General features: G+C 63.6%; 94 protein-coding genes and 7 pseudogenes (2 of these 101 only partly in view). 48 read left to right on the forward strand and 53 right to left on the reverse strand.

What is annotated here, in order from left to right:
- Together ACPPVR_RS35010 and ACPPVR_RS35015 are read left to right on the forward strand one after the other, a co-directional pair.
- A protein-coding gene (locus ACPPVR_RS35010; protein WP_426611074.1) for a L,D-transpeptidase crosses the window boundary here: on the forward strand, positions 1-433 show its 3' portion. The gene continues 149 nt to the left of window position 1, outside the view; the window shows 433 of its 582 coding nt (coding positions 150-582); its start codon lies beyond the left edge, outside the window; it ends in the stop codon at positions 431-433.
- Positions 434-517: 84 nt separating this feature from the next.
- Positions 518-1,333, forward strand: a complete 816-nt coding sequence (locus ACPPVR_RS35015) for a DUF2927 domain-containing protein (protein WP_426611075.1) — start codon at positions 518-520, stop codon at positions 1,331-1,333.
- Positions 1,334-1,352: 19 nt separating this feature from the next.
- Here the strand turns inward: ACPPVR_RS35015 and ACPPVR_RS35020 are convergent, their stop codons facing one another.
- Both ACPPVR_RS35020 and ACPPVR_RS35025 read right to left on the reverse strand, forming a co-directional pair.
- A complete protein-coding gene (locus ACPPVR_RS35020; RefSeq protein WP_426611076.1) occupies positions 1,353-2,480 on the reverse strand; it encodes a threonine synthase in 1,128 nt (375 codons plus the stop codon).
- Between the two features lie 56 nt (positions 2,481-2,536).
- Positions 2,537-4,459, reverse strand: a complete 1,923-nt coding sequence (locus ACPPVR_RS35025) for a tetratricopeptide repeat protein (protein WP_426611077.1) — start codon at positions 4,457-4,459, stop codon at positions 2,537-2,539.
- A gap of 168 nt (positions 4,460-4,627) precedes the next feature.
- Here ACPPVR_RS35025 and ACPPVR_RS35030 point away from each other — a divergent pair, with 168 nt between their 5' ends.
- From ACPPVR_RS35030 to ACPPVR_RS35060, 7 genes are all read left to right on the forward strand, one after another.
- The gene (locus tag ACPPVR_RS35030; RefSeq protein ID WP_426611078.1) at positions 4,628-5,140 is read left to right on the forward strand and encodes a sigma-70 family RNA polymerase sigma factor; all 513 of its coding nucleotides are present in this window, start codon (positions 4,628-4,630) and stop codon (positions 5,138-5,140) included.
- Between the two features lie 263 nt (positions 5,141-5,403).
- The gene (locus ACPPVR_RS35035; protein ID WP_426611079.1) at positions 5,404-6,660 is read left to right on the forward strand and encodes a GTP cyclohydrolase II; all 1,257 of its coding nucleotides are present in this window, start codon (positions 5,404-5,406) and stop codon (positions 6,658-6,660) included.
- A 7-nt stretch (positions 6,661-6,667) separates the two neighbouring features.
- The gene (locus ACPPVR_RS35040) at positions 6,668-7,906 is read left to right on the forward strand and encodes a URC4/urg3 family protein (RefSeq protein ID WP_426611080.1); all 1,239 of its coding nucleotides are present in this window, start codon (positions 6,668-6,670) and stop codon (positions 7,904-7,906) included.
- Between the two features lie 164 nt (positions 7,907-8,070).
- A complete protein-coding gene (gene upp, locus ACPPVR_RS35045; protein WP_426611081.1) occupies positions 8,071-8,700 on the forward strand; it encodes a uracil phosphoribosyltransferase in 630 nt (209 codons plus the stop codon).
- A gap of 263 nt (positions 8,701-8,963) precedes the next feature.
- The gene (locus tag ACPPVR_RS35050; protein WP_426611082.1) at positions 8,964-10,733 is read left to right on the forward strand and encodes an adenylate/guanylate cyclase domain-containing protein; all 1,770 of its coding nucleotides are present in this window, start codon (positions 8,964-8,966) and stop codon (positions 10,731-10,733) included.
- 40 nt (positions 10,734-10,773) lie between these two features.
- Positions 10,774-11,673: a hypothetical protein gene (locus ACPPVR_RS35055; RefSeq protein WP_426611083.1), complete on the forward strand. Its 900-nt coding sequence runs from the start codon at positions 10,774-10,776 to the stop codon at positions 11,671-11,673.
- A complete protein-coding gene (locus ACPPVR_RS35060; protein ID WP_426611084.1) occupies positions 11,670-12,704 on the forward strand; it encodes a G1 family glutamic endopeptidase in 1,035 nt (344 codons plus the stop codon). Before ACPPVR_RS35055 ends, ACPPVR_RS35060 begins: the two co-directional genes overlap by 4 nt.
- Before the next feature lie 38 nt (positions 12,705-12,742).
- On the opposite strand, the gene ACPPVR_RS35065 is transcribed toward ACPPVR_RS35060, so the two are convergent.
- Both ACPPVR_RS35065 and ACPPVR_RS35070 read right to left on the reverse strand, forming a co-directional pair.
- Positions 12,743-13,855, reverse strand: a complete 1,113-nt coding sequence (locus ACPPVR_RS35065) for a M48 family metallopeptidase (protein ID WP_426611085.1) — start codon at positions 13,853-13,855, stop codon at positions 12,743-12,745.
- A 3-nt stretch (positions 13,856-13,858) separates the two neighbouring features.
- On the reverse strand, positions 13,859-15,016 hold the full coding sequence (locus ACPPVR_RS35070; protein ID WP_426611086.1) for a YjgN family protein: 1,158 nt from the start codon (positions 15,014-15,016) through the stop codon (positions 13,859-13,861).
- A 293-nt stretch (positions 15,017-15,309) separates the two neighbouring features.
- On the opposite strand from ACPPVR_RS35070, the gene ACPPVR_RS35075 reads away from it, so the two are divergent.
- Positions 15,310-16,575: a cytochrome P450 gene (locus ACPPVR_RS35075; protein ID WP_426611087.1), complete on the forward strand. Its 1,266-nt coding sequence runs from the start codon at positions 15,310-15,312 to the stop codon at positions 16,573-16,575.
- 67 nt (positions 16,576-16,642) lie between these two features.
- Positions 16,643-17,917, forward strand: a complete 1,275-nt coding sequence (locus ACPPVR_RS35080) for a cytochrome P450 (RefSeq protein ID WP_426611088.1) — start codon at positions 16,643-16,645, stop codon at positions 17,915-17,917.
- 225 nt (positions 17,918-18,142) lie between these two features.
- On the opposite strand, the gene ACPPVR_RS35085 is transcribed toward ACPPVR_RS35080, so the two are convergent.
- On the reverse strand, positions 18,143-19,063 hold the full coding sequence (locus ACPPVR_RS35085; RefSeq protein WP_426611089.1) for a LysR family transcriptional regulator: 921 nt from the start codon (positions 19,061-19,063) through the stop codon (positions 18,143-18,145).
- Between the two features lie 125 nt (positions 19,064-19,188).
- On the opposite strand from ACPPVR_RS35085, the gene ACPPVR_RS35090 reads away from it, so the two are divergent.
- The 4 genes from ACPPVR_RS35090 to mdlC all read left to right on the forward strand — a co-directional run bounded on the left by ACPPVR_RS35090 (position 19,189) and on the right by mdlC (position 24,107).
- Positions 19,189-20,358: an acyl-CoA dehydrogenase family protein gene (locus tag ACPPVR_RS35090; RefSeq protein WP_426611090.1), complete on the forward strand. Its 1,170-nt coding sequence runs from the start codon at positions 19,189-19,191 to the stop codon at positions 20,356-20,358.
- A gap of 10 nt (positions 20,359-20,368) precedes the next feature.
- Positions 20,369-21,472, forward strand: coding sequence for a CaiB/BaiF CoA transferase family protein (locus tag ACPPVR_RS35095; RefSeq protein ID WP_426611091.1), 1,104 nt, complete (start codon positions 20,369-20,371; stop codon positions 21,470-21,472).
- Positions 21,473-21,486: 14 nt separating this feature from the next.
- Positions 21,487-22,338: an FAS1-like dehydratase domain-containing protein gene (locus tag ACPPVR_RS35100; protein ID WP_426611092.1), complete on the forward strand. Its 852-nt coding sequence runs from the start codon at positions 21,487-21,489 to the stop codon at positions 22,336-22,338.
- 146 nt (positions 22,339-22,484) lie between these two features.
- Positions 22,485-24,107: a benzoylformate decarboxylase gene (gene mdlC / locus ACPPVR_RS35105; protein WP_426611093.1), complete on the forward strand. Its 1,623-nt coding sequence runs from the start codon at positions 22,485-22,487 to the stop codon at positions 24,105-24,107.
- An 11-nt stretch (positions 24,108-24,118) separates the two neighbouring features.
- On the opposite strand, the pseudogene ACPPVR_RS35110 reads toward mdlC, so the two are convergent.
- Together ACPPVR_RS35110 and ACPPVR_RS35115 are read right to left on the reverse strand one after the other, a co-directional pair.
- Positions 24,119-25,136, reverse strand: a pseudogene (locus ACPPVR_RS35110) (IS30 family transposase).
- Between the two features lie 207 nt (positions 25,137-25,343).
- Positions 25,344-26,549, reverse strand: coding sequence for a CaiB/BaiF CoA transferase family protein (locus tag ACPPVR_RS35115; RefSeq protein ID WP_426611094.1), 1,206 nt, complete (start codon positions 26,547-26,549; stop codon positions 25,344-25,346).
- A 129-nt stretch (positions 26,550-26,678) separates the two neighbouring features.
- Between ACPPVR_RS35115 and ACPPVR_RS35120 the strand changes: the two genes are divergently transcribed.
- Positions 26,679-28,874, forward strand: a complete 2,196-nt coding sequence (locus tag ACPPVR_RS35120; protein WP_426611095.1) for a tetratricopeptide repeat protein — start codon at positions 26,679-26,681, stop codon at positions 28,872-28,874.
- A 1-nt stretch (position 28,875) separates the two neighbouring features.
- Here ACPPVR_RS35120 and putA read toward each other — a convergent pair whose 3' ends face one another.
- Complete coding sequence (gene putA, locus ACPPVR_RS35125) at positions 28,876-31,875, reverse strand: bifunctional proline dehydrogenase/L-glutamate gamma-semialdehyde dehydrogenase PutA (RefSeq protein WP_426611096.1); 3,000 nt, start codon at positions 31,873-31,875, stop codon at positions 28,876-28,878.
- A gap of 113 nt (positions 31,876-31,988) precedes the next feature.
- On the opposite strand from putA, the gene ACPPVR_RS35130 reads away from it, so the two are divergent.
- The gene (locus ACPPVR_RS35130; RefSeq protein WP_122401136.1) at positions 31,989-32,450 is read left to right on the forward strand and encodes an Lrp/AsnC ligand binding domain-containing protein; all 462 of its coding nucleotides are present in this window, start codon (positions 31,989-31,991) and stop codon (positions 32,448-32,450) included.
- Between the two features lie 168 nt (positions 32,451-32,618).
- On the opposite strand, the gene ACPPVR_RS35135 is transcribed toward ACPPVR_RS35130, so the two are convergent.
- The 4 genes from ACPPVR_RS35135 to ACPPVR_RS35150 form a co-directional block, all read right to left on the reverse strand.
- Positions 32,619-32,819 carry a cold-shock protein gene (locus tag ACPPVR_RS35135; protein WP_247503692.1) on the reverse strand — a complete coding sequence of 67 codons (201 nt, stop codon included), beginning with the start codon at positions 32,817-32,819 and terminating at the stop codon, positions 32,619-32,621.
- A 208-nt stretch (positions 32,820-33,027) separates the two neighbouring features.
- On the reverse strand, positions 33,028-33,348 hold the full coding sequence (locus ACPPVR_RS35140; RefSeq protein WP_426611097.1) for a cytochrome c: 321 nt from the start codon (positions 33,346-33,348) through the stop codon (positions 33,028-33,030).
- Positions 33,349-33,359: 11 nt separating this feature from the next.
- On the reverse strand, positions 33,360-34,559 hold the full coding sequence (locus tag ACPPVR_RS35145; RefSeq protein WP_426611098.1) for a molybdopterin-dependent oxidoreductase: 1,200 nt from the start codon (positions 34,557-34,559) through the stop codon (positions 33,360-33,362).
- Positions 34,560-34,869: 310 nt separating this feature from the next.
- Positions 34,870-36,606: an adenylate/guanylate cyclase domain-containing protein gene (locus ACPPVR_RS35150; protein ID WP_426611099.1), complete on the reverse strand. Its 1,737-nt coding sequence runs from the start codon at positions 36,604-36,606 to the stop codon at positions 34,870-34,872.
- Between the two features lie 369 nt (positions 36,607-36,975).
- On the opposite strand from ACPPVR_RS35150, the gene ACPPVR_RS35155 reads away from it, so the two are divergent.
- Positions 36,976-38,622: a glycosyltransferase family 39 protein gene (locus ACPPVR_RS35155; RefSeq protein WP_426616243.1), complete on the forward strand. Its 1,647-nt coding sequence runs from the start codon at positions 36,976-36,978 to the stop codon at positions 38,620-38,622.
- Here ACPPVR_RS35155 and ACPPVR_RS35160 read toward each other — a convergent pair.
- The gene (locus ACPPVR_RS35160) at positions 38,531-39,559 is read right to left on the reverse strand and encodes a YcjF family protein (RefSeq protein WP_426611100.1); all 1,029 of its coding nucleotides are present in this window, start codon (positions 39,557-39,559) and stop codon (positions 38,531-38,533) included. The genes ACPPVR_RS35155 and ACPPVR_RS35160 overlap by 92 nt on opposite strands.
- Positions 39,556-41,025 carry a YcjX family protein gene (locus ACPPVR_RS35165; protein ID WP_426611101.1) on the reverse strand — a complete coding sequence of 490 codons (1,470 nt, stop codon included), beginning with the start codon at positions 41,023-41,025 and terminating at the stop codon, positions 39,556-39,558. Before ACPPVR_RS35165 ends, ACPPVR_RS35160 begins: the two co-directional genes overlap by 4 nt.
- A 187-nt stretch (positions 41,026-41,212) precedes the next feature.
- Here ACPPVR_RS35165 and trhA point away from each other — a divergent pair, with 187 nt between their 5' ends.
- From trhA to ACPPVR_RS35180, 3 genes are read left to right on the forward strand one after another with little or no spacing between them, the layout of a single operon-like run.
- Complete coding sequence (gene trhA, locus ACPPVR_RS35170; protein WP_426616244.1) at positions 41,213-41,908, forward strand: PAQR family membrane homeostasis protein TrhA; 696 nt, start codon at positions 41,213-41,215, stop codon at positions 41,906-41,908.
- A gap of 50 nt (positions 41,909-41,958) precedes the next feature.
- Positions 41,959-42,753 (forward strand): SDR family oxidoreductase, encoded by a 795-nt coding sequence (locus ACPPVR_RS35175; RefSeq protein WP_426611102.1) that lies wholly within the window; start codon positions 41,959-41,961, stop codon positions 42,751-42,753.
- A gap of 31 nt (positions 42,754-42,784) precedes the next feature.
- Positions 42,785-43,432 (forward strand): glutathione S-transferase family protein, encoded by a 648-nt coding sequence (locus tag ACPPVR_RS35180; protein ID WP_426611103.1) that lies wholly within the window; start codon positions 42,785-42,787, stop codon positions 43,430-43,432.
- Positions 43,433-43,441: 9 nt separating this feature from the next.
- On the opposite strand, the gene ACPPVR_RS35185 is transcribed toward ACPPVR_RS35180, so the two are convergent.
- The 3 genes from ACPPVR_RS35185 to ACPPVR_RS35195 form a co-directional block, all read right to left on the reverse strand.
- Entirely contained in the window at positions 43,442-43,606 is a 165-nt protein-coding gene (locus tag ACPPVR_RS35185; RefSeq protein ID WP_426611104.1) for a hypothetical protein, read from the reverse strand.
- Between the two features lie 28 nt (positions 43,607-43,634).
- The gene (locus tag ACPPVR_RS35190) at positions 43,635-45,185 is read right to left on the reverse strand and encodes a hypothetical protein (protein WP_426611105.1); all 1,551 of its coding nucleotides are present in this window, start codon (positions 45,183-45,185) and stop codon (positions 43,635-43,637) included.
- A 93-nt stretch (positions 45,186-45,278) separates the two neighbouring features.
- Positions 45,279-46,247, reverse strand: a complete 969-nt coding sequence (locus ACPPVR_RS35195; protein WP_426611106.1) for a hypothetical protein — start codon at positions 46,245-46,247, stop codon at positions 45,279-45,281.
- A 283-nt stretch (positions 46,248-46,530) separates the two neighbouring features.
- Here ACPPVR_RS35195 and ACPPVR_RS35200 point away from each other — a divergent pair, with 283 nt between their 5' ends.
- Both ACPPVR_RS35200 and ACPPVR_RS35205 read left to right on the forward strand, forming a co-directional pair.
- Complete coding sequence (locus tag ACPPVR_RS35200) at positions 46,531-46,902, forward strand: Crp/Fnr family transcriptional regulator (RefSeq protein WP_426611107.1); 372 nt, start codon at positions 46,531-46,533, stop codon at positions 46,900-46,902.
- The gene (locus ACPPVR_RS35205; protein WP_426611108.1) at positions 46,899-47,711 is read left to right on the forward strand and encodes an MBL fold metallo-hydrolase; all 813 of its coding nucleotides are present in this window, start codon (positions 46,899-46,901) and stop codon (positions 47,709-47,711) included. The genes ACPPVR_RS35200 and ACPPVR_RS35205 overlap by 4 nt, the downstream gene beginning before the upstream one ends.
- 139 nt (positions 47,712-47,850) lie before the next feature.
- Here ACPPVR_RS35205 and ACPPVR_RS35210 read toward each other — a convergent pair whose 3' ends face one another.
- From ACPPVR_RS35210 to ACPPVR_RS35220, 3 genes are read right to left on the reverse strand one after another with little or no spacing between them, the layout of a single operon-like run.
- Positions 47,851-48,348: a TPM domain-containing protein gene (locus ACPPVR_RS35210; RefSeq protein ID WP_426611109.1), complete on the reverse strand. Its 498-nt coding sequence runs from the start codon at positions 48,346-48,348 to the stop codon at positions 47,851-47,853.
- Positions 48,349-48,351: 3 nt separating this feature from the next.
- A complete protein-coding gene (locus ACPPVR_RS35215; protein ID WP_426611110.1) occupies positions 48,352-49,224 on the reverse strand; it encodes a TPM domain-containing protein in 873 nt (290 codons plus the stop codon).
- A 15-nt stretch (positions 49,225-49,239) separates the two neighbouring features.
- Positions 49,240-49,848, reverse strand: coding sequence for a LemA family protein (locus tag ACPPVR_RS35220; protein ID WP_426611111.1), 609 nt, complete (start codon positions 49,846-49,848; stop codon positions 49,240-49,242).
- Positions 49,849-50,032: 184 nt separating this feature from the next.
- Between ACPPVR_RS35220 and ACPPVR_RS35225 the strand changes: the two genes are divergently transcribed.
- The 3 genes from ACPPVR_RS35225 to ACPPVR_RS35235 are packed head-to-tail and all read left to right on the forward strand — an operon-like array spanning position 50,033 to position 53,253.
- Complete coding sequence (locus ACPPVR_RS35225) at positions 50,033-50,887, forward strand: enoyl-CoA hydratase (protein ID WP_426611112.1); 855 nt, start codon at positions 50,033-50,035, stop codon at positions 50,885-50,887.
- Positions 50,888-50,892: 5 nt separating this feature from the next.
- The gene (locus tag ACPPVR_RS35230) at positions 50,893-52,041 is read left to right on the forward strand and encodes an acyl-CoA dehydrogenase family protein (protein WP_426611113.1); all 1,149 of its coding nucleotides are present in this window, start codon (positions 50,893-50,895) and stop codon (positions 52,039-52,041) included.
- Between the two features lie 15 nt (positions 52,042-52,056).
- Positions 52,057-53,253, forward strand: coding sequence for an acyl-CoA dehydrogenase family protein (locus ACPPVR_RS35235; RefSeq protein ID WP_426611114.1), 1,197 nt, complete (start codon positions 52,057-52,059; stop codon positions 53,251-53,253).
- A gap of 162 nt (positions 53,254-53,415) precedes the next feature.
- Here the strand turns inward: ACPPVR_RS35235 and ACPPVR_RS35240 are convergent, their stop codons facing one another.
- Entirely contained in the window at positions 53,416-55,740 is a 2,325-nt protein-coding gene (locus ACPPVR_RS35240) for a xanthine dehydrogenase family protein molybdopterin-binding subunit (protein ID WP_426611115.1), read from the reverse strand.
- Between the two features lie 114 nt (positions 55,741-55,854).
- Complete coding sequence (locus tag ACPPVR_RS35245) at positions 55,855-56,730, reverse strand: dihydrodipicolinate synthase family protein (protein WP_426611116.1); 876 nt, start codon at positions 56,728-56,730, stop codon at positions 55,855-55,857.
- Between the two features lie 236 nt (positions 56,731-56,966).
- On the opposite strand from ACPPVR_RS35245, the gene ACPPVR_RS35250 reads away from it, so the two are divergent.
- Positions 56,967-57,677 carry a transporter gene (locus ACPPVR_RS35250; protein WP_426611117.1) on the forward strand — a complete coding sequence of 237 codons (711 nt, stop codon included), beginning with the start codon at positions 56,967-56,969 and terminating at the stop codon, positions 57,675-57,677.
- Positions 57,678-57,706: 29 nt separating this feature from the next.
- Here the strand turns inward: ACPPVR_RS35250 and ACPPVR_RS35255 are convergent, their stop codons facing one another.
- Positions 57,707-58,672 (reverse strand): VOC family protein, encoded by a 966-nt coding sequence (locus tag ACPPVR_RS35255; RefSeq protein WP_426611118.1) that lies wholly within the window; start codon positions 58,670-58,672, stop codon positions 57,707-57,709.
- Between the two features lie 182 nt (positions 58,673-58,854).
- On the opposite strand from ACPPVR_RS35255, the gene ACPPVR_RS35260 reads away from it, so the two are divergent.
- On the forward strand, positions 58,855-59,721 hold the full coding sequence (locus tag ACPPVR_RS35260; protein WP_426611119.1) for a S1C family serine protease: 867 nt from the start codon (positions 58,855-58,857) through the stop codon (positions 59,719-59,721).
- Positions 59,718-60,089 carry a response regulator transcription factor gene (locus ACPPVR_RS35265; RefSeq protein ID WP_426611120.1) on the forward strand — a complete coding sequence of 124 codons (372 nt, stop codon included), beginning with the start codon at positions 59,718-59,720 and terminating at the stop codon, positions 60,087-60,089. The genes ACPPVR_RS35260 and ACPPVR_RS35265 overlap by 4 nt, the downstream gene beginning before the upstream one ends.
- On the opposite strand, the gene ACPPVR_RS35270 is transcribed toward ACPPVR_RS35265, so the two are convergent.
- The 4 genes from ACPPVR_RS35270 to ACPPVR_RS35285 form a co-directional block, all read right to left on the reverse strand.
- Positions 60,086-61,159 carry a sensor histidine kinase gene (locus ACPPVR_RS35270; protein ID WP_426611121.1) on the reverse strand — a complete coding sequence of 358 codons (1,074 nt, stop codon included), beginning with the start codon at positions 61,157-61,159 and terminating at the stop codon, positions 60,086-60,088. The genes ACPPVR_RS35265 and ACPPVR_RS35270 overlap by 4 nt on opposite strands.
- A complete protein-coding gene (locus ACPPVR_RS35275; RefSeq protein ID WP_426611122.1) occupies positions 61,146-61,838 on the reverse strand; it encodes a response regulator transcription factor in 693 nt (230 codons plus the stop codon). Before ACPPVR_RS35275 ends, ACPPVR_RS35270 begins: the two co-directional genes overlap by 14 nt.
- A 97-nt stretch (positions 61,839-61,935) precedes the next feature.
- Positions 61,936-62,445 (reverse strand): hypothetical protein, encoded by a 510-nt coding sequence (locus ACPPVR_RS35280; protein WP_426611123.1) that lies wholly within the window; start codon positions 62,443-62,445, stop codon positions 61,936-61,938.
- A 298-nt stretch (positions 62,446-62,743) separates the two neighbouring features.
- Positions 62,744-65,080 (reverse strand): Tex family protein, encoded by a 2,337-nt coding sequence (locus ACPPVR_RS35285; protein ID WP_426611124.1) that lies wholly within the window; start codon positions 65,078-65,080, stop codon positions 62,744-62,746.
- A 331-nt stretch (positions 65,081-65,411) separates the two neighbouring features.
- Here ACPPVR_RS35285 and ACPPVR_RS35290 point away from each other — a divergent pair, with 331 nt between their 5' ends.
- Entirely contained in the window at positions 65,412-66,530 is a 1,119-nt protein-coding gene (locus ACPPVR_RS35290; protein WP_426611125.1) for a ring-opening amidohydrolase, read from the forward strand.
- 111 nt (positions 66,531-66,641) lie between these two features.
- The gene (locus tag ACPPVR_RS35295; RefSeq protein WP_426611126.1) at positions 66,642-68,111 is read left to right on the forward strand and encodes an amidase; all 1,470 of its coding nucleotides are present in this window, start codon (positions 66,642-66,644) and stop codon (positions 68,109-68,111) included.
- A 42-nt stretch (positions 68,112-68,153) separates the two neighbouring features.
- Here the strand turns inward: ACPPVR_RS35295 and ACPPVR_RS35300 are convergent, their stop codons facing one another.
- Positions 68,154-68,468, reverse strand: coding sequence for a hypothetical protein (locus ACPPVR_RS35300; RefSeq protein WP_426611127.1), 315 nt, complete (start codon positions 68,466-68,468; stop codon positions 68,154-68,156).
- Between the two features lie 147 nt (positions 68,469-68,615).
- On the opposite strand from ACPPVR_RS35300, the gene ACPPVR_RS35305 reads away from it, so the two are divergent.
- Both ACPPVR_RS35305 and ACPPVR_RS35310 read left to right on the forward strand, forming a co-directional pair.
- A complete protein-coding gene (locus tag ACPPVR_RS35305) occupies positions 68,616-69,539 on the forward strand; it encodes a PaaI family thioesterase (RefSeq protein WP_426611128.1) in 924 nt (307 codons plus the stop codon).
- 67 nt (positions 69,540-69,606) lie between these two features.
- Positions 69,607-69,972 carry a hypothetical protein gene (locus ACPPVR_RS35310; protein ID WP_426611129.1) on the forward strand — a complete coding sequence of 122 codons (366 nt, stop codon included), beginning with the start codon at positions 69,607-69,609 and terminating at the stop codon, positions 69,970-69,972.
- Here the strand turns inward: ACPPVR_RS35310 and poxB are convergent.
- The 3 genes from poxB to ACPPVR_RS35325 all read right to left on the reverse strand — a co-directional run bounded on the left by poxB (position 69,969) and on the right by ACPPVR_RS35325 (position 73,346).
- Positions 69,969-71,705, reverse strand: a complete 1,737-nt coding sequence (gene poxB, locus ACPPVR_RS35315; protein WP_426611130.1) for a ubiquinone-dependent pyruvate dehydrogenase — start codon at positions 71,703-71,705, stop codon at positions 69,969-69,971. The two genes, ACPPVR_RS35310 and poxB, sit on opposite strands and share 4 nt — an antisense overlap.
- A gap of 80 nt (positions 71,706-71,785) precedes the next feature.
- The gene (locus ACPPVR_RS35320) at positions 71,786-72,418 is read right to left on the reverse strand and encodes a 2-dehydro-3-deoxy-6-phosphogalactonate aldolase (protein ID WP_426611131.1); all 633 of its coding nucleotides are present in this window, start codon (positions 72,416-72,418) and stop codon (positions 71,786-71,788) included.
- 13 nt (positions 72,419-72,431) lie between these two features.
- The gene (locus ACPPVR_RS35325) at positions 72,432-73,346 is read right to left on the reverse strand and encodes a 2-dehydro-3-deoxygalactonokinase (RefSeq protein WP_426611132.1); all 915 of its coding nucleotides are present in this window, start codon (positions 73,344-73,346) and stop codon (positions 72,432-72,434) included.
- Positions 73,347-73,565: 219 nt separating this feature from the next.
- Between ACPPVR_RS35325 and ACPPVR_RS35330 the strand changes: the two genes are divergently transcribed.
- Positions 73,566-74,663 carry an LLM class flavin-dependent oxidoreductase gene (locus tag ACPPVR_RS35330; protein WP_426616245.1) on the forward strand — a complete coding sequence of 366 codons (1,098 nt, stop codon included), beginning with the start codon at positions 73,566-73,568 and terminating at the stop codon, positions 74,661-74,663.
- 57 nt (positions 74,664-74,720) lie between these two features.
- A complete protein-coding gene (locus ACPPVR_RS35335) occupies positions 74,721-75,275 on the forward strand; it encodes a flavin reductase family protein (protein WP_426611133.1) in 555 nt (184 codons plus the stop codon).
- A 30-nt stretch (positions 75,276-75,305) separates the two neighbouring features.
- Here the strand turns inward: ACPPVR_RS35335 and ACPPVR_RS35340 are convergent, their stop codons facing one another.
- The 6 genes from ACPPVR_RS35340 to ACPPVR_RS35365 all read right to left on the reverse strand — a co-directional run bounded on the left by ACPPVR_RS35340 (position 75,306) and on the right by ACPPVR_RS35365 (position 84,000).
- Positions 75,306-77,162 carry a sigma-54-dependent Fis family transcriptional regulator gene (locus ACPPVR_RS35340; protein ID WP_426611134.1) on the reverse strand — a complete coding sequence of 619 codons (1,857 nt, stop codon included), beginning with the start codon at positions 77,160-77,162 and terminating at the stop codon, positions 75,306-75,308.
- Positions 77,163-77,257: 95 nt separating this feature from the next.
- A complete protein-coding gene (locus ACPPVR_RS35345; RefSeq protein WP_426611135.1) occupies positions 77,258-80,569 on the reverse strand; it encodes a carboxyl transferase domain-containing protein in 3,312 nt (1,103 codons plus the stop codon).
- Positions 80,570-80,696: 127 nt separating this feature from the next.
- On the reverse strand, positions 80,697-81,371 hold the full coding sequence (locus ACPPVR_RS35350) for an aspartate/glutamate racemase family protein (RefSeq protein ID WP_426611136.1): 675 nt from the start codon (positions 81,369-81,371) through the stop codon (positions 80,697-80,699).
- Between the two features lie 12 nt (positions 81,372-81,383).
- Entirely contained in the window at positions 81,384-83,066 is a 1,683-nt protein-coding gene (locus ACPPVR_RS35355; RefSeq protein WP_426611137.1) for a methyl-accepting chemotaxis protein, read from the reverse strand.
- Between the two features lie 87 nt (positions 83,067-83,153).
- Positions 83,154-83,366 carry a hypothetical protein gene (locus ACPPVR_RS35360; protein ID WP_426611138.1) on the reverse strand — a complete coding sequence of 71 codons (213 nt, stop codon included), beginning with the start codon at positions 83,364-83,366 and terminating at the stop codon, positions 83,154-83,156.
- A 34-nt stretch (positions 83,367-83,400) separates the two neighbouring features.
- The gene (locus ACPPVR_RS35365; RefSeq protein WP_426611139.1) at positions 83,401-84,000 is read right to left on the reverse strand and encodes a TetR/AcrR family transcriptional regulator; all 600 of its coding nucleotides are present in this window, start codon (positions 83,998-84,000) and stop codon (positions 83,401-83,403) included.
- Positions 84,001-84,111: 111 nt separating this feature from the next.
- Between ACPPVR_RS35365 and ACPPVR_RS35370 the strand changes: the two genes are divergently transcribed.
- Positions 84,112-84,489 (forward strand): tautomerase family protein, encoded by a 378-nt coding sequence (locus ACPPVR_RS35370; RefSeq protein ID WP_426611140.1) that lies wholly within the window; start codon positions 84,112-84,114, stop codon positions 84,487-84,489.
- 19 nt (positions 84,490-84,508) lie between these two features.
- Here the strand turns inward: ACPPVR_RS35370 and ACPPVR_RS35375 are convergent, their stop codons facing one another.
- Positions 84,509-85,435, reverse strand: a complete 927-nt coding sequence (locus ACPPVR_RS35375; RefSeq protein ID WP_426611141.1) for a CobW family GTP-binding protein — start codon at positions 85,433-85,435, stop codon at positions 84,509-84,511.
- A gap of 3 nt (positions 85,436-85,438) precedes the next feature.
- On the reverse strand, positions 85,439-86,929 hold the full coding sequence (locus ACPPVR_RS35380) for an amidohydrolase family protein (protein ID WP_426611142.1): 1,491 nt from the start codon (positions 86,927-86,929) through the stop codon (positions 85,439-85,441).
- A gap of 859 nt (positions 86,930-87,788) precedes the next feature.
- On the opposite strand from ACPPVR_RS35380, the gene ACPPVR_RS35385 reads away from it, so the two are divergent.
- The 3 genes from ACPPVR_RS35385 to ACPPVR_RS35395 all read left to right on the forward strand — a co-directional run bounded on the left by ACPPVR_RS35385 (position 87,789) and on the right by ACPPVR_RS35395 (position 91,415).
- A complete protein-coding gene (locus ACPPVR_RS35385; RefSeq protein WP_426611143.1) occupies positions 87,789-88,313 on the forward strand; it encodes a hypothetical protein in 525 nt (174 codons plus the stop codon).
- A 62-nt stretch (positions 88,314-88,375) separates the two neighbouring features.
- Positions 88,376-88,666, forward strand: coding sequence for a HigA family addiction module antitoxin (locus ACPPVR_RS35390; RefSeq protein WP_426611144.1), 291 nt, complete (start codon positions 88,376-88,378; stop codon positions 88,664-88,666).
- Between the two features lie 1,435 nt (positions 88,667-90,101).
- Entirely contained in the window at positions 90,102-91,415 is a 1,314-nt protein-coding gene (locus ACPPVR_RS35395) for a tyrosine-type recombinase/integrase (protein ID WP_426611145.1), read from the forward strand.
- A gap of 780 nt (positions 91,416-92,195) precedes the next feature.
- Here ACPPVR_RS35395 and ACPPVR_RS35400 read toward each other — a convergent pair.
- From ACPPVR_RS35400 to ACPPVR_RS35415, 4 genes are all read right to left on the reverse strand, one after another.
- Complete coding sequence (locus tag ACPPVR_RS35400; protein ID WP_426611146.1) at positions 92,196-93,218, reverse strand: sigma-70 family RNA polymerase sigma factor; 1,023 nt, start codon at positions 93,216-93,218, stop codon at positions 92,196-92,198.
- A 48-nt stretch (positions 93,219-93,266) separates the two neighbouring features.
- Positions 93,267-94,028 carry an SDR family NAD(P)-dependent oxidoreductase gene (locus tag ACPPVR_RS35405; protein WP_426611147.1) on the reverse strand — a complete coding sequence of 254 codons (762 nt, stop codon included), beginning with the start codon at positions 94,026-94,028 and terminating at the stop codon, positions 93,267-93,269.
- Positions 94,029-94,138: 110 nt separating this feature from the next.
- On the reverse strand, positions 94,139-94,579 hold the full coding sequence (locus ACPPVR_RS35410) for a DUF3237 family protein (protein WP_426611148.1): 441 nt from the start codon (positions 94,577-94,579) through the stop codon (positions 94,139-94,141).
- A 199-nt stretch (positions 94,580-94,778) separates the two neighbouring features.
- Positions 94,779-95,573 (reverse strand): SDR family NAD(P)-dependent oxidoreductase, encoded by a 795-nt coding sequence (locus ACPPVR_RS35415; protein WP_426611149.1) that lies wholly within the window; start codon positions 95,571-95,573, stop codon positions 94,779-94,781.
- A gap of 578 nt (positions 95,574-96,151) precedes the next feature.
- Here ACPPVR_RS35415 and ACPPVR_RS35420 point away from each other — a divergent pair.
- Positions 96,152-96,483: pseudogene (locus tag ACPPVR_RS35420) on the forward strand (hypothetical protein).
- Positions 96,484-96,637: 154 nt separating this feature from the next.
- On the opposite strand, the gene ACPPVR_RS35425 reads toward ACPPVR_RS35420, so the two are convergent.
- The 5 genes and pseudogenes from ACPPVR_RS35425 to ACPPVR_RS35445 all read right to left on the reverse strand — a co-directional run bounded on the left by ACPPVR_RS35425 (position 96,638) and on the right by ACPPVR_RS35445 (position 101,940).
- Positions 96,638-96,973: a PRC-barrel domain-containing protein gene (locus ACPPVR_RS35425; RefSeq protein ID WP_426611150.1), complete on the reverse strand. Its 336-nt coding sequence runs from the start codon at positions 96,971-96,973 to the stop codon at positions 96,638-96,640.
- 117 nt (positions 96,974-97,090) lie between these two features.
- Positions 97,091-98,176 carry an ATP-binding protein gene (locus ACPPVR_RS35430; RefSeq protein ID WP_426611151.1) on the reverse strand — a complete coding sequence of 362 codons (1,086 nt, stop codon included), beginning with the start codon at positions 98,174-98,176 and terminating at the stop codon, positions 97,091-97,093.
- A 405-nt stretch (positions 98,177-98,581) separates the two neighbouring features.
- Complete coding sequence (locus ACPPVR_RS35435; protein ID WP_426616246.1) at positions 98,582-99,622, reverse strand: IS110 family transposase; 1,041 nt, start codon at positions 99,620-99,622, stop codon at positions 98,582-98,584.
- A 78-nt stretch (positions 99,623-99,700) separates the two neighbouring features.
- Positions 99,701-100,017, reverse strand: a pseudogene (locus tag ACPPVR_RS35440) (transposase); the annotation flags it as partial.
- Between the two features lie 753 nt (positions 100,018-100,770).
- Positions 100,771-101,940 (reverse strand): sensor histidine kinase, encoded by a 1,170-nt coding sequence (locus tag ACPPVR_RS35445; protein ID WP_426611152.1) that lies wholly within the window; start codon positions 101,938-101,940, stop codon positions 100,771-100,773.
- A gap of 984 nt (positions 101,941-102,924) precedes the next feature.
- Here ACPPVR_RS35445 and ACPPVR_RS35450 point away from each other — a divergent pair.
- Positions 102,925-103,128: a hypothetical protein gene (locus tag ACPPVR_RS35450; RefSeq protein WP_426611153.1), complete on the forward strand. Its 204-nt coding sequence runs from the start codon at positions 102,925-102,927 to the stop codon at positions 103,126-103,128.
- Positions 103,129-103,368: 240 nt separating this feature from the next.
- On the opposite strand, the pseudogene ACPPVR_RS35455 reads toward ACPPVR_RS35450, so the two are convergent.
- Positions 103,369-104,569 (reverse strand): annotated as a pseudogene (locus tag ACPPVR_RS35455) (ISL3 family transposase); the annotation flags it as partial.
- A 52-nt stretch (positions 104,570-104,621) separates the two neighbouring features.
- Here ACPPVR_RS35455 and ACPPVR_RS35460 point away from each other — a divergent pair.
- The 6 genes and pseudogenes from ACPPVR_RS35460 (at position 104,622) to ACPPVR_RS35485 (ending at position 110,940) form a co-directional block, all read left to right on the forward strand.
- Positions 104,622-104,879, forward strand: a complete 258-nt coding sequence (locus tag ACPPVR_RS35460; RefSeq protein WP_426616247.1) for a DUF6894 family protein — start codon at positions 104,622-104,624, stop codon at positions 104,877-104,879.
- Between the two features lie 213 nt (positions 104,880-105,092).
- Positions 105,093-106,268 carry a zinc-dependent alcohol dehydrogenase gene (locus tag ACPPVR_RS35465; protein ID WP_426611154.1) on the forward strand — a complete coding sequence of 392 codons (1,176 nt, stop codon included), beginning with the start codon at positions 105,093-105,095 and terminating at the stop codon, positions 106,266-106,268.
- A gap of 38 nt (positions 106,269-106,306) precedes the next feature.
- The gene (locus tag ACPPVR_RS35470) at positions 106,307-106,477 is read left to right on the forward strand and encodes a hypothetical protein (RefSeq protein WP_426611155.1); all 171 of its coding nucleotides are present in this window, start codon (positions 106,307-106,309) and stop codon (positions 106,475-106,477) included.
- An 81-nt stretch (positions 106,478-106,558) separates the two neighbouring features.
- A pseudogene (locus tag ACPPVR_RS35475) lies at positions 106,559-107,115 on the forward strand (DUF4142 domain-containing protein).
- Positions 107,116-107,316: 201 nt separating this feature from the next.
- The gene (locus tag ACPPVR_RS35480) at positions 107,317-108,207 is read left to right on the forward strand and encodes an SDR family oxidoreductase (RefSeq protein ID WP_426611156.1); all 891 of its coding nucleotides are present in this window, start codon (positions 107,317-107,319) and stop codon (positions 108,205-108,207) included.
- Positions 108,208-109,575: 1,368 nt separating this feature from the next.
- Positions 109,576-110,940, forward strand: coding sequence for a carbohydrate porin (locus tag ACPPVR_RS35485; protein WP_426611157.1), 1,365 nt, complete (start codon positions 109,576-109,578; stop codon positions 110,938-110,940).
- On the opposite strand, the gene ACPPVR_RS35490 is transcribed toward ACPPVR_RS35485, so the two are convergent.
- The 4 genes and pseudogenes from ACPPVR_RS35490 to ACPPVR_RS35505 form a co-directional block, all read right to left on the reverse strand.
- A complete protein-coding gene (locus tag ACPPVR_RS35490; protein ID WP_426611158.1) occupies positions 110,937-112,247 on the reverse strand; it encodes an NRAMP family divalent metal transporter in 1,311 nt (436 codons plus the stop codon). The two genes, ACPPVR_RS35485 and ACPPVR_RS35490, sit on opposite strands and share 4 nt — an antisense overlap.
- A gap of 104 nt (positions 112,248-112,351) precedes the next feature.
- Positions 112,352-113,292 (reverse strand): annotated as a pseudogene (locus ACPPVR_RS35495) (L,D-transpeptidase family protein).
- Between the two features lie 56 nt (positions 113,293-113,348).
- Positions 113,349-114,425 carry a glycosyltransferase family 4 protein gene (locus ACPPVR_RS35500; protein ID WP_426611159.1) on the reverse strand — a complete coding sequence of 359 codons (1,077 nt, stop codon included), beginning with the start codon at positions 114,423-114,425 and terminating at the stop codon, positions 113,349-113,351.
- 140 nt (positions 114,426-114,565) lie between these two features.
- Positions 114,566-114,775 (reverse strand): hypothetical protein, encoded by a 210-nt coding sequence (locus ACPPVR_RS35505; RefSeq protein ID WP_426611160.1) that lies wholly within the window; start codon positions 114,773-114,775, stop codon positions 114,566-114,568.
- A gap of 363 nt (positions 114,776-115,138) precedes the next feature.
- Between ACPPVR_RS35505 and ACPPVR_RS35510 the strand changes: the two are divergent.
- Positions 115,139-115,343: pseudogene (locus ACPPVR_RS35510) on the forward strand (hypothetical protein); its annotated part runs 50 nt beyond the window's last position; the annotation flags it as partial.

A 115,343-nucleotide genomic window follows, 5' to 3' on the forward strand; every position in this document is an offset into this window, starting at 1 on the left:
CACCGTCAACTATTCCGGCAACTACGCCCCCGGCACGATCGTGGTGAACACCAGCGAGCGCCGGCTCTATCTGGTGCTCCAGAACGGCCAGGCACTGCGCTACGGCATCGGCGTCGGCCGTGACGGCTTCCGCTGGGGCGGGGTGCACAAGATCACCGCCAAGAAGGAATGGCCGGATTGGACGCCGCCCTCGCAGATGATCGCGCGCCGGCCCGACCTGCCGCGCCACATGAAGGGCGGCATCGAGAATCCGCTCGGCGCGCGCGCGATGTATCTGGGCTCGACGCTCTACCGCATTCACGGCTCCAACGAGCCGGAGACGATTGGCCAGGCGGTGTCTTCCGGTTGCTTCCGCATGACCAATGACGACGTCAGCGACCTCTACGGCCGCGTCGGGGTCGGCACCACCGTGGTCGTGCTGAACAACAACTAGCCGGCCGGCCAAAGCGGGAACCCGCAGGGCGCGTGAATTTGCGGGCTTGTGTGCGCCTCGCGAATACGGCAGCGTTGCGCGACGATGCGCGCATTGGATCTGCCCTCGGCCGCCCTTCGCTTCGCCCTGCTGGCGCTCGCAGCGCTCACAATTGCGCCTGACACCGCTACCATGGCCAAAGCGGGCGAACTGCCCGCGATCGTCTCGCGCCAGCGCGCCGAGAAGAAGAGCTTTACCGACGCCGAGATCGTCGACGGCTTTCTGAAGACCGCCTTCGGCGCCGAATACCACCTCGCCGGCCGCGTCGATCGCATCCGCAAGTTCGACGGACCGGTGCGGGTGTTCGCCGAGACCGACCGCGCCGACCGCAAGGCCCAGCTCGCCAAGGTCGTGGCCGACATCGGCACGCGCGTGCAGCATCTCGACATCGCCATGACCGACACCAGCGAAGCGGCGAATGTGCGGGCGAAGCTCGTGCGCGACCGCGACCTCTACCGCACCATCGCGAGCTTCTACGGCGCCGAGAGAGCGCGCGAGATCCGCACCTCGCTCGATCCGCAATGCCTGTCCGGCTTCCGCAAGAACGACAATTTCGAGATCGAGCATTCCGACGTCATCCTCACCGTCGACAATGGCGACTTCACCTTCCTCGACTGCGCCTATGAGGAACTGCTGCAATCGCTCGGCCCGATCAACGACACCACGAGCGTGCCGTGGACCATGTTCAACGACAATGTGTCGATGGGCTATTTCGACGTCTACGACCAATACATCCTCAACCTGCTCTACGATCCCCGCATCAAGGCGGGCATGACCGTGCTTGAGGTGAGGTCGGTGCTGCCCGAGGTGCTCGTCGACGTGCGCGCCTGGGTGAGGCGGGTGAATGATCTGAAGGAGTGAGGGGCCTCTTACCCTCGCCCTACTGCACGAGATCGGCAACGATGGTTGCGGCCTTCAGGCCGGTACCGGTGAGGACGGCCACGGTGGTCTGGCTCGCCTTGATGGCTCCCGCGGCGGAGAGCTTTTCCAGCGCAGCGGCCGCGCTGGCGCTGGTCGGCTCGGCGAACAGGCCTTGCCGTGCAAGGCGCCGCAGGGCGGCGACGATCTCCTCTTCGGTGAGCGCAACGGTGCCACCGCCGCTCTCGCGCAGTGCACCGATGATCTCGCGCAGCCGCAGCGGATTCTTGATGGCGGTGCCTTCGGCGATGGTCTTGTTCACCTCGCGCGCCACCGGTGTATCGACGCCCGCCTTGAAGCTTGCGTCGATCGGCGAACAGTTCTGCGGCTGTGCCGCGAACAGGCGCGGCAGCTTTGCGATCTGGCCGGCTTTCAACAACTCGCGGAAGCCGATGGCACAGCCCAAGAGGCTGCTGCCGGCGCCGACGGGGACGATGACGTTGTCGGGCGCGCGGAAGCCAAGGTCTTCCCAGATTTCATAGGCGAGGGACTTGGTGCCTTCCAGGAAAAATGGCTGCCAATTGTGGCTGGCATAGAAGGTCTGGCTCGACTGGCGAATGGCCTCGGCCTCCGATTCCTCGCGCGGCCCCTCGACGAGCTGCACCTCTGCCCCGTAGGCACGGACTTGCGCGATCTTGGCTGGCGACGTCGATGCAGGCGCCAAAATCTTCACGCGCATGCCGCCGGCGGCACCTAACCCCGCCATCGACGAGCCGCCATTTCCGGAAGAGTCCTCCAGAATGGCGTCGACGCCGACCTGTCGCAGGAACGACAGCATGACCGCAGAACCTCTATCCTTGAAGCTGCCGGTCGGGTTGAACCATTCGAGCTTGAAGAACGGGCGCAGATCGCCCCATCCCTGCGCTACCAGTGGCGTGCAGCCTTCGCCGAGCGTGATCGGATTCTTGATCTCGACCGGCAGCGCCGCCCGATAGCGCCACAGCGATCGCGTGCGGGTATCGATATCCTCGCGCGAGATCCCTGCCCCCGGCGTCACCAGAAGCGGTGTGCGCTCGTCCGAGCACCAGCGCGGCTGTTCCAGCGGATAGAGCTTTCCATTGCGGGGGTCGATGTAACTGGCGGCAGACATGGCGCACTCCGGGACGGGCCGAGATGGTACGATATGTCTGATTATGGGCGCTTTGCCTACCCCAAGCCGATGCGGCGCATGAGCCCCCTGAACCTCGCATCGCTGCGAAGCGGATCGAAGGCGGGGCGCAGCAGGATCGAGGGATTGAACCTGGCCTCATAGGCCTTGTCGAGCCAGTCGAGCGCGGCTTCACGATTGCCGAGGCCTGCGTAGATCAGCGCGATGTTCGCCTGCGCCGACGGATAGGTCTCGCCGTGCGTTGCCATGTCGGTCGCGATCCTGACGGCGTCGTCCTTGTGGCCGGAGACGGCATAGGCGTAGGCGAGGTTGGAATCGAACACGCTGCTGTGGCCGGAGATCTCGATCGCCTTGCGAAATGCCGTGATCGCCTCATCAAACCGGCCGAGCTGCACCAGGGCCTGCCCAAGCTCATAATGGCCGGCGGCAAATCCCGGATCGAGCTCTAGCGTCTTGCGGCTTTGGGTGACCGCCGCACCGAAATCGTGGTTGATGCAGAGGGCATCCGCGATATCGGCGCCGATGATGAGAGAGAGCGGATCGAGGCTTTGCGCCTGGGTGAACTCCTGGAGCGCCTGGGTCGTCTTGCCCATCAGCATCAGATGCCAGGCGTACCAATGGTGCGCCGTGGCATAGCTTGGATTGAGACGGAGCGCGGCCTCGTATTCGGAGCCGGCGACATCCCAATCCCAGCCATAGAGATCGAGCGCGAAGGCGAGCGAGGTGTGGGCTTCGCCCAGGGTGCCGTCGAGCTCCAGCGCCTTGCTGGCGGCGGCAGTCGCCTTGGAGAAGGCCTCCGTCGTCGAGAGCACGCCGTATTCCCAATCACCGGCGAGAGCATAGGCGTCGGCGAGACCGGACCAGGCCTCGGCATAGTTGCGATCGATCTCGATGGCCTGCCGCAAATATCTGATCGCCACCTTGAGCGCCTCGCCGGTGCGCTTGTTGAGGAAGTAGCGGCCCTTCAGGTAATTCTCATAGGCGAGCGGATCGACGGCACGTGCCTTTTCGAAGGCAGCGCGTTCGCCGTGGTTCAGCGTCGCACGCACCTGTTCGGCGACGGCGCGCGCGACCTTGACCTGAAGCGTCAGCGCATCGCGAACATCGCCTTCGTAACTGTCGGCCCAGACGCGGTTGTCGTCCAGTGCCCGGATCAGCTGCGCCGCGATCCGCACGCGCCCGCCTGCCCGCATCACGCTGCCCTCGATCACGGCATCGACGTTGAGCTCGCGGGCGATGGTCGCGAGCGATTTGTGCGCGCCCTTGTAGGTCATCGCCGAGGTGCGCGAGATGACGCGCAGTGCATCGACCTTGCCGAGCTGCGTGATCAGCTCGCCGGTCATGCCGTCCGCGAAGAAATCCTGCGACGGATCTTCCGAGGTGTCGACCAGCGGCAGGACGGCGAGCGAATGGATCGTTTGTGGTCCCTGACGCCAGGGATAGAGCCAGACCGAGAGCGCCACGGCCAAAAGCAGGATCAAGCCGATCGAGGCGGCAAGTCCTTGCCGCCAACCGACGACACGTCTTGCCCGATGCTCGGCTTGCGGCGCAGGCGCGGCGGGCTCGGGCGCCGCAACGGAAGTCTCGTCGATCACCGTGACATCGGCGAGAAAGCGATAGCCGCGACGCGCCACGGTTTCGACAAAGCGCGGGCTCTCCGCGGAATCGCCGAGCGCCTCCCTGACCTTGCTCACGGCCTTGTTGAGCCCGTGATCGTAATCGACCACCGTCTGCGGCCACAGCAGCGTGCGCAGCTCCTCCCGCGTCACCACCTCGCCCGGCCGGTCGAGCAGCGCCGAGAGCAATTGAAACGGCTGCTCCTGCAAGCGGACTCGCCGGCCGTTCTTGATCAGCTCGCCGCTTCGTGGATCGGTCTCGAAAGCGCCGAACTTGGTGCGCCTGGCGAGCTGCGCGGCCGAGGTCGCCGCGGGTCTCTCGATCAATTCCGGTTCTAGCAGCATGGCGATCTCGTCGAAGCGTTGGGGATGTGTGGTCGGAAGCCCGTGAATTCATTCGGCTTCCCGGGGGATTGCGATTCCAGAGAAAGGTTATGTGCAGTCCATTGAGATCGGCCGCCGTTCGGACGAAGAGAGCCGCGCACAACCACACGGGATCGCACGGGGCACTCGATGCACAACGGCGTCAATGCGGGACGAGACGGCATGCGGACACTCGACTCGGCTTACAATTTCGCGCGCTTCCTGAGCGGCGATGCAGACGCCGCCGAGCACATCGTTCAGGCGGCATTTCTTCGCGCCGACATCGATGCCGGCCGCAGAGACCGGACCCGGTTGTTGAAAGGCGTGCGGAATTGCTATCGGACATGGCTGACCACCCGTCGGCGACGCGATCTGAAAATTGATGTATTCGCCAACAAGCGGGTACCTGATGCGGTCGCCGCTTCCGTCCTCCGATCGGACGACGGTGCGGAGAAAATCACGGTGCGCGTTGATATCGATGCGGTGGCGGTTCGCTGTGCGATCGACACCCTGCCGCGGCGCCTGCGCGAAATCCTGGTGCTGCGCGAGTTCGACGCGCTGTCCTACCGGGAGATCGCCGAAGTGACGTCGCTGCCGACCGGCGAGATCATATCGCGATTGGCCTCTGCGCGGGGCAGGCTTGCGGGTTCGGTCGCCCGCTGACGATAAAAATATAATTATTTCAATGGCTTGAAAGATTGCTGCTGCCGACGGGGCACCCGACCGGCGCGCCCCCGCCATTCCGGTCAGGCCTGCCGATACCCATATAAGCGGCACTGAACGGCCTACCCGCACCACACGATTAACTTGTCTGTCGTGACCGGCCGCTACAATATGTTGGATTGCGTCGCCGGCGACCGCACCGGCAGCGCGACTGAGCCAGGCCCGTCCGAGCGGCGGGCCGTTGGCTTTTTGGGAGTTTGGCCATGAGCCGCGCGAACCGTACCGACCACATCCGCCTCACCTCCCATCCGGAGCCGGGCCGGAAAGCCGCCTTTCCGATCCACTGGGGTGCCGCCGACGCGCGCGCCCGCGGGCCGATCATCGGCACGGTGTCACGCGCGCAGGATCGCAACGTGATCGGCAGCCATGGCGGCTCCTACGCGATGTACCGCGCGCTCGCCGTCTCGGCCGGCGCGCTCGATCCGATCCGGCGTCCAGACCTGACCAACACCTTTCCGGCGGCGACCATCGGGCCGTTTGAACAATGGCGCGATCCGGCCAAGATCGTCGCGCTCGACCCCTGGGGTCATCTGGTCGCCGAGAATTTCGGCAAGGACATTGCCGAGGGCGTCGACATCCGCCCAAGCATCGCGGTGACGCGGGCGCGGCTCGACCTGCCGGAGATCCGCGAGGCGCTGGCCGCAAAACGGCTGCGCGCCGACGGCGAGGTCGTGCACGCCAATGGCAGCGTGTCGGTGGTGAAGATCGCGATCGATCCGGTCTGGTATCTGCCGGGCCTTGCCGAACGCTTCGGCACCAACGAGACCGAGCTGCGGCGGACGCTGTTCGAGCAGACCGCCGGCATGTTCCCTGAACTGGTGACGCGGCCTGACATGAAAGTGTTTTTGCCGCCGATCGGCGGCACCACGATCTATATGTTCGGCGACGTCACCAAGCTGCCCGACCATCGCACCAAGATCACCTGCCGCGTCCATGACGAGTGCAACGGCTCCGACGTGTTCGGCTCCGACATCTGCACCTGCCGGCCCTACCTCATCCACGGCATCGAGGAATCCGCGTGCGGCGCGCAGGAGGGCGGGCTCGGGCTCGTGATCTACAACCGCAAGGAAGGCCGCGCGCTCGGCGAGGTCACCAAATTCCTGGTCTACAACGCGCGCAAGCGCCAGGCCGGTGGCGATGCGGCCGCCGCCTATTTCGAGCGCACCGAATGCGTCGCCGGCGTCCAGGATGCGCGCTTCCAGCAATTGATGCCCGACACCATCCACTGGCTGGGCCTGAAGCGCATCGACCGCTTCCTGTCGATGAGCGACATGAAACACGACGCGCTGACATCGCAGGGCATCGATATCGTGGAGCGCGTGCCGATCCCGCCGGAGCTCATTCCGGCCGATGCCGACGTCGAAATGGCCGCGAAGAAGGCCGCCGGCTATTACTCGACCGACATTGCGCCCGAAAAGGACGTCAACGGCGTGGTCGGGCGTTCGCTGGAAAAATACTGATCAAGTGATGGCGGACGCTTTGGAACTACAGATCCGCTCGCTGCTCAGCGCAGCAGCGGTCCGCGCGCGCGCTGGCGCGATGCTCGAGATCGGCCTGAACGGCGGGCTCACGCATTTCACCATCGATCTCGATCGGATGGATGGCGTTGCGGACGCCGTGCTGGCTGTCACGCGCAAAGCCTATCCGACGCTCGACATTCCCTTCCATGCGCGATGGCGGCACTTTGTGCTCGGCGGCGTCGATCGCTGGGCGCGGCTTGCGGACGCCGCCTCTTGGACTGACCGCGCGGCGCGTGCGCGGGCGGAATTCGATCTCGCCATCGTCAGCGTGCTGCTCGATGCCGGTGCGGGTGCAACGTGGCGATACCGCGACAAGGTGACCGGAGACGGCATCGGTCGGTCCGAGGGGCTTGCGATCGCGAGCCTCGACATGTTTGCGAACGGCCTGTTCTCCGGCGATGCGCGTGCGCCTTTCAGGGTCGACGCGGACGTGCTCGCAAAACTGCCGCTCGCCGCACTCACATCCGCTTTTCAGGTGAGCAATGCCAATCCATTGCTCGGCCTTGAAGGACGCACGGACCTGCTGCGGCGTCTGGGCAAGCAGGTTGCGGACCGGCCAGAGATTTTCGGACTGCACGACACCCCGCGGCCGGGCGGGCTGTTCGATCACATCGCGGCGAGCGCGACCAACGGCACCATTCCCGCCCCCGCCATCCTGTCTGCGGTGCTGAACCAGCTCGGGCCGATCTGGCCGTCGCGGCTCGAGCTTGCAGGCGTTCCGCTCGGCGATTGCTGGCGTCATCCGGCGATCAAGGCTGACGATGCGACCGCGGGCCTCGTCCCCTTGCACAAGCTGTCGCAATGGCTGAGCTATTCACTGATCGAGCCGCTCCAGCGCGCTGGCTTGGAAGTGACCGATATCGACGGCCTGACCGGGCTTGCCGAATACCGCAATGGTGGCCTGTTCGTCGATCACGAGGTGCTTCGCCTGCGCAATGCTGCTGATGCCGAACGCGCACATGCGGTGGATTCGCTGCTTGTCGTTGAGTGGCGCGCGCTGACCGTCGCACTGCTGGATCGGCTCGCTGGGAGCGTCCGCGCAAAGCTCGGCCGCACGCCGGAGTCCTTGCCGCTTGCCAGCATTCTCGAAGGCGGCACCTGGGCCGCGGGCCGAGCCATCGCCTTCGCGCGCCGTCCCGACGGTGCACCACCGCTCAAGGTGATCAGCGACGGGACCGTTTTCTAAACCCTCTCCCCCTGTGGGAGAGGGTGGCTTCGCGAAAGCGAAGCCGGGTGAGGGGTTGCTTCCGCGAGCACATCTCTCACTGGAGTTCGTCGAGACAACCCCTCATCCGGCGCTTCGCGCCACCTTCTCCCACAAGGGGAGAAGGAAGTCAGGAGCATCCGATCATGGAAGGCGTCACGATCGTCGATCATCCGCTGGTCCAGCACAAGCTGACACTGGTGCGGGACAAATCGATCTCGACCAAGTCATTTCGCGAGCTGATCAAGGAGATCGGCATGCTCTTGTGCTACGAGGTGACGCGCGACCTGCCGCTCGCCGATGTCGTCGTCGACACGCCGCTGGCGCGGATGCACTCGGCCAAGATCGCCGGCAAGAAGCTGGTGTTCGTGCCGATGCTGCGCGCCGGCACCACCTTCGTCGACGGCATGATGGATTTGGTGCCGACCGCGCGCGTCGCGCATATCGGCCTCTACCGCGAGCCGCACAGTTTTGCCGCTGTCGAATATTTCTTCAAATCGCCGTCCGATCTCGGCGAGCGGCTGGCGATCGTCGTGACGCCGGTGGTCGCAACCGCCAACACGGCCGTGGCCGCGATCGACCGGCTGAAGGAGCGCGGCGCCAAGGACATTCGCCTCGCCTGCCTGATCGCCGCTCCGGAAGGATTGGAGCGCCTGCGCGGACTGCATCCAGATGTGCCGATCTGGACGGCCGCGGTGGATGAAGGGCTCGACGAGAACGGCTTTATCCTGCCGGGCCTTGGCGATGCCGGCGACCGCGCTTACGGGACGCGATAAGGCACGAAGGCACATTCAGGGATTGCCGCGGTGATCCGACGCGGCAATCCGCCACACTGGCCCGCGCTGTCTGCAGCGGCGGACAACTTGCAGGGGTGTCCTCCTTGAGGATGCAACGAGGCGAACCTTTGATCACCACAATACGCTCAGATTGTAGTGCCCTTTCTTTGCGACCGTGATGAAGGTATCCTTCTCAATCCTAGCAGCCCATTCTTCTTGATTTTACGGACGCATTCATAGAATTACATAGAAGTATCAGTCATATGAACCCATCCACGCCGGAAGTTCGTCGACGCCTGGCGGCAGTCCTCGCAGCCGATGTGGTTGGGTATACCCGACTGATGGAGGCGCACGAGGTCGATACTCACACGCGGCTCATGCAGTTGCGTTCGGAGGTCCTCGACCCCGGAGTCGCCGCGCTACGCGGGACGATCATCAAGAATACCGGCGATGGTTTCCTGGCAACCTTCGACACCGCACGAGATGCAACGCGCTGTGCTCTTTCACTGCAGGAATCGGTAGCCGCGAACACTGCGGGGATGCCCGCGGACCAGCGTATCAGCTTTCGCATGGGGTTGAACGCTGCGGACATCATCGTGGAGAAAGATGACGTCTATGGCGAGGGCGTAAATATTGCGGCACGTCTTCAATCCTATGCGCAGGCTGGCGGCATCGTCGTTTCGGGCGCAATCGCGGAGCAGCTCGGGAAGGATTTCGAGGTTAACGTCATAGACCTCGGCGATCTGCATCTTCGCAATATGGGTCGACCCGTCCGTGTGTATGCGCTCCACCAGCCCTCGCAACCTGCGAAGCTTGTCGGGGAAGCTCTTGCGGGCCAGGAGCCGCGCCCTTCCATTGCCGTTCTGCCTTTCCGGATGAATCTGTCAAACCCGGACGAGGGCTATTTCGCGGATGGTGTTGTTGACGACATCATCCGCGGCCTCGCCGGGCTCAAGGAGCTCTTCGTCGTATCGCGAGGAGCCAGCCTCGGCTTTGGCGGCCGCAATATCGACGTGCGTGAAATCGGCCGTCAGCTCGGCGTTCGTTACGTCCTCTATGGAGGGGTGCAACGAACAGCGACGGCTATCCGTATCGGGACCGAACTCAGTGACGCCGAATCGGGAGAGGTCATTCGTTCGGATCTGCACGAAGGCGACCCCAGCGAACTGTTTGCTCTTCAGGATCGAATTGCCATCAGCGTCGTCAGACAGATTGCGCCGCAGGTGCGCGAGCGGGAATTGATGCGAGCGATGCGCAAGCATCCCCAGAATCTGACCGCTTACGAACTCGTGCTGCAGGCATTCGACCTGTTGTACCGAATGGACTACGATTCGTTTTCGAAGGCTCGGGGCCTGCTCGAGCAGGCGATATCGCACGATCCCAGTTATGCTCTGGCCTATTCATACGCCGCGCTCTGGTATGTGTTCAGGATCGGAGAAATCGGATCTCCGGATCCGGATGGCGACGCCATCGCTGGCGCCAAATATGCGGCGGAGGCCATCGCACGAGGCGGTGACGACGCATTCGCGTTGGCGGTGCATGGCCACGTCCAGTCATTTTTGGTCGGTGACTTTCACAAGGCAAAGATTGCGCTGGAGCGCGCGATTGCCGCCGGCCCGAGTTCGGCGATGGCCTGGACGATGGCAAGCGCGACGTCCGGCTTTCTGGGTGATGGCGCTGCGGCCGTGCGTCAAGGTGAGCAGGGCGTGCGGCTCTCCCCGCTCGACGCCCGCTCGTTCTGGCACGAGGGACTACTCGGGCAGGCTCACTACGTGAATGGCGACTACGAGCAGGCATTGGAGTGGGTGCGCAGCGCGGTGAGCCGCAACGAGCTCATCCGTTTCAATCAGCGCCTTCTCATCGTCACGCTCGGCGCGTTGGGCCGTCAGGAAGAGGCCGTGCAGGCGGCGCATCGCTACCTGCAGATTCAACCGGATTTTTGCGTATCATCCTATGCGAGACGCTGCCCATTTCGCGGCGATGCATTGGAAACCTGGCTCGGGCATCTCCGATCCGCGGGGCTTCCCGACTGACGCTGACTGCTGGCGACAACTTTCAAAAAGGGAAGACGTCATGACAGGTAACACAGGCAACACAGGTAACACAGGCAATACCGGAAATACGGGTAACACCGGCAACACAGGAAACACCGGCAACATCGGAGGTGTTGGCTGGTTCATTCCCGACCGGGTCGACTTACCATTCGTCACAAGGCTTGCTCCAGGTGGGATGAGCGACCTTGGCTCGCTGCGACGAATCCCGCCGGCGTCCTTCGGTAACAGGCAATGGTCGGCGAACTGGTATGCGTGGCGCGTCTTGCATCAGATGGTGGCCAATGTCCCCGGCTGGGCGGCGACCGTCGACGCGGACGCCATGCTCACAAACATTCGGAACACTCTTGTCGCCGACTACAACGGCCAAATCGACGACCTTGTGCTCGCCGCTCGGGACGAACGGCCGGATGCGATGGGCCTTATTCTCTCACAGGACGGCGAATTTTTCTCTGATTTCCTGGCCGTCCTGACGGCCCGGCCGGGATCGCATCCACAAACCTGGCGCGTATTGAACATCGCCAGTCTGCTGGGATCGTTCGCAGCACTGTATTTCAAGGACAAATACGACTTGCCCAGACCAACGCAAATCTGTCCCGCATTGCTGCCGCCCATCCCCGTCCCCGGTCACTCATCCTGGCCGAGCGGGCATTCCACGCAGGCGCATTTGATGAAGAACTGCATGCTCAGGATATTTGCCGCGACGACGATGCCTGCGGCCGACCAGATCGTATGGAGCGCCGACTTGACGGTTCTGGCGGACGAGATCGCGCGAAACCGTGAGATCGCCGGTTTGCACTACGCCGGCGATTCCGCAGGCGGCGCCAGGCTGGCGGATTTGATGGATACCGTCATCCTGACAGTAGGTGCCGTGCCGATGTTTGATCAGGCGGTCGCCGACGCAGCGGGGGAATGGCAATGACCTACGAGAAAGGGCTGCACCCCGGAATTGACGTTGTCGCGCTGAGGAAGATCATCTTCGCTTCGATCGTGAGCTTTTCCCCTCCAGAAGGGTTCGCCCCGTTGGAAGCGTCGCAGGAGGACCTGAAGAAATTCGGCTTCCCGGTGCGACCGGATCCGAAGCTTCAGCCGACCGAATACGCGTTCTGGCAAAAGATGTTCGCCAAGCCGCCCGTATTCGAGGCGTTCGATATCGAAATACTTCCCCCCATCGCGACACAGGGTCGCGGATTTTTCTGGGAATCGCCGCGGCGGGAAACCAGCCTCAATTGGTCTGGCGCCTACATCACGCCCAGGGATGGCACAGTCTTTTCGTCGATCTGGACCACGTTTCAGGTGCCGACGCCGAACCTTCCGCCGGGCGCGAAGCCCGGCGAAAAGGATCTCAGCTCCACATGGATCGGTTTTGACGGGCAGCGTCGATACTATATGTCGACACTGCCGCAGTTTGGCACGGCGCAAAATATCGAGCCGAACGCGGGAATCCCGACGAGGTCATTCTTCGCATGGTGGCAGTGGTGGGTCAGGAGCCTCGGAGGCCAGCAACTTCCAATCAAAATCCCTGCACCGAAGATTCATGCCGGCGATCTGATCATGTGTTACATGCAGGTGGCCGCTGATCGCGCCGGGGTGTCGTTCCTGATCATGAATGTCACGACCGGTCGCGCGTTGCAGTTCTCTCAGAACGCGCCGCCGCCTCCCAACGGCGGGCTCCCCTTCACGGTTTCTGGAGCGACAGCAGAATGGGTGATGGAGAGACCGGCGATCCCGCCCGATCCCGCCCCGATGCCGCTTCCGGACTATGGCACGGTGGATTTCCGGGACTGCGGAGCGACGGCGACCAACATGAAGACTGGCGCGACGGTCGAACGAACCCTTTCTGGAGCAAAGCTGATCGATATGTACGTCGTGAGGCAGAATCCGGAAAGGACGGTGAAGATCTCGATCCCGAAGCCGCTCCATACGACGGAATTCCTCACGGAATTTCGCTAGGCCTGGACGCATTCGATCAGATTTGCAGGCAACTTGCCCTAGATCTTTCCGCTGCCGCAAATCTCCTTCAGCGCCTGCCACTCGGCATCCGTCAGCAGCGGCGGGCCGCTGGCGGGGCGATCTTCTTTGGTCATGCGCGCGAGGCGATCCTCGGTGAGCGGGTGGCTTGCGAGGATCGTCGCGAAGCCCGAGCCGCCCTCCTTGCCGGTGATGCGGAACATCAATTCGGCCGCAGGCTTCGGCGAGCGGCCGAGCGCGTGCATGATGTCGATTGCAAAAGTGTCGGCATTGGTCTCGGCCTCGCGCGAATAGGAGGCTTCGACCACGCTGCGCGAGGCGAAGATCACGGCCGACGAGCCGGTGACGTCGCCGAACAGCAGGCCGATCAGGAACGAGGTGCCGCCGTTGTAGATGAGGCCGCGCATGTTGTCGTGATGCTTGAGATGGCCGAGCTCGTGGGCGAGGATGCCCGCGACCTCGTCGGGATTTTCGGCCTTGTCGAGCAGGCCCTTCAGCAGAAAAACCTTGCCGCCCGGCAGCGCAAACGCATTCGGCACCGGGGTCGACAGCACGCCCGCCGTCATGGAATCGTCATCGAGGCCGGCGGCGTCGCGCAGGCGGTTGACGAGCTTGGAAAAGGCGGCCTGCCCGGCCGCATCGTTGCAGGTGCCGCCGCGGAATATGGTTTTCACCTGGACTTCTGAGGCATCGCCGATCCGCCGCTCGATCGGCTTCGGCACCAGCGGCGCGAGGCGGTCCGCAGCGAGCGGCACGCCAAACAGCACGACGCAGATGATGGAGACAGCAGCCGCAACCGACCAGCCGACGATTTTTGCGACCCCGCGGGGCGTGGTCTGGTGCTCGTCGAGCCGCAAACAGCGCGCGACGATCCCGGCCGCAAGCGGAATGTCGCGGATTTCGAGCCGCGCCAGCGACGGTGCCGCAGTGGAGGTCAGACGCAAAATCCCGGCGGGGCTGTCGGCACGCCGGATATCGGCATAAGCCCAGCGAACCGGTGTTCCACCTTCCTCGAGGATCTCGAGCGCATCACCAAGCGTCAGTGTCACTTGCCTCCTGCGGCTCGACACGCCGTCGAAGAAGATCGTCGGCCTTGCGGACTGCGCCGGGGCCTCAGTGGACAACTCATTCACAGCTCAAAATCCCGCGACATCAAGACCATCGGCAAAGCCTTCGCCCAGTGCGCTGGCGAGCTCGCCGCTGGCACGGACATCCGCTGCCGCTCCGATATCATGCACCTGGACGGTTTCCAGCACCTTCGCCCAGAGGTCGCGCTGGAGATAGACGCGCATGACGATGTTGACGGATAGCGCGAGAGCGAAATAGCCGACCACCATCGCCGCCAGCAACGGGAGGCTCTTGGCAAAATGGCCGGGTCCGAACGCCTGTTCGGGCGACAGGCCGCTCAGCTTGACAATGAGCAGCGTGGCGCAGGTGATATAGACGCCGAACAGCGTCGTCAGCAGCGTCCACCAGCCGATCACCTTCCAGTAGAGGCCGTAGAACGCGTTGTGCGGCAGTGTCGAGGACAGGCTGACGCCGCCGACACGGATGCCGTCGAGCCACCAGCGCCATTCGCGCGCCTTGAACTCCGCATAGAGGAACGGCGCGAGCGGAAAGATGACGATCGCAATCGGGGTGAGCAGCCACAGCCACCAGCCGCGCTTGAAGAACGTCCAGCCGTCGCCTTCGAAATCGCCTTGCAGGTCGCCGAAATGGGTGTGCCGCATCTTGTAGCGTTCGAGCGAGGCCTCGCGCCACGGCAGCGCCAGGCCGAGCGTCAGGAACACCAGCAAGCCCCACAACATGGCGCGGAACGAATAGGCCCAGCCGGAGCCGTCCATCCAGAACCGCACACCGCGCCAGACCGTGCGCGTCAGCCGATAGCGCCGCGCGCGATAGATCGCGAACTGGCCGAACGCGTAGAAGCTGATGAACAGCGGCGTCGAGGCAAAGCCCTGCCAGCGTTCGAACTCGATGCCGATCAGGAAATAGGCGAGGTAGATCGGCAACAGGATCGCGAGCGCGAACAGGAAGCCAATCAGCAGCTCCTTAGCCCGGCCGGTGTATTCGGCGGCATCGCCGTCGATCGAAGTGTTCGACCACAGGTGACGGCGAATGTCGGTGACGAGCCAGAACCGGTAGAAGCCGAAGGTGACGAGCTCCAGCATGGCACCCTTGGTGACCAGCCTGCGAAACTCTGAGCGATCGCCGCTGAAGTCGACCCGCGCGGGCGGCAGCGGGGGCGGGATCGGCTGGGGCGGGCCGATGGGAGCCCATTGCAAATCATTCACGGCAGCAACCTCGGGATGCGGACCTGGTCCGCTCAAACTATAGATCAGAGGTTGGTCGATCCCCAAGATGGGCGGGTTCGATTTGACCTCGGTTTCGACCGATTTCTCGCACGATTTCAGGCCGTCCGCCGTGCCGCAGGTCACGCTCCGAAATTCTCGGCACCTCGCCCGCAAAGGTTGGATGTGGCAAAACTCTCCCTTGCCCCGACGCAGACAACGGGCTGTAATTGCAAGTCAAATACCGCAGAGCAGAATTCAAGAAAATCGCGCGGTTCAGGTCAGGGAGAGCGGTCATGCACGGGACCATCGAGAACGCAGCGAAACTCGACGCACTACGCGAGCGCGCAGCATCACTGCCGCTTGAACAATTCGATCCCGGCGATCCCGAATTGTTCAGGACCGATACGTTCTGGCCGTATTTCGACCGCTTGCGCCGGGAAGATCCCGTGCATTACTGCAAGGACTCGATGTTCGGGCCGTACTGGTCGGTGACGCGCTACAACGACATCATGGACATCGAGACCAACCATGCCGTGTTCTCCTCGGCCTCCTCACTCGGCGGCATCACCATCCGCGACATCGATCCGGAGCTACGCCGCGAAAGCTTCATCTCGATGGACCCGCCGCGCCATGCGGCGCAGCGCAAGACCGTGGCGCCGATGTTCACGCCGACGCATCTGGACAATCTCGCGCTCAGCATCCGCGAGCGCTCGGCCGAATGCCTCGACAATCTGCCGCGCGGTGAGGTGTTCGACTGGGTCGACCAGGTCTCGATCGAGCTCACCACCCAGATGCTCGCGGTTTTGTTCGACTTCCCCTGGGAAGACCGCCGCAAATTGACGCGCTGGTCGGATATCGCCACCACCATTCCCGGCCCCGACGGACTTGTCGCGACCGAGGACGAGCGGCAGACCGAGCTGACGGAATGCGCGCAGTATTTTTCGCGGCTTTGGAAGGAGCGCATCGAGCAGCCGCCGAAGAGCGACCTGCTCTCGATGATGGCGCATGGCGCCGCGACGCGCGACATGGACGCCAGGAACTTCCTCGGCAATCTCATTTTGTTGATCGTCGGCGGAAACGACACCACCCGCAACACCATGTCGGGCTCGATCTACGCGCTGAGCCAACATCCGGAACAGTACCGCAAGCTGCGCGAAACCCCCGCGCTGCTCGACAGTTTCGTGCCGGAGGTGATCCGCTGGCAGACCCCGCTCGCGCATATGCGCCGCACTGCACTGGCCGACTTCGAGTTCCGCGGCAAGCAGATCAAGAAGGGTGACAAGGTCGTGATGTGGTACGTCTCGGGCAACCGCGACGCGGAGGCGATCGAGAAGCCCTACGATTTTATCATTGACCGCGCGCGCCCGCGCACGCATCTCTCCTTCGGCTTCGGCATCCACCGCTGCGTCGGTCTACGGCTTGCCGAACTCCAACTCAAGATTATCTGGGAGGAGATCCTGAAGCGGTTCGATCATATCGACGTGGTCGGCGAACCGAAGCGGGTCTATTCGAGTTTCGTAAAGGGTCTTGAAACCTTGCCCGTGAAGATTACGGCGTGATGCGTCAAAACTCCCTCGCCCCGCTTGCGGGGAGAGGCGAAGCAAGAAGTAACCTGGAGCCACGACCATGAACATTCAGACTCCGGTCAAGACCGACAAGGCCGAACGCATGCGCAAGGCACGCGAAGAGGCTTACGCGACGCCGCTGGCACAATTCCACCCCGGTGCGCCCAGGCTGTTCCAGGACGACACGCTGTGGCCGTGGTTCGAACGGCTGCGCAAGGAAGAGCCGGTGCATTACTGCACCAACGCGCCGATCGAGCCGTACTGGTCGGTGGTGAAATACAACGACATCATGCATGTCGACACCAATCACGGCACGTTCTCCTCCGACTCGACGCTCGGCGGCATCGGGATCCGTGACGTACCGGAAGGCTATGACTGGCCGAGCTTCATCGCCATGGACCAACCGCGTCACTCGTCGCAGCGCAAGACGGTGTCGCCGATGTTCACCCCGACGCATCTGGACGAGCTGGCCAGACTGATACGGCAGCGCTCGCAGAGCGTGCTGGACAATCTGCCCCGCAACGAGACCTTCAATTTCGTCGAGCGCGTCTCGATCGAGCTGACGACGCAGATGCTGGCAACGCTGTTCGACTTCCCCTGGGAAGAGCGCCGCAAGCTGACGCGCTGGTCGGATGTCGCGACCGCGCTGCCCAAGAGCGGCATCGTCGAGTCGGCCGAGCAACGCCGGCAGGAAATGGACGAATGCTACGCCTATATGTCGAAGCTGTGGAACGAGCGCGTCAATTCCGCGCCGCGCAACGATCTGCTGTCTCTGATGGCGCATAGCGACGCCACGCGCTTCATGGACCCCGATAATTTGATGGGCAACATCATCCTGCTCATCGTCGGCGGCAACGACACCACGCGCAACACCATGACAGGATCGGTGCTGGCGCTGAACGAGAATCCCGAGCAATACGACAAGCTGCGCGCTAATCCGGAGCTGATCGACACCATGGTGCCGGAGGTGATCCGCTGGCAGACCCCGCTCGCGCATATGCGGCGCACCGCGCTCCAGGACACCGAGATTGGCGGCAAGCACATCAAGAAGGGCGACCGCGTCGTGATGTGGTACGTCTCGGGTAACCGCGACGAAGAGATGATCGACCGTCCCGAGGAGTTCATCATCGACCGGCCGCGGCCGCGCACCCATCTCTCCTTCGGCTTCGGCATCCACCGCTGCGTCGGCATGCGGCTGGCAGAGCTGCAACTGCGGATCGTCTGGGAAGAGATGCTGAAGCGGTTTGATCGCATCGAAGTGGTCGGCGAGCCGAAGCGGATCTATTCGAGCTTCATCAAGGGGTATGAGTCGCTGCCGGTCAGGATTCCGGGATAGGCCCTATCCTCCATCATTGCGAGGAGCTCTTGCGACGAAGCAATCCAGACTGCCGCCGCGGAGGGATTGCTGGATTGCTTCGCTGCGCTCGCAATGACGAGATCGTGGGTGCAGACGCGCGTCAAACGCTCAGCACCCCTATCCCAGCTATACAATTTCGGCATGACAGGTCGCGCCAGATGCGAAGGCAAGAGGGCGCCTGACTGTTCTACGACACGGGCGCATCTAACTCAATTTGATGTCCCACACGCCGTCCTTGCGGCAGGCGGCGACCTCCTCGCGCAGGAGTGCGGTGACGGCCAGCGATGCCGTCGACGCCGGGCGGTCGATCGGAGAAGCGAAAATGAGCTCGCGTGTTATCGGCTTGGAGACAACAGCGATTTCCAGCCGGCCGTCGGCGACTTCGCCGTGGACCGATGAGGGCGGCAAGAGCGCAAAGCCCAGCCCCTCCTCGACCAAGCTCGTCAGCACGCGAAACGAATCCGCCTCGAGCTGGACATTGAGCTTGATCTTGCGCTGCGCGGCCGCGTGCTCGATCAGCGCGCGGAGACCGTGGGAATGACTGGGCAGCACCAGCCGCTGTCGCAGCAGCCAGCCGATCTCGACACTCTTCTTGCGCGCGAGTCCGCATCCGCGCGGGCCGACCGCGACAATGTTGTCGCGGCCGAGGCTCTGCACGTTGAGATGCAGATCGGCCGAGCGACCATAGAGGATGGCGAGATCCATCTCGCCGCGGTGCAGCCATTCGACGATATGACCGCTGTAGCTCTCGACAATACGCAGCGAAATGCCGGGAAATTTTTCAACGCAACGCCGCGCAAAGCGTGCCGACAGCACACAGCTCACGGTCGGAACCAGCCCGAGCACGACCTGGCCGGACGGCGGCCCCTTGGCGGACTGGATGTCGTCGCGGATCTGGTCGATCTGCCGCACGATGCCGGAAGTGCGCGCCAGCAGCAGGCGACCGGCTTCGGTCAGCACCATGCCGCGGCCGTTGCGTGTGAACAGCTCGACGCGCAGTTCGTGTTCAAGCAGCTTGATCTGGCGGCTGAGCGCCGGCTGCGCGACGCGCAACGTGTCGGACGCCTTGCTCAGGCTACCGAGCTCCGCCACGCAACTGAAGGTCCTGAGCTGACGGAAATCCATGCTTGCCAATCCTGGAAGGCTACTCCATACGCTATAGCAAATGAGCATAGGGGGATGGCGTTGTTTTCACAACGCCGGGGGATCGGCCGGCGTTATCTTAACCGCCGCACCCAACGGGAAACGCCATGAGTGAAGACCACCAGACCGAAGATCACGCCGATATCCGTGAAGCCGTCGCAAAGCTCTGCGCGCAGTTTCCCGGCGAATATTGGCGCAAGCTCGATCGCGAGATGGCCTATCCCAAGGCCTTTGTCGATGCGTTGACGCAGGCCGGCTATCTCTCGGTGCTGATCCCTGAGGAATATGGCGGCGCGGGCCTGAAGCTTTCCGCGGCCGCGGCGATCCTTGAAGAGATCCAGCGCGCCGGCTGCAATGGCGGCGGCTGCCACGCCCAGATGTACACGATGGGCACGGTGCTTCGGCACGGCAGCGACGAACAGAAGGCGAAATATCTGCCGAAGGTCGCAAGCGGCGAATTGCGCCTGCAAGCGTTCGGCGTCACCGAGCCAACCAGCGGCACCGATACGACCTCGCTCAAGACTTTCGCGCGCAAGGACGGCAATGCCGGCTACCTCGTCAACGGCCAGAAGATCTGGACCAGCCGCGCCGAGCATTCCGACCTGATGCTTCTGCTCGCCCGCACCACGCCGAAGGACGAGGTCAAGAAGCGCACCGACGGGCTCTCGGTGTTCATCGTCGACATGCGCGAGGCCAAAAACAAAGGCCTCGAGATCCGCCCGATCCGCACCATGATGAACCACGCCACCACCGAAGTGTTCTTTACCGACATGAAGGTGCCGGCGGAAAATCTGATCGGCGAAGAGGGCAAGGGTTTTCGCTACATCCTCTCCGGCATGAATGCCGAGCGCATCCTGATCGCGGCCGAATGTGTCGGCGACGCAAAATGGTTCATCGCCAAGGCTACGAACTACGCCAAGGAGCGCGCCGTATTCGGTCGGCCGATCGGCCAGAACCAGGGTATCCAGTTCCCCATCGCCAAGGCCTACGCCGCGATGCGCGCCGCTGAATTGATGGTGAAGGAGGCGACGCGCAAATACGAGGCCGGGCTCGACTGCGGCGCGGAGGCCAACATGGCCAAGATGCTGGCGGCGGATGCGTCCTGGGAAGCGGCGAATGCCTGCGTCCAGACCCATGGCGGCTTCGGCTTCGCCGAGGAGTACGACGTCGAGCGCAAATTCCGCGAGACGCGGCTCTACCAGGTGGCGCCGATCTCGACCAATCTCGTGCTGTCCTTCATCGCCGAGCACGTGCTCGGCATGCCCCGCTCGTACTGAGGCAGCAATCATGGGAGCACTGGACGGGATCAGGGTGATTGCGGTCGAGCAGGCCGTCGCGGCGCCATTCTGCTCGTCGCGGCTGGCGGACGCCGGCGCGGAGGTGATCAAGATCGAGCGGCCCGAGGGCGATTTCGCTCGCGGCTATGACGCGGCGGCGAAGGGCCAGAGCAGTTATTTCGTCTGGCTCAACCGCGGCAAGCAGTCCGCGGTGGTCGATCTCGCCACCAGGGAAGGCTGCGCCGAACTCGAGAAGCTGATCGCCAGCGCCGATGTGCTGATCCAGAACCTCAAGCCGGGCTCGATGGACAAGCTCGGATTTTCGCGCGAGCGGCTCTTGAAGGACTATCCGAAGCTGATCTCGTGCACCATCACCGGCTATGGCGATGAAGGTCCCTACGCGCACCGCAAGGCCTATGATCTCTTGATCCAGGCCGAGAGCGGACTCGCCTCGATCACCGGCAATCCCGACGGCGCCTCGCGCGTCGGCATGTCGATCGTCGACGTCGCGACCGGCGCCACCGCGCATGCGGCGATTTTGGAGGCGCTGATCGCGCGCGGGCGTATCGGCAAGGGCGCAGACATCCGCATCTCCATGTTCGACGTGATGGCAGACTGGTGCACCGTACCGTTGCTGAATTCCGAGGCCGGCAATCCGCCCAAGCGCATGGGCCTGCGCCATCCCTCGATCGCGCCCTATGGCGTGTTCACCTCAAAGGACGGCAAGGACATCTTGATCTCGATCCAAAGCGAGCGCGAGTGGAAGACGCTCTGCACCGAGGTGTTGGACCAGCCGAACCTGCCAGCAGATGCGCGCGTCGCCAATATGGTCGAGCGCGTGCGCAATCGCGACTTCACCGACAAGACGGTCGCAGACATCTTTGCGACGATGACGCGCGATGAACTGCTCAAGCGGCTGTCCGATGCCGACATCGCCTTTGCCGAGGTCAACACCATGGCCGACCTCACCAACCATCCGCATCTGCGCCGCATCGAGGTGGATACGCCGAACGGCCGCGTCAGCTATCCCGCGCCGGCGCCGATCATCGTCGGCGAAACCCGCGCTTACGGCGCCGTGCCCGGCATTGGCGAAAATCCCCAAGCCAAGAAATAACAGAGCGAGGCGTCATGACCGAGAAGCTCGACATCGATCATTTGCGGCAATGGATCGGCCGCAGCACGGATGCCACCGACACCGTCACCGCGCAGCTCGTCATGGGCTTGCGCGCGACGCTGTTCCAGGAGGTCGGTGAGCCCAAGACAGGCGACGCCGCACCGTTCACTGTGCATTGGTGCCTGGCGCAGCCGGTGTTTCCGATGTCGATGCTCGGCCCCGACGGCCATCCGACCCGCGGCGGCTTCCTGCCGCCGGTGCCGCTGCCGCGCCGGATGTGGGCCGGCGGCGAGATCGAATTTCTGGAGCCGCTGCGTGTCGGCGATGAATCGACGCGGACCTCACGCATTGCCGACGTGCAGGTGAAGACCGGCTCGACCGGCACGCTGTGCTTCGTCTCGGTCGAGCACAGCATCTCCTCGCCGCGCGGCACAGCGATCCGCGAGCGGCAGGACATCGTCTATCGCGAGATGACGACCAGCGCGCCCGCGACCGCAAAAGCCCCGTCTCCGCCGCCGAAGGCGCAGCACCGCGAGACGCATGTCTCCGATCCCGTGCTGCTGTTTCGCTATTCGGCGCTGACCTTCAACGGTCACCGCATCCATTACGACCGCGATTACGTCACCAAGGTCGAGGGCTATCCGGGCCTGATCTTCCACGGGCCGCTGCAAGTCACGTTCATCATCGAGCTGGCGGCCAAATTGCGTGGCGGCAAGCCGCCCAGCAAGTTCACCTATCGCGGCCTCCAGCCGCTGTTCGAGGGCACGGAGTTTTCCATCAACGCCAATGACAGCGGCGAGAGCATGGAGCTGTGGACCGCGAACGCTGAGGGGCAGCCGACGATGAAGGGCACGGCGGTGTGGTGACACGCCGCTGCCTCCTCCTCGTCCTTGCGAGCGCAGCGAAGCAATCCAGACTGTTGCCGCGGGAAGACTCTGGATTGCTTCGCTTCGCTTCGCTCGCAATGACGGGTGGGGTTGCTAGCGTCAATCAACAACAGGGGACGGAAACCATGTCGAAGAACGGCAAAGCAAGCGCCAAATCCGTCACCGTCAAGCAGGCGACCCTCGACCTGCTGCGCTCGTTCGGCATCAGACGCGTGTTCGGCAATCCCGGATCGACCGAGCTGCCGTTCCTGAGCGACTGGCCCGACGACATCGATTACGTGCTGGCGCTTCAGGAAGCCAGCGCGGTCGGCATGGCCGATGGATACGCCCAAGCCACGCGCAATGCCGGCTTTGTCAATCTGCACTCCGCGGCCGGCGTCGGCAACGCGCTCGGCAACATCTACACCGCGCACCGCAACCAGACGCCGATGGTGATCACTGCGGGCCAGCAGGCGCGCTCGATCCTGCCCTTGCAGGCGTTCCTCTATGCCGAACGCGCGTCGGAGTTTCCGCGGCCTTACGTGAAGTACAGCGTCGAGCCGGCGCGGCCAGAGGACGTGCCGGCAGCGATCGCGCGCGCCTATTACACTGCGATGCAGGCGCCGTGCGGGCCGACCTTCGTGTCGATCCCGATCGACGACTGGGCGCATGCGACCGCGCCGGTCGAAGCGCGCAAGGTCAGCCGCGAGATCGGGCCCGAGCCGGAGGCGATGAAGGCGCTGGTGGCCGCGCTCGGCGCAGCCAAGCACCCCGCCCTCATCGTTGGCCCCGGCGTCGACCGCGCCGGGGCTGTCGATTTGATGGTGCGCGTGGCCGAGAAGGCGAAGGCGTCGGTCTGGGTCAGCCCGTTCTCGGCGCGCTGCTCATTCCCGGAACGTCATCCGCAATTCGCGGGCTTCCTGCACGCCTCGCCCGCGCAACTGTCCGATGCGCTGCGCGAGCACGATCTCGTCGTTGTGGTCGGCGCGCCGGTGTTCACCTTCCATGTCGAGGGCCACGCCGCGATCTTCGATGGCGGCGCGACGATTTTCCAGATCACCGACGATCCGGATGCGGCGGCAGTAACGCCGGTCGGCACCAGCATCATCGCGACGATGAAGCCGGCGCTGAGCCTGCTGCTCGACCTCATGCCGGAGAGCAAACGCGCGGCACCGAAGGGCCGCACATTGCCGCCGGCGCCACAGGCCGCCGATCCGCTGCCCGTCGAGTTCCTGCTGCATTCGCTGTCACAGGCGATGCCGGACGGCACGTCACTCGTCGAGGAAATCCCCTCACACCGGCCGGCGATGCAAAAATTTATGCCGATGCGCGGCCAGGACAGTTTTTACACCATGGCGAGCGGCGGCCTCGGCTACTCACTGCCGGCCGCGGTCGGCATGGCGCTCGGCAAGCCAAAGCAACGCACCGTGTGCCTGATCGGCGACGGCTCGGCGATGTATTCGATCCAGGCGCTGTGGACCGCCGCACAGCGCAAGCTGCCGCTCACCATCGTCGTCATCAACAATTCCGGCTACGGCGCCATGCGCTCGTTCAGCCAGGTAATGCAGGTGCGCAACGTGCCGGGGCTGGAATTGCCGGGGATCGATTTCGTCAAGCTCGCCGAGGGCATGGGATGCCATGCGGTGCGGGTGAGCAAGGCGGCGGAGCTGGGTGAGGCGCTGAAGCGCGCAATGGCGTACGAGGGGACGAGCCTCGTGGAGGTGGTCGTGGATTCGGCGGTGCCGGTGTTGTACGGGCAGAAGCATTAGGGCACGCCATATCAACGACGTCGTCCCGGCGAAGGCCGGGAGGTGGATTCACACTCGAAGTGCAACGCTTGGGAGAAAGCCTCTGCCGGGGTTCTGAAGTCAAGGCATTTGCGCGGGGTGTTGTTGTAGGCGGCGATAGACTGACGGAAGCGGCGGATTGGGAGCTTTGGGAGGTCAGTCTTGCGAGGGATGAAGCGGCGCAAGCAGCCGAAGGCATTCTCGATGCCGCCCTTTTGCCAGGGCGCGTGGGGGTCGCAGAAGAAGGTCTTCATCAAGAGGCTCTGCAAGGAAAGGTGAGCAGCGAACTCGGTGCCGTTGTCGAAGGTGACGGTGCGGCGCAGCGCCTGCGGGATCGCTTTGAACAGGCGCACGAGACGGCTGGCGATGCCGGAGGCGAGCTTGCTTTCGATGGGGACTGCGAGCAGCAGGCGCGAGCTACGCTCGTGGACGGCCAGGATGGCCTGACGGTATTTGGAAAACATCATCAGGTCGGCCTCCCAGTGGCCGGGAACGCTGCGATCGGCGGCCTCGATCGGTCGTTGGGCCAAGGAAACACGGCCTTCAATGAAGCTTGCCGGGCTCCCGCCGCGCTTGCCCCGACGGCCACGTTTGCTCTTGCCGCGAGGCAGATAGCGCCGCCATTTGAAGTCCGTGGTGCGCGTAATCTAGGCGTAGATGAAGCGGTAGATGCTCTCGTAGGAGATCACCTTGCGCCCACGTTCGCGGGCAAGTCGGCCGGCGACCTGTTCAGGCGACCATCCGCGGCTCAAGCCTGCCAGGACTTCGCGGCGCAGGCCGGCATCGCGCTCGAGGCGAGAGCCCTTCCAGCGCCGCGCACGCGTCTGTTGCTGGGCGTAACTTGGCTTGTAGCCGACCTGGCGGCCTCGATTACGGTTCAGTTCCCGACAGACCGTTGATGGCGAGCGATCCAGAGCTGCCGCGATTTGCCCGATCGAGCTGCCATTGGCTGAAATGGCGGGCAATCTCGCATCGATCGTCAACGGAGAGCTGTTTGTAAGTCCGACCCATGGCAACACTCCCAGTTGGAAGTGTTGCACTTCGTTTGTGAACTCAGGACCACCTCGCTTGGCGGGGGGTGTCAGTTGTTATACCGCGACCGTCCCACCCCGTCATTGCGAGCGCAGCGAAGCAGTCCAGCAATGCATCCGCGGTGGGATTCTGGATTGCTTCGCTGCGCTCGCAATGACGGGGTTGTGGCGCGCGAGTGAACGCCCCTTACCCCACCGCCCCCTTCGACCTTAGCTGCTTGATCGCGGCCTCGTCGTATCCCGCGCCACGCAAAATCTCGTCACTGTGCTCGCCGACGCCGGGCGGCTTGCGCGGTTGCACCTTCTTGGTGCCGTCGATCCAGATCGGGCTGGAGATGGTGAGCATGGTGTCGTTCTCGAACGGCACCAGCACCTCGTTGTCGAGCATCTGCTTGTCGTTCGGGATGTCGTCCAAAATTCCGACGATGCCGAATACCAACCCGTTGCCATCGAGGACCTTGCGCCATTCGGCCAGATCCCTGGTGGCGAACGTCTCGTCAAAGATCTTGATCAGCTCGATTGAGCGGGCGTGGCGGTCCGGCTTGGTCGCAAAGCGCGGATCCGCGATCAGGTCCTCGCGCCCGAGGCATTTGGCGAGTGTCGGCCACTGCTTCTCCTCGTTGAGCAGCGACAGGATCAGCCAGCGGCCGTCCTTGCATTGATAGTGGTTGGCAACGGCGTTGAGCGCGCGCTCGCGCGGCCGCCGTTCGCTGAACTTGGCGCCGCAGAGCTTGGCCTGCGCCAGTACGCTCGCCGCCCACACCCCGTTCGCCATCAGATTGGAGGCGACATGCGAGCCCTTGCCGGTCTTCTCGCGCTGATAGAGCGCGGTGACGATCGCGCTGTACAACGCCATGGCGCAGGGATGGTCGCCCATGCCGGCGACTGAGCGGGCCGGCGTGGTGTCGATGTCGGCGCGGACGAGATCCATCAGGCCGGAACGCGCCCAATAGGCGTTGCTGTCGAAGCCGGGCTTGTTGGCCTCTTCGCCCTTCTCGCCATAGCCGGTGAAGGAAGCGTAGATCAGCCGGTCGTTGAGATGGGCAAGGTGGTCATAGGTGATGCCGAGCTTGGTCCGCACCGGCGGCGGCATGTTGGTGATGAAGACGTCGGCCTCTTCGACGAGCTTGTAGAGTACGGCCTGCGCTTCGGGCTTGGAGAGGTCGAGCGCGAGGCTCTTCTTGTTGCGGGCCTCCAGGAGCCAGGCGAAATTGTGCTCGCCGGTCGGATAGCCCGGCAGGTTTGGCAGATTGCGGTAGGGGTCGCCGGCGCCGGGCGGCTCGATCTTGATGACGTCGGCGCCGAAATCCGACAACACGGTCGCAGCCGCAGGAGCAGCGATGAAGCTCGCGCAATCCAGAACCTTCAGGCCTGCAAAAATGCCTTTTTCCATCGCGGCGTTGCTCCCTCGCTCTTGTCGTTTCCCGCTGGCTGGAATTTCACAATCCCTGACAGCCCAACCATTTGACCGATGTTGTGGCGGGATGCAACGCCGTCCGGCAGTCGCCTTCCGGGGGTCGGCATGCCAGACGGTTATGGCAATCCGCTCGCCCTGGTTGTACAGCTACTCCGCCTGCTCGATCGCCCTCGAGCCGGCATCTTGGTTTCGAAGGATCAGCCGGCCATGTCGATCCCGTTCGTCCGCCTGATATTGCCCATCGCGTTCATGATGTTGTGCAGTGTGCCCGGTTCGGCCCAGGCGGGCGACCTCGGAGACTGCAACGGCCCGGCCGCCGACAGGGTCGAGCCCGGCTGTAGCGCAATCATCAACGATCAATCGCGCATCGCCGATGAGCGCGTGCGCGCTTATGTGAACAGATCGCGCCTGTTCGTGGGCCGGTCCAATCTCGATGCCGCGTTGGCGGACGCCGATGCAGCGGTTCAGCTCAACCCGACCTCCGTACCTGCCTTGCTGTCGCGCGGTTATGCCCGGCAGCGAAAAGCAAATTTCGACGGCGCACTGGCCGACATCAACCAGGCGATCGAGCTCGATCCCAAGAGTCCGAATGCCTATGCGGCACGCGGGGGCCTCAGGAGCGATCAAAAGCAGTGGACCGACGCGGTAACGGACTTCACCCAGGCGCTCAGCCTGCGTCAGGACTTCGTCCAGGCCTATGTCGGGCGCGCGCGGGCCTATGTCGAGACCGCGCAGCTCGACCAGGCCCTGGGTGACCTCAACATCGCGATCTCGATGAGCGCCAGCCTGCCAGCCGCGTTCTACTGGCGGGGCCAGGCCTATCGCCGCAAGGGCGACATCGACCACGCCATCGAGGATTTTTCGCGCGCGATTGCGCAGACGCCGCAAGTGGATCGCGGCTCCTATTTCGCGCGCGGACAGCTGTTCAGCTCCAAGGGCGACTACGCGCGCGCGATCGCGGATTTCGACAAGGTGCTGTCAGTTGCCCCGAATGACCCGGCTGCGCAGCAGCAGAAGCAGTCCGCCGTCGCCATGCAGGCCGAGCTTGCGAAGGTCAGTGGTGGGCAGTCAACTCTTACGGCACCCAAGGCTGCAGCCATAGCCCCGCCGCCAGCGGCCCCGCAAGCAGCAGCGCAGCTGGCGACTATACCGCAAGGCACGATCCCGGCGCTGGCGCCAGGGCTGAGCGAGGCGGCGCAGTTGATGACGCAGAAGAAATATGCCGACGCGCTGCCGCGCCTCAACACAGTGCTCGCGGCCGATCCCGGCAACCAGATCGCGCTCAAATTCCGGGTGGCCGCGAACCTGTCATTGTCCCACTTCGCGGAGGCGCGGACCGACATCGATGCATTGATCAGGATGAAGCCGAACGATGGACCATTGCTGGTGTCCCGCTCGGTAGCCTCGCTCGGCATGAAGCAGTTCGATCAGGCCACGGCTGACGCAAATCAGGCGCTCGGCGTCAATCCGAACGACGCCGCAGCCTATGTCTGCCGCGGCATGGCAAGCCGCTTGAGCGGAAAATTCCAGGACGCGCTGGCCGATCTCGACCGCTCGATCTCGCTCAATGACAAGGATTACATGGCCTTCTCCGAGCGCGGTCAGGCTTATATGGGCCTCAACCAGATGGACAAGGCGGTGGTCGATTTCGACCATTCGCTGGTGCTCAATCCCGTCAACGACACCGCACGCGCCGCTCGTGGGGTCGTGCTGCTGCTGAAGGGCAACAACGCGGAGGGCCTCGTCGACGTCAAGAACGCGCTCGACCGCAACCCCAACAACCAGGTCGCCGAGCTCGGCCAGGGACTCGCGATGCTGCTCTCCGCGCAATATGACCGCGCAATTGTGGCGCTCGACCAGCTCGTCGGAAAGGTGCCCGCCTCTGACGCGTTCGTGCGGACGCTCCGCGCGCGCGCCTATCTCGGCAAGAAGGACGCCGCCGGCGCCATGACCGACCTCAATCTGGTGCTGGGGACGCGGCCGAACGATCCGGATGCGCTCAGCCTGCGCGGGATCGCCTTCACGTCGTTGAAGCAATACGACAAGGCGCTGGACGATCTCGGCAAGGCGATCGCGCAGAAGCCGACGATCGAGCGCTATGTCGCGCGTGCCACGGCCTATGAGGCCAAGGGTGTTCTGGACAAGGCAACCAGTGACTATCGCAGCGCCACTCAGCTGACACCGGCAAACGTGTTCGACATCGCAGCCCAGGCCCAGTCCAAGGCGAAAATCCAGCAGCTCTCGAAGCGCACCCCGTGCGGCGGTTCCGGGCGCGGCGACAAGGACGACACCTGTCTTTAGGCTATTCCTCGCCTGCGAGCAGCGCGGCGTTGCCGCCGGCCGCCGCGGTGTTGATCGTCACGGTCTGCTCGGTCGCAAAGCGCGCGAGATAGTGCGGCCCGCCGGCCTTCGGGCCGGTTCCGGACAGGCCGTTGCCGCCGAAAGGCTGCACGCCGACCACGGCGCCGATCATGTTGCGGTTGACGTAGATGTTGCCGACCTGGACCCGGTCGATGATCGCCTCGACCGTGTCGTCGATGCGGGAATGGACGCCGAGCGTCAGCCCATAACCTGTGCGTTCGATCGCTTGCAGGACGCGTTCGAGCGTCTCGGCGCGATAGCGCACGACATGCAGGATCGGACCAAACACCTCCTCGGTAAGCTCGCCGGCATCCCTGAGCTCGAAGATGTGGGGCGCGACGAAGCAGCCCTCCGGCGCTGAGCCCGCAAAGTGCAGCCGCGCCTCCGCCTTCATTCGCGCGATATGCGTATCGAGGCGCTGCTTGGCCTCGACGTCCATCACCGGGCCGATATGGGTCGCGATATCGCTCGCGTCGCCGATCCTCAATTCCCGCGCCGCGCCGGCGATCATCTCGATCATGCGGTCGGCGACGTCCTCTTGCACGAATAGCAGCCGCAGCGCCGAGCAGCGCTGGCCGGCGGAACGGAACGCCGATGTCACGACGTCGTCGGCCACTTGCTCGGGGAGTGCGGTGGCGTCCGCAATCATGGCATTGATGCCGCCGGTCTCCGCGATCAGCGGCACGATCGGCCCGTCCTTGGCGGCGAGCGTGCGATTGATCAGGCGCGCAACCTCGGTCGAGCCGGTGAACACGACGCCGGCAATGTCAGGATGTGCTGTCAGCACCGCGCCGATACGGCCGTCACCGGTGACGAGGCGCAGCGCGCTCGCGGGAATGCCGGCTTCGTGCAGCAGGGCGACGGCCTCGCGCGCGATGCGCGGTGTCTGTTCGGCGGGCTTTGCAACGACGCTATTGCCGGCCATCAGCGCCGCTGTAACTTGGCCAAGGAAAATCGCCAGCGGAAAATTCCACGGCGAGATCGCGACGAAGACGCCGCGGCCACGCATGGTGAGCGCGTTGCTCTCGCCGGTCGGGCCCGGCATCGCTGTGTCGCCGCCGAATTGCTTGCGGCCCTGCGCGGCGTAGTAGCGGCAGAAATCGGCGGCTTCGCGCAGCTCGGATAGCGCGTCGTCGAGCGTCTTGCCGCCCTCGCGCTGCAACAGCGCGATGAAATGGGCGCCGCGGCTCTCCAACAGATACGCGGCTTGCTCCAGCGGCGCGGCCCGCGCCGCTGCCGGCATCCGGCTCCAGGCCGCAAAGCCCGCGCGTGCCGCGGCGATCGCTGCGTTGGCTTGGTCCGGCGTTGCATCAGTGACCGGCTTGAGGTCGACCGTCGCAGCCTTGACGTCGGCGAGCAGCCGGCCGAGCGCGGCGCGCTCGCCGAACTCGATCCCGCTTGAATTGCGCCGCTCCGGCGCGAACAGGTCGCCCGGCAGCGGAATTTTGGTGTGGTGCGCATGATCAGGCCGCACGATGAGATCGGCCGGACGCTTCAGCAGTGCCGGGACCGGCACGCGATAATCGGCCGCCTGCGCCACGAAGGAGGAGTTAGCGCCGTTCTCGAGCAGCCGCCGCACCAGATAAGCGAGCAGGTCGCGGTGGCTGCCGACCGGTGCGTAGGTGCGGTAGGCGATGTCGAGGTGGTCCTTGGCAAGCTGCTCGTAGAGCGCTTCGCCCATGCCATGCAGGCGCTGGAATTCGAAACCACCATTCTCGCCAGCGAGCTCCAGCACGGTCGCGACCGTGAGCGCGTTGTGGGTGGCGAATTGCGGGAAGATGCGTGGCCGCAGACTCAAGAGCTTCGAGGCGCTGGCGACGTAGTTCAGATCCGTCATCGCCTTGCGCGTGAACACGGGATAGCCGTCGAGCCCGCGCTCCTGCGCGCGCTTGATCTCGGTGTCCCAATAGGCGCCCTTGACCAGCCGGACCATCAGCTTGCGGTCATGCGCCCGCGCCAGTTCATCGACGTAGTCGATCACCGCGCTCGCGCGCTTCTGATAGGCCTGGATCGCGAGCCCAAATCCATCCCAGCCGGCGAGCGAGGGATCGGCGAGCGTTGCCGCGATTACGTCGAGCGACAGCTCCAGCCGGTCGGCCTCCTCGGCGTCGACGGTGAAGTTGAGATCATGAGCTTTGGCGCGGCGGGCCAGATCGAGCAGTTGCGGAACGAGCTCACGCATGACGCGCGCGTGGCTGATCGCCTCGAAGCGCGGATGCAGCGCCGAGGGCTTGACGGAGATGCCGGGCCGCTCGGGCAGGGGATGGCTGCCCGCCGCCTTGCCGATGGTTTCGATGGCGCTGGCATAGGCGTCGAAATAGCGCTTCGCGTCGGCGGCTGTGCGCGCGCCTTCGCCGAGCATGTCGAAGGAGTAGCGCGGCTTCTGGCCTGCGCGCGGCCGGCCCCGCTCCAGCGCCTGCTCGATGGTCTCACCCAGCACGAAATGATTGCCCATCAGCCGCATCGCCTGGCGCGTGGCGGTGCGCACCGCCGGCGCCCCCAGCCGCTTCACCAGCCGGCCGATGGTGCCGTCCGGCGTCTCGCCGGGCTGGATCACCCGCGCGGAGAGGCCGAGCGCCCAGGCCGAGGCATTGACCAGGAAGGCGGTGGACTTGGTCTCGTGATGGATGAAGTCGCCCTCGCCGAGCTTGTCCTCGATGAACTGGTCGGCGGTGCGCGCGTCCGGCACGCGCAGCAGCGCTTCCGCGAGCACCATCAACGCGAGGCCTTCCTTGGTCGAGAGCGCGAACTCCCGCAGCATGTCCTCGACCCCACCGAGCCGATCGTCGCGCTTGCGGATCGCCTCGATCAGCCGCGTCGCGGTGCGGTCGATCCGCGCTTCCTGCCGCGGGCTGAGATGTGCTGCCGCCAACAGGCGCGCGGCGATCTCGGCATCATCGGGCGCGTAGGGAGCAGTGAAGAAAGGCGGGATGTTCGGCATGGCGTGTCCTGCGGCTGAAATCCAGGATAATGCCCGTGCTACCGTAGTTCGATAGACAAATTAGCTGATTTGCCTTAGGAAATGAAGCTGGATGGTATTTTAACCGTGAAATCATGGAACTCGATCGAATCGACCGCAGAATTCTCTCTATTTTGCAGGAGGACGGACGAATCGCCAATGTCGAGCTCGCCGAACGCATCGGACTGTCGCCGACCTCGATCGGCGAGCGGTTGAAGCGCTTGCAGCGCGAGGGCTTCGTCGAGGGCTACGGCGCGCGGCTCAACCCGCACCGGCTCGGCCTTGGCCTGTTGGTGTTCGTCGAGGTGCTGCTCGACAAAACCACGCCTGACAATTTCGAGCGTTTTGCACGCGCGGTAAAACTCGCGCCTGAAGTGCTGGAGTGTCACATGGTTGCCGGCGGCTTCGACTATCTAGTGAAGGCGCGGCTTGCCGACATGACCGCCTATCGACGCTTCCTCGGCGAGACCTTGCTGTCGATGCCGGGCGTGCGCGAGACGCGCACCTATGCGGTGATGGAGGAGATCAAGCGCGACGCACCGTTGCCGGTGGGCTGAGATATGCTGTCGCGATTGTCATTGCCGTGGCGTTGAACGCGCGGCCTTCGTGGGAAAATAGCTATCCTTGTGCAATCGCAACGCCCGTCGTCGAATGCACTGACCGTCTTCAAAATTTTCTTGGCCCCACTCCCGGATCAATCCGGGAGGCAGCAAAAGCTGGCGGGCTTATACTTTGAGGTTCTCTGCGGAGCTCTTGCCCCGGTTTGCGATCTCTTCGTATTCCACCGTCTGTCCTTCGTTCAGGGACGACAGACCGGCTTTCTGCACTGCCGAGATATGCACGAACACATCTTTGCCGCCCGACGCAGGCTGGATAAATCCATAACCCTTCGTCGGGTTGAACCACTTGACCGTACCTTTGGGCATCACGTCTTCTCCGCGGGTCTTCCTCCGAGATATCGAACCGCCAGTCCCCGCCAACCGGCCGGTTCGGTCCTAACAGGATACGCGGAATGTAGCAGGCTTGGTAGATCAAACCACATCGGCATTGCGCGGAAAATCGCTCAACTTCGCGGCGTTTTTACCGGTTTTGCCCGTTTCGCGGTCAATCGGCCCGCGCACGTCGCACCCTTCGTCAATAAGTCGCGGCCAGATAGTCGACGATCTTGCCGACATCGGCATCGTCGATCGGTGCACCATAGACCTTGATCATCTTGGTCACCTCGGCCTGCCAGAAGCCTTTCTTGTCTTTCATCGGCGGCTGCGTGTTGATGTAATCGGCCGAGTGGCAGGCGCTGCAATTGCCCTGCACAACCTCGAGATTGGGGCCGGCCCTGAAGGCGGCGACCTCGTCCGGAAGCTGGTAGTTGACGGGTGCCGCAATCGTGGCAGGGCCTGTCGCAAGCCAGGCAAGGCCGGCGGCAAACGCGATGACGAGGAGAACGGTGCGCTGCATGATAAATCTCCTCAGGCCACGCTGACGCGGACGGTTTCGACGACGTTGCGCAAATAACCCGCCGGATTCCAGCGCGGCTGCTCCGGCTGCGTTTCGCCGGCATTGCTGGTGGCGCGGACCTTGAGTTCGTAGGCGCCTGCCGCGAGTTTCACCGGCAGCTTCCATTCGCGGAAGGAGTAGTTGCCAAGATCCTTGCCGAGCTTGGCGTTCGTCCAGGTCTTGCCGCCGTCGGTGGAAACCGCGACCTCCTTGATGCCTTTGCCGCCGTCGAAGGCGATGCCGCGGAGCGTCGTGCCGCCCGCCTTCAGCTTGGCGCCGTCGGGAACGCTGGTGATGAAGGAGCGGATGGTGAAGCGGTTGATCGGGATGGTCGCCTTCGGCGCGGTGCCCGGCTCGATCGCATTGTTCGGCGTATCGGGAATGCGATAGGCCGACTTCATCCAGAAGCCGTCATAGACGTTGTCGATGACGGTGATTTCGTTGAGGTGCTTGACCCAGTAGGTGCCGTAATAGCCGGGCACGATCAGGCGCAGCGGGAAGCCGTTGAGGAACGGCAGATCCTCGCCGTTCATGCCATAGGCCAGCATCACCTCGCCGTCGGTGGCGTGATCGAGGTCGAGCGCCTTGACGAAATCGGGCGTCTTGTCGCTGACCGGGCCGTCCATGCCGCCGAAGGTGACCTGCTTCGCGCCGGCCTGCACGCCGGCCATCTCGAGCACGGTCTTCAGCGGCACACCGCGCCAGCGCGCATTGCCCATCGCGCCGTTGGCGAGCTGGCCTCCGGCGACGCGCGGCTCTACGAGGCCGCGGCTGTTGCCGGAGCATTGGTTGACGGCGACGATCTCCGTCGCCTTCATCTTCCGAATATCTTTCAGCGACAGTTTGAGCGGCTTGTCGACCTTGCCCTTGACCTCGAGGGTGAACTTGTCGGGATCGAGATTGTAAGGCAGGTCGGAGAGGTGATAGCGGACGAAGAACGCGTTATTTGGCGTCAGCGGGCCGTCGTTGAACACCGCAAACGGCGTCTCGAGCTGCGGAGGCCGGCTGGTCAGGCCGATCATCGGCCGCTTCTGCGGATATTTCACCAGCGGCCGTTCGCCATTGGCGAAGGGAAGGGTGGTGGTGTCGAGTGCCAGCGCTTTGGTTGGGTTCAGTGTGGCCGCAATGGCGGCAAGTCCCGCTCCTTTGAGCAGGTCACGTCGATCAAACATTTAGTCTCCTCCCGGAGCTTTCCGTTGAATAGCGGTCATCACCGCGATCCTGCGCTCATCTGCCGCAACGACTCAGATGAAGTCAATTCGTGCTTTCGCAGCAGGTCTATGCCGCTGCGATGCAGCAAGCCGGTGTTACGCCGCTGCGACGACGGTGCGCTCCCTCGCCCCGCTTGCGGGGAGAGGGTTGGGGTGAGGGGGAGTCTCCGCGAGGGAGGTGAGAGATGGACTCGCGAAGAGTCCCCCTCACCCGGAATCCGCGCTACGCGCGCATTCCGACCTCTCCCCGCAAGCGGGGCGAGGCGAAGAATCACGCCGCGACGCGTTCGTCACCTGCGATGAGAGCGGACAATTTTCTCGTGTCCGCGATGACGCGCACGACCATCGGCTCGTCGCGGCCGCGGATCGCGACCTCCTGCTGCGGCAGGGCATCGTCGCGCAGGCCGGCGGTGCGGCGGACCTCCTCGGAGACGATCGCCTCGCAGGCGAGCGTCTTCGTCATGTCCTGCAGGCGGGCTGCGACATTGACGGCATCGCCGAGCGCGGTGAAGACGATGTGGTCACGATAGCCGATGTCACCGATGATGACCTCGCCGCCATGGACGCCGATGCCGAAGCGGATCGGCTGGCGCAGATCGTGGCTCAGCAGCTCATTCAACGCGTCGACATGGGTGGCGATACTCGCGACCGCCTTCAGCGCCTGGCGGCAGGCGGTCTGCGGATCGGCGGTGAGTCCGAATAGCGCCAGCATGCCGTCGCCGACGAACTGGTTGGGCTGTCCGCCATTCTCGATCACGGCCTGCGACACCGCGGCAAGGAAACGATTGACGATGAAGACGGTGTCGAACGGCAGCCGCTTCTCGGCAAGCTGCGTCGAGCCGCGCATGTCGACGAACAGGCTGACGAGATAGCGCTCCTGGCCGATTCTAGCGGGCGACGCGCCGTGCGCGTTCGCCGTCAGCATGTGCGGCATGAAGAGCTGGAAGAAGGAGAGGTCGCAGCTTGGCCGCAACTGGCAGGCAAGCCTGATCGAGGGATCGGCAGTACCGACGCGGGCGAGCACGAAGGCCTCGCGCTGCGACGGCTCGGGCAGGGCGCCATGGTCGCCGATGATGCGGATGCGGCAGGTCGAGCAGCGGGCGCGGCCGCCGCAGACGCTGGCATGCGGGACGTTATGGCGGAGGCTGGCTTCGAGCACGGACAGACCCTTGGGCACGCGCACCGTCTTGCCGTTGCCGTAGGACAGCGCGATCATGCCGGCCCGTCGCTCGCGCCAGCCGCGCACGCCGCGCCCGAGCAGCACCAGCCCGAGCAGGCCGATATAGCCGATGGTGAGGCCGCCGGTGATGCGGTCGAGCGTGTCGGCTTCCGCGACCGTGCCGACCTGGCGCTGCGTGAAATTACGGGGGCGCCACTCCCCGTCGTCGCTGTCGGTGGCGACGCTGCGGCCGCCCTGGTAGATACCGAGCAGCGCCAGCGTCGGGATCAGCACAGCCGCCGACAGCAGGAACGGCGCGGCGCGGGTGAAGAACGGTTTCAGCCGGAGCCAGAAATAGATGCCGATGCAGCCGTGCACCCAGGCGATGATCAGCAGGGTCGTCATGGTCCAGATCCGGCCGGGTGACACGACGAAGAACAGATAGAGCTCCTGCGGATACAATTTTTCGTGGCCGTACAGCGTCTGGCCGAGCCGCACGCCAATCACATGCGCCATGACCAGCGCCGGGATGCTCAGCCCCAGCACGAGTTGCAGCGGCTCGATCGCCCGCCAGCGGAACTGGCGGCGCTGATACAGCGCGTACACGCCGAGCCCCATATGGGTCAGCGCGGCGCCATAGAACACGATCGCGACGGGGAGGAACTGCCAGAACGTCGTGTGGTAGTAGACCCCGATCTGCATGGCATCGACCGAGATGTTGCCGAGCGCATGGTTCAGAAAGTGGCTGACCACATAGGCGAACAGAATGACGCCGCAGACCAGCCGCACCTGCCGCGCGTTGGTCGCGCGGGCAAGTTCGTACAAGCGTGAAAGGGCGGTGGCGGCCATGATTCGGTTGTACCAGTTCATCAAGGAGAACAGCCAGCGGAGAGTTAAATTCCGCTTGTGAATGGTCGCTCTGATCACATACGCGGCAAGCCGCTGTCGTCCCTGCGAAGGCCGGGAATAACCCCAGGGAGCGGTTGTGGCGCGAGCCGGTAACCACGAGTCTTCGCCAAACTCGATCCTGTGGCTACGGGTCCCGAATCTGCGCTTCGCTTGTCCGGGACGACATGAAATATGACGCAACACCCCACATTGACTCCCCCTCCCAAGTCGGGGAAAAGCGCGGCCGTGACGATCGCTCCCGACATCACCGTGAAGCTCAGCGGCGCCGCGCGCCGGCCGCTTGTCGTGGCTGCGCTCATCATCGTCGCGATGACGCTGCTGCGCATCGTCTACGCCTCGTCGATCGAGCTGCGAACCGACGAAGCCTATTACTGGACCTGGTCGAAGGAGGCGGCGTTGAGCTTCCTCGATCATCCGCCGATGATCGCCTGGTTCATTCGCTTCGGCACCGCGATCTTCGGCGACACCACGCTCGGCGTCCGCTTCGGCGGCATCGTCGCGATGCTGGTGACGCAGCTTCTGCTTGCCGACATCGTCCGCCGTCTCACCCACGACATCCGTGCGGTCGTGCTCGCCGTGCTGATGCCGGAGGCCGCGCTCTATTACGGTCTGTTGATGGCCAAGGTCGCGCCCGACGTCGCCTTGATCCCGTTCGCGGTGGCGATGATGTGGTCGCTGGTGCGGCTCGCGCAGAGCGGCGACGGACGCTGGTGGCTGGCGGCCGGGCTGTTCGCGGGCCTGTCGCTGCTGTCAAAGTTCACCGCAATCATGTTCGCGCCGGCGGTTGCCGCGTTTCTGCTGGTGCCGGATTGGCGCTGGCGCTGGCTGCGCAGCCCCTACCCTTATCTTGCCGTTCTGATCGCGATCGTCATGTTCTCGCCGGTCCTGATCTGGAACGCGCAGCACGATTGGGCCTCGTTCCGTTTCCAGGGCGTGCGCGCCACCGCCAATTACGGCATCTCGCTGCGTACCATCGGCGATTATATCGGCCTACAATTCGGCCTCGTCGGTTTCGTCATGCTGCCGGTGGTGCTGTCGGGGCTGGCGATGACGGCGTGGCGCGGTTATCGCACGCGCGAGCCGGTCGCAATTTTGCTCTCGACCGCGGTGCTGGTGCCGTTCCTTTATTTCTTCGTGAAATCGCTGACGCTCCGGGTCGGCGACACCTGGCCGATGTTCATGTGGCCGATCGGCTTCGCCGCCGTGGCGGTCAACCTCGCGGTGCTGGCGGGAGAAGGCTGGTCGGCGCGAATGATCCGGTCGAGCATCTTCTGGGTCGACACGGCGGTGATCTCGGGCATCACCTTCGTCGTGATCGTGTTCCTTTACTACGTCGCCGCGCCCTGGAATTTTCTCGGCAAGAGGGATCCGATCGGGGCCGAGGCCGGCTATGAGCAGGTCGCCGCGCGCGCGCAAGCCGCGCTCGATGAGACCGGCGCGACCTGGATCGCGACCACGGACTACCGCACCTATGCCATGATGCGCTGGCTGTTCCGGGGGCGCGTGCCCGTCATCGAGATCAGCGAGCGCGGCCGTTTCCAGGATTTTCGCGATCCCGGCCTGGATGGGATCAAGGGGCACGCCGGAATCTATGTCGGCCGCGAGCCCGACAATCATGGCTCGGTGTGGGATTCGATCCCCGCCAAACGCGAGGCGCTCGCGCAAGTCGAGCGCCGCTGGCGCGGCGTCGTGATCGATACCTACGCGTTGGACAAACTGACCGGCTGGACCCCTGAGCTGTCGCCGCCAAAGGATTCGCCGCTGTTCCAGTGGCGCGTGCTGGCGGGGGAATTCAGTGCAAGACTTGCGCGCCATCTCTTACCCTCCCCTGGAGGGACCCTCCAGGGGAGGGTAAGCGAGCGCCCTATGCCTCGTCCTCTTTCTTCCGCAACAAATCCGTCGCGAGATCGGACAGCTTCGGCGGTGGCAGGGCGGCAAACGGCAGCGGCCTTGTGACGTCGATTGCGGCGAGGCCCAGCCGCGCCGTCAGCAATCCGTTGAGCATGCCTTCGCCGAGGCGCTGCGAGAGCTTTGCCGCGATGCCATGCCCGAGCATCTGCTGCACCAGGCTGTCGCTTGCGGCCATGCCGCCGGTGATGGCGAGATGGGCGATGACGTGGCGGAGCAGGCGGATCATGCCGAGCGCGCCGGGGCGGCCACCATAGAGCCGCGCAAGCTGGCGGATCAGGCGGAGCGAGACCACGAACACGAACATCACGTCGATCGCCGCGCGCGGCGAAACTGCCGTCACGATCGAGACCCGCTGCGCAGCCGACGATACCAGCCGCCGCGCTTCCGTATCCAGCGGCGACATCAGTTCGCGCTCGGCGAGCCGGATCATGTCGGCACCGTCGATGATCTCGCCGGCATGGCTCTCCAGCGCGGCGCGGGCGCGCGCGAGCTGCGGGTTCTGATGCGCGATCGTCAGGAGTTCCTGCACGATGGCGCGGCTCTCCTTGCGATCGTCGCTCGCGAGCACTGCGGCTGCGCGCTGATGCAGCTTCTCGATGGTCGCCAGCCGCGCGAGGCCAAGCGCCTCGCGTCCGATCACCACCGCGAGCGCAAGCGTGGTGACGAAAGCGAGGGCAAGCCCGACAAAGCCGAGACCCTCGCTGCGCGCAAACAGATCCTCGATCAGACGGACGACGCCAAGCCCGACGCCGAGCAGCGTCAGCCCGGCGACGCCGGACCAGAACAGCGCGCCCCAGGGAAAGCCGCGTCGCGCCGGGAGCGCCGGCTCAACCGGTACCGGCAGCGTCGATGGATCGGGCTCGGGCGTGATCTGGATGGTGCCGCGACTGATGCGTCCTGTCTCGTCGGCTTCGGTGACAATGACGCCGGGATCGTCGAGCCGAAACGTGGCCGGCCGCCGCGGCTGGGATCGGTCGTTCATGACAACTTATCTCCGATCAGGAACTGCAAGGCACGGTCGAGGCGGATGTGTGGCAACGTCGGCTCGTCGGTCCCCTCACGTTCGAGCTTGGGCGGACGGAAGCGGAGGAAGCGGAAATCGCTCTTCTCGGCAGCTTGGGTCGAGAGGCCACGAAAAGCGTCCGCGCCGTTGAACAGCGCCTCGGGATCCAAAGGCAGATCGCCGGGAAAGGTCGCGACCTCCGTGTTGCCGTCGAAGAACTCGCCGCCGGCGCTTTCGCCGGCCGCCGGCGTTCCAAGGAGTGACGGCAATTTGTCGCGGCCATGCGCGACCTGCGCCTCGCGGGTGGCGCGGACGGCCGCGAGCGCCACTACGTCGATCTGCGCGCCGGTATCTTCCGCGCGCGCCACGGCGCGCGAGACCGCGCGGCGCAGCACGGCCTCGAGCCGGTCGTGGCTGGAGTGATGCAGATGGTCCGCCTTGGTTGCCGCAAACAGGATGCGGTCGATGCGCGGCCGAAACAGGCTGGAGAGGAATGTGCTGCGTCCCATGCGGAAGCAATCCAGAATGCCGGCGAGCGCTGCTTCGAGATCGTGCAGCGCGTCGGGTCCGGAGTTGAATGCGGCGAGCGCGTCCGCCAGCACGATCTGGCGATCGAGCCGGGCAAAATGATCGCGGAAGAACGGCCGCACCACGACGTCCTTGTAGGCCTCGTAGCGGCGGACCATCATCGCCCACAGCGATCCCTCCGGGGCCTGGCCGCCGACGGGCACGTCGAGCGGTGCAAAGGTCAGCGCCGGCGAGCCTGCGAGATTGCCGGGCATCAGGAAGCGGCCGGGCGGGAGCAGGCTCATGGCAAAGCGTTCGTCGCGGCAAGCGCGGAGGTAACCGGTGAACAGCTTTGCCGCAGTCAGCGTCGCTTGCTCGTCCTCGCGCGCCTCGGGCTTCAGCGTTGCAAGATGGCTGTGCCACTCGGCGGCAAGATGCGCGCGCGGCGCCTCGCGCGACAGCGCCAGGCTCTCCGCCGACCATTGCTCAAAGCTCTTTTGCAGGAGCGGCAGATCGAGCAGCCATTCGCCGGGATAGTCGACGATGTCGAGCGTCAGCGTGCGGTCAGCGCCGTTCTGGCGCTGGTAATCGATGACCAGCCGCAGCTCGCTGATGTCGACTGTCGAGTTCGGCCAGAGCCGCTCCTCGATCAGCGCGCGCAGATGGCTTTCATAGGAAAAGCGCGGCACGGCGTCGTCGGGCTGGGGCGCCAGCTGCGCCCGCGCGATCCGGCCCGAGGCGTAGGCCTCGAATACCGGAAACCGCCCGCCGCGCGTCAGCCCATGGATCAGCGCGGTGATGAACACCGTCTTGCCGGCCCGCGACAGGCCGGTGACGCCGAGCCGCACGGTGGGGTTGAAGAAATGCTCGCCATAGTCGATCAGCGCCCGGGCCGACAGGCGCGCCTCCTCGACCATATCCTGGAAACTGAATGCCATATGAACGTGAGGGTCTCGGGCGGGCGGGCGGGCCAAATAGGCAAAACGGACTAGTCACAAAAATGGCAACTGCCTGAGGAAATTCAAGCTTCATACTTCCACCGCGTTCTTGGGCGAACCAGCCCTTGAACGCCGCGTTAACTGCGAAAGACCAATATTGGACACCTATAGACGCTTCCGGACCGCCATGCCTGTCTTCACGCTGAAACAGTTCGCCTCCAACTCCGTCCACGCCGCGGCCGACGTGGTCGGTTGGAACTACGACCGCGCCGAGATCATTGCTGACGGTATCATCCATGCCGTCGGTGTGTTGTCCGGTATCATCGCTGCGACCGTGCTGGTGGTGCTCGCGGTGGTCTATGCCGACGCGATCGATATCGTCGGTGTCTCGATTTATGTCGCCGGTCTGCTGTCGATGCTGGTGTTGTCGGCGACCTATAATCTCTGGCCGGTGTCGCCGGTCAAATGGCTGCTGCGGCGGTTCGACCATTCGGCGATCTATCTGCTGATCGCGGCGACCTACACGCCGTTCATCCTGGAACTGAAGGACAGCGTGTTCGCGCTGGCGCTGCTCGTCTGCGTCTGGTGCGTGGCGATCCTCGGCATCGTGCTGAAGCTTCGCTATCCCGGCAGGTTCGACCGCGTCGCGGTCGGCATTTATCTCGCGATGGGCTGGAGCGGCATGATGCTCTACGATTCCGTGGTCAAGGCGCTGCCTGCGCTGGCGCTCGGCTTCGTGCTGGCGGGCGGCGTGCTTTACAGCCTTGGCGTGATCTTCCATGCTTGGCGCCGGCTGCGCTTCCAGAATGCGATCTGGCACGGCTTTGTCTTGGCCGGCGCGGCGTGCCATTATACCGCGGTGCTCGACCTCGTGTTGAGCTGAGCAAAACCGCGAAGCGGTAAAAGACAAAATAAGACAAGAGGAGACGTCGCATGCAGGTGACCGGCAAGGTCGTGGTCGTCACGGGCGGCGCCAACGGCATCGGCAAGGCGCTGTGCGAGGCCTTTCACAAGGCGGGCGCCGCCAAGGTCGTGGTTGCCGACATGGACGCCGCCAACGCAAGGGCCGTCGCTGCCACGGTTGATGGCGCGGCCTTCAGATGCGACGTCGCGCAGGAAAAAGAGATCACCCATGTCATCGAGGAGACCGAGCGGCAGTTCGGCCCGATCGAATTATTCTGCTCCAATGCCGGCATCGGCGGCGGCTTCGATCCGATGTCGGTCAATGCCGGCGGCGCTTCGGACGAGCCGTGGCAGCGCAGCTGGGCAATCCACGTCATGGCCCATGTCTATGCGGCGCGGCATCTCATCCCCCGCATGAAGGCGCGCGGCGGCGGCTATTTCCTCAACACCATCTCGGCCGCTGGCTTGCTGTCGCAGGTCGGCAGCCCCGCTTATTCCACCACCAAGCACGCCGCGGTCGGCTTTGCCGAAAACCTCGCGATCTCGCACAAGGCGCACAACATCCGCGTCTCGATCCTGTGCCCGCAAGGTGTCGACACCAACATGCTGCGCTCGATCCCGAAGGGCCCGCAATCCGGCGACGGCGATCTCACGCCGGAGCAGGTCGCCAAAGACGTGCTCGCCGGCCTCGATCAGGAGACGTTTCTGATCCTGCCGCACCCGCAAGTGCTCGGCTACATGCGCAAGAAGACCGAGAATTACGACCGCTGGATCGGCGGCATGGCCAAGATCCAGGCCAAGATGCGGGACGAGTTCGGGAAGTAGCGCGTCGCTGCAATTTCGGTATGGTCGTCCCATGCCCAGCTATCGCCTGCATTACTTCCCCGAATCCGGCAACAGCTACAAGCTGGCGCTGATGCTCACGCTCTGCGGCGAGACGTTCGAGCCGGTCTGGACCGACTTTGGCGGCGGCGTCACGCGCACGCCGGAGTGGCGCAAGGCCGTGAACGAGATGGGCGAGATTCCCGTGCTCGAGGTCAACGGCGTGAAGATGACGCAGACCGCGCCGCTCTTGCTGAAGCTTGCAGATCAATACGGGCGTTTCGGCGCCGGGACGGCGGATGAAAAATTCGAGCTGCTGCGCTGGCTGTTCTGGGACAACCACAAGCTCACCGGCTACATGGCGACCTACCGCTTCATGCGGGCCTTCACCGAGAAGACCGATCCGCAGGTGCTGAAGCACTTTCGACGGCGGCTCGAGGATTTTCTCGGCATCCTTGACGGACATCTCCAGCACAACGCCTTCGCGATCGGCACCAAGCCGACGGTCGCCGATATCTCGATGATGGCCTATCTGCATTATCCGAGCGACGAACACGGTTTTGATTTCGCGGCGAGCCATCCCGCCATCCATGCCTGGCTTGGCCGCATGGCCGCGCTGCCCGGCTGGAAGCCGGCATATGAACTCTTGCCCGGCAAGCGGATGACGAATTACGCGAAGTGAGGACTTCGACTACCGCAGAGCCAACCAACCGAGCGTGAACAGAATTCCGCCGATGATGACCACCACGGCGACCGCCGAGGTGCTGACGCGGATGCTGCCGCTGGCCTGTTTGGCTTCCTCATTCCGCGCGATCTCGCGATTGCGCTCCTTGTCGGCGTCGCTGGTATCCGTCATGGGTCATCCAAAATCGGCTATCGCCGCGCTAACGCGTCTTGATAAAGCACATGCCAATGCGGCGCGAGGCCGCGGCGGCCTGACAGGTCAAACCTTTAGCACAGGTCCATGACGTAAAACTCCTGTCGGCCGTTTCCGATCCCGCATATTGCAAGGAACAATGCGCACCCCAGCCGTCCTGGTACTCGGTCCCGGCCAGCTCCTGGGCACCGCGGGTCTGCGGCCGACTGGCAAATCCGCGTGAGAAATCAGGGTGTTTGCCCGCGGCAAATGCGGTCAGGATGTCGCGGCGGCGGGGCTGGTCGCCGACAAAATGCGGCGAGGCTGGCACGATGTTGGAATTCGACGCCTTGTCCGCAAGCCAGTCCACACCCGGGAAATGGAAGCCGCCGATGCCGCGGGTCTGGTGGCAACCGGAGCAAGTGGTGTCGTTGAGGCGACGCTGGAAGCCCGCGACCGAGCGGATGTTCTGCATGTCGATGCCGCGCGCGGACGCCTGCTTCAGCGCGCCAACCACGTCGTTGTCAGTGAAAAGAGGCTCGCCTTTGCCTTCCCCTTTACCTTCTCCTTGCATCATCCCGAACTCCGGCTGCATGTCCGATGCATCGAAGCCGGCCGGCGTCGGCGCGATCGCAGCCTTGGCCAAAAACTTCTCCGGGATCAGCGCCGTGCCACGATCGAACTCGCGAAGATTCTCCGGCGTGAGCAGCCAGGCCTTGAAGTCGCGTCGGAGCGCGTCGTCAGCGAGAATGCGGTCGCGGTCGATCTGGTTCTCCAGCGTCGATTCCTCGAACTGCTTGGTCGCGGCGTCGTACTTGAACACCTTCAACAGATAGTCGGAGCGAAAATCATGCAGCGCCGATTTCGGCGCGATCGAGATCTGGATATTGGTCTCGATGCGGTCGATCATGGCATCGTAAGGCAAGAAGCTGCTGCCGATAAGCCCCTGCCAATCGCCATTGCCGAGCCAGCGACGCGCGACCTCGGCGCAGGTGACAGGCTTGCCGCCCTGATCAGTCTGGCGCGCATCTCGCGCCTTCATCACCAGGTTGAACGTCATCGGCAGGCGCGTCGCCGACTTGCTGCCGTCCGGCTGGGTCTCGAAGCGGGCCAGGCGATAGATCAAACGGATCTCGCCGCAGGCTTCTTCCGAGACATAGGCGCGGTCCATGCGGTTGACGATGCCAGCCAGCACGAACCGCGTGTTGGGGGATTTCAGGACAGCGCGATCGAACAGCTGGACGTCAAAGCCTTCGCCGACGCCGATGGTTTCGTTCGGCGATGCCGCATTGTGCTGCGCGATGTAGCGGTCGAACTCCGCGTCGATTGCGGGGAGAATTGGCTTGAGCTGCGACAGCCACGAGAACATCAGGTCGGTCGTGAGCGGAAAATTCGCGTTGCGCTCCGGCCAGAGCAACCGCGAGATCGTGAGCACGTCGTTCTGATCCAGCTTGCGCAGCACATCGGGATCGGTGATCGCCGTGCCGCGCACAAGCGGCGCGGTCTCTGCGGCCAATGACGAAACCGCGCCGCCCAACAATGCGACGGCAACAACGAGAATTCGCAACGCGCGGCTCATGCCATCACTAACACCGCGCGGGGACGCCTATTCAAGCAAAAAGGCGCTTCACATCGTGGTGAAGCGCCTCTTCAAAAGTCGGATATCGACCGCTTAACGCGCCACGATCAGGCCCTTGCTGGTGACGACCACCCAGCGGCCGTCCTGGCGGCGGATCGCATCGACGCGGCCGATTCCGGGGATGGGATCGCCGGCGTAGACTTCGTAAAGACCACCCCGGCCTTCGATCAGCGCGCCACCGTTGGAGACGTCGCGCAACACCCAGCCATCGACCGTCGGCAGCCGGCCGATTTCGGTCTTCGGCGCAGCAGGCACGGGAGCCGGCGTGGCGGCAGCGGTCGCAACCTGGGTCGGCCCGATCGAGCCGGTGGTTTCCTTCGCGGGCACGGCGGCTGCGGCCTGCGCGGGGACGGCGGGCGGCGTGACACGGAGCTTGTCAACGGTCTCGGACAGCTTTGCGAGCTTGGCCATCGGCTCGGCCTGCGCCTTCTCGAGCTTGTCGAGGCGGTCGTTGGCCCGGTTGGACTGGCTGACGCCGGTCTTCGAGGCGTGCTCAACATTGGCCTTGAGCGCGACAATGTCGGCATCAATCCGGGAGACCGAAGCATCCAGCGCGCTGGTATCGGCGATTTGCGCCGGCGCCGGGCCGGCGGCAAAATGCATGACACCGGCGGTCGCGAGCGCGCCGCTGACGGCGCCGACGCAGGCGGCGATTGCCACGACCGCGGCCATCGCCGACAGGCGGCGCGTGCCGCCGCTCTCACGGATCTCGTCCGCCTTCACATGCGGGGCGAACTCTTCGCGGTCCCAGGACCGCTCCGAGGGCGCCATGACGGTGAGCTTGCCGGGCTGCGGCTCGGGCTTGGCCTCGGCCTCAGGCTTCGCACTGATCTTGGGCACCTCAATCCGCGGCGGCTCGACCTTGGGAGCGTCCGGCTTGGGCGGTGCCTCGTGGTCGGGCGCGATCGAGGGGGCCTCGACCGCGGCGGCAGCCTCGACGTCCTGCGGCGCGGCAGCGGCGGCTTCAGGGGCGCTGGTGTCCTGGACGGCCTGTTCGGACATGGGTTCGCTCACGGCTCAAATACTCCAGTCATGATTGACTTTTTGGTAACTTTCATTGCTTGCGAATTCCTTACCTTCGAACCCGCTTACCGAAATTTTAGGAACTCGTCCGAGGCCGAATTGGGCCGGGAAAGTGGAACCGGCGTGGCGGCGTGCAACAAATTGTCAGCCGATGCTGCTCTGCGGCAGGACGTGGGGCTTAGCCGAAGGGGTTGTTTGCCCGTCACTGTTCCCCGGCTAACATGAGCCGCCCCGTCAGCCAGAAGGGCGTTTGAGGAGTGCCATGACGATCGAGAAGTGCATCAACGCGTTTGGTGTCGATGACGTCATCTTCGAGGAGGGCTCGACCGGCCGCGAGCTGTTCGTCGTGCTCGACGGCGAGGTCGAGATCGCCAAGGTCAGCGGTGCGAGCAAGACCAGCATCATCAAGCTCGGCAAGGGCGAGTTCTTCGGCGAGATGGCCGTGATCGACGGCTCGGCGCGCTCGGCGACTGCGATTGCTTCGGCGCCGAACACGAAGGTGATGCGGATCAACCACGCCCGATTCGTCTATCTCGTCAGCCAGCAGCCGGCGTTCGCGTTGATGGTGATGGACGCGCTCTCCAAGCGGCTTCGCGCCTCCAACGCAGTGACGTACCGGGGAGCGCAATCATGAGCGATCGCAAGCCCACTTCATTTCCGATCCTGATGAAGAACGATGTCTGCTCGCTGATCCAGGCCGCCGATGACGTCTACCAGATCCGCTTCTCCAACCGCGCCGCTAACGCTTATCTCGTGCGCGGCTCGGCGCGCACCATCCTGATCGATGTCGGGTTATCCTCGAACTATCCGGCGATGGTCGAGTGCCTGACTTTCGCCGGCTGCCCGCCAGAGAGGATCGACATGGTGGTGCTGAGCCACGAGCATCTCGACCATATCGGCGCGGCCTGGCACTTCAACGAGCGCCGCACTTTTGTTGCCGCCCATCGGCTCGCCGCCAACAAGATCATGCTGCGCGACGATTTCTCGATGCTGCGCAAGATGTTCAACGAGCCGAATGTGCCGATCAATGTCGACATCTGGCTCGAGGAAGGCAATCTGATCGACCTCGGCAATTTCCGCCTCCACGTGATGCACACGCCGGGCCATACCTCGGCCTGCATCACGCTGTTCGACCAGGACAAGGGCTTGCTGTTCGCCGCCGACACCTTGATGCCCGGCGGCGTGATGGGCGGCGTGTTCGGCTCAGGCAGCATCTCCGACTACATCCAGTCGCTGGAGCGCATCAAGGGACTGAATACGAAGCTCCTGCTGTCAGGACACGGACGGCTGTCGGACACGCCGCAGGAGGACGTACGCATCGCGATTGCGCGGTCGCACGGATTGCTGGAGGACACCGCGCAACTGTTCGACGCGCTGGACGCGCGCTCGAATTTCGAGCCGATCATGCAGTCGGTGCGGGACTTGAACAAGCTGGATGATTAAGGGGCTTGCGCCTCTGCCAACCCCGTCAATGCGAGCGCAGCGAAGCAATCCAGAATCTCTCCGCGGTGACAGTCTGGATTGCTTCGTCGCAAGGGCTCCTCGCAATGACGGAGTGGGCGGGGCCCGCTCCGTCCGCACGTTAAATCACCACCGGCGTATCCGGCAGCTCATTCGGATGCGGACCGCCTGGCGGAAAATGCCTTGCCAGCTCCCGCGACACCGCCGCGATGCCGTCGATCACGCCGCGCTCGAACTGGCCTGACCTGAACTCGGCCTCCATCGCACGGCAGATCCGCTCCCAGCCTTCGGCGCCGACCTTCGCGTCGATGCCGCGGTCGGCGATGATCTCGACGTCGCGGTCGGCGAGCAGGAGATAGATCAGCACGCCATTGTTATGCGCGGTGTCCCAGATCCGCAAATGCGCGAACACATCGAGCGCGCGCTCGCGTGCGTGCTGGTTGCGGAACAGGGGGCCGCCGTCGAGCGCGCCTTCCACGACGAAACGGACCTGGCCGGAATGCGTCGCCTCGCCCTGCTTGATTGCCTGCTCGATGCGGTCGAGCACGTCTTGCCGAAACACCTGCTTCGCCCGCCAATGATGCAGGAAGAGATGCCTGGTGATGCGCTTGATGCTCATGATCTACCAGCTCCCCGAGGCGCCGCCGCCACCAAAGCTGCCGCCACCGCCGCTGAAGCTGCCGCTGGATGACGATCCGCTGCTCCAGCCACCGGACGAGGAACCGCTCGACCACCCACCGCCGCGCGATGAGCCCGTCGACGCCGGAAACAGATCGGCGATGAAGGCGAGGACAAAGCCGATGATCCCGGCGATCAAGGCAATCCCTGCCGATCCGAGAAAGAGCAACGCCAAAATGCCGACCACGCCGCCGGTCGCAACCGAGCCCAGCAGCCGTCCCAGCAGAGTGCGCAGGAACCCGCCGATGATGAGCGAGCCAAACAGAGCGACCGGCAGGATTGGCCCGATATCGTCCAGATTGCCAAAATTCACGCTGCGTGAGGGAACCGGCAGCGGCTCGCCATCGACAACGCTGATCATCCGATCGATGCCGGCGGAGATTCCGCCGGCAAAATCTCCCTCCCTGAACTTCGGCGTCATGACCTCGTCGATGATCCGCCGTGACGTGACATCGGTGAGCGCGCCTTCGAGGCCGTAGCCGACCTCGATGCGCAAATGATGGTCGTTCTTGGCGACGACGAGGATCGCGCCGTCGTCGACCTTCTTACGACCGATCTTCCAGGCGTCGGCGACGCGGATCGAGAACTGCTCGATTGATTCCGGGTCCGTCGTCGGGACGATCAGGACGGCGATCTGGCTACCCTTCCGCGTCTCGTAGTCACGCAGCTTTTGCGACAGCGCAGCGACGTCGTTGCTCGACAGCGTTCCGGTCTGGTCGACCACGCGCCCCGTGAGCTGCGGCACGGCGACGTCGGCCGCCGCGGCGAACGACCACGTCAGCGCAAGCGCGAGCAGGAAGGCCTTGACGGCGCGCATCGGGGCCAAACGCACTTACTTCGACGGCGCGGGCGCCGGATTGAAATCCACCTTCGGCGCGGTCGAGATTTCCTTCTCGTTCTCGACCGCGAAATTCGGCTTCTCCTTGTAGCCGAACACCATCGCGGTGAGGTTGCTCGGGAACGAGCGGATGGTGACGTTATAGTCCTGCACCGCCTTGATGTAGCGGTTGCGCGCGACCGTGATCCGATTCTCGGTGCCCTCGAGCTGGGACATCAGGTCCTTGAACAGCGCATCGGACTTGAGTTGCGGATAATTTTCGGTGACGACCAGAAGCCGCGACAACGCGCTGGAGAGCTCGCCCTGGGCGGCCTGGAATTTCTGGAGGGCGGCCGGATCGTTGAGCACCTCGGGCGTCGCCTGGACGCTGCCGACCTTGGCGCGGGCATTGGTGACGCCGAGCAGCACGTCCTTCTCCTGCTGCGCGAATCCCTTCACCGAGTTGACCAGATTAGGCACGAGATCGGCGCGGCGCTGATACTGGTTCACCACCTCGGACCAGTTGGCCTTGATCTGTTCGTCCTGGCCCTGGATCGCGTTGTAGCCGCAATTGGTCAGGCTGAGCGAGGCCAGCGCCGCCAGCACAGTCAGGATCTTGCGCATGAAATTTCTCCCGGTGGAATCTGGTGCAAACTATCAGACTGAGTGCGCGAGACGCCAGCGATCTTGCGCCCTGCCGAGGCGCGAAAAGCAGCCGACTGACGCAAGCCCCTTGCCTATCATTGGCCGACATAGTCAACTCTGAATAACAAGACGAAAACGTCAGGGAAACGCCAGGGGGAACACGATGTCCTCGTTCGAGACCATCCTCGTGGAGAGGCCGGAGCCGGCGATCACACGGGTCGTGATGAACCGGCCCGACGCGCGCAACGCGCAGAACCTGCAAATGACCTACGATCTCAACGCCGCCTTCGATGCCGCGGTGCAGGACGATGCGATCAAGGTGATCATCCTCGCCGGCAACGGGCCGCACTTCTCCTCTGGCCATGATCTGCGCCCTGGCGGCAAGAACGCCGCGGGCGTCGATTTTCCGCCGATCGGAAATTGGGGCGGCTTTGCGGAAGCCAATGCTCATGGCCGCTTTGCGCGCGAGCAGGAAATCTATCTCCAGATCACGCGGCGCTGGCGCAATTTGGCCAAGCCCATGATCGCCGAGGTGCACGGCAAGTGTATTGCCGGCGGCTTGATGCTGGCCTGGGCCTGCGACCTCATCGTCGCCAGCGACGATGCGCAGTTCTGCGACCCGGTGGTGACGATGGGCGTCTGCGGCGTCGAATGGTTCGTGCATCCCTGGGAGCTCGGGCCGCGCAAGGCGAAGGAATTTCTCTTCACCGCCGACGCATGGAGCGCGCAGGAGGCGCACCAGCTGGGCATGGTCAACCAGGTCGTGCCGCGCGCGGAGTTGTCATCGCGCGTGCTGGAGCTGGCGCGCCGAATCGCAACAAAGCCGTCGTTCGCGCTGAAGCTGACCAAGGAGGCGGTGAACCGCTCGGTCGACGTGATGGGGCAGCCGGCCGCGATCGACCAGGCCTTTGCGCTGCATCAGCTTTGCCATGCGCATAATCTTCAGGAGTTCGGCATGGTGGTCGATCCATCCGGGCTGCATCCCTCCGTGCGCAAGCCGCCGGCGGCCGCGGAGTAGACACGATGGATCTCAATCTCAGCGACGAGCAACGGTTGCTCCGCGAAAGCGCCGAACGTTTCGTGGCCGGAAGCTACGATGCCGATCACCGCAGGAAGATGGCAAGCGATCCGCGCGGTTTCAGCCCGGCGGTGTGGAAGCAGTTTGCCGAGCTCGGCTGGCTGGCACTGCCGATCCCGGATGAGTTTGGCGGGCTCGGCGGCGGCGCGGTCGAGATCGGCATTCTGATGGAAGCCTTTGGCCGCGGGCTGGTGTCCGAGCCCTATGTTGCGACGGTCGTGCTCGGGGCTGGGCTGGTCGATCGATGCGGCAGCACGGCGCAGAAGCAGGCGCTGTTGCCGAAGATCGCGGACGGCACGCTGAAACTCGCCCTCGCCCATTCCGAGCGCGCCGCGCGGTTCGATCTTTCCAAGGTCGCAACCATCGCCAACAAGACGGCACAAGGCTGGCGTCTCTCCGGCAGCAAGATCGCGGTTCTCGACGGTCATGCTGCCGACGAGATCATCGTCTCCGCGCATCTTCATGATCATCAGGGACCATCGGGGCGGCTCGGCCTGTTTCTGGTGCCGGCGACCACGCCGAGCCTTGCGATCTCTGACTACCAGCGCCTCGGCGGCGGCCGCGCCTGCAACATCGAGCTGTCCGACGTGCAGCTTCCTGAAGACGCCCTGCTCGGCGACGGCCACGACGCACTGCCGGCGATCGAATGGGCCGTCGACCGCGCCATGGCGGCGCTCGGCGCCGAAGCTGTCGGCATCATGCAGGTGCTTGTCGACACGACGCTGGAATACACCAAGATCAGAAAACAGTTCGGCCGGCCGCTGTCGGCCAACCAGGTGATCCGCCACCGCCTCGCCGACATGGCAATGCAGGTCGACGAGGCGCGCTCGATGGCACTGCGCGCCGCGCTGAAGGTGGATAGCCCGCCGGTCGAGCGGGCACGGGCTGCCTCAGGCGCGAAGGCGAAGATCGGCAAATGCGCGCGCTTCATCGGCGAGCAGTCGATCCAGCTCCATGGTGGCATGGGCGTCACCGAGGAGCTCGAGGTCGGCGCCTATTTCAAGCGGCTGGTCGCCTTCGACACGCTGTTCGGCGGCAGCGCGCATCACTATCGCCGCCATGCCGAGCTTGGCCGCACCGCCGTGCCTGCCTGACAAGAGGAGCGCATCATGGACCTGTCGTTCAATGCCGAGGAGCGCGCCTTCCAGGACGAGGTGCGCGGCTTCATCGCTAAAAATCTCACCGACGAGGTGAAGCGCGCCACCGCGCTGACGCCGTCGGTGTTCTCCGATCCCGATATCGGCATGGCCTGGCAGCGCGCGCTGAACAAGCAGGGCTGGGGCGCGCCGGGCTGGCCGGTCGACCATGGCGGGCCGGACTGGACCCCGGCACAGCGCTGGATCTTTGAGACGGAATCCGCGCGCGCCGGCGTGCCGAATGTCAATGTGATGGGCGTGAAGATGGTCGGGCCCGTCATCATCGGCTTCGGCTCACCCGAGCAAAAGAACTTCTACCTGCCGCGGATTCTCTCTGGTGAAGACTATTGGTGCCAGGGTTATTCCGAGCCGAGCTCCGGCTCCGACCTGTCCTCGCTGAAGACGCGCGCGGTGCGCGACGGTGACGATTACATCATCAACGGCACCAAGATCTGGACCACGCACGCGCACCACGCCAACCGCATGTTCGCGCTGGTGCGCACCAGCGACGGGCCGCGCCAGCAGGACGGCATCAGCTTCGTCCTGATCGACATGAAGACGCCGGGGATCACGACCCGCCCTATCCTCACCATCGGCGGCGACCACGAGGTCAACCAGGTGTTCTTCGACGATGTACGGGTGCCCGTGGCCAATCGTGTCGGCGAGGAAGGCAAAGGCTGGACCTACGGCAAATATCTGCTCGAGTTCGAGCGCGGCTCCGGCATCGCCTCTGCAAAACTGCGCGAGGGGTTGAAGGCGATTTCTGATCTCGCTCAATCCGATCTCACCGGCCGCGCGATCGACAGTCCCGATATCGCCACCCGCATCTCCGAGGTTGAGGTCGATATCGACGCGCTGGAGATGACGGAGCTGCGCGTGCTCTCCGCGCTCCAGACCGGGCAAAATCCCGGCGCTGTATCGTCCATCCTGAAGCTGCGCAACAGCGAAATCCGCCAGGCCGTCACGCGGCTCGGGGCCGACGTGATCGGCCACGACGCGCTTGCGGTCGAGCCGATGCGTCCGCTCTACAAGCTCAACCACGAGCCGGCGATCCCGGAGGAGATGCTGACGGTGGTGCCGGAATATCTCAACGGCCGCGCCTACACCATCTTCGGCGGTACGTCGGAGATCCAGCGCGACATCATCGCGAAGATGATGCTGGGGATTTGAGGCTTCGAAGCGAACCGGCACCATACCTCGGTGTCGTCCCGGCGAAGGCCGGGACCCATTACCCCAGGGAGAAGTTGTGGCGCAAGGTCGGTAACCACCAGTCTTCACCAAACCTGACTCGGTGGTTATGGGTCCCGGCCTTCGCCGGGACGACGAGGAGAGTTAGCCCGCCACCTTCGCGTCCCGGATCGCCTTCCAGATCTTCTGCGGCGTCAGCGGCGTGTTGAGCTGGCTGATGCCGAGCTCGGCGAGCGCATCCATCACGCCGTTGGTGACGCAGGGCGGGCCGCCGATGGCGCCGGATTCGCCGCAGCCCTTGGCGCCGAGGGGATTGGTGCGGCAGGGCGCGGAATCGTCGAGCGTCACCACGATCGGCGGCACGTCGTCGGCGCGCGGGATGCAATAGTCCTGGTAGCTCGCGGTAAGGAGCTGGCCGTCGGCATCGTATGACACGCCTTCATACAGCGCCTGGCCGATGCCCTGCGCCACGCCGCCATGGATCTGGCCCGTCACCAGCATCGGGTTCACGGCGACGCCGACGTCGTCGACCGTGGTGTAGCGCACGACGCGGGAGACGCCGGTCTCGGGATCGATCTCGACCTCGCAGATATGCGTGCCGTTCGGCCAGCTCGGCCCGTCGACCTCACCCTCGGAATCGACGCTGAGCTTGGCACCGCTCTCCTTCTCGGCGATGTCGAACAGGCTGATGCGGCGATCGGTGCCGACCACGGTGAGCATGCCGCCCTGATATTCGATGTCCTCGACCGAAGTCTCGAGCACGTTCGCGGCCTTCTCGCGCGCCTTCTGGATCAAATCGTTGGAGGACACCGCGACCGCGGTGCCGCCGACGAACAGCGAGCGTGAGCCGACGCTGCCGAAGCCCGTGGCGAGATCGGTATCGCCCTGCACCACGTCGATCTTGTCCATAGTGATGCCGAGCGTGTCGGCGATCATCTGGGTGTAGGTGGTCGCCAGCCCCTGCCCCATCGCCATGGTGCCGGAATGCAGGATGACGCGGCCCTGCGAGGTCGCGTGCAGGCTGACCTTCTCGGTATGGGCGCGGCCACCGGTCCATTCGATGTAGGAGGTGAGTCCGCGGCCATAGAGCAGGCCCTTCTTCTTCGCGGCTTTCTTGCGCGCGGCGAAGCCATCCCAGTCGGCGAGCTTGACGGCACGATCGAGCATGTGCGCGAAGGCGCCGGAGTCATAGACCTGACCGGCGGCGTTGGTGTAGGGCAGCTGTGCCGGCTTGATGTAATTCACCTTGCGGATCGCGCGCGGATCCATGCCGATCTTTCGCGCAGCCGCATCAAACAGGCGCTCGACGATGAAGACGGCCTCGGGGCGGCCGGCGCCGCGATAGGCGCCGACCGGGGCGGTGTGGGTCATCACCGACTTGATCTCGAAATGCACCAGCGGCAGGTCATAGACGCCAGTCTGCACGAACGGCCCGAGCACCAGCGGAATGATGTTGCCCGCACCCGAGGAATACGCGCCGGTGCAGCCGATCGAGGTGACGCGATAGGCTAGCACCTTGCCTTTCTCGTCGAGCGCGAAGGAGGCCGTCGAGGTGAGATCGCGGCCGTGGGTGCCGCCGACGAATTCGTCGGTGCGGTCACCGCGCCAGCGGATCTTCTTGTGCAACTTGGTCGCGACATAGGCGACAATGCCGTCTTCCGGATAGAGATTGGTCTTCTGACCAAAGCCGCCGCCGATATCGCCGACCAGCACGCGCACGCTGTCCTTCGGCCGCTTCAGCACGGCCTCCGCGAGCACGTCGCGGGTCGAAGCCGGGGTCTGCGACTGCACATGCAGGAAGAGCCGGCCAGTGGCCTTGTCGATCTCGGCAATGGTCGAGCGCGGCTCCATGGCGGAGGGCACGAGGCGCTGGCTGACGAGATCGAGTTCGACCGTGTGCGCGGCGCTGGCGAAGACTTCATCCACCTTGGCGGCATCGCCGTAGCTCATCGCGCCGACGATGTTGTCGGGCGCATCCGGCCACACCACCGGCGCGCCGGGTTTTACGGCCTCGACAGGATCGACCACCGCGGGCCGTACGTCGTACTCGACGACGATCGCTTCGGCCGCGCTCTGGGCCTCTGCGCGTGATGACGCCACCACTGCCGCCACCGCCTCGCCGGTGTAGCGCACGATTTCATGAGCGAGCAGCCGGCGCGGCGGCACCGTCATCGGCTTGCCGTCGGGGCGCTTGAAGATGCTCAGCGTCGGGATGGTGCCGACGTCGTCCTTGATCAGATCGGCGCCGGTGTAGATTGCGGCGACGCCGGACATTCCGGCCGCCGCAGCGGTATCGATCGAGACGATTTTGGCGTGGGCATGCGGTGAGCGCAGCACGTGCAACCACAGCGCGCCGTCCGCCGGCTTGTCGTCGATGAACTGCCCCTTCCCGGTAAGCAGCCGCTGGTCTTCCAAACGCTTGACGGGCTGGCCCGCTCCGAAACGCAGATTGCCGGGAAGAATGTTCATTCCGCTCAGTCCTCGAAGTCTCTTGAAATCGGGCTGCCTTTTAGCGGATCGAGCTATGCGAGACCAGCCGCGGTTTTGGGCGGCGGGACCATGGTTTAGTCATGCCGGGAGGCGCTATGCCAGCTCCCGCAGCGCCGCTTCCACGACCTTGCGCTGCTCGATTGTCAGCGCCGCCTGCGGCGGGACGGGATCGCCGACGTCGTAGCCCTGGATCGCCAGGCCCGCCTTGATGCAGGCCGCGAGGTTGAAGCGGGCGAAGGCTTCGTTGATGCGCCACAGCCGGCGCTGGAGCGCCATGGCCTCGTCCCAGCGGCCGCCCTTGCAGAGGTCGTAGAGCGCGACACTCTGGCGCGGGATGATGCAGGCCGGCCCCGCCATCCAACCGAGCCCGCCGATCAGCATCACCGCGGCCGGGATATGGGCGGAGGCCGAGAACACGCGCAAGGCATCGCCGCAGCGGTTCATGATCGAGAGCAGCCGGCCGGTGTTGGTCGAGGCGTCCTTGATGTAGCCAATGCGCGGATGCTCGGCGAGGCGCGCGATGATGTCGAGGGTGAGGTCGGAGCGCTGGAATTGCGGATTGGTGTAGATGACGACGGGGATGTCCACGGCATCCGCGATGCTGCGGAAGTAGGATTCGACCTGGGCGTCGGAGAGCGGGAAGTAAGCCTCCAGGATTGCTAGAATGCCGTCGGCGCCGAGCTTCTGGTAGGCCTTCGCCTGCGCCACCGCATCCGCCGTCGAGGTGGAGGCAACGCCGGCAACGACCGGCACGCGGCCCTTTGCTGCCTCGATCGTGGTCTGCACGATCGCCGTGCGCTGCGCTGCGTTGAGATAGGCGAACTCGCCGGTCGAACCCAGCGGGGTCAATCCGTGGACACCGGCACCGATCAGATCATCGCAGAGCTTTGCGAGCACATTCGTCCGCACCGCGCCATCGGCATCGACGGGCGAAACGAGATAGGGGAAGACGCCGTGAAAATCGCTCATATCGGGGAATAAAATCCGGAGGAGTCTGGTCTTCTTGAACACACGCGCAATCCGGCGCGTGCTATCACGGGGCATTATTGCCATCAAGTGAACTGCCTTCGAAGAGCGTATTTGTGGTTTTGGGAATTGTCCTGCAGCGTTGGCGGACCTCGTTGCGTTGCGCCGGTGCGCTCGCGGTCGCACTTTACCCCGGCCTGGCTGAGGCAGGTGAATGCCCGTCCGCCCAATCGGAAATTGTGACCGATCGTCCTGACGTGACCAATTCCAGCCTGGTCGTGCCGGCGGGCAGCATCCAGATCGAGAACGGCCTCAACACCTCCGGCCAGAGCGCCGGCAAGGGGTTTGACGGCAGCAACAGCCGCATCCGTTTCGGCGTCGCGCCGTGCCTTGAAGTGCTGCTTGATGTTCCCAGCTATGTCGGGCGGCTGACAGGCGCGGTCGACACCGGTTTCACCAATGTAACCCCCTCTGTGAAATGGCAGGTGAGCGGGCTGCCCGAGCCTGCGAACCTCTCGGTCGTCTTCGGTGTCGGCCTGCCGACCGGCACACCCGCTATCACCGGCGCGGGCCTTCAGCCCTACCTGCAACTGCCCTGGTCTTACGAGCTCGGCGGCGGCTGGGGCATCAGCGGGATGGTCACGAGCTTCTTTCGACCGTCCGATTTCGCCAACCACCAGACCAGCGAAGCGACCTTCGTAATCGAGCGGAAGGTCAGCGAAAGGCTGGCGCTGTTCGCCGAATATGTCGGCGACTTTCCATCGCGGGGTGCGAGCACCGCGCTGCTCAATGTTGGCGGCGGCTATCTCCTGAACCGCACCGAGCAACTCGATTTTCACCTGGCTTTCGGCCTCAACCGGAATTCGCCCGACTACATCATCGGCGTCGGTTACTCTTACCGCTGGGACAACGTCCTGAGCACTGCGGCAAGACCAGCGCTACGGCATTGACCACTGCTTAGGGACGTTGCGCGACCGGCTCACACCTTGAGAAGCCGCACCCGCGTGCCCCAGGGATCGATCGCCTCGACGCCACCCGGCAGCTGTGCGATTTGGACGGCGGCCTTGTACAGGCGCTCTTCCTGCGCGGCGAGCAGCTCCGGCTTCTCCGTCACCAGCGAGAACCAGGCGAGCCCCGTCGTGGCATCGTCGCGCTGGCCGGCGCCCTGGCTCTGCCAGACGTTCATGCCGAGGTGATGGTGATAGCGGCCGGACGACAGGAACGCGGCGCCGTTGCGCTTGCGCGTCGGATCGAGGCCGACCGCGCCGTGGTAAAAGCTTTCGGCTTGGGCGAGATCGCCGACGCGCAGATGCATATGGCCGACGCGCAGGCCGTCGGGCGACTTGGCATAGTCGGCAACGCGCGTATTGGTCAGCGACAGCAGGTCGGGAATGTTGAGCTCATCGGCCGCCATCTTCACGCTGCCCTCGCTCCACTGCCATTGCGAGGGATCGCGGTCGGCATAGACCTCGATGCCGTTACCCTCAGGATCGTCGAGATAGACGGATTCGCTGACGAGATGATCGGCGAAACCCGACAGCGGCACGCGATGCGAGGCGGCATGCACCAGCCAGCGCGCGAGGTCCTTGCGCGTCGGCATCAGGAAGGCGGTGTGGTAGAGGCCGGCCGCATTGCGCGGTTCGATCGCGGCGTCGGGGCGTGCTTCCAGCGCGAGCAGCGTGATGCCGGCCGTGCCGAGCTTCGCGGCGGTGGCCGAGCGCTCCAGCACCGTAAGGCCGATTACGTCGCGGTAGTAATCCGAAACCGTGTCGAGATTCTTCACCCGGAGCGTGACCATGCCCACCCGCATCGGCGTGCGGCTGGCATAGGTCGGGCCGCCGCCTTGCGAAGTGCCCTCGGCGCGCGCAGCAGCCGCGGCGGCCATTGCGAGCGAGGTGGCGCCGGCAAGTTGAAGCAGGGTGCGGCGGGTGAGATCGATGGTCATCAGTCAGGGCTCGCTGAAAACGATTAAGGCCGGGCGGCGCAATTTTCCGATTGCTACACGTTCCCGTGAGCGGCTCCCAATCACATGTTCGTCGGCCGTGGTCCTACGGTGTCCTGACCACCCGGCCAGTTTCGCAATCGCGCGCGACATCCCAGATTGAGGACAGCTTACAGGAGCCTGCCATGACCGACCCCACTGCTCTGTCTTCGCTGTCGTCCGCGCTTGCGGATGTCGTGGCGCGCACCGCGCCGTCCGTCATCTCCGTCCATTCGCATCGCTCCCGTGCGACCGGCTTCGTCTGGAAGTCCGGCCTGATCGTCACCGCAGACGAGGCGTTGGCCGACGAGGGTGAGGTCGGGATCGGCCTCGCCGACGGCCGCACGGTTGCCGCCACCATCACCGGCCGCGACCATACGACCGATATCGCGCTATTGCGCGCCGACACCGGCATCGCCCCGGTCAAGCTGGCCACGACGGTCCCAGCCCTCGGCACGCTGTCGGTCGTGGTTGCCACCAACCGCGACACACCGAGTGCGACGCTCGGAATGGTGTCGCTCTCCGGCAAGAGCTGGCGCAGCCTGCGCGGCGGCGACATCGATGCCCGGATCGAGCTCGATGTTCGCCTGCGTCCCAGCCAGGAGGGCGGCCTTGCGCTCGATGCCGCGGGCGACGCTTTTGGTATGGCCGTGCTCGGACCGCGCCGCGTACTGGTGATTCCGACGGCCACGATCGAGCGCGTCGCGGCACAACTCGAGACGCGCGGCCGCATCGCCCGCGGATATCTCGGGCTCGGCCTCCAGCCGGTGCGGCTCGACGACGGTCTCGGCGCAATGGTGATGAACGTCGACAAGACCGGTCCTTCGGCTGCGGCCGGCATCCGCCAGGGCGACGTGATCGTGGCGGTCAACGACCAGAAGCTTTCCGGCGTGCGCGCGCTGTTGCGGACGCTGGGACCTGCGAGCGTCGGTACGGTCGTCGATGTCGCGGTGCGCCGCGGCGGCGAACCGATCGGCTTCAAGGTCATGATCGGCGAGAGGCCGGAGGCGTGAGCGAGGACAACAATCCCGAGATCGTGCTGTCACTGGAGATTGACGATCCCGCCCTCGCCGATCGCCTGGCGACGCTGCTCGGCAATGTCGCCGGGCTTCGCCTCGCCGCGCCCGGCGAACATGCTGCGGCGACGGTCGTCGCCCGCGATCCGCGTAACATGCCCGAGGACATCGCACTGACACAGCGCGAGCTCGACGTGCTGGCGTTGATGGCGGAAGGTTCCTCCAACAAGATGATCGCGCGGCAGCTCAACATCTCCGTGCACACCGTGAAATTCCATGTCGGCTCGCTGCTCGACAAGCTGGACGCCACCGGCCGCACCGATGCGGTGGCGCATGCGGCACGCCGCGGCGTGATCGAGCTCTAGGGCAGGCAAGGCGGGAAGCTGAGCTGGACCGTCAGGCCCGGCGCATCGTCATGCAGCGTGATCTCCGCGCCATGGAGGCGGGCGACCGCCGCGACCAGGCTCAAGCCCAGACCGTTGCCCGGCGTGTAGCGGCTCTGCTCGAGCCGGTAGAAGCGCTTGAACACGTGATCGCGCTGGCCTGCGGGAATGCCCGGACCGTCGTCGGTGATCGCAATCATCGCGCCGTCGCCGGCGTTGCGGCAGGTCACGGTCACCTGGCCGCCCGCGCGGCCGTGCTTGATCGCGTTATCGACGAGATTGGCGATGGCGTCGAACAGCAGGTCGCGGTCACCGGTCACTGGCACCTCGCGGTCGCCGCTGAGGCTGAGACGGGTGGCAATTTGCTCGGCGGCGGCGTCGTAGAGCTCGACAACCTCGCCGGCGATCTCGGCAAGGTCGAGGGCGCGAAAAGCGCTCCTGCGCGCGCGGGTCTCGATCTCCGAGATCCGTGTGATGGAGGCGAACATGCCGAGCACGGAATCGAGATCGGCAATGGTGTCGCCGATCAGGGCGGCATCGGACTCGCCGTTGCGCTGGGCGTGGTAGGCCTTTTCCAGCCGGCCGCGCATGCGGGTCAGCGGCGTGCGCAAATCGTGGGCGACGTTGTCGCTGACCTGCTTGACCTCGCCCATCAGCGTCTCGATGCGGTCGAGCATCTGGTTGAGGTTTTCGGCGACGCGGTCCCATTCGTCGTGGCTGCCGCGCAAGGGGATGCGCTGGTCGAGGCCGGCAAGCATGATGGCGCGGCTGGTGGCATTGATCTCTTCGATCCGCCCGACCGTGCGCCGCGTCACCAGAACGGCTGCAAGACTTGCCAGCACCGCGAGCAGCACCGCCACCGCGATCATCGCGAGCTCGATCATGGCGGTGAAGCCCTCGTGATCACCGACATCGCCGACCCGGCTCCGCACATAAGCGAGCGTGCCGACATAGACATAGGCCATGATCGCCGCGACGATCAGCCCGAACGCGGCGATCGCGATCAGCGCCAGGCGGAAGGTCGAGGAGCGGAGCGTCTTAACCAGGAGCACGGATGCAATATCCGATGCCGCGAATGGTATGGATCAGCGGATAGGCCTGGGCGTCGTCGACCTTGCGGCGAACGCGACCGACATAGACGTCGATGATGTTGGTGGAGGGATCGAAATGCAGGTCCCAGACATGCTGGAGCAGCATCGCGCGAGAGACGACGCGGCCCTCGTTGCGGACGAGATATTCGAGCAGCTGAAACTCGCGCGGCAGCAGCGGGATCTTCCGGCCGCGGCGGCTGGCGTTGCGCGCGATCAAGTCGATGGCGAGATCGCCGACCCGCAAAATCGTCTCCTTGGCGATGGTCTCGCTGCGGCGGCCCAGGGCCTCCAGGCGCGCAAGAAGTTCGACGAAGGAGAACGGCTTGACGAGATAGTCGTCACCACCGGCGCGCAAACCGCGCACGCGGTCGTCGACCTCGCCGAGCGCGGAGATGATCAGGAAGGGCGCGGCGATGCCGTCGTCGCGCAACTGGCGCATCACGGCGATGCCGTCGATGTCGGGCAGCATGCGGTCGATGGTGATCACGGCATAGTCGCGGGCGACACCATGGCTGAGCGCTTCACGGCCGGTCGCAGCGAGATCGACCTCGTAGCCGGAGGTCGTCAGCTCCTCGACGAGCTGGCCGGCAGTTTCCGGATCGTCCTCGACGACCAGGATGCGGCGGTGGCCTCCGGTCATGACAAACTCCGCGCGACGATCGCCACCAGACTATCCCGTTCCGGGGCTGAGCGGAACCACCTGGTGGCGATCGCGACAATGGTGCGGTCCAGCGATGCTAGTACCAATTATCCCCGCACACATTGACCCATTGCCACCCATAGGGCGTCAAGCTCCTGCTCCAACAGCCATCGTCGTAATAATTGGCATAGTAGGGCGCGCCGAAGACGGCGAAACGACGGAAGTGGTGGTGGTGAAAGAAGAAGGCGTGGCGACCGATGAAAGGCCTGCCGTGCCAGCCTGCGCCGGCGAAGCGCGGCCCGATCGCCGCATGCGCGAAGCGTGCCCCGCCGAAGGCCGGTCCGGCAAAACGGGCGCCGCCCATGCCGCCGACATGCATGCCGCCAAAGCCGCCCGCGTGCATTCCGCTACCGAAATGCCCGCCGCCGCCGAAGCCGCCATGTCCGCCACCGCCGAAACCACCACCATGGCCGCCGCCACCGCCGCCACCACCACCATGGCCACCGCCCCCGCCTCCACCTCCACCTCGGGCGAGCACGGGCGAAGCGACCGCCATCACTGCTGCAATCGTCGCCGCAGTGAGACATTTGAGAAGTCTGTTGTTCATCGGTCCATCCTCCTTGCAGTGCGGCGGTGACCACGCCGCACGAGGACGATCAGATGAGGAGAATGGGCGGGCGCCTTCAACTTACAAATGCGCCAGATTCTGACGCGGAAGTTAGGGAGGCACTGCTCACTCTTCGTCATTGCGAGCGTATCGAAGCAATCCAGAACCACTCCCCGGAAAGACTCTGGATTGTTTCGCTGCGCTCACAATGACGGCGTGGATAGAACTCCCGATACGTCGAGCAGTTCAACTCGCGGAGGTTGCCCCTCACCCGCAAAGAGCGGGGAGAGGTGAAGTACTAGGCCCGGTTGCCGCCGTTCTTCTCGGCTGCGCGGCGCATCGCTTCGGCGAGGGCACCGCCGCCGGAGGACTCCTGCGTGCGCGGTGCCGATGAGGTCATGCGAGCGGAGTTGCGGGAGTTGTTGTCGCGCTGCATGCCGGGGGCGTCCTTCTTGGCGCCGACCTCGTCGTCGAGCCGCAAGGTCAGCGAGATGCGCTTGCGGGCGACCTCGAAGTCCAGCACCTTGACCTTGACGATGTCGCCGGGCTTCACCACCTCGCGTGGATCCTTGATGTAGGTCCTGGACATCGCCGAGATATGCACGAGGCCGTCCTGGTGCACGCCGATGTCGACGAAAGCGCCGAAGGCGGCGACGTTGGTTACGGTGCCCTCGAGGATCATGCCCTTCTTGAGGTGCTTGATCTCCTCGACGCCCTCCATGAACACCGCGGCCTTGAACGCCGGGCGCGGATCGCGGCCGGGCTTTTCTAGCTCGCGCAAAATGTCGGTGACAGTCGGCAGACCGAAGGTCTCGTCGACGAAATCCTTCGGCTTCAGCGTGCGCACGATCTCACTGCTGCCGATCAACGCCTTGATGTCGCTCTTGGTGGCGGAAAGGATGCGCCGCACCACCGGATAGGCTTCCGGATGCACGCCGGAGGCATCGAGCGGGTCCTCGCCGCCAAGGATGCGCAGGAAGCCCGCGCACTGCTCGAACGCCTTGGGCCCAAGCCGCGGCACCTCCTTCAGCGCCTTGCGCGACTTGAACGGGCCGTTGGCATCGCGATGCTGCACGATGCTTTGCGCCAGGCCCGAGCCGACGCCCGACACGCGGGCGAGCAGCGGCGCGGACGCCGTGTTGACGTCGACGCCAACCGCGTTCACGCAATCCTCGACCACCGCATCGAGCGACTTGGCGAGCTTGGCCTGGCCGAGGTCGTGCTGATACTGGCCGACGCCGATCGCCTTGGGCTCGATCTTGACGAGCTCGGCAAGCGGATCCTGGAGCCGGCGCGCGATCGAGACCGCGCCGCGCAGCGTAACGTCCAGCTCGGGCAATTCCTGCGAGGCGAAGGCCGAGGCCGAATAGACCGAGGCGCCGGCTTCCGACACCACGATCTTGGTCATCTTCAGCTCGGCCAAACCCTTGACGAGGTCGGCCGCGAGCTTGTCGGTCTCGCGCGAGGCGGTGCCGTTGCCGATCGCAATCAGCTCGACGCGATGCTTCAGCGCGAGCTTGCCGAGGATCGCGAGCGACTCGTTCCACTGCCGCTGCGGTTCGTGCGGATAGATCACAGCGGTATCGACAACCTTGCCGGTCGCGTCGGTGACGGCGACCTTGACGCCGGTGCGGAAACCGGGATCGAGCCCCAAGGTGACGCGGGTGCCGGCGGGCGCGGCCAGCAGCAGGTCGCGCAAATTGGAGGCGAACACGCGCACGGCCTCGGTCTCGGCCGCGTTCCACAGCCGCATGCGCAGATCGATGTTGAGATGCACCTGGATCTTGGTGCGCCAGGCCCAGCGCACGGTGTCGATCATCCAGCGATCGCCGGCGCGCTTGAGGTCGGCGATGCCGAACCGCTTCATGATCTTCAGCTCATAGGCGCCCGGCACGCCGGCGGGCGGCGCCTCAGTCTCTGCCTGCATCTGGAGATCGAGAATCTCCTCTTTCTCGCCGCGGAACATCGCGAGGATGCGATGCGACGGCAGCTTCGTCAGCGGCTCGGAGAATTCAAAGTAGTCGGCGAATTTTTCGCCCTCGGTCTTCTTGCCCTCGCGCACCTTGGACGCCATGCGCGCATTGGTCCACATCTCCTCACGCAACACGCCGATCAGGTCGGCGTCCTCGTCGAAGCGTTCGACCAGGATGGCGCGGGCGCCGTCGAGTGCGGCAGCGGCATCAGCGACGCCCTTCTCGGCGTTGACGAAGGTCTCGGCCACGATCTTCGGATCGTGCGTGGGCTCGGACATCAGTTGGTTGGCCAGCGGCTCGAGGCCGGCCTCCTTGGCGATCTCGGCCTTGGTGCGGCGCTTCGGCTTGAACGGCAGGTAGATGTCTTCGAGACGCGCCTTGCTGTCGGCGGCGAGAATGGAGGCTTCCAGCGCGGCATCGAGCTTGCCCTGCTCGCGGACCGATTCGAGGATAGCCTTGCGGCGGTCTTCGAGTTCGCGCAGGTAAACCAGGCGCTCCTCCAGGGTGCGCAATTGCGCGTCGTCGAGCGCACCGGTCGCTTCCTTGCGGTAGCGGGCGATGAAGGGGACCGTCGCGCCGCCGTCGAGCAACGTCACCGTCGCCTCGACCTGCTCCGGGCGAACCCCAAGCTCCTGCGCAATCTTCTGGTTGATATTCGCCACGCGAGAATCCCTCTATCCAAGCACGCAACGCGAACCGAAACCGGCCGCGGGACGCCGCTTATGGACCAACCAAGGTTGATTCATCAAGGTGCTGCGCGCAACCGTCGACAGAGGATTTTTTGTCGAGGGGATGCGATCTCGCCACAATCGTGGGGGCGTGGCGGGCGCTCCTCTTGCTTCGACCAAGATACTAACACCGTCATCCCCGCGCAACCGCGGAGCGGCTGTCGCTGGGATGACGGTGAGGGATGACCGCTTGTGGCTTGACAGCTGCCCCGGTTCCACGGCTGGTTTACGCGCCGGACCCATGAACTCCACACGAGGACTATCAATGCGGACGACATCGGTCGGCGTCATCAGGATCGCCACCAAGGGCCCCGGCGACGTCTCCGGCCTCATGGCCATGATTGGCTCCGGCACGATCGACCCCAAATCGATCCTCGCCATCCTCGGCAAGACCGAGGGCAATGGCGGCGTCAATGATTTCACCCGGGAATATGCCGTTGCTGCACTTTGCACGGCGCTGGCGCCGCAGCTCGGCCTGTCGCCGCAGGAGGTCGAGCAGCGCATCGCCTTCGTGATGTCCGGCGGTACCGAAGGCGTGCTCAGCCCGCATATCACGGTGTTCACGCGCCGCGAGGCCGAGCGCCCGGCCAACGTCTCCGGCAAGCGCCTGAGCATCGGCATGGCGCACACCCGCGATTTCCTGCCCGAAGAGCTTGGCCGCTCCGCGCAGATCGCGGAGACGGCCAAGGCTGTCAAGGCCGCGATGGCGGATGCCGGGATCGCCGATCCCGCCGATGTCCATTTCGTCCAGATCAAATGCCCGCTGCTCACCAGCGATCGCGTCGAGGCGGCAAGCGCACGCGGCAACAAGACGGCGACGACCAGCGCCTATGCCTCGATGGCCTATTCGCGCGGCGCCTCTGCGCTCGGGGTTGCGGTGGCGCTCGGCGAGATCACGTCCGACATCCGCGATGAGGACGTGCTGCGACGCTACGATTTGTTCTCATCGGTCGCCTCCACCTCGTCCGGGATCGAGCTGATGCATAATGTCATCATCGTGTTCGGCAATTCAGCGTCGTCCGCGAGCGAATTCGAGATCGGGCATGCCGTGATGAGCGATGCGATCGACTCCTCCGCAGTGATGTCAGCATTGAACAGCGTCGGCCTTGACATTGGACTTGGCGTCGCGCCGCAGGCAACAGCGGGCCGCAAGCTCGTCAACATCTTCGCAAAGGCCGAGGCCTCGCCGAACGGCGCCGTGCGCGGTTTCCGCCATACCATGCTCGAAGACACCGACATCAGCTCGACACGCCACGCCCGCGCAGCCGTTGGCGGCTTGATTGCCGGTCTCGCCGGCACCGGCGCGATCTACGTCTCCGGCGGGGCCGAGCACCAGGGACCGGCCGGCGGCGGGCCGGTTGCGGTCATCGCACGGCTGCCCTAATGACGCGGCGACCTCTCCGCCCGGCGCAACCCTGCCCTTCGCGCCGGCTCAGTTGATTCACGCGGGCCCTTGCGAAAAAGGTGACGCCGCACCCCAGGGGATTTTGACTTCATGACTTTGCCGATGAGCTGGAACGAATGGGCGCAGCACGATGGTGTCGGCTTGGCGGCGCGCGTCCGCAAGGGTGAGCTGACGGCAAAGGAATTGGCACGCCAGGCCGCCGCGGCTGTCGCCAAGGTCAATCCGACGCTGTCAGGCGTGGTCGAGCTGTTCGAGGACGTGATCGCCGATCCCGCCAAGGACGGCGCCAATCTCGCCGGTCCCTTTGCCGGCCTGCCCTTCCTGATGAAGGACCTCGGCCCGACCATGAAGGGCCGGCTCCAGGAAATGGGATCGCTCTTGATGCGCGGCAACCGCGCCACCGCCGACACGTTCCTGACCGGCAAATTGCGCCAGGCGGGACTGAACCTGATCGGGCGCACCACGACGCCTGAATTCGGCGTATGCAGCTCGGCCGATAATCCGGCTGTCTATGTCACGCGCAATCCCTGGAACACCGACTACACCACCTGCGGCTCGTCAGCGGGCAGCGCCGCGATGGTTGCGGCGGGCGTGGTTCCGATCGCGCATGCGACCGACGGCGGCGGCTCGATCCGCATTCCCGCCGGCGTCAACGGCAATATCGGGCTCAAGGTCTCGCGCGGCGTGTTCTCGCTCGCCCCGCACATGTCCGATCTCACTGGCCTGGTCTCGATCCAGGGCTGCCAGTCGCGCTCCGTGCGCGACACCGCCGCTTTCGTCGATCATGCGAGGGGACCTGCGCCTGGTGAGTTCATGCCGTTCTGGACCACGGCGCAGCCGTACTCCGAGATGATCAAGCGCGATCCGGGCAAGCTTCGCATCGCGCTGTCGAACAATTGGGGCGATTACACCGCGACGCCGCAGATCGCAGCCGAGCTGGAGAAGACCGGCCGCTTCCTCGAAGGCCTCGGCCATCACGTCGATTATGCGCTGCCCGAGCTCGATTTCCGCGCCGCCTTCGAGGCGCAGACCACCTGCTACATCAGCAATTTCGCGGTGGTGATCTCCAACATGCTCGCCGCACGCGGGCTGGAAAAACCGCCGGAAGACCTCATCGAGCCCATGAACATCAGGATCTGGGAAGCCGGCCGGCAGACGAGCTTCGCCGATCGCGCCAAGATGCAAGGCGTGTTCAACACGACATCGCGCGGCTTCGGCGCGTTCTTCGAGCAGTGGGACGTGATCCTGACGCCGATCACCGCGCTGCCGACCCCGAAAGTCGGCACCAGGGAATATCTCACCATCTCCGACAATCCGGACGTGCTCGACTGGTTCGGCAATCTCTGGCGCTTCTTCGCCTTCACGCCGCTCGCAAATCTCTGCGGCATGCCCGCGATCTCGATGCCGATGGCAACCCAAGAGCACGGCCTGCCGCTCGGCATTCAGGCCATCGCCAAGCAAGCCAATGACGGCCTGCTGCTGCAACTCGCCGCCCAGATCGAGCGCGCGCTTGACGGCAAGTGGAACGACGGCAAGAAGCCGAAGGTACACGTGAGCTGAAGCGGTGAGGCGTGGTCGCATCGAGATGCGATCGCGCAGCCCTCAATTCTTCACCGCCGGAATCTCCTCCGTCGGCTGCTGCTGTCCGAGCTTGTACATCGCAAGCGCCTTGTCGAGCGCTTCGCGTAAGGCAAGCGCTGCGGCCACGCTACAACGCAGATGCGCGGTCTGGACCACGTCGACCCGGACGGCGGCGCCGACCGGCAGGAGGAGGTTGGCGGCGAGCTCGATCTGGATCGCGCCGTTGTGGTGGCCGAAGCAGGACGCGCCGTCGAAATAAATGATCGGCGCCCGCTCGGAGCTGGAGCTCGAAATGGTGACGGGCCCCTGATTGGCGGGCGTTTCGGGGTCGGCCATGGGATACTCCTCGCGGGCAGTGGGCGAACGCCCACCATCGTTGCTTCGGTCCGCTCTGTCGAGACCAAACCGGCCCCGGCAGACCCGGCGCAAGCGCGGTGCATGCGATGTTTTGCGCCGCGCGCGGCACTGGTCTAGAACGTCACCATGTCCAACTCGTCTACGTCCAGCCCACCGACCACGCTTGCCTTTGAGGAACTCGCCGAGGCCATCAAGGGCCGCCGTTCCGATTACGGCCATATCAGCGGACTCCGGCTCGACCGCTTCGCACCGGGCGAAGCCTGGTCGAGCCTGCCCTACCGTCCCGTCTTCGTCGGCGACACCGAGACCGGCGTGCTGCATGGCGGCGTCGTCACCGCGATGCTGGACGAGAGCTGCGGCATGGCGGTGCAGCTCGCGCTCGACGGCACGAGCGCGATCGCAACGCTTGACCTGCGCATCGACTACCAGAAGCCGGCGACGCCCGGCCTGGACATCAAGGCGCATTCGGTTTGCTATCGCACCACGCGGTCGATCGCCTTCGTACGCTCCACCGCCTATCAGGACTCCGAGGACGATCCAGTCGCCACCGCCACCGCCTGCTTCATGATCGGCGCCAACCGCACCAACATGCTCGCGGACATCAGGCTCGACAACCGCGCCATCGCGACACTGGAAGCGCCGGAGGATCCGGGCGGCCCCTTCGCCAACAGCCCTTTCGCGCGCTGCCTCGGCATTCGCGTCAACGACGACGGCACGCTGATGATGCCGTTCTCGCCAATGATCATCGGCAACCCGATCCTGCCCGCGATCCATGGCGGCATGACCGGCGCCTTCCTCGAGACCACCGCGATTTTTGGTGTGAGGCGCGAACTCGGGATTGCCGCGCTGCCGAAGCCGATCGGGCTGACCGTCAATTATCTGCGCTCCGGCCGCGCCCGCGACAGCTTTGCCAATGTCTCGATCGTGAAACAGGGCGGGCGTATCGTTGCCTTCGAGGCAGGGGCCTGGCAGAACGATCCGGACAAGCCGATCGCCTCCGCTTTCGGTCATTTCATGCTGCGCCCGACGCCTGGAAACGACGAGGAATAGGCGTATTTTACTTGACGGCCGGGGCTTAGGACTCAACGATAGCGCGTTCCCCGCGAAAGGTATTGGGTTGCGGCATCCGATCGACATCATTGCCATGTTTGCCGCCATCTGGCTGTTGGCGTCGATGGTGCTTGACGCGGTCACGCCGAAGGAGCTGACGGCGGTCATGATCGCCATCGCGATCGGGCCCGCCGTGATCATCACCGCCGTGTTCTACTATCTGCGTTGCCCGCGCACTGATTTCGCGGTGATGTTCGCAGCACTCTGGCTGATCTCCGACATCGCCATCGCCTTCATCTCGCCGAAGCAGCTGCCGCACTGGCTGATCGCGCTCGGCTTCGTCCCCGCAGTGCTGATCGGCATCGTGCTGCACTGGCAGCGCTTCCAGCGCCGCCACGAACGGTTGCCCTTACCCTCGGCGAAGCGCGGTTAGCGCGGCAGCAGGTTGGTCTTCGCGAGATCGAGCACCTCGTCGCCTCGGCCGTTCATCACCGCGCGCAGCACCCAGAGGCTAAAACCCTTGATCTGCTCGGGCGTGATGGTCGGCGGCATCGACAGCTCCTGCTTGGCGGTGACGACGTCCAATAGCGCCGGTCCGTTGTGGGCCAGCATCTCCTTCACCGCGCCCGGAAGCTCGCCGGGATCTTCGACGCGTTTGGCGAAGATGCCCATCGCGCGCGCCATCGCCGCGAAATCGGGGTTCTCCAGGTCGACATTGGTGTCGACGAAACCGGCCGCCTTCATCTCCAGCGCGACGAAGCCGAGCACGCCGTTATTGAAGATCACGACCTTCACCGGCAGCTTCATCTGCGTCAACGTGATCAAATCGCCCATCAGCATGGTGAAGCCGCCGTCGCCCGACAGCGAGATCACCTGGCGGCCGGGCTGCGAGGCCTGCGCGCCGATCGCCTGCGGCATGGCGTTGGCCATCGAGCCGTGCACGAACGAGCCAATCAGCCGGCGGCGGCCATTCATGTCGAGATAGCGCGCCGCCCACACAGTGGGCGTGCCGACATCGGCGGTGAACACGGCATCCTCAGCTGCATGGTCGCTGATGACTTTTGCCAGATATTGCGGATGGATCGGCTTGCTGCCCGGTGTGCCCTTGGCGAGCGAATCCAGTCCCTCGCGCGCCTTCTTGTAGTGCGCGACGGCGTCGTCGAGATGCTTGCGCTGTGTCTTGGTCTTGAGCAGCGGCAGCGTCGTCTCGATGGTCAGCTTGACGTCGCCGACGAGGCCGAGATCGATCTTGCAGCGCCGGCCGAGATTTTCAGGACGGATGTCGATCTGCGCGACCTGGCAGTCGGTCGGGAAGAACTGCTTGTAGGGAAAATCGGTGCCGAGCATCACCAGCGCATCGCAGGCGTGCATCGCGGCATAGCCCGAGGAGAACCCGATGAATCCGGTCATGCCGACGTCGTAGGGATTCTCGTACTCGACATGCTCCTTGCCGCCGAGCGCATGCACAATGGGGCTCTTCAGCACTTCCGCAAGCTGCATCAGTGGCGCATGCGCACCGGCGCAGCCGCGGCCGCAGAACAGTGTGATGCGCTCGGCGCCGTTGAGGAGGTCCGCGAGCGCCTTCAACTCGTCAGCCTGGGGCACGACCTTGGGCGCAGAGAGCGCAAGCCCGCGCGTCGTCGACAGCGCGCGCTTCGGCGGCGTGCGGAAAGCGACATCTCCGGGCATGGCGATCACGGCAACGCCGCGCAGGCCTACGGCCGCGCGGATCGCGTTCTCGATCACATAAGGTAGCTGACTCGGATCCGAGACCAGCTCACAATAATGGCTACACTCGCGGAACAGGTTTTGCGGATGGGTTTCCTGGAAATAGCCCCCGCCGATCTCGGCCGACGGAATCTGCGCCGCAATCGCGAGCACGGGAACACGGCTGCGATGCGCGTCGAACAGGCCGTTGATCAGATGCAGATTGCCCGGGCCGCAGGAACCGGCGCACACCGCAAGGCTGCCTGTCATCTCGGCTTCACCGGCGGCCGCGAAGGCTGCGACCTCCTCGTGCCGGACGTGAATCCATTCGATGGTGCCGCGGCGCCGGAGCGCCTCGGTGAAAGCGTTCAAACTGTCGCCGACGATGCCGTAGATACGCTTGACGCCGGCCTGTTCGAGCGTTGCCACGAACAGATCGGCCACGTTGTTGATCGCCATGTCGGTCTCCTGATCTCGCGGGTGCAGCAAGATAGGATACAAAGCCGCTGTGACGGCATCACGGCTTGTTTATTGCTGCTTCAGTCTTTCACAATCGCCCGATCGTAGGCCGCGATCGTCGCCTTCGCGCGCGCGGCGACGTCGGCCGAGGTCATGCCGGGCTTGTAGAGGCTGGAGCCGAGCCCGAAGGCAGTGACGCCGCCCTTGATATACTCCGCAAAATTCTGGTCGGAGACGCCGCCAACGGCGGCAATCATCACGCCGACCGGGAGCACGGCGCGGATCGCGGCAATGCCGGACGCACCGAGCACGCTTGCCGGAAAGAACTTTAAGCCCGATGCGCCGGAGCGCGCCGCAAGCAGCGCCTCAGTCGGCGAGAACACGCCCGGCAACGTCACCATGCCGTGCTGATGCGCACGCGCCAGCACCTCCGGGTCGACATTCGGCGAGACCATTAGCTTGCCGCCGACATCGTGGAGACGATCGACATCCTGCGCCGTCAGCACTGTGCCGGCGCCGATCAACACGCCTGCCGGCGCCTGCTTCACGGCGACACCAATGGAGCGGAACGGATCCGGCGAGTTGAGCGGAATTTCGATCGCGGTCATGCCGGCCTCGATCAGCACGCCGACGATGGCCTCGGTCTCCTCGGGTTTCACGCCGCGCAGGATCGCGACCAGGGGTCGCTTCATCGGCGGAAAGGGAATGCTCATCTCAGGAATCCTTCTATGTCGTCCAGATGGCCGCAGCTGCCATCGACAGGCCGCGGCGGACAGCTTCATCCGCATCGATCGGCTTCACCGCGACCGAGAGCGCGTCAAAGGCCAGCAGGTACAGCATCGCAAGCCGCCCCGACGCAATCAGCGTGACTCCAGCCTTCGGCAACGTCCCGGACAGTCCTGCCGCCAGCTCGACTCCGATCAAGGTGCCCGACAGCGTTTCGCGTGCTGCGGCTGGCGTTCCGCCGAACAGGAGCTGACGCGACCGCGCGCCGAACAGGAGATTGGCGGCGAAGGCCGGTGCTTCGTACGCGGCTTTCACCGCCATCTTGAAACTGACGACATCCTCGGCGTCATCAGCGCCGGCGACTGCGAGCGACAAGATCGTCTCGCGCGACACGACGCTGAAGAGCTCACCGGTCATGAAGGTCGAAAAATGTTCGACGGTGCCGTCCTTCACGCGTACCCATTTCGAATGCGTGCCGGGCATGCAGACCAGCGCTTCGCCTGCGGCGTCCAGACCAAGCGCGCCGAGCAATTGCGTCTCCTCGCCGCGCATCACATCGGGCGCCTTGACGTCGCGCTGCGCGATGCCAGGCAGGATGCGGATGTCGCGCGCCTCGCCCGGCACGCGCGCGGCCTGCTTCAGGACAGCAGGGAGTGGCGCCGGCGTGTCGACATAACCGGCCTCGACCCAGCCGGTGCGCGCACCGGCCATGCCGCAGACGAGAACGGGCAGATGACCCGGCGACTCGACCGCGGCAAGGTGCGATTGCAGCACGCCGGCAAAGCCGGCCTTGGCCGCAGCCAACATACCCTCGTCGCTGCGGCGCTCGGCCAGCACCTGGCCAGCACGATCGACCAGCCAAAGCCGAAAGCTGCTGGTGCCCCAGTCCACCGCGACATAGGCGGGTTCGGTCATCTCAACGCGTATCCTCGTCTCACCGGCAAGACATCGTCTCGCGACAATGAGACGGCGCGTGCGTAAATCTGCCCCGGGATATCGGCTATTGCGGCCGCAAACCAGCCTTTTCTCGCAGGGCTGAGGCGCTCACAACGATGGCACACCGCTTGCTGAAGCCTCCCCGCTCACATCCGTGAACCGCGCAACAAGACGCGTCAACATCAGATGAGGAAACCCATGGAGATCGGCTATTTCACGATGCCTTCGCACCCGCCGGAGTGCGGCTTGAAGGAAGGAAACGACTGGGACCTGCAAGTCATGCGCTGGCTCGACGAGCTCGGCTATCAGGAGGCCTGGGTCGGCGAGCACCACACCGCGCCCTGGGAACCCAATCCCACGCCGGACCTGCTGATCGCGCAGGCGCTGATGCAGACCAAGAATATTCGCATCGGGCCGGGCGGCTTCCTGCTGCCCTATCACCATCCGGCCGAGCTGGCCAACCGCGTCGCGATGCTCGACCACCTCTCCGACGGCCGGCTCAATTTCGGCGTCGCGGCTAGCGGCCTCCCGAGCGACTGGGCGATGTTCAACGTCGACGGCATGAGCGGCCAGAACCGCGACATGACGCGCGAGGCGCTGGAGATCATCCTGAAGATGTGGAGCGATCCCGCGCCCTGGACCTACAAGGGAAAGTTCTGGACGGTGACCAAGCCGGACACGATGTTCGACTTCCTCAAGCCCCACATCAAGCCGTTGCAGACGCCGCATCCGCCGATCGGCGTCGCCGGGCTGTCGAAGAACTCGGACACGCTGAAGCTCGCCGGCGAGCGCGGCTTCATTCCGATGAGCCTCAACCTCAACCCGGCCTATGTCGGCAGCCATTGGGACTCGGTCGAGATCGGCGCCGCCAAGACCGGCCGCAAGCCGAACCGCGCAGATTGGCGGCTGGTGCGAGAGGTATTCGTCGCCGACACCGACGAAGAGGCCTGGAAGCTCTCGACCGGCGACATGATGGGCCGGATGATGGGCGAATACTTCCTGCCGCTGCTCGGCCATTTCGGCTTCAAGGACTATCTCAAGCACACGCCCGATGTGCCCGACAGCGACGTCACCGTCGAATATTGCGCCAAGCGGAACTGGGTCGTCGGCTCGCCATCGACCGTTGCCGAAAAGATCGAGAAGATCTACGACGAGGTCGGCGGGTTCGGCGTGCTCCTGGTGTTTGGCTTCGACTACAAGCACAAGGCGGAAGCCTGGCACCACTCGCTGTCGCTCTTGAAGAACGAGGTGATGCCGCGCCTGAAGCATCTCGGCAGCGCGCGCAGGGCGGCTTGACCCGACGCGGGTGCGGCGCGATCGTGCCGCACCCGCATTCATTTCGGAGATTTCGGCGTGAGCGTCGATGCAAAGGACTTCAAACAGGCGATGCGCCAGTGCGCTGGCGCTGTCGCGCTGGTGACGGTGGGCGCCGAACACGGCAAGCGCACAGGGCTGACGGTGACGTCCGCCTGCTCGCTGTCGGACGATCCGCCCTCGCTGATCGTCTGCGTCAACCGCAACGCCAGCGCACACGCGCGCATCCGCGAGGAAGGTGCGTTCGCCATCAACTTCCTGCACGAGGACCACGCGCTGCTAGCACTCACCTTCAGCGGCCAGAAGGGTGTCAACGGCGACGACCGGTTTGCGTTCGGACAATGGACGCGCGGGACTACAGGCGCGCCTGTGCTGACGGATGCCGTCGCCGCATTCGACTGCGCACTGGCGCAGGAGTTCGAGACCAAAACGCATTCGATCTTCGTTGGCGAGGTGCGCTACGTATCGCATTCGGCCGCAGCGGCGCCGCTTGTCTATCTGCGCAGCAGTTTCCACGTCCCTCACGAAATCCGCGGCACCGTCTCAGTCGGAGATCTCGACTCGCGGCATTTGAGTTGGAGCGACTTTTCGTAGAGAGCGGCGCTGTCTTCCCTTCTCCCCTTGCTACTGCGCGGTCTCGATCTTCAACTGCTTGATCTTGCGATAGAGCGTAGCGCGGCTCAGCTTCAGCGCACGTGCCGCTTCCGTCACACGGCCTCCATGCTTGCGCAGGGCCTCGATGATGGTCGCGCGTTCGGCTGCCGCGAGATCTGGCTCCGCCGCGCGGCCCCCAAACGGCGGCAGATCGAGATCGGCGTCAGTGATGACGCCGTCCTCCGCCGTACATCCGGCGAGCCGCATCACGTGGCGGAGCTGGCGCATGTTGCCTGGGTACGGATAGGCCGACAGCAGCGACCAGGCTTCTTCTGAGAGGCGGCAGTTCGGCGCCTCTTCGCGCGCGATCTGGCGGATGACGTCGCCCCGGTCGGCGCGTTCGCGCAGTGCCGGCAATCGCACCTCCATGCCGCGGAGACGAAAATAGAGGTCGGCGCGGAAGGCGCCCTCTTCCGCCATGCGGCCGAGATCGCGATGGGTGGCGCTGATCAGGCGGATGTCGACCGGCACGGGCTTGAGCGCGCCGAGCGGCCAGACCTCGCGGTTTTCCAGCACGCGCAGCAGGCGCGTCTGCAGCGCGATCGGCATGTCGCCGATCTCGTCGAGGAACAACGTACCGCCGTCGGCCTGCACGATCAGACCCTTCGAGCCATCGCGGCGCGCGCCGGTGAAGGCGCCGGCCTCGTAGCCGAACAGCTCGGCATCGATCAGGCTTTCCGGCATCGCCGCGCAGTTCAGCGCGACGTAATTGTTGCGAGCGCGACCGCTCGCGGCGTGAATGGCACGCGCAAAGACATCCTTGCCGACGCCAGTCTCGCCATGCAGCAGCACCGGCAGATTGTGATCGCCGATGCTTCTAAGCCGTTTTACGCTTTTGATCAGGCCGGGATCGCGGCCGGCAAGCTGATGCAGCGCATCGAAGCGGTCGGCCGGCATATCGCGGCGCGGAACGGGCGAACTTGCGCGCAACGGCGGCGCCACGTGGCCCCGCCCCAACGCACTGCCATCGGCGCGGCGCAGCTTGACAAGCTCGTTTGCGCTGCGACCAGCCCCATGATCGAACCTGAGATAGCGCGACAGATCGATGCCGGACGCGATCATGCCATCGGTGAGGCTGAGCAGGGCACGCGCGGAGCGGCAGGCGCCGACGATACGGCGATCATCGTCATAGGCGAGCAGGCCACTTCCGCCATCACCCGGCACGGTTGCGATCCAGGCGTTACGGAAGTAATCGCGGAAGATCGCGCCCTCCATGCGCCGAGTCGCCTCCATCGTCACCGCGAGCGCAAGTTGATGCGCGGCACGCTCGAGGTCCTCCCGGCAGGAGGTGATGTTGATGGCACCCGCAAGACGTCCGGCCTGATCGAACAGCGGGGCCACGGCGCAGGAGAACATGTGCCATTGCGCGCGAAAATGCTCGTCGCGATGCACCAGGATCGGCCTCTGCTCGGCCAGTGCGGTGCCGAGCCCGTTGGTGCCCTCAAAAGTTTCGGCGAAATTTGAACCAGTGTAGATCTTCCAGTCCATGAACATCTTTGCGTCGGCTTCGCCCGGCAGACGGCTGAACAGCATGGTCGCGTTCACATCCGCCAGATTGACGCAATAACCGGCGTCGCGCAGCACGCGGGCGAGATCGTCGAGCTCGGGCGTGACGAGCCTGATCGTCTCCTCCATGGGCTCGGCGACATGCCGAACCTCGGCTTCGGTCAGCGTTTGCGGCGGGCCCTGACGGGCAGGGTCGAGCTTGTGGCTGATCAGGCAGCGCCGCCACGACGTCGCGATCCGCGACTCCGCATCGACGTCGGCCACATGATTGGCGACGGACAAGACACGGGCGACATGGTTCGAGGCCGAAAGGCTGGCCATCGCAGACGTCTCCACCCTGTATTATTGTGCAAAGTCTGGCACCACAGGCGGGGATGTCAATCGGGAACCGGAACGCAGCTATTGCTGCACTGCGCTCACCACGTGTCGATGCAGGGCCGCTTTCGCTTCTTCCCCGTCCTCGCCGGCGGCTTCGGCACGGACCTCAAGCCCGCCATGATCCAACGTCGCGTCTCGGCGGGGTCGATGACGTTGTCAATTTCGAACACCGAGGCGATCGAGACCGCCTTGCCGTTGGCATAGAGCTCCGCGACCTTGTTGCGGTAGTAGGTCTCGCGCTCGGCGGGATCGGCGATCGCCTCCATCTCCTTACGGAAGCCGAGGCGAACGTACCCCTCCAGGCCCATGCCGCCGAACTCGCCGGTCGGCCACGCCGCGGTGAAGAAGGAGGCGTGAAAGCCGCCGCCGATCATCGACTGCGCCCCTAACCCATAGCCCTTGCGCAGCACGATGCCGAACAGCGGCACGGTGAGGCTCGCGCCGGTGACGAACATGCGCGAGACATGGCGCACGATAGCGGTCTTCTCGGCTTCCGGGCCAACCATGAAGCCGGGCGTGTCGCAGAGCGAGACGACGGGTAAGTCGAATGCATCGCAGAGCTGGAGGAAGCGCGCGGCCTTGTCGCCGGCGTCGGCATCAATCGCGCCGCCGAGATGGCGCGGATTGTTGGCGATCAGGCCGAACGGCTTGCCCTCGATGCGGATCAGCGCGGTGATCATGCCGACGCCGTAGTCGCGGCGCAGCTCCAGCACGGAGTCCTTGTCCGCGACGAGGTCGATGACGCTGTGGATGTCGTAGACGCGCAGACGGTTCTCGGGGATGGCGCGGCGGAGCAGGCGCTGGTCGGCCGCCTGCCACTCCGTCACCGCGCCTTGAAAATAGGACAGGTATCTTTGCGCGGCCCGCGTCGCCTCCTCCTCGTCCTCGACGAGGATGTCGATGACGCCGTTCGGCGACTGGAAGGAGACCGGCCCGACCTCGGCGGGATGATAGACGCCGAGGCCGCCGCCCTCGATCATCGCGGGGCCGCCCATGCCGATCGAGGCGTTCTTCGTCGCAATGATGACGTCGCAGCAGCCGAGCATCGCCGCGTTGCCGGCGAAGCAATAGCCGGAGACGACACCGATGACAGGCACGAGCCCAGAGAGTCTCGCGAACTGCACGAAGGACGGGCCGTCGAGGCCGGTCATGCCGAGCCGGTCGGTATCGCCGGGCCGGCCGCCGCCGCCCTCGGCGTAAAACACCAGCGGAACGCGCCAGTCCTCCGCAAGCGTGAGCATGCGGTCGATCTTCTTGTGGTTCATATGGCCCTGCGTGCCCGCGAGCACGGTGTAGTCATAGGCCACGACGATGCAGCGCCCGTCCTCCGGGCCGAACTTCTCGGCGTTGACGGTGGCGACACCCATCACAAGGCCGTCGGCCGGCGTGTTCTTGATGAGATCGTCGAGCTTGCGCCGACGCCGCTGCGCCGCGATTGCGAGGCTGCCATACTCCATGAACGAGCCGTCGTCGACGAGCTGCGCGACGTTCTCGCGTGCGGTACGCTGGTTGGTGTTGCGGCGGCGCTCGACCGAGGCCGGGCGGTTCGCATCGCGCGTGTTGGCCTGGCGCGCGATCAGCTCGGCAAGATCGGGACGAACGTGGTCGAGATCGACGTCCGCTTCCTGCGCCGACGCATCGGCCGCCACGTCAAGCGGCTCGAGATAGAGAATCGGCTCGCCATGCATCAGCGTGACGCCGTCGCCGGCGACGAGCTTCATGACACGGCCGCCCTGCTCGGCCATGACCAGATGCTCCATCTTCATGGACTCGATCACGGCGAGCTGCTGGCCCGGGCGCACGATCTCGCCCTCCTTCACCTGGATGGTGACGATGGTGCCTTGCAGGGGTGCCGCGACCATCACCGCGCCTTCGGGCACGACTTGCGCGACATGCATCTCAGCACTGTGGCCGCCAATCCGATCAGCCGCAGCGAAGTAGAGCGGCTTGGCCGCGCCATCGGCCGCCTCGACGAGCTTTGCGATGTTGCGATCAATGAAGTCGGTCGCGACGCGGTTGGTCCTGAAATCGGGATGCGCGAGCACGGCCTGAAGGAACGCGATGTTGGTGACGACGCCGTCGATCCGGAACTCGCGCAAGGCGCGCGAAGCCTTCGCGACCACATCGTGCCAGCCTTCGCCCGGCGTATGCACGATGACCTTGGCCAGCAGCGAGTCGAAGGCGGCGCTGGTCTTGTAGCCGGCATAGCCAAAACTATCGACGCGGACGCCGGGGCCCGACGGCGGCTCGAACACGGCAAGCACGCCGCCGGTCGGATGCGTGGCACCCGTCTCGTCCAGCGTCTCCATGTTGACGCGGAGCTGCATCGCGTAGCCGCGCGGCTTCGGGATCGATCCCTGCGCCAGACCGAGCGAGGCCAGCGAGCTGCCTGCGGCGACCGCGAGCTGTGCGCGGACGAGATCCAGCCCGAGCACTTCTTCCGTGACGGTGTGCTCGACCTGGAGCCGCGGATTGGCCTCGATGAAGGCGAAGCTGTCCTCGGCGCTGCCGTCAACGAGAAACTCGAAGGTACCGAGATTGTCGTAAGACGCAGCCGCCGCGAGCTGCCTCGCCGCCTCGATGATGCGGCCCCGCAACGGCTCGTCAAGCGATGGGCTCGGCGCGACCTCGATGAGCTTCTGGTGGCGCCGCTGAATGGTGCATTCGCGCTCCCAGAGATGAGAGATCGCGCCGTGACGATCGCCGATGATCTGCACCTCGATATGGCGCGCCTGCCGGACCAGCCGCTCGGCATAGACGCCGTCGAAGCCGAACGCCGCCTTGGCCTCGGACTGGCACCGCGCATAGGCTTCCACGAGATCGGCCGCGTTCTCGACAACGCGCATGCCGCGGCCGCCGCCGCCGGCCATTGCCTTGATCACTATCGCCGCATTGTTGCCGAGCGAGATGAAGAATGCCGTAATCTCCTCGAGGGACGACGGACCGCTGGTGCCGGCGATGATCGGCACACTGCAGCGTTTGGCCAATTTCCTCGCTGCGACCTTGTCGCCGAACAGTTCGAGCGCCGCCGGCTTCGGTCCGACGAAGGCGATGCCCGCGTCCGCACAGGCTTTCGCGAACGCCGCATTCTCGCTGAGGAAGCCATAGCCGGGATGCACGGCATCGCAGCCAGCCGTCTTCGCCGCCTTCACCACGGCCTCGATGTCGAGATAGGCCCGCGCGCCGCGGCCGGGGATTTCGACCGCCTCGTCCGCAACACGCACGTGCAGCGACAGCGCGTCATCCGCGGGATGAATCGCAACCGTCGCAATACCCGCATCGGCGGCAGCGCGCGCGACGCGGATGGCGATCTCGCCGCGATTGGCGATCAGGAGCTTTTTGAACGACATGCAGCGGTCTCCATGGCCCCGCAGCCACGCCCAGGGCGGCAGGTTCGATGATCCTGCTTCTTCACTTTAGCCGCAGTCGTCAAGGGAGAGGAAGCGGTCGTCATGACCGGTCCCGCGGGCCGGAATATCAGTTGGGCGATCGCGCTTCGATGAGGCGAATAATCCGCGTCACGGCAGACGGGATCGGCGCGATGATCGGCACGGTGAACATGGGCTGAAGCTCGCGCGCAGCCTCGCCCAGCGGACCGCCGCCGATGATGACCGCCTCCGCTCCGTCCTGCGCGATGCAGGCCTCGACCGCAGCGGCGAGGGCGGCACGTAGCTGCGATGGATCCCGCATCAGCTCCTGGGGATCGCCTTCGGCGAAGCGGGTGCCGGTGTAGAGGGATCGCAGTCCCAGCGCCGCCGGCAAGGTGTCGATCCTGGATTGAAGCAGCGGCGTCGTGGTCGCCACGCCGAAGCGGCGGCCGTTCTCCGCGGCCTCGAGCATGGACGATTCGCCGATGCCGACACTGGGCAGCTTCATGCCGGCCTTGATCCCGGCAAGGCCGGGATCGCCGAACGCCGCCACGATGATGCCGTTGCACCCGTTGCCGCAGGCAGTCGCGATTTCCTCGACCTCAGGCGCGGCTGCCTCCAGCGCATCCGGCGTGACAATCATCGAGGGCGCGCGCGCTGCCGTGGCGCCAACGACGTCGAAGCCATCCGTCGCGACAGACCTCGCGATGGCGACCATCATCGCAGTGGTCGCCTCAAGACTGTTCGGGTTGATCAGCAGGATGCGGCGGGGATCGGAAACCATCCACCAGCTATACTAGGCCGCCCGTACCCCCGCAACGAAGGCGCCGACCTCGTCCTGGAGCGATTGCAGCTTCTTGGTCAGCCGGCCGCTCGATTGCAGCACGAGGCCGGCGGCCTGGCCCGTCGCTGCCGTCGCATCGGTGACGCCCGAAATGTTCTGCGAGACCTGGTCGGTGCCGGAGGCCGCCTCCTGCACGCTGTGGGCAATGGCCTGCGTCGCGGCGCCCTGCTCCTCGACCGCGGCTGCGATCGAAGAGGAGATCTCGTTGACCTCCATGATGGTGCTGCGGATACTTTCGATATTGCCGACGACCTGGTTGGTCTCGGTCTGGATCGCCGAAATCTGCGCGCCGATCTCTTCGGTGGCCTTGGCGGTCTGGCTCGCCAGCGATTTCACTTCGCTCGCGACCACCGCAAATCCCCGGCCGGCCTCGCCCGCACGCGCCGCCTCGATGGTGGCGTTGAGCGCGAGAAGGTTGGTCTGCGAGGCGATCTGGTTGATGAGGTCGATGACCTCGCCGATCTTGTGCGCGGCCGCAGCCAGCCCCTGCACGGTATCATTGGTGCGCTGGCCATCGGCGGCCGCCTTGTCGGCCACGGCTGCCGCCTGCGCGACGCGCTGGCTGATCTCGGTGATGGAGGACGACAATTGGCCGGCGGCGGAAGCCACCGTCTGCACGTTGCTGGAAGCCTGCTGGCAGGCGGTCGCGACGAAGCTCGCGCGGTCGGTCGCCTTGTTCGCAGTCTCCGACATCCCTTGGGCTGCTTGCTGCATGTCGCGCGCCTCGTTGAAGACGTCGCGAACCACAGCCTGCACGCTCGCCTCGAACCGGCCAGCGAGATCGGTCATGGTCTTGCGTTTCTCGTCGTCGGCCTTGCGCTTCATCTCGTCTTGCTCGGCATGCATCTGGTGCACCGCCGACGCATTGTCCTTGAACACGGCGAGCGCCTTGGCGAGACCGCCGACCTCGTCACGGCGATGGGTGTAGGGCACGTCGAACGCACTGTCGCCAGCGGCAAGACGCCCCGTCAGCGTTGTGATTCTTGCCAACGGCCTTGTCACGCTGCGGCCGATCACGAAGGAGCAGCCGAGTACGAGCACGAACACCGCAAGGCACACCAGCGCGAAGGTAATCGCATCCTGGCGGAACACGGCGTCGACGTCGTCGAGATAGATGCCGGTGCCGACGATCCAGCCCCAGGGCGCAAAACCCTTCACATAGGAAATTTTGGCAACGGGCTGCTCGAAGCCGGGCTTGGGCCAGAGATAGCTGTAGAAGCCCGCGCCCTGCGTTTTGACGACGTCGACGAAGCCGGAGAACAGGCGGTTGCCGGTGGGGTCCTTCATGTCGGAGAGATCCTTGCCGTCAAGCTCGGGCTTGATCGGATGCATGATCATCTTCGCGGCCATGTCGTTGAGCCAGAAATACTCGACCTTGTCGTAGCGCAGGCTCTTGATCTCTGCGATCGCCGCAAGCTGCGCCTGCTCGCGCGTGAGTTTCCCTTCGCTCTCGAGCTTCTGCTGGTGCGTCAGGATGCCGTAGACGACGTCGACCATCTGCAGGATCTTGGCCTGGCGATCGGCGACCATCTGCGTGCGCAGGGTCGAGAGCGCGATCGGTGCCAGCGCGATCATTCCGAGAAGGCTGATGCCAACAATCAGGACCAGCTTGAAACTGATGCGGGAGAATATCATCGGTGCTCGCATGAATTGGCAATACAGATATGCCAGATTATCCCGAACGCCTTAGCAAAGCTTTAAGCATTCGGGTCCGCCCCCGGATCAGTTCAAGCTCGCCATCACCAGCGACGGCGTCTGGTGCGCCTGCCGGATGATTTCGAAGACCGACAACACGATCGACGTCGCGTTCGCGTGAACCGACGCATCCTCGTCGTCGAAGATTAGAACGCCTCCGGTCGCGCGCCGCAGGCAACCGGGGGAGCTTGCATCCGTCGTCGGTAAGTTCGTCGATTCAAAGGGCGAGGGCGCGGCCACGCGCGCAGTCAACGCACTTGCGCTCTGCTGATATCTAACGGCTCGCCTTTCCGAGCAAGAGATCGATCGTGTGGGCGGCGATCTTGCGAAGCTGGGGCTCATCGTCGAAGGCGCGTTCGAGCACGGCAAGGCCGCGCGTCACCGTGATAATGTGCAGCGCCGCGGCCGCGGCGTTGCCGCTGAACTCGCCGCGTTCGGCGCCCGCCGACAGCGCGTCCTGAACCAGAACCGCGATGCGCGAGACGAGGTTCGCAAACGCCTGGCGCGCCTCCTCGTCGAGCCCCTCGCCTTCGGCCGCGCCGAGCTCCATCAAGCCGCGCGTGGTCGGACATCCGCGCGGCGGCGAGCCCGAGCGGAAGTTGGTGATGGTCATGTCGAAGAACGCGGTGAGGCGTTTTCGCAATGAGCCCGCACTGAGCGCCTTTTGCAGGGCGATGAGGTAGTCGACCGCATAGCGCTCATAAGCCTGGAGGAACAACGCCTCCTTGCTGCCGAAGGCGTTGTAGAGGCTGCCGCGCTGAACGCCGGCATCGCGCGCGATGTCCGAAAGCGAGGTGCCACGCACGCCCTTGCGCCAGAACTGGTCGAACGCGATGCGCAGGACCTCGTCGTGATCGAACTCGCGCGGCCTCAAGTCTTGCTCCTCTTGAGAGTATTTGACACAACGTCAAAAATATGGTTTCTTGACGCTACGTCAAAAACAAATTGGGGTCGATGGCCCCTTTCGTCAATGAAGGGATCCGCGATGCCTCTCCTTCACATCTCGATGCGCGCCGGCAAGCCGGCAGCCTACCGGCAGGCGATCCTCGACGGCCTCTACCGCGCCATGCGCGAGGCGTTCGACGTGCCCGAGGGCGACGAGTTCATGACCATCAGCGAGCTTGAACCCGCGAACTTCCGCTGCGGCAATGCCTACGGCGTCAAGCGCAGCGAGGATGCCGTGCTGATCCAGATCACCGTGTTCGCCACGCGCCCCGCCGAGCAGAAAATGGCGCTGTATCGCCGGATCGCCGAGCTGCTCGGCGAGAACCCGGGCATCCGCCCTGAAGACGTGTTCGTGAACGTGCTCAATGCCCCGCCGGAGAACTGGTCCGTCGGCCACGGCCTCGCCCAATTCGCCTGAGGCGAGATTGGCTGCAGCTTCACCCGGCAACACACGCCTCCATAATCCCGTCGAGCTCGGCCTTCGAGAGCACGCCGAGTTCGGCGATGAAAACGATGCGCGCCCGCGGCACGCCTGGCGCCGGCACCTCGCCCGTCGCCAGCGTCGCGCGGCCGCCGGAGAACTGAAACACCATCAGGCGGCCTGGCTGTTCGACGGTCTCGAACAGGCCCTTCGCGCGCGCGAGTTTTGGCGCCAAACGATTGATGGCCTGCTGCAAGCGCGGCAGTGAGAGCGGCTGGTCAGACGTCCAGCTCAGCGTCTCGAAGCGTTCCTCCGCTGGCCGTTTCGGCCCCGGCTCGCGCGGCGCGGGCGCACGATCGACGCCCGCAGGGAACAACAGCGCGGCAGGAATCTCGCCATGCCGCGCGTCGACCACCACAGCAGGTGAGCGCAGCGCGCGGATCGCCTCGCGCATCCGGGCGCCAGCCCCCTCATCCGCCAGATCCAGCTTGCTCAGCGCCACGATATCGGCGACGCGCAATTGCGAGCGCATCAGCGCGTCATCCAAAGCGGCCGGCGGCGAGCCTGCGTCCATCACGCAGAGCACGGTCTCCAGCGGCGCCTCGCGCAGGATCACCGGATCCAGCAGATTGCGGACGATGTCGGCGGGATCGGCGACGCCGCTGGTTTCGATGACGATGTACTCCGGCGGTGGATCGCGCCGCAGCAGCGTCGAGAGCGTGCGCAAGAGATCGCCTTCGAGCGAGCAGCAGATGCAGCCGTTGGCAAGGCTGACCACGCCGTCGCTCGCGCCCGCGATCAGCTCCGCATCGATATTGATCGCGCCGAAGTCGTTGACGACGGCGGCGATCCGCCGCCCGTCCGCGTGCGCCAGCAGATGGTTCACGACCGTCGTCTTGCCCGCCCCCAGAAAGCCCGTGACCAGGAGAATGGGGACCGGCATGGGTCAGCTCTCGACAACGGGCCGGCGCACCGGCTTTCCAGGCCGCGCCCCCACATCCAGAATGCCGTCGCTGATCAACGGCTGGCCGCTGACCACGAGATGCCGCACGCCTTCCGACGGACGGTTCATCGCCGTGAAGGTCGCGCGGTCGCTGAGCTTCTCGTAGTCGAACACCACGATGTCGGCATCTGCGCCCTGCGCGAGCCTGCCCTTGGCGCGCATCGCGGGCGTGCTTTGCGACAAAATCTCCGCCGGGATCAGCGCGCATTTGCGCACGCCTTCAAGCAGCGACACGGTTTTGCGTTCACGCACCCATTCGCGGATGAATTTTGTGAAGCAGCCGGCCGAGCGCGGATGCGACGTTGCATCGTCCGGCAGCGGCCAGGCATCGCCGGTGTAGGTCTTGCCGTCCGACAGCGTCCACGGCATCGCGTCGGACGCAATCGCGCCGCCGGGATAGAGCACGGACATATCGAGGAGATCGCGATGATGCGGATTGTTGTCGGTGTCGAGGATATGCCAGAGCACCAATGAAGACGGCTCCTCGGCCTGCGCCTTGAGCAGCTCCTCGCGGTCGTGGAAGCGATAGCCGTCGGTCACGCGCTGCACGGAATCGTAACCGGTGCCGTTGCGCTCGACGAACTCGGGGTCGCTGAAGAAGGCTGCTGCGAGCACGGTCGAGCCGGTGCCGTAGGGATAGGCCTCGACCGTAATGGGGAGGCCCTGCGCCTGCGCCTTTTCGATCAACACGCGGCAGCGCTCGATGTCGGTCTTGCTGGATGAGTTGAAATGGCAGATGTGCATGTGTGCGCCGGTGGCGCCGGCATAGCCGATCAGGCGGATGTAGGCTTCCGCGGCGCTCTCGGGATCGACGCGCGACATGTAGGCGACATGGGTGAAGGTCGGCACGTCCTTTACTGCGGCGAGCTGACAGACCGCGGTCAGCTCCTGCACGCCGGCGCCCGGCGCATAGGCGTTCAAAATGCCGATGCCGATGCCGCCTTCGTTCAGACCGCGCGTGAGCCGATCGAGGATGCCGGCAACCTCCGCATCGCTCGCGACGTTGTCCATCCAGCGGCGATCGCGCATGGCGTTGCCGAACGCCTCCAGCGAGCTTTCCGCATTGGAGCCCGTCATCGCGCCGATACGCGCGAAGGCCCAGTTGGTGGCGGCGCCGTAGTTCAGCACGCGCCCTTTTCTGGCTTGGCGCTCATACCAGGACCCGACCGGCAGCACGCCGGCTTCGAGATCGAGCGTCGTCGTCACGCCGTCGAAGGCCTGCATGCGGTCGGCCGGAAGCGACTGGCCGTGCGCATGCAGATCGATGAAGCCGGGCGCGACCACGAGCCCGGTGGCGTCGATGACCCGCTCGGCACCGCCGAGCTCCGTGCCGACGGCGGCGATCTTGCCGTCCACCACCGCGACATCCCCGATCGCATCCATCCCGCTCGCGGGATCCACCACCCGGCCGCCGCTGATCACCAAACCGCTCATATCGTCACCCCGAAAGCTAATGCCAAAACCTCCAAAGGCCCGGCAGCAGCTCCGGAGGCAGATCGGGGCGCATCAAGGCAGATTCCGGGAACGACGACCACCTCCGCAGATGCCGATGCAGCATGCTTGCACGGGAGGTCCGGACGCGCGCTTGCAGTCTCGCGGCATGATTTGCCCGAGCTGTGCTTTCTGTTCGCCCTCCCGGAAGAAAGGGCGCAGGGAAGACCGGGCGCCGGCTGGCACCCACACCCCCCCTATGCGAAATGATTGCACGCGAATGCACAGGGGAGACACAGGGCAACCGAGACGTCCGGCCTTCCCTGCGCGATGGTTTGACGGCCTATGCCGCGCTCTCCCCGGAGACGAATTCCTTCTTGCCTCCGTCGCGATCGCGAAATTCACGCTCACCGCGTCGGTTGACGCGCATGAGGCCTTCGCAAAGGCTTGACCGTAGCAACGACGGCCAGGACCACACGGTTTCGCCGTACGCGAGCACTCCCGCTTCGCCTGAAGGCTTCGCAGGACATGCCTGCCTCACCCGAGGCTTCGCGAGGTTTGGGCGCCGTTCGTCGACGCGGTCCGTCACATGCTCACGAGGTTCATCTCGCCCTGCACGCACCATCCCGCCTTGACGCCGCCCGCGTCCACCGCAACCCAGCCCGCGTTCGTGACGACGTACGACCGCCCCTTTGGTGGGCTGGGATGGCCGACACATACGACATTTCCGAATTTCGGTAAAGTGGAATATTTTAAGTTAGGCGGATTGACTCTGGAATTTCACTCTGTTTTGCGCGTTTGCCGGAGGCTCGTTGCTCTGCGGCCCACGACCCTCTTGAGAATTTACGGCTGGCAGGCTCAGATGCCGCGCGACGAAAAGGTTGGGGCATCGACAATCCGCCCCCGGCGCGAGAGGGAGCAGTCGGCTTTGGCGTTGCGCGATCAACCATCTAACTCTGAACGCGACCAACGCGGCGCAGCTTATCACGAAGCCGGACACATTGTGGTGGCATGGGTCCTACGATTGGCGATCGGCGGCGCTGAGATAGCAATAGATAGCGACCCCGCGAGAGGCGCTACGCAAATCCAGGACGCCACCCATTTAAGCCTCTTAGACCAGTTAGCGATCTGCGCAGCCGGCTTAGAAGCCCAAAAGCTCTTTGATGCTCCCACGCACGAAGGGGCGGGCTGGGGTGACTACGGAAAGATGATTGAGTTGTTGGATGACGTGGACGAAAGCGAGGATGTTGGCTTGGTCCATCAAGGGCACGAGCGGGCGCTTGCGTTGCTTCGTCCACATCTAGATATCATTGAGCGCATTGCGAAGGCGCTCATCGAGAGAAAATGCCTCGATACTGACGAAGTACGCGATATCTTGGAAGGCTGAGTCGAATTGGGCCAAATAGCTAATGCAGGCGTTCATCGACGTCGACTACTACGAGCACCCACATGGCAAAGAAACTGCCGCCGATTCATCCCGGCGAAATCCTGCGTGAAGAATTTCTAGTTCCGCTCAAGCTGACGCCCTACGCGGTCGCGGCCGCCCTGAACGTGCCGCGCACCCGGATCGAACGCATTGCGCGCGAAGCCGTCACGGCGGACACAGCGCTACGGCTCGGCAAATTCTTCAAGACTGGCGCTGCGTTCAGGATGAACATGCAAGCGCGTTTCGATCTCGAAACGGCTGAAGACGTGCTTGCACCGCAGATCAAGAAGATCGCGTCTTACGAGGCAGTATAGGGGGATACAGTCTCAGGTTCCAAGTGCCTCGCGGACACCAACATCCACAGCCGAAGAGTTGAGTGCACTGTCACCGTAATCGGAGCGGATCAGATATTCGGTTATGTCAGCCTACCCGATGCTTGTTGGCCTCAGCCGTCTTCTGTGGGCGTCGAAGTCGTCGAGATCGATGTTGGGATAGCCATCACTCTAAAACCTCTACTACCCGCGCGTCTTGTTATTGCGCACCAATGAATTGCGATTTGGCGTCAAACGGAATTGATGTGGCAAAACGCAAATCATTGGCGCGCGAAGACAAGAACTGGATGGCGCGTTCCGGTAAATTAGCGGCGCCAACTACGGCAGTGCTGGGTAGTTCTTTGTACCCAGATCCACATCTTTGCCGTCTGAATGCAACGATCAAGCTCTGACAATCGGCGACAGTGCCTGGATGAAAATACTTTTCATTGGCGTTGCGTTTTTATGCATTGCGTTGGGCGCTGGCGGTTATCTCATGTCTCGCACTGATAAGCAGATCGCCCAAGCCGAGCCCGCCCTGTCTATGCCAGAAAAAGGAAGTAGAACCGATCTCTGCCGATGCCAAGGCTGCGGATGTAAAGGGGGACCAGGCTGGAGGGATGGCAACGGCCACTGCGTTGGCAAGCGCAACATGACTGAAAGGTGTGGGTCGCCGCCAAGTAAGCGCTGCACCTACGAAGGCGCACGGCAGGTGTGCTAAGACCAACTGGAGACCGTCATATATGTCCATCCGTTTTATCGCACTCGCGATGGTGCTTAATTCCGCAGTTTCCATTGTCGCTTGGGAAAGCATGCGTCCCATTCCCGCGCGGGCGGACGCGGAAGCATGCGATGAAAAGCTAGACGATTTTCAGGCTCAGGTTTCCAAGTGCCTCGAAGAGGCGACAAGTCTCACCAAAGCACGAGATTGCTGGGAGATGTAATTCACATCAGAAAACGGATTGCACGATGACCACCGTCCAACTGTGACGCGCTGGTGGCTTGGCCTGAGGTCGGTCTAGCGCGAGGCCGACGCTCTACTTGGTACGTGGTGCAACTGAAAATTTTGTCGAAGAGGGTTGCGACCGCGGCCGCGCGTCCTGTCGGGGGGTGGCAGGGGGCGGATCAAGGGCCAGTCTGGGTTCAAAAATCCGTTTTGGCGAGCGTGTCTTCGGCGCAACTAAAAGGCTTCGGCTCTGTGGGATAAAACTGTGGGAAGATCTTGGCGACAAGCAGAGCAACGGAAATACACAAACAAATTCATAGTGATTACTGGCGCTCCCTAGGGGAATCGAACCCCTGTTTCAGCCTTGAGAGAATTGCATCTCGCACATTAGCGAACGTCCGCGAACGTCAACAACACTAATGCTTTCAATTGCTTAGTACGTTCTTGTTTGGTACTGTTCGCGGCCATCTTCGACTGCCTGTTGAAGAAAACTTGAAGAAATGGAGAACTCTTTTGGCGAGGTCGGCGCGACATTCTTCTCTCGAAACGCGCACCGCGCGTGCACGATTGCCGGCTCGCCGCACCCCCTACTTTGCAAAAATCGCGAAGGGATTGCGCCTCGGCTACTATCGCGGTTCGGCCTCCGGTTCTTGGGTTGCCAGCTTTTACCGCGGCAAGAGCGGCTACGAGACGAAGGCCATTGGCTCGGCCGATGATACCCTCGACGCCGACGGCGTCGCGGTCTTCGATTATTGGCAGGCGCAAGACCGCGCTCGCACCTGGGCCGAGCAACAGCGCCTAGCCGCAACGGGCAAGGTTCGCGTCGGACCTTACACAGTCGCCAACGCGGTCAAGGACTACCTGTCCGAAATTGCAGCCGAAAAAAAGCCGACTGCCGTTCAAGGCGCCAAGTACGTATTCGACGCTTGGATCTTGCCGCGCCTTGGGCCCATTGAGCTCGACGACCTGACCACGGAAAAACTGGTCCGCTGGCGAAACGAACTCGCGACGGCGTCCAAACGCGTGCGATCCAAGCGCAATGCCGCTGAACAAGCGACAAGAGCAACGCCCGACGACGAAGATGCCCGTCGTGCTCGCAAGGCAACGGCGAACCGCATCCTCACAATATTAAAGGCCGCCCTCAATCGAGCATTTTATGCTGATCGCGCCTCGTCCGACACCGCCTGGCGCAGAGTAAAACCGTTCAAGAAGGTCGACGAAGCTGTCGTTCGCTACCTCAGCCTTGTCGAAATTCGCAGCTTGGTGAAAGCTTGTCCGCCGGATTTCCGGAAATTGGTCGAGGCGGCCTTACATACTGGATGCCGCTACGCTGAACTCACGCGCCTCAAACGTGAGGACTACAACGACGATAGCGGCACGTTGTCCGTCCGGCTCAGCAAGGGAAAGAACCGTCACGTCGTCTTGGCGGCGGAGGGAAAATGCGCCTTCCAGCAATGGACAAGCAATCTTGTCACTGGCCAGCGCATTTTCTTGCGGAGCGACAGCAAGCCGTGGGGGACTTCGCATCAACAACGGCCGCTCGATGAAGCCAGTCAACTGGCAAAGATCGTGCCGGCAGTGAATTTCCATCTCTTGCGGCACACGCACGGCTCCTATCTGGCAATGGCTGGCGTGCCGATGGCTGTAATCGCTCGGCAGCTTGGTCATGCCGACACGAGGATGACGGAAAAGCACTACGCTCACCTTGCTCCCAGCTACGTAGCGCAGACCATCCGTGAAAACTTCCCCGCTCTCGGCCTGGCGAGCCCGACACCAGTTGTCACGCTTCACAGGCTCTCGGCTTGACCTGCGACCCCTGCGTCCCGAACGTAAGTAGCAACCGAAAAGATCAACAAAAACAAATGAGTTTGCCGTTGATCGACCACCTTTATCGCCGTTTGTTCACGGGGTTTCGGTGGTTAATCGGTGGTCAGCCCGTAAGCTAGGTGCATCGATGGTGTTCGAAGACGTTGGCAGAGAAATCCACCTTGACCTGCGGGTTAGGAAGCCGATTTTGATCATATGAAATCAACAGCTTAGCTGTCGATGCTGCATGTACGTTGCAAGGCGGCTGAACGTAGCCGGCGACGACCTGCTTTCATTCGCGTCCGCCCGAAAGATCATCGTCGGTATAGACACGGCAGGAGGCGACAAGCCCGCTAATCGCCCTCCCACCCGCGATCGCCCCGTGGGGCCATCCCCGGCCTCGTTCTCTCAGAGAGGAACATCGTCGCCGCATTCAGCCCGACCGCATGGGATCGGTGCGAGGGCTGACCCGGCGCAGCAGAGCGTCCAGGACTTTTAAGTCTCCGCCAAGCATAGATAGGAGTCGTCATGAGAGGTTTTCCGTTTCAGTACTAGGGCTGTTCTAGACGTCAATGGATGTCCAGCTGGCAACCTTTAAGACCTGCCCACTTCAAGATTCGTCCCATTCGGAAATACGAGGTCGGAGATGCGCCGTACCGCCGCGCCAATCTGGTTGCCTGCACGCAAACGATATGAATGCGTGAAGTTACCTGCGGTCACCCAAGCCTCGACACACAGGGGATCACGGATCTCCATGACCAACCCACTCGCGCGAAACCATCAGGCTTCCCGGACGGTCGGCAGCTGGAATGCCGTGAAAAGCCTTTGGGCGAGCGGCTGCATGAACGCACTGAAGGTCGCGATACCGTCTCCGTCCAGTGACAGAAGCTGTAGCGAATGTGCGTTCCAGCGCCCCTCGGCGCCAAGGGTGTAGAGGGCGAAGGCCGGCTGGAGGTTTGCGCCGACGGGAACAAGCCGAAAGCCGCGATAGGCGGGCCAGACAGCTCCGAAGAAATCCCCGATCGAACCGCGGCCCAGATACCATTCTCGCCACGGAGGCATCGCATAGACGGCGTCTTCCTTCAGAAGCGCCACGAACCGTTCCAGGTCCGCGCTTTCCCAGGCCTGCACGTACCGCTCAAGCAGACTCCGCTGGTGTTCATCTGTCATCGGGGCTTGGCGAACGTCGCGGTCGATCGTGGCCAGCTTGGCCCTTGCCCGCTGCAGGGCGCTGTTCACCGACGCAACGGAAGCATCGAGCACGGAGGCGACCTCGATCGCGGACCAGCCCATGACGTCGGCCAGCAACAGTACGGCCCGCTGACGCGGCGGCAGTTGCTGGATCGCTGCGACGAACGCGAGCCGGATGGACTCACGCAGCTCGTAGCGGGCATCTGGCCCTGCAGCGGGATCGGGGAGGCTTTCCAGTTCGGCGTCGGGATAGGGCTCGATCCACAGCGTCCCTGTATCCGGGCGCCCCTGCGGCCTTTGGGTCGCCGGGCCCTCCACCTGATCAGGCATCATCCGGCTGCGCCTCGAACGGCTCGCGATCATGTTCAGGGACACGTTGGTCGCGATCCGGTAGAGCCAGTTCTTGATCGAGGCCCGCGCCTCGAAGTCGTCAAAACCCCGCCAGGCCCGCAGCATGGTTTCTTGGACCGCGTCCTCGGCCTCGTGCAGAGACCCGAGCATGCGATAGCAGTGCAACTTGAGTGCGCGGCGATGCATCTCGGCCGGCCTGGCGAAGTCGGTGCGACTGGGCGGAGTGTCGCCCGCCGAGCTTCCGAGCGTCCTATCTTTCATGGCAACACTTCGATTTTCCGGCTGCGCAACGCGTCCATCTTGGCATCTTCAGCTAGCCGCCGCGACGCCGCCAGCTGAAATGGTGAAGATCGATCCCGGCTCGGCCGGTGGCTTTATCGCAATGTCAAGGACCGCCCCGGCGACGTCCGTGGGCGACTGCCGCGGGCCCATGTTCTCGATGAACTTTTCCGCGGGAACGCCGAGGTATTGTGCGTAGCCGTTCACCGCGGCCTGTCCGAGGCCGGTCTCCGGCATGACGCGGGAGGGCACCAGCGCCACAAAGCGGATGCCAAGTTCGCGGCGGTCGGATTCAGCCTGACAGTACTTTGCGATGAACATCTGCATCCGCTTGGCGCCGGCATAGCCACCGGAAATCGGCGACCCACCAAGACCGGCGCCGCTGGAAATGATCACTACGACCGAGCCCGGCGCGAGCGGCAACCGCAACGCCTCGCGGCAGAACAGGAAGGCCATTTTGGTGTCGACTTCCCAGTTAATGCCGAATTCGGCCCAATTCAGCTCTGACATCGGACGGGTCGGCGGGGTGGCGCCGCCGCATATCACCAACAGGTCGGGCTTCGCCTTTCGCATGACCTTCGCCGGCGCGGCTTCCGAGGCCGCGTCCAGCGCCAGCGTGTCGACGCCCCGCATCTCTTTTTCGAGATCGGCCAAGCCGTGCGACCGCCTTGCGACCGCCAGGACCTGCGCACCCTGGGCCAACGCATGCCGCACAATCTCGCGGCCGACGCCGCGGCTGGCGCCCAACACGACGACGCCCTTGCCCTGCAACAACCCGTTCTCCGACGACATGTCCAGAACTCCTCTCATCTAGATGTTGATGTTGTGGAGACCGCAGGCCGCCGGAAACTCATCGTCGGGGCGAAGACTTTCTCGGTCCTGCGCTCGCAGGCGACCGGCAGTCAGTGCAAATACGCGTCGATGTGGATCTTTCCGGTGGCCAGGTTTGCGTAGCCAGCGCCCCAGGCCGGCCGTGCGTTGACCCAGGCATAGGCTACCGAGCCCGTCAGGAGATTTATCTTCACGGCCAGGTCGACGATCGGCTCACCGTCGCGCGGGGTGCCGACGCCGTCAGCGGAAAACGCGATCCGATTCCCGTCGTCGGTTTCGATGGTCCCCCGGAGGTCGAGCTGCCGGTGGCCGTCGGCGCGCACGCGCAGATAGTCAATGCCCCGCATCGTCCCCGTCACGCGACCTTTGATGTACCCCGTGAGCGCGACGTCGAATTGAGCGCCTTGCAGCGGCACGCTCTCTCGCCCCGTAAACAGCGCCTCCATGTTCGCGCCGTAATCGGTCACGGCCGTGAGGTCGAGATCGTACTCGAAGATTTTTTCGTAGCTCATGACTCTTTCCTCTTCAGTTTAGGCACGGCAACCGATGCCGTCGATGATGACCGCGCACCGGCGATAATTCATCGGTCGATCGCGATTTTCGTTCTGCGGCCTGACATTCGAGACCGAAGGATGCTCGCACTGAGCCCAATGGATTTCGAACGTCAGGCGGCGAGCTATCGGGATTGCCTCGCGCGCTCTGCCACGCCCCTTAATCGACGATTATTCCACCGGTCAGGTTGGCCACGGTCCCGGTCATGCCGCTGCCCCGATCGGAAGCCAGGAAGGCGGCCATCTCCGCCACCTCGGAAACCCTCGTCGAGCGCTTGCGATGCGTCAGGCTCTCGATGAAGCCTTGGAACTGCTCCCGCGAAATGCCCATCGCTTCCGCATGCAGTCCGAAGACGATGTCGATCGTCTCGGTCTCGGGCATGCCTGTCGAGCGCAAGCAGACCGCGCGGATGCCCTTGGCGCCGAATTCCGCAGACAGGTTGCGGTTGAAGGCTTCCATCGCAGCCCAAGCGGGGCCCATCCCTCCGACGAGAGCCAGCCCAAGACGCGCGGGCTCCGGAGTGTTCATCAACAGCACGCCCGAACCCTGCTCGGTCATCCGGCGCACCGCCGCCCGCGCCGTCAGGAAGTGCGACCGCATGTAGGCGGTGATCGGCGCGGTAAAGCTGTCGACCGGCAGCTGGGCGATGGGGATGCCCTGGATTCCGGGCTGCGGGATCGGTGTGATGGCGTTGAAAGACACGTCGAGCCGCCCCGTGGTCTTGAAGACCGCCGCGACAAGGCCTTCGACGGCTTGTTCGTCCAAGGCATCGACCTGGAACGCCTCTGCCGTTCCACCCGCCGCGACGATATCTTTGGCTACAAGCTCAACCTTGCTGAGCGTTCGGCCAGAGATGAAAACCCTGGCCCCTTCGCGGGCGAATTTGCGGGCTACGGCGCCGCCAATGGCTCCGCCGGCTCCATAAATGATCGCTGTCTTGTTTTCGAGAAGCATAGTCTGTCACTCCATTCAGCGTTTGATGTGAGGCGGCGTCTAATCCTGCCGCCGCCTGGGTGGGTTTGTGCTGTGATGACCATGGGCACCCGCAAAATTCATCGGCGCAGCCATGAGACGGGCGCTGATCACGATTAATGGGAATATCGCTAACCACCCTCGATCTACTGAAGCGCGCGAGTTCGAAAGGATCCGACCGCACTGACCGGGTGGCTGCAATCTGGGCTGAAGGACTTGCACTTCCACGATTTGCGTGGAACCGCTGTCACACGCCTCGCGCTATCGAATTGCTCCGTTCCTGAATCGCGGCGATCACCGGCCATCCAATGAAGACGGTTTAGGAGATCTTGGATGCGCGTAATCTTGGGGGGCGGCTCGAACTCGCGGAGTCCACAATCAAGAAGTTGAGCGGAACGTACGGTTAGAACAGATGTGAGTTCGGGATGTGGACGGATCCAAGTGAAGGCGTTCTCGGTCGCCAAGGCATCTCGCGTGGGAGAGATCCGGGCGGCACAGGGCCGCCGCTCGGCCTATACGACAACCCCATCCCTCGGAAGGAGCATGAAGGGAGGCCCCCGATGACAAACGCCAACGCGAACACCGGCAATCTTCACCCCTTTTTCACCCGGCCGCGCACTATGCGTCTCCGAATGACGTCCTGAACGACAGAGAACTCTCGGTCCCGGAGAAGCGGATCATCTTGTCGTCCTGGGCATCGGACATGTTCGCTGTCGAATCCTGCCCCGCCTTGCGCGAAATTCCCGGCATGGGTCATACCATCCGGCTCGCTGACATTCTCGCAGCGCTGCGCCAGCTCGACGGCGGCGGCGACGACGATCCTCCGCCGCGCGGCGGCGTCGCCATGCGACTGCGGCGGCCTTGGGCCGCCGCACAGCGCAGGTGCTCGTGATGTTCACTCCTGCGGTGCTGGCGGTCGTGCTGTTCGGCCACGCCTCGGCGGCATGGGCGATTCCCGTCGTAGTCCTTCTGGGCGGCGCGCAACGTCCCCCAGTTCGGTGGGGTGACGAGCCCGAGATTGGCAATCCGCCGACAAACGGAGGCGGTCAAAGCCCGCAACCGAAGGGCGGCTGGGGAAGCGAAGCAGCCTGCAACTGTCCATGCGTGAGATCCACCCGATAGGCGGCGAGCTGCCGGTCGTAGTCGAGGCGATGCCAAGGAAGCAGATACCGTGTCGCGACAAACCCGAAACGCGTGACTGTCATCACCACATGCGAGAGGGAGCCACTCGTCCGGTCAATGGCGGCACTTTCGATCGATCCGATTCGATCGCCGTCCGGGCCCACCACGGCGGTCCCTTCCAACTGAACAGACGAGGAGTTGGAGGGTTGGATAGAATTGTTCATAGTCGTCTCCCACTTCGATTGTTTCAGGCGCTTCATGTTTCTCGACCTCACCCAGCTCGGACAGCTTCGTGCAACTGTCTTAGGACCGAATTAGCCTGTCGTGAAAATTTGCCGAAGAAAGGGTGGCGCGAAAAAGGCGGCGACGTGCGGTACTCAACCAGACGCGGGCAGCCTCACGGTCGCGCGAAGACCTGACCGGTCGGTCTCGGTGATATTCTCGACTTCGATCGATCCGCCGTATCTATCGACGATCCGCTTCACGATCGACAACCCAAGCCCTGATCCGTTGCCGGTCGGCCTGCGTCCCCGATAAAACGGCTCGAATATCCGCTCGATATCCTGGGGCGGAACACCAGGCCCGATGTCTTCGACCTGCAGAACCGCCCTCCCGCCCTCGCGATAGACGCCGAGGTCGACGCGACCGCCGTTGGGTGTGTATCTCACCGCATTTTCGACGAGATTGCGGACAACCGAGCGGATGGCGAGCGGATCTGCGGTCACCGAGACTGGTTCGGCCATCGCGAAGCCCAGATCGATCTCGCGCGCGGAGGACTCGACCAGTAGGTCCGCGACGACTCCCTTCGCGATCTGATCCAGATAGACCTCCTCGCCCGCCTGTTGAGGGGCCAGGTCCTTCCTTGCCAGCGCCAAAAGCTGATCGAGCAGATGTCTGGTTCTCCGCATGCCGCTCTTCAAGGCTTCAAGACGCTCTCGCGCCGCCGGGGGCATGTCGAGCGGATCGAGATTTTCGGTCTGCAGGCTCAGCGCTGCAATTGGCGTGCGAAGTTCGTGCGCGGCGTCCGCGACGAACCGCCGCTGCTGATCCATCATGGTGCGGATGCGATCGAGCAGCGCATTGATCGACCCAAGGAAGGGCTGCAGCTCGCTCGGCGCGCCCTTTGCCGACAGCGTACTCAGGTCGACTGCCTTTCTGGCGTCCAGTTCGTCAGCCAGGCGAAACATCGGCCGAAAGGACCGTCCGATCACCAAGGCGGTGACCAGCAACAGGCAGGGCACCATCGCGGCGATCGGCAATAGCGTTCGGATCGCCGTGTCACCCGCGATCTCTGAACGGATTTCGTCCCCCTGGGCCACGGCGAACCTGCTGCCGTCGGGGCGCGTCCGGAGCAGGACGCGGATCGGGTGGCCCTGACGCGTATCATTGTGCAGGCCGTCATGCAGCATCCAAAGCCTGCGATCGTCGGCCGAATCGCGCGGCGTCGCACCCAGTTCGACCACGACGACCTCGGATGTGAATACTGATCGAATTTTGACCCCTCAATCGTCGCACGCGTGGTCCTAAAGTCTTGATTTTATTGATGTGGGAATGGTGACCCAGGCGCCGATCGGCGTCCAAACCCCTTATGTGGACGGCCCTCTCCTCGCAAGGATTTTTTGCAATGTTTTGATCAGATCGCTTGCGTCCATATGTCCGGCCTGTTGTCGCGCTCGCACATGAACGCTGGCCAAGATGGTTTCCGCGACGCGAATTCCAGACACGCCGGCGACCTTTGCGGTCAGTGGGGTTTACGGAGTATCTCGCGTCTAGGATCGATCGATCACACCATCTGCTTGTCACCTTGCAAGTTCGGGCATCGGCTCAGCACGGTTGCAGTTAAGTTGCTCCCCGTGTCTGGCTGATCTTTACGCCGCGCTCGCCGGAGCGACGGTTGCGGATTTCGTGGCGTAGCTTTCGCCTGTGACCATCAGTTTCCAAGCGATACGGGCCATCTTGTTGGCTAACGCTACGGCGGCCAGCTTCGGCGGCTTGCGCTTGAGAAGGTCCAGGAGCCAGGGCGACGCGCGTCCTCCGCAGCGAACAGCATGCCTGATCACGGCGGTGGCCCCCGACACCAGCACGGCGCGCAAAGCTTCATCACCGGCCCGGGTGATGGCGCCGAGCCTGACCTTGCCGGCCGTGGAATGATCTTTCGGTGTCAATCCGATCCAGGCCGCGAACTGGCGCCCTGACCGGAATAGCTCGGGCGCTGGGGTCTTCATCATCAACAGCGCCGCGCCGATCGGACCAACGCCAGGGATCTTCGCGAGACGTCGGCTGCATTCATCAGCCTTGTGCCAAGCCATGAGCTTGGCAGCGACTTCGTCGATTTGCGTCTGCAACTGAGCATATTCTTCAGCCTGGGCAGCGAACAGCTCGCGAGCCAGGTCGGGCACGCTCTCATCCGCTTGAATGTGTTCGAACAGCGGATCGAGGTGCGCCATCCCTTTGGCTGCGGTAAAGCCAAACTCGGCGGCATAGCCGCGGATGGCATTCGAGAGTTGCGTCCGATTGCGGATGAGCCGATCGCGGAGGCCGACCAGCATAAGGGCCGCCTGCTGTTCGGCGGTTTTTACCGGCACAAAACGCATCGTTGGCCGGCTCATCGCCTCGCAAAGAGCTTCGGCGTCAGCCGTATCGTTCTTGCCGCGCTTTACATACGGTTTGACCAGTTGAGCCGCGATCAGTTTCACCTCATGGCCGAATGACCGCAAAAGCCGTGCCCAATGGTGGGAGGCGCTGCAGGCTTCGATCCCAATCGCCGTCGGCGCAAGCTTCTCGAAGAACTCAACCATCTCCTTACGCCGCAATTTCTTGCGCAATACCACCTTCTCGGCGGCGTTCACGCCGTGAAGTTGAAAAAAACGTTTCGACGTATCCATGCCGATTCGGCTAACCTGTTCCACGGACGGCCCCCTTTGTCTGAGATCTGCAACGACCTCATTCTGGCACAATCGATGCCGTCGGGGGCCGTCCACACCAACACGCCGAAACACAACGAAACCGAACTTCACGTCGATTCCTTCGCGAAGTAGGCCGCGGCTTTTTTTAGGATGTCCCGTTCGGCCTTCAGCTTGATGACCTCGCGCTTCAGCTGCGCGATCTCCAGTTGCTCTGGCTTCACCTGACCGTGGCCAGGGAATGCATGTTGCGGATCGTCCGCAAGCTGCTTCACCCAACTGCGCAACTGTGTCGGATGAATACCAAGGTCTTTCGACGCCTGCGCATACGACACGCCGCGCTGCTTGATCAGCCGCACGGCCTCAAGCTTGAACTCCCGCGTAAACTGCCTTCTCTCCATGACGCACCTCCTGCTCCATAAAACACCTAACTTGGTGTCTTCGGAACCGGGTGCAGCTCAATTCAAGCTTCCACACTGAGCGAAACCAGTGAAGAACGAAAACGATCCTCCGCGCCCCGCCGCACTGCCAGCATCGTTGCCGCCTCGGGGCTTGTCACGAGTCCAAGCTGCCGAATACGTCGGAGTGAGCGCGTCAACGTTCGATAAGATGGTCACTGATGGTGAGATGCCCGCGCCTAAGCGGATCAGAGGGCGTGTCATCTGGGATCTCTGGCACGTGAATCGCGCGTTCGATGCACTTAGCGACGGCGATGGAAATCCGTGGGATTAAATCCGGTAACAAAATGCATTTGCGCCTGAAGTATCTTTGCGAAGATTATGATCGTCACGGAAACGTGCGCTGCTATGTTCGAATGCCGGAAAGGCCCAAGGTGCGCGTTTCGCCGCCAGGGTAACATCTGCAAGTGAGGAGGCATGGGCTTTCATCTCATCGCGGGCCAGGATGATATGCCGAAGGGGTTCATTCGCGTCAACGACCGGATCAATCTAACGCGATTCGATCATGTCACTGCGTTGGATTTTCTGTCGGCGTGCCAACAACGCCGCGTGACTGGTATTGGGCGATGACCTTCTCGCTGCAACGGACGATCAACGTGCAATCTATGCGGCCACACATCGGCAACAATATGAGGCTTTGTGGCCAGACAGCACCCTCAGTCGCCCAACCCGGAGCTGAAGTGTCAGTATCCTACGCTACGTTATCAATGGAAATGTGAGCGTTGTCGTTGTACCAGAGCCGCAGCTGCTCTGATCGACAGTTCCGCCAATCTGTCTCGCAAGGGAAGAAATCAACTTAAGCCCCGACCCGTTTTCGTTCGGATTCTGAATGCCGCGCCCGTTGTCGGCCATTGTCAGACGGGCTTCGCCAAAGCCAATCCCGCCTACCAGTGTCACTTTGATCCTGCCGCCATCTGCACCGAAGGCATGCTTGATGCTGTTCATGGCAGTCTCATTCAGAATGAGACCAACCGGTAAGGCGCGGTCGATAGTCAGTTCGAGTTCGTCACACTCAACGTCGATTTCGATTTCCTCGGCCTGGCTGCGGATTGCACTGCAGAGAGCCCGGAGGTAGTGGGAGAGTCTGACGATCTGACCTTCCTGGCGAGGAGCAAGCTGATCATGTGCCAGCGAGATCGCGTTGATACGGCTGGCCACGTGGTCGAGGGCCCGGTGAGACTCCGGATCAAGATAGCGGCGCTTCTGTATGGAGATCGAGGACAGAACGAGTTGAAAGTTGTTCTTGACCCGATGTTGCATTTCGCGAAGCAGGATCTGTCCCTTTTGAGCTTCGGCGACGGCAGCCAGAAGGCGCGCATGTTCGTCCGGCTGCACGTTGCGCCGTAACGCCGCTCCTATCAACGCGGCTGCAGCGGTCAGGAACTCGGTCGTATCCTGCGAGAAGTCTCTCGACTTGGTACTATCCACCTCCAACACACCCCATGCCGCGCCGCCGATGAGCACCGGCACGTTGCTGACAGCGACAATGCCATGTTCCGCCAGGAACTCAGATCGAACGTATTCCTCCTGCTCGGAGAAATCTCTGATGCTGACAGGCTCCGCGGTTTGAAATGCGCGGCCAGGCGGCGATCGCAGGTCAGACGAGAGCGTGGCGGTGCCTACCACTCCGTCTTTCCAGCCGATACCCGCGATCAGCAGAAGGTCGGACGTATCCGGACGATATTGAAGAACCTTCACGTGGTGGATTTCCACGGCTCGAGCGATCTGGACCACGGCTTGGTCCAAAAAGCGTGCGGTGTCGGCATTTTCGACGGAAAGCCGACCAAGATCGACGAGAATGCGGATGTGGCGCCGGAGTTTATCCAGCACCTCCCCCTCGGTCGCTTCTGTCGTGCGGTCTTCCATTGGATTCTAACTTCGTAACTGCCGGATAGTGCCTAAGATCACCCTGGCCTCCCAAAGCACGGAATCCCCGAACCCGGCATGTTGGCGGGAGCCTGAGCATTCCCGCCAAGCGCGCGCGCTCGACGTTGCATAGGGGCAGCTCGTCCAAACCCCCGCAATAGGAACGAAATGCGCAAAGCCAGCTTGGTCGCTAAAGGAGCCGCGCCATGAAGCCCTCGCGCACTGCACTTGTACTGGCTATCGTCATCCCCTGCGCAGCGTTCGCCCAAGGCGGGGGCGGCGGAGGCGGCGGTGGTAGTGCCGGCGGATCTGCCGGCGGAAGCGCTGGCGGGGCCGCGTCCTCTGCGGGTACGGGAGGCTCGGGCACCACATCTCCGTCCGGTGCGGGAGCAGCAGGGACGGCGAACTCGGGCTCGACGGCAAGCCCGTCCGCTGCTGCCCCGAATGCAAACATCAACCCAACAACGGGAACTACCGATGCGAGAACAGGCATCGCCAATACCACTCCCGCGCCCCCACCCGGGTCCAACCAGGGAACGGCCACTGGTGACCGTACGGGCGTCGTAACGACGCCAGGCACGAATGCCGCAGGGACAGCCGGCTCGTCGGGAACGCCGGCCGCCAATACGCAGGGGGCCGCACCTGCTGGCGGGATCGGTCGGCCAACAGCCACTGATCAAAGGGACACCGACGCCAAGATCGACCAGGAGAATACCCACGTCGACCAGACAGTGAAAAAGATTTGCAAGAATTGCTGAGGTCGATTGCGTCCATCGACGTGGCTTTCGCTCTTGTCGCCGAATCGGCGCACGCAAAGAGCACGCGACGCCCCAATCGCCAGAGCGTCTCGACGGTGATTCCACCCGGCGCTACAAATCCTTCTGCGAACGGCCACGCGATCCGCGCCGACATCGCGCTAGACAAAAAGATCAAGAGTATATCTCGCGGCTGCTAACCACCCACGCGACGCAAACGGAGACCCAGTTGAAACCAATCCTCTACCAGCACGAACTCGCCGAAAAACTAGAAGAGCGCTCAGGTGTCACCGGCCTCAAGCTGATCCGGGTGAAGGGCTACATTTCAAGTTCGGAGCTCGGCGGTATCCGGCAAAAGCCTCTGGATGAATCTGCCGAGGCGGCACTCCGCGAAGAAGTGCGCAAACTCCAGGACGAATTCGACATGACCTAGCTGGCGTTCGCCACCGAGCGCTTGCTTCACGCTCACACTGTAACGGACTCAGTGTAATGGTGCTTGCGGTCGCTCCCTACCTCATAAGACCTCCGCATGCCCGCAACTTGCGCGAGCACAAAAGTGTACACTGCGTTTGCGGCGCCATGACGTTTGCTGCGTCTGGACAGGCGGCTGTCGCAACGGTGCTGAACTCTGGCGCCGTTTGAAGGGACAAGGCTTCTCCATCCCGGCCTTCTTTCGGATCATCGCGTGGAAGCGGCCAACAAGAGCTTGGGCGTCGGCCAGCATAGGAACGTTTTGTTCGATGACGGCAAGCGTGACGGTCTCGGCCTTGGTTAGGTGGTCGCGCTTCGTCGTCATCAGCTGCGCTATCGTCCTGGCGGCGGGGACCTTCTGCAATTGTTGATGGCTGATAGTCTCGGCACGCCGCCGTCGCGTCGCCCATTCCGCCACCACGCGCAGGTGCGGAACATATCCGTACCGCCGCCGCGGCTAATTTGGCGAACCAGATTGCGACTATGTCCTGTGCGGCGGACGATCTCCTTGAGTGGCACACCGTCGCTGACGAGAGCCGCAATTGCGGCATGGCTGTCCTGGCGCCGCAGATAGCCCTGATAGCGCAGCTTTTCCGCACAGGTCAGCAGTTCCGGATTGATCGTCGTCGCTCCGATTGCAGTTCGGATTCTGTTCATGGAGCGGCGCACCGCATCAAGGAAGGCCGCGCTCGCATTTTCCATCAGATGCCAGCGGTCGGCGACTTGGATGGCGTTCGGCAGCGCCTTGGCTGCTGCATCGCCGTATCCACCACCGCGATCTCGCGACACAATGTTAATCCCTGGGTGCTTCGATAGCCACGCCCGAACGGTCGCAGGTTCCCTGTCGGGCAGCAGGGTAACGATCCGCCGACGCTCTAAATCGCACACGATGGTCCCGTACCGATGGTTTCTCCGGAACGCCCAGTCATCGATGCCCACAACAAGCAATGGATCTGTAGGCATCGCCGTCCGCCGGCGGACCACCCGCAGCAAGGTATCGTTGCTGACAGGCAGCATGAGCCGCTTGGCGAAGCTTGCCGCCGGCCGGCCGCCGAGCGCCAACCCCAGGTGATGGACGATGCATTCCAGCCGTGCCGTCCGGCGCCGTCGAAGCGGGACGATGTCCTCTCCGAACCGCTCCGCGAAGATCCGCCGGCGGCAATGCGGCACCTCACATGTGAAGCGTCGCGTGAGCAATCGGAGGCGCACCTTTCTGCCCGCAGATGGCAAATCGGCCACGTGCCGGATGTAACGGCTATGGATTCGGCGCGATGCTGTCGCGCACAAAGGGCATTGGCAGCCTCCGACCGAACAGCCAGAATAACCGAATCCTCTGAATCACTTACGCCATCAAACACCAAACCACTCGGTACTAGCGATGAAATTCGAAAGCCTGTCCGCATGGCGCCGATTCTCCGTTTGAAGAACCACAGTCGTCGGCGAACTTCATCAGAAATGAGTCAGAGCCAGCCTTGGGCGCCGATTGGGGGTCAATTTTTCAACGTTCACAACGTAGAGTCCAGTTTCGATACTGAAGGCGAGGAGTTGCCAAACGATGAGGCGGCGTGGAAACACGCAACGATGTTTGCGGGCGAACTATTCAAGGATATCGACGGGAGATTTCGGCCAGGCCAGCGGTGGTCGATAGAGGTGACTGATATTGCGCGGAGGCCGATCTTCTTCATCAGCATCGGGTCGAGGAAAATGAAGTAGGCCGCCTCAGCTGGCGGACTTGTCAGCTCCAGCCGCCTAAATGCCGGCCCGGTTAACGCGGGCCATAAGCGCCACCTTTTGCAGCTCGTCGTCATTCGCTTTGTCGCACTGCGCCGTATCACGTGGTTAGGAACATCCCTCCCTTTCTCCTGTTGCGTCTGCACGACATGACCTGAGAATGCGCATGCCGTCCCCAAAAATGGAGATTTGACCATGCGTGCACTCTGTTGGCACGGCAAAGGCGATGTTCGCGTCGACACGGTTCCGGATCCCAAGATTCAGCATGCGCGTGACGCGATAATCAAGATTACTGCTTGCGCCATCTGCGGCTCGGACCTGCATCTCTTTGACGGTTACCAGCCGACCATGGAGAGCGGTGACATTCTCGGACATGAAAACATGGGCGAGGTGATCGAACTTGGTTCGGAAGTCACAAATCTGAAGATCGGCGACCGAGTCGTTGTTCCCTTCACGATCAGTTGCGGCGGTTGTTGGTTCTGCCAGCAAGGACTGTTCTCCTGCTGCGACCGGACCAATCCGAATGCGGAGGTTGCGGCCAAGGCAATGGGCCAATCGCCCGCCGGGCTTTTTGGCTTCAGCCACATGCTGGGCGGCTATTCGGGCGGACAGGCCGAGTACCTGCGCGTGCCGATGGCAGACATCGGGCCGATCAAGATTCCCGACAATATCACGGATGAGCAGGCGCTGTTCCTTTCCGACATCTTTCCGACCGGCTACATGGCTGCCATCAATGCGCAGATCGAACCGGGCGACACTGTCGCGATCTGGGGATGCGGTCCCGTCGGCCAGTTCGCCATCCGCTCCGCGCTCATGCTCGGAGCTGGGCGGGTGATTGCCATCGACGAAGTGCCGGAGCGCCTAGCAATGGCCGAAGCCGGTGGTGCCGAAATCATCGATTTCTCCAAGGCCGACGTCCATGAGGAATTGATGAGGCGCACCAACAAGCGCGGGCCGGACAGTTGCATCGATGCGGTCGGCTGCGAAGCATCAGGCCACGGCTCGGCGGACGCGGTGCTCGACAAGGTCAAGGCCGCAACATTCCTGGCGACGGACCGCGTTCATGTTCTGCGCCAGGCCATCATCGCCTGTCGCAAGGCGGGCACTGTCTCGATTCCGGGCGTCTATGTCGGAATGGGCGATAAGATCCCGCTCGGCGCCGCCATGAACAAGGGACTGACCATCAAGACCGGCCAGACTCATGTCCAAGCATACACAAAGCCACTGCTCGCCAAGATTATTGCGGGCGAAATCGACCCCAGCTTTGTGGTGACACATCCGGCCAACCTCGAAGAGGCGCCCGAGATGTACCAGAAATTCCGCGACAAAGAGGCCGGCGTCATCAAGGTAGTAATGAGACCAGGACGTTAGCCGGAAGCGTCGCTTCCCGCCCCGTCGTGCGCGTCGACGTGAAGCACCAGATCAACACCAACCAGCCGCCGCATGAGCGGGCCCCGCACCATCCCGACGTGCGCGCCGGGCCGTCGGCGGCGCCGTCCGAGATGTTCCTTCCGGAACGGCTGCGGCGAAAATCGACTGGTACGATCAATCCGCGCACCAGCCGCAATCGGGCGGATTAGGAACCTCGTTCCCAGGTCCGTGTTGGTCGCCGCAACGATCCGCGCGGCAACGGCCGCGTAGACAATCAGAGGGACCGGCCTATGAAACGTACCATCATCCCTTTTACCTGCGTGCTCCTCGCAGGCCCGGCGCTCGCCCAGTCGCTCGGTGAGAAGACCGGCGTCAATTCCACGCTCGGGTTGCGCCAGCGACCGCTGATTTTGTCAAGGAAGTCGCTGTCAGCGACATGTTCGAGATCGAATCGAGCAAGCTCGCCGAGCAGAAAGGCAACGCACAGGAGAAGAGCTTCGCACAGCAGATGGTTATCGATCACACCAAGACCAGCAGCGAGCTCAAGACTCCTGTCGGCGACGGCAAGGTGGAGGCAACCCTGCCGACCGCGCTCGACAGCTCGCACCAGAAGAACAAGCTCGACAAGCTCAAGGGCGCGACGGGCCAGGATTTTAGCTCGGATTTCAACTCCTACCAGGTGAGCGCGCATAAGGATGCGGTGTCGCTGTTCGAGCGCTACGCGAACGGTGGCGACAATGCTGCACTGAAGGACTGGGCCGGCAAGACGCTTCCGGCGTTGGGCCATCACCTCGACATGGCACAGGAACTCGGCAAGGCGCCTAGCGTCGGACAGTCGACGAAGTAAACCTTCCGAAGGACGTCGGCTCCGCCGGCGTCTCCGTTAGCAACAATGCTCGTCTCCGCTGGTTAGGATTGCAAAAACGCTGTGACTCTTATGGCACATCACAACAAGATTTCAGTATCCCGCCGGCACGTCGTTCACGCGGCGAGCGCGACGCTCGCTGCGGCCTCGCTGGCGTCTTCAACAGCGAAAGGAAATACTGCCATGGCCGAGCAGGACCTGATCGATCCCGTCACCCGCTATCCGAAACCGCCGTTCAAGAAGCAGTCGCAGCCCTGGCCCGGCCTCGCCAGCAAGATGGAGCCGCGCCCAGATCATGGCGAGACAAGCTACAAGGGCTCCGGACGGCTGGCCGGCCGCAAGGCGCTGATCACCGGCGGCGACTCCGGAATGGGCCGCGCCGCCGCGATTGCGTATGCGCGCGAGGGGGCCGACGTCGCCATCAACTATTTGCCAGCGGAGGAGCCAGACGCACAAGAGGTCATCGCCCTGATCAAGAAGGAAGGCCGCACCGGCCTGGCGATTCCCGGCGACCTCAAGGAGGAAGCCTTCTGCAAGAAGCTGGTCGAGCAGGCCGTGCAGGGCCTGGGCGGGCTCGATATCATCGTCAGCAACGCCGCGCGGCAGCAGACGCGCGCCTCCATCCTCGACGTCTCGTCGGAGGATTTCGACGCGACGATGAAGACCAACATCTACGCGCCGTTCTGGATCATCAAGGCCGCGCTGCCGCATCTCAAGCCCGGATCCTGCATCGTCGGCACCACATCTGAGCAGGCTTACGATCCCTCGCCCGATCTCTACGACTATGCGCAGACGAAGGCAGCGACCATGAATTACGTGAAGTCGCTGGCAAAGCAGCTCGCCTCAAAGGGCATCCGTGTCAATGGCGTCGCACCGGGCCCGATCTGGACGCCGCTCCAGGTCTCCGGCGGCGCAACCATGGAAAAGCTCGAAAAATTTGGCGGCATGACACCGTTTGGTCGTCCCGGCCAGCCAGCGGAATTGGCCTCGATCTACGTGCAGCTCGCGGCGGCCGATGCCAGCTATGCGACCGGGCAAGTCTATGGTTCCGCGGGCGGATCGGGACAGCCGTAACGCCTACGGCATGCGCGGACGGCCATCTCTCCATGGTCCAGTCCAGATTCCGTGCTGCCCGTTATGATGGAGTTAGAGAGGAGGCTGAGAGTGCGCTGTTGGCCGTTTTTCAGGTAACGAACAAGAGCATTGCTCATGTGACGGAAGATTTGCCGGGACAATCCAGAGGATGGCCGCCTGATAGAGATTGCAAGCAGAGGAGTGCCGTCGCTGGTGGTCAGTTATCTACACGCGATTGGGATGCAGATCCGAAAAGATGAGGCCGAGTTGGGTTTTTACAAAAAAAATTTACGGCCAGGGTAGTCTTCCCTGGGCGCGAGAGAGCTCCATACTTTATGGAATTCGTAATAGGCGTCCTCCTCAGGCAAATAGACAAAGCGCCCCTCTCGCCTATAGTTCGGCCGCCATCAGCGTCCGCGCTAAGCGAAAATGTCGACGCGCCCGGTCAAAGGTCTTCGCGTAGCCCGTCGAAGAACGAGTGCCGCACTTTCCCCCGCGGCTAACCAGGCCAGCAGCTTCGGCCCGCAAAGGAACCGATTTACTCAGCGTCCTCTTGGGTCAAATTTCCGAGGGGGATCCCGTGCTGCCAGGCACGGGCGCGAATAGCTTTTTCCGTGCGTTGAAGCGCAGCGGCGATCTCGTCGGGACGCATGCCACGCGCGGCCATCTCCATCAAACGCTCATGCTCTTCGGTCGGAGACGTAATTGCGCGTCTCTGGCGGCATGTAGCCAGAGTCCGCGAGCCAGTCCCGAACCCGCTTCGGTCCGGCGTTGTCCATCGCTTCACCAACGGCCAGTGAGACGGCATCGCAATTGTTTCTCTAGTAAGGTTCGTGGATAAGGAATGGTCCCGGCTGAGGGCTTGAGGGAGAAGCACGACTGTCGACGACAACCCCTCAATCGAGGTCTCGACTTGAAGCTTCGCCCCAACATCTGAGACATCCCTACGCAGGCACGCGCGACGCTACGTGCCATCAATGGCCATCATTTGAGCGGGCAACGGATGCTCGAAGGTGACCTGTCGGGCTTCTTGATCTTTTTCTGCGGGCATTGGGTCATCAGAAGTGATCCCGCCGTTATATCCCCGATCAACTAAAAGGAAGTAATCGCGGTCGGGAAAAATTGGCAAATGCCTGGACCATTCCGATAAGAACGGAGGCACGCCCCTCAGTGCTGCTCTTTACCATCAGGCACCGGGGCAGTTGTCGCCTCGGGGCGCAGTGCACAGTGTCTCGGAACTTGTGATGCTCACTGCTCGCCCCGTGAGTGGTGGACTTGGACTTCAAGATCAGGCAAGTCCTGAAGCTACCAGGATAAGGAGTTCCCGTGACTCGACCAAGGAGGGCATATCGGCAAGCGGCGCTTTCAATGTCGGTTGTTTTGCTCCTTGCGACCAATGCCATTGGGCAGGAGGATAAGAAGACCGACGACGACAAACCGGCCGATCCCGACACGGGCGAGAGCACGGTGGAAGAGAAGACGCTAGGTCTTCTCCCCAATCCGCTGCAGCGGTACGGCGTGAAATTCGCGGCAACCTACATCGGCGAGGCACTCGGCAACGCGTCTGGAGGATTGAAGCAGAGCGCGATCTACGAAGGCCGCCTGAATCTCGCCGTCGACGTCGATCTGCAGAAGTTGATTGGGATCGACAAGCTCACCTTTCACGCCAACATGTTCCAGATCCACGGCGACGGGCTGTCGCGCAGCAACCTGCAGAACTTCTTCGTCGTTAGCGGGATCGAGGCTCTGCCGTCGACCCGTCTGTACGAAGCCTATTTCGAGAAGCAGTGGGGCGCGAAGCAGGTCTCGCTGAAATTGGGCCAACTCGCCGCGGACAGCGAATTCTTCAACACCAAGTACACGGACGTGTTCACCAACGCCTCGATGGGTTGGCCAGCCATCACCTCGCTCAATCTGCCCAGCGGCGGGCCTTCGCCGCCTTTGGCCGCGATGGGAGCCCGGCTGCTCGTCAACGTGACCGATCAGCTTGCTGTGCTTGGCGGAATCTTCGATGGCGACCAGGCCGGACCCGGTCCGGGCGATCCGCAGGAGCGCAACCGCTACGGCGTAAATTTTCGTGTCAACGATCCACCGCTGCTCCTCGGCCAGATTCAGTATGCCTGGAATAACAAGAAGGGCGATCCGAACCTGACCGGCCAGATCAAGTTCGGAGGCTGGCGGCACTTCGGCTCCTTCGCGGACCAGCGGCTCGCGTCGAACGGAGTCTCGCTCGCCGCTGCCGCCAGCAGCGGCGAGCCCTTGCTATTGTCCGGGGATGTCGGCGGGTGGGCGGTTGTCGAGCAGCAGGTCTACCGCGTGCCTCATAGCGATGATCGCGGGATCGGCGTGTTCGCAAGAGCCGCCGGCGCGCCAGCCGATCGAAACCTGATTGATCTTTACGCGGATGCGGGCGTGGAGTTCATCGGCTTGCGCGACGACCGTCCTGACGACAAGTTCGGGATCGCCGCGGGTTACGCCCACGTCTCGAAACGAGCGCAGGCGCTCGACGCGGATTATCGGGCGCTGGTGAATCCGAATTGGCCGGTGCGCAGCTTTGAAGGATTGGTGACTGCCGTCTACCAGTATCAGGTCAAGGACGGCTGGACGGTACAGCCCAATTTCCAATACGTCGTTCATCCCGGCGGGGGCGCCACACTGCCCGCGAGTCCGCTCGCCGGCAAGCCTCTCAAGAACGCGTCCGTGTTCGGTCTCAGGACCACGCTCAAGTTCTAAGACGATGTGCTCATGAACATCGTGGCGGCCATGCCTACGATGCACAGAGCCATCGCGGCGGTCGCAGCCCAACCCAGCCAGTACAGGGGGCCGGTGACGACAAGCTCGCCCATGACCTTTGGCCTCCGGACGAGCACCATCAGGACGACCATCACGGGCGCGGCGAGCACGCCATTGACCACCGCGCTCCAATAGAGCGCTTTGATCGGATCGATCGGTGTGAAGTTGAGCCCGATTCCGCACAGGCCGGAGAGAGCCAGCACGCTATAGAATGCAATGGCCTCCTTCGGCTTCCGCGACAGACCGACCTTCCAGCGACGGCCCTCCCCGACGGCATAGGCGGTAGACCCGGCAAGGACCGGAATGGCCAAAAGCCCGGTGCCGACGATGCCGAGCGCGAAGATGAACTCGGCGAAGGGACCTGCTATCGGCTTCAAGGCCTCGGCCGCCTGCGCCGAACTTTCGATATTGGTCTTGCCTTGGGCGTGAAGCGTCGCTGCGGTCGTGATGATGATGGAAAGCGCGATCAGGTTGGAAAAGGCCATGCCGATCAAGGTGTCCAGCCGGATTCGTCGGAATTCTTCCGGCGCGTCGGACGAATCCTTCTTCAAAGGCTTTTTATCGTCGTCGATCCGCTGCTCCTCTGCTTCCTGCGACGACTGCCATACGAAGAGATACGGCGATATCGTCGTGCCAAGGATCGCGACGAGGGTCGTCAAGAAGGCGGCATCCAAACTCATGTGGGGAATCAGAATGCCCTTCAGAGCCTCGCCCCAGGGCACCTTCACGACGGCGAGCGCGATCACGTAGGCGAACAGGCTGAGCGTCAGCCACTTCAGCACGGAGACGTACCGGTCGTAGTTGAAGAAGATCTGCGCGACGACCGACACGGCGCCGAACAGAACCACGTAGGCGACGCCGGGTCCGCCGATCAAAAGTTTGAGGGCGTCCGCCATGGCCCCAAGATCGGCGGCGATATTGATGGTGTTGGCCACGAACAGCAGCCCCACCAGGCTCCAGACGTAAACAGCGCCGAAGTTTCGGCAGACGTTGCCGGCGATGCCGTGACCGGTCACCCGCCCTATCCGCCCCGAAATCTCCTGGATCGCAGCCATGAGCGGGTATGAGAGCAGCATGGTCCAGCCGACGCCGAAGCCGAGCTGCGCGCCGGCCTGACTATAGGTGCCGATCCCGGACGGATCATCGTCAGAAGCCCCGGTGATGAGACCGGGACCCAACGTTGACAGAAAGTTCCGGATGCGGAATGTCCTTCGCTTCTGAACCTTTGGTTCGACGGACGCATCCATTCCGATCCTCCTCCAATGGTTCGCGGTAAACAGCCCGCTCCAACTCTGTAGCTCAATAAAACTCGTCGGCCTGACCGGCGGAAGTCGTTCTCACGCAGTCGGGGTCATCGTGAGCCGTCGACGAAGGCGACCGGAGTGCCCTTCGCGACGCTCGCAGCAACGCGCTCCGCATCCCAGTTCGTCAGACGGACGCAGCCATGGGATTCCGCCTTCGAAACCTTGTCGGGCGAGGGTGTGCCGTGAATGCCGTATCCTTCAGCGGTGAGGTTGATCCACACTGTTCCGACCGGATTGTTGGGGCCCGGCTTGATGGTGAAAGGTTTTCGGGATCGAACGCCCTTGAAATGGTAGTCCGGATTGTAGCGATAGGTCGGATTTCGGTCGACCTCGGTCACCTTCAGAGTGCCAGATGGCGACGGCTTCTCCTCGCTCCCGACCGTTGCCGGATAGAAGCCGATAAGGGCGTTCGACTTGTCGAATAGCTTCACCGTCTGCAGGCTCTTGTCGACCTCGACCCTGGACGACGCGCCGATCTCTGCATTGCCGGTATCCAACACGATGATGCTGTCGCCGGCGCGGTCGAAGTGCTGTCCGGGATTGAGCGCCGCCAGCAGTTGCTCGCTCATGTGAAACTTCTCGGCCAGTCCTTCTCGCGGCTGGTGAAACCGAGCTTCGGCAAGTCCTTCATTTCCTCCATCTTTGACGGGAGCTTGCTCGGAAAAGGTCCGGCGACATCCTGCTCGGTGATCGTGTAGTTCGCTGTGACCCGCCGATCGTCCGCGCGCAATAAGTTCCAGACGTCCTCGCTTGGAACGTCCGAGTTTGGCAATTGCCGCGCCTCCGCGAAGGCGCGTAGGGCCTTCTTCGCATTCTCGCCGAACTTGCCGTCGATCTCGCCTGGCGAGAAGTGGGCCCGGTCGAGCAGGACTTGTAACCGAACCCCCGCCGGCGTCGGCTTCTCGTTCGACAAAATCTTCTTCGACGGTTCGGCGGCATCGATAGCAGCCGCGCCCATTTCGGCGCACCGCACCGCCGGGCCGGCCATCACGGCCAGGAGAACAATGATGTGTTTCACTTTTCGAGGCCTCATCGCCAAATCCTTCATGGTATTGATGGCTGAGCACCCGGGCGAAGGTCCGGTTTTTTCATGCCGGCATCGGCGATCAAATCTCGGTAGGCGCGCTCATACTCTCGCGCCATCCGACTTGCGGAGAAGCGCGCTTCGAAGCGGGCGCGCACTGCCCTCCGGTCGAGACGGCCAACCTCTCCAACCGCTTTTACCGCCTGGTCCTCGTTCTCGACGATGAAACCCGTCACGCCCTCCTCAACGACTTCCGGCACGGATCCGGATCGGTAGGCAATAACGGGCGTTCCACATGCCATCGCCTCGATCATGACGAGACCAAACGGCTCAGGCCAATCGATCGGGAATAGGAGGGCCGCTGCGTCGGCAAGGAACGGCTGCTTCTTCGCATCGTCGACTTCCCCCACAAGCTGAACCATTCGACCATCGATGTTCGGCTCCAGTTTCTTCTTGAAGTATCCGGTCTCACCGCGCGGGATCTTTGCGGCAATGCGCAGTGGCTTGCCGGCCGCCCGCGCGATCCGGATTGCGTCCTCGGGACCTTTCTCCGCCGTGAGGCGACCAAGGAAAGCGAGATAGGATCCCTCATCGAAAGACGGGCGGAAGAGGTGCGAAGGCAGCCCGTGCTGGATCGTGGCGATCCAATTCGCCTCCGGAAGCGGCACGCGCTGGTGCTCGGATATCGAGACGAAGCCGGCGCCGGGAAACTCCCGCACCACGTCCGGCAGGCCGGGGAGGTCTAGCCGACCATGCATGGTGGTCAGGAAGGGCACGCCGAGCCGGCTGAGCAGCGGAAGCGGCAACCAATCGATATGTACGTGGATCACGTCGAAGTTTTTCGCGCGCCTGGCGATGGCCTCCAGCAGCACGGCACAAGCCGCATTGGGGTCCACGCCCTTGCGCCCGAGGCGCAGCGCGCGTGGCCACACGGGATGGAGTTTGCCTTTTGTCCGGGAATCACCGCTCGCGAACAGAGTGACGTCGTGACCGAGCTCTACCAACTCGTCCACCAGCCACGCCACGACCCGCTCGGTGCCGCCGTACAGCTTTGGGGGAACGCTTTCGGCGAGGGGAGCAAGCTGAGCGATACGCATCTTGCCGATCCCCTAGACTGCAAACATCGATCGGAAGATCAGCATGATGGCAGCCGAAACGAGCTCGGAGATGATCAAAAGCGTCCAGTCCGGCCTCGCGGTGCTTACCACCAGTTGCCTGACGAGCTTCTCCATAAGCCTCAACATTCGTCCTTGGGGAGACTGTTCAAGTAGGCCAGGCCGAAGCCGGTCAGTTCTTCGACCTCGCTCACGCGCGCTTCCCATCTTCCTCGAAGGTGGCGCTGCAGCAGACAACGCCGGCTGTCCGCGGCATCCACGTCGCGCTGCTTCGCCCGATAGAGGGACCAAGTTGTATCCACCGCTCGCCGCAGCGCGGCTTCGTCGACCATGTTCCGGGTCCAACAAAATTGACATCGTGGGACGGCAACTCATCGCCCGAGTGGAGGTTTCTAGTTTTTCCCGAAAATCTTAAACCCAGTGACGGAGATGGACCGTATCGAGGCCGTTACGGCTCGCGAGACACTTGGAGTTGGCCATCGCCGTAGGCTGTCCAACTGACTTTGCGGGCTGCGTTCCGCCCGCAGGCTAAGAGGGGACCGAGTGAAAAGCTGGTGCCGCCGCGAGCGACGAACCTTCCAGTATTTTCCAGAGCTGTAGGCACCACTCCTCGTTTCATGTTCTTGGATCGACCGGGAAAACTTGGAACATGTTGGCTGAGAAGATGTTGGCGAGAGCTACTACTGGAGGACAACATGAACAGGACTTTTCTTCTGCTGCTGACTTCTGCTTCGCTTCTCGCTGCTCCGTCGTTTGCGCAGAATCCACCTGCGACCGATCGGCCGAACAACAACGCAGTCAACAGCTCCGGCCAGAACAATTCCGATAAACCGGTTTCGGGTGCCAACAGTTTCACCGAAGGCCAAGCCAAATCGAAGATCGAGGAAGCGGGCTACAACA

This window comes from Bradyrhizobium sp. McL0616 (genome assembly GCF_049993385.1).
GTDB lineage: Bacteria > Pseudomonadota > Alphaproteobacteria > Rhizobiales > Xanthobacteraceae > Bradyrhizobium.

Coding starts and splice junctions, on each gene's coding strand:
- ACPPVR_RS35040 (WP_426611080.1), top strand. CDS start 6,668: ATGGCGGACGCTTTGGAACTACAGATCCGCTCGCTGCTCAGCGCAGCA.
- upp (WP_426611081.1), top strand. CDS start 8,071: ATGGAAGGCGTCACGATCGTCGATCATCCGCTGGTCCAGCACAAGCTG.
- ACPPVR_RS35200 (WP_426611107.1), top strand. CDS start 46,531: ATGACGATCGAGAAGTGCATCAACGCGTTTGGTGTCGATGACGTCATC.
- ACPPVR_RS35415 (WP_426611149.1), bottom strand. CDS start 95,573: ATGCTTCTCGAAAACAAGACAGCGATCATTTATGGAGCCGGCGGAGCC.
- ACPPVR_RS35155 (WP_426616243.1), top strand. CDS start 36,976: ATGACGCTGCTGCGCATCGTCTACGCCTCGTCGATCGAGCTGCGAACC.
- ACPPVR_RS35180 (WP_426611103.1), top strand. CDS start 42,785: ATGCCCAGCTATCGCCTGCATTACTTCCCCGAATCCGGCAACAGCTAC.
- ACPPVR_RS35055 (WP_426611083.1), top strand. CDS start 10,774: ATGACAGGTAACACAGGCAACACAGGTAACACAGGCAATACCGGAAAT.
- ACPPVR_RS35130 (WP_122401136.1), top strand. CDS start 31,989: ATGGAACTCGATCGAATCGACCGCAGAATTCTCTCTATTTTGCAGGAG.
- ACPPVR_RS35460 (WP_426616247.1), top strand. CDS start 104,622: ATGAGTCAGAGCCAGCCTTGGGCGCCGATTGGGGGTCAATTTTTCAAC.
- ACPPVR_RS35035 (WP_426611079.1), top strand. CDS start 5,404: ATGAGCCGCGCGAACCGTACCGACCACATCCGCCTCACCTCCCATCCG.
- ACPPVR_RS35185 (WP_426611104.1), bottom strand. CDS start 43,606: ATGACGGATACCAGCGACGCCGACAAGGAGCGCAATCGCGAGATCGCG.
- ACPPVR_RS35350 (WP_426611136.1), bottom strand. CDS start 81,371: ATGGTTTCCGATCCCCGCCGCATCCTGCTGATCAACCCGAACAGTCTT.
- ACPPVR_RS35385 (WP_426611143.1), top strand. CDS start 87,789: ATGCCGCGCGACGAAAAGGTTGGGGCATCGACAATCCGCCCCCGGCGC.
- ACPPVR_RS35320 (WP_426611131.1), bottom strand. CDS start 72,418: ATGAGCATTCCCTTTCCGCCGATGAAGCGACCCCTGGTCGCGATCCTG.
- ACPPVR_RS35325 (WP_426611132.1), bottom strand. CDS start 73,346: ATGACCGAACCCGCCTATGTCGCGGTGGACTGGGGCACCAGCAGCTTT.
- ACPPVR_RS35230 (WP_426611113.1), top strand. CDS start 50,893: ATGGATCTCAATCTCAGCGACGAGCAACGGTTGCTCCGCGAAAGCGCC.
- ACPPVR_RS35375 (WP_426611141.1), bottom strand. CDS start 85,435: ATGCCGGTCCCCATTCTCCTGGTCACGGGCTTTCTGGGGGCGGGCAAG.
- trhA (WP_426616244.1), top strand. CDS start 41,213: ATGCCTGTCTTCACGCTGAAACAGTTCGCCTCCAACTCCGTCCACGCC.
- ACPPVR_RS35390 (WP_426611144.1), top strand. CDS start 88,376: ATGGCAAAGAAACTGCCGCCGATTCATCCCGGCGAAATCCTGCGTGAA.
- ACPPVR_RS35410 (WP_426611148.1), bottom strand. CDS start 94,579: ATGAGCTACGAAAAAATCTTCGAGTACGATCTCGACCTCACGGCCGTG.
- ACPPVR_RS35080 (WP_426611088.1), top strand. CDS start 16,643: ATGAACATTCAGACTCCGGTCAAGACCGACAAGGCCGAACGCATGCGC.
- ACPPVR_RS35260 (WP_426611119.1), top strand. CDS start 58,855: ATGACCGACCCCACTGCTCTGTCTTCGCTGTCGTCCGCGCTTGCGGAT.
- ACPPVR_RS35305 (WP_426611128.1), top strand. CDS start 68,616: ATGTCCAACTCGTCTACGTCCAGCCCACCGACCACGCTTGCCTTTGAG.
- ACPPVR_RS35400 (WP_426611146.1), bottom strand. CDS start 93,218: ATGAAAGATAGGACGCTCGGAAGCTCGGCGGGCGACACTCCGCCCAGT.
- ACPPVR_RS35295 (WP_426611126.1), top strand. CDS start 66,642: ATGACTTTGCCGATGAGCTGGAACGAATGGGCGCAGCACGATGGTGTC.
- ACPPVR_RS35160 (WP_426611100.1), bottom strand. CDS start 39,559: ATGAACGACCGATCCCAGCCGCGGCGGCCGGCCACGTTTCGGCTCGAC.
- ACPPVR_RS35480 (WP_426611156.1), top strand. CDS start 107,317: ATGGCCGAGCAGGACCTGATCGATCCCGTCACCCGCTATCCGAAACCG.
- ACPPVR_RS35025 (WP_426611077.1), bottom strand. CDS start 4,459: ATGCTGCTAGAACCGGAATTGATCGAGAGACCCGCGGCGACCTCGGCC.
- ACPPVR_RS35380 (WP_426611142.1), bottom strand. CDS start 86,929: ATGAGCGGTTTGGTGATCAGCGGCGGCCGGGTGGTGGATCCCGCGAGC.
- ACPPVR_RS35485 (WP_426611157.1), top strand. CDS start 109,576: ATGTCGGTTGTTTTGCTCCTTGCGACCAATGCCATTGGGCAGGAGGAT.
- ACPPVR_RS35290 (WP_426611125.1), top strand. CDS start 65,412: ATGCGGACGACATCGGTCGGCGTCATCAGGATCGCCACCAAGGGCCCC.
- ACPPVR_RS35425 (WP_426611150.1), bottom strand. CDS start 96,973: ATGAAGCGCCTGAAACAATCGAAGTGGGAGACGACTATGAACAATTCT.
- ACPPVR_RS35120 (WP_426611095.1), top strand. CDS start 26,679: ATGCCAGACGGTTATGGCAATCCGCTCGCCCTGGTTGTACAGCTACTC.
- mdlC (WP_426611093.1), top strand. CDS start 22,485: ATGTCGAAGAACGGCAAAGCAAGCGCCAAATCCGTCACCGTCAAGCAG.
- ACPPVR_RS35345 (WP_426611135.1), bottom strand. CDS start 80,569: ATGTCGTTCAAAAAGCTCCTGATCGCCAATCGCGGCGAGATCGCCATC.
- ACPPVR_RS35100 (WP_426611092.1), top strand. CDS start 21,487: ATGACCGAGAAGCTCGACATCGATCATTTGCGGCAATGGATCGGCCGC.
- ACPPVR_RS35235 (WP_426611114.1), top strand. CDS start 52,057: ATGGACCTGTCGTTCAATGCCGAGGAGCGCGCCTTCCAGGACGAGGTG.
- ACPPVR_RS35340 (WP_426611134.1), bottom strand. CDS start 77,162: ATGGCCAGCCTTTCGGCCTCGAACCATGTCGCCCGTGTCTTGTCCGTC.
- ACPPVR_RS35150 (WP_426611099.1), bottom strand. CDS start 36,606: ATGGCCGCCACCGCCCTTTCACGCTTGTACGAACTTGCCCGCGCGACC.
- ACPPVR_RS35030 (WP_426611078.1), top strand. CDS start 4,628: ATGCACAACGGCGTCAATGCGGGACGAGACGGCATGCGGACACTCGAC.
- ACPPVR_RS35300 (WP_426611127.1), bottom strand. CDS start 68,468: ATGGCCGACCCCGAAACGCCCGCCAATCAGGGGCCCGTCACCATTTCG.
- ACPPVR_RS35405 (WP_426611147.1), bottom strand. CDS start 94,028: ATGTCGTCGGAGAACGGGTTGTTGCAGGGCAAGGGCGTCGTCGTGTTG.
- ACPPVR_RS35060 (WP_426611084.1), top strand. CDS start 11,670: ATGACCTACGAGAAAGGGCTGCACCCCGGAATTGACGTTGTCGCGCTG.
- ACPPVR_RS35090 (WP_426611090.1), top strand. CDS start 19,189: ATGAGTGAAGACCACCAGACCGAAGATCACGCCGATATCCGTGAAGCC.
- ACPPVR_RS35245 (WP_426611116.1), bottom strand. CDS start 56,730: ATGAGCGATTTTCACGGCGTCTTCCCCTATCTCGTTTCGCCCGTCGAT.
- poxB (WP_426611130.1), bottom strand. CDS start 71,705: ATGGCGATCAACAACGTGGCCGATCTGTTCGTGGCAACGCTCGAACAG.
- ACPPVR_RS35135 (WP_247503692.1), bottom strand. CDS start 32,819: ATGCCCAAAGGTACGGTCAAGTGGTTCAACCCGACGAAGGGTTATGGA.
- ACPPVR_RS35190 (WP_426611105.1), bottom strand. CDS start 45,185: ATGAGCCGCGCGTTGCGAATTCTCGTTGTTGCCGTCGCATTGTTGGGC.
- ACPPVR_RS35175 (WP_426611102.1), top strand. CDS start 41,959: ATGCAGGTGACCGGCAAGGTCGTGGTCGTCACGGGCGGCGCCAACGGC.
- ACPPVR_RS35115 (WP_426611094.1), bottom strand. CDS start 26,549: ATGGAAAAAGGCATTTTTGCAGGCCTGAAGGTTCTGGATTGCGCGAGC.
- putA (WP_426611096.1), bottom strand. CDS start 31,875: ATGCCGAACATCCCGCCTTTCTTCACTGCTCCCTACGCGCCCGATGAT.
- ACPPVR_RS35275 (WP_426611122.1), bottom strand. CDS start 61,838: ATGACCGGAGGCCACCGCCGCATCCTGGTCGTCGAGGACGATCCGGAA.
- ACPPVR_RS35140 (WP_426611097.1), bottom strand. CDS start 33,348: ATGCAGCGCACCGTTCTCCTCGTCATCGCGTTTGCCGCCGGCCTTGCC.
- ACPPVR_RS35020 (WP_426611076.1), bottom strand. CDS start 2,480: ATGTCTGCCGCCAGTTACATCGACCCCCGCAATGGAAAGCTCTATCCG.
- ACPPVR_RS35370 (WP_426611140.1), top strand. CDS start 84,112: ATGCCTCTCCTTCACATCTCGATGCGCGCCGGCAAGCCGGCAGCCTAC.
- ACPPVR_RS35095 (WP_426611091.1), top strand. CDS start 20,369: ATGGGAGCACTGGACGGGATCAGGGTGATTGCGGTCGAGCAGGCCGTC.
- ACPPVR_RS35165 (WP_426611101.1), bottom strand. CDS start 41,025: ATGGCATTCAGTTTCCAGGATATGGTCGAGGAGGCGCGCCTGTCGGCC.
- ACPPVR_RS35205 (WP_426611108.1), top strand. CDS start 46,899: ATGAGCGATCGCAAGCCCACTTCATTTCCGATCCTGATGAAGAACGAT.
- ACPPVR_RS35195 (WP_426611106.1), bottom strand. CDS start 46,247: ATGTCCGAACAGGCCGTCCAGGACACCAGCGCCCCTGAAGCCGCCGCT.
- ACPPVR_RS35145 (WP_426611098.1), bottom strand. CDS start 34,559: ATGTTTGATCGACGTGACCTGCTCAAAGGAGCGGGACTTGCCGCCATT.
- ACPPVR_RS35505 (WP_426611160.1), bottom strand. CDS start 114,775: ATGGTCGACGAAGCCGCGCTGCGGCGAGCGGTGGATACAACTTGGTCC.
- ACPPVR_RS35445 (WP_426611152.1), bottom strand. CDS start 101,940: ATGGAAGACCGCACGACAGAAGCGACCGAGGGGGAGGTGCTGGATAAA.
- ACPPVR_RS35215 (WP_426611110.1), bottom strand. CDS start 49,224: ATGCGCGCCGTCAAGGCCTTCCTGCTCGCGCTTGCGCTGACGTGGTCG.
- ACPPVR_RS35280 (WP_426611123.1), bottom strand. CDS start 62,445: ATGAACAACAGACTTCTCAAATGTCTCACTGCGGCGACGATTGCAGCA.
- ACPPVR_RS35050 (WP_426611082.1), top strand. CDS start 8,964: ATGAACCCATCCACGCCGGAAGTTCGTCGACGCCTGGCGGCAGTCCTC.
- ACPPVR_RS35240 (WP_426611115.1), bottom strand. CDS start 55,740: ATGAACATTCTTCCCGGCAATCTGCGTTTCGGAGCGGGCCAGCCCGTC.
- ACPPVR_RS35220 (WP_426611111.1), bottom strand. CDS start 49,848: ATGCGCAAGATCCTGACTGTGCTGGCGGCGCTGGCCTCGCTCAGCCTG.
- ACPPVR_RS35075 (WP_426611087.1), top strand. CDS start 15,310: ATGCACGGGACCATCGAGAACGCAGCGAAACTCGACGCACTACGCGAG.
- ACPPVR_RS35500 (WP_426611159.1), bottom strand. CDS start 114,425: ATGCGTATCGCTCAGCTTGCTCCCCTCGCCGAAAGCGTTCCCCCAAAG.
- ACPPVR_RS35355 (WP_426611137.1), bottom strand. CDS start 83,066: ATGATATTCTCCCGCATCAGTTTCAAGCTGGTCCTGATTGTTGGCATC.
- ACPPVR_RS35255 (WP_426611118.1), bottom strand. CDS start 58,672: ATGACCATCGATCTCACCCGCCGCACCCTGCTTCAACTTGCCGGCGCC.
- ACPPVR_RS35210 (WP_426611109.1), bottom strand. CDS start 48,348: ATGAGCATCAAGCGCATCACCAGGCATCTCTTCCTGCATCATTGGCGG.
- ACPPVR_RS35465 (WP_426611154.1), top strand. CDS start 105,093: ATGCGTGCACTCTGTTGGCACGGCAAAGGCGATGTTCGCGTCGACACG.
- ACPPVR_RS35015 (WP_426611075.1), top strand. CDS start 518: ATGCGCGCATTGGATCTGCCCTCGGCCGCCCTTCGCTTCGCCCTGCTG.
- ACPPVR_RS35330 (WP_426616245.1), top strand. CDS start 73,566: ATGGAGATCGGCTATTTCACGATGCCTTCGCACCCGCCGGAGTGCGGC.
- ACPPVR_RS35225 (WP_426611112.1), top strand. CDS start 50,033: ATGTCCTCGTTCGAGACCATCCTCGTGGAGAGGCCGGAGCCGGCGATC.
- ACPPVR_RS35490 (WP_426611158.1), bottom strand. CDS start 112,247: ATGGATGCGTCCGTCGAACCAAAGGTTCAGAAGCGAAGGACATTCCGC.
- ACPPVR_RS35085 (WP_426611089.1), bottom strand. CDS start 19,063: ATGGATTTCCGTCAGCTCAGGACCTTCAGTTGCGTGGCGGAGCTCGGT.